Origin of the sequence: Nocardia sp. NPDC059240, from assembly GCF_042753865.1 — a bacterium.
GTDB lineage: Bacteria > Actinomycetota > Actinomycetes > Mycobacteriales > Mycobacteriaceae > Nocardia.
Map to the genome: position 1 here is coordinate 1 of NZ_JBHZAC010000014.1, position 109,912 is coordinate 109,912.

The window sequence follows — 109,912 nt, forward strand, 5'->3', positions numbered from 1 at the left end:
GCGCGGATCTGGCGATCCGCGCCACCCCTCCGAAACTCAGCCCCGGGCCGCTGCCAGCATGCGTTCTTTTCCTGCGAGCACGTGCGCCTCCATCAGCTCGCCCGCGCGCTCGACGTCACCGGCGGCGAGGCAGTCCAGGATCTCGGCGTGCTGCGTGTTCGAGATGTGGCGGGCCGCAGCGGTTTCCAGTCCGTGGCGGCGAAACAGGTGCAGCTCCTTGGACACCCCGTCGTAGAGCTCCGCCAGGCGCGGATTACCGGCCAGCGCCACCAGATCCCGGTGCAGGTCGACATTGCCCGGGTAGTAGTCGTCGGTACTCGCCTCCGCGCTCGTCAACGCGGTCACCTTGTCCCGCAACCGGGTCAGATCCTCGGCGCTCACCCGCGCGGCGGCCAGCTTGCCCGCGAGCCGGAACAGCCCGGCCCGGATGTCGTAGAGCTGCGCGGCGTCTTCGACCGAGATCTCCCGCACGAACATGCCACGGTTGGTGCGAAATTCGACCAGGCGACTGCGCTCCAGCTGCCGGCACGCCTCACGCACCGGACCCCGGCTCACCCCCAGCCGCAGCGCCAGCGAGGACTCGTTGATCCGGTCGCCACCGGTCAGCACGCCGCCGATGATCATCCGCTCCAGCTCTTCGACGATCAGCTGGGGCAGCGAATTCGCCTGCCGCTCGGCCAGCCGCTGCTGCAGTACCGACATCGCCTCGGGTTCGGGAGCCATGAGGCCGCAGTATCCCGGTTCGAATCGTCAATTGCAAATTGTTGACAGTTGACAATTGTGCCGCGCACACTCGGTCCACCGGACAGCCGGAGCCACCGGCGACCGGAGCCGAGGGAGGCAATGCCATGAGGATCAAGGACATTCGCGCCAGCGTGCACACCACCTCGATCGAGGTGCCGCTGCTGGACGGACGGGTCCACGGCTACGGACGGGAGGAACAGAAGGACTTCGTGTTCTGCGAGGTCGAGACCGACGAGGGCCTCACCGGCGTGGCGGTGACCGGCCATTTCCTCGCCCACGCAGTCGTGGTCGCCCTCGAACGGCACTTCCTACCGGCCGTTCTCGACCTCGACCCCCGCGAAATCGAGGCCGTACACCAGCGGGTGTGGCAACGACTCAACCCGCGCGCCATGACCGGGGTGGTGTCGAGCGCGCTGTCGCTGCTCGACATCGCGCTGTGGGACATCAAAGGCAAGGACGCCGGACGCTCGGTCGCCAGCCTGCTCGGCGGGGCCCGCACCGACGTGCCCGTCTACGTGACCTTCGGATTCCCGCAATACGACCGCGAAACCCTCGCCGCCGCAGCTCGACTACACGTCGACCAAGGCTTCACCGCCCTGAAATCCGTTGTGGCCGTGGACCCGAAAGGCTGGCGCGAGGACGCCGCCCGCGTGCACGCCATCCGCGCCGCCGTCGGCGACGACATCGACCTGATGATCGACGCCAACTACCTGTTCACCCCCACCGAAGCCACCATGCTCTGCCGCGAGATCGAAGACGACCACCTCACCTGGTTCGAGGAACCGTTGCAGCAGAACGACGCCCGCGCCCTGGCCGACCTGCGCAACCACACCCGCATCCCGATCGCCGCCGGCCAAATGGAAGGCCACCGCTGGCGCCTACGCGAACTCGTCGAACGCCGCGCCGTCGACATCCTCCAACCCAACGCCTGCTACTGCGGCGGCTTCACCGAACAACGCAAGGCCGCCCACCTAGCCCAGATCTACAACCTCCCTCTCGCCCACGGCGGCGGCTGGCCCCTCTTCAACCTCCACGCCCTCGCCGGCCTCATGAACGGCTGGCTCCTGGAATGGCACGTCGGCATGGCCCAGGTCGGCCAACTTCTCTTCCCCGACTCCCCCCGCCCGATCAACGGCCGCCTCGCGGTACCCGACCGCCCCGGCCTCGGCCTCACCGTGGACCGAGACGCCTTGCGCGACACCCTCGTTCCGCGGCGATGAGGGGACGGCGAGTGACATGGACACCCACGGGCTCCCGGGCCTGCCCTCCGCCGAGTCAGCCGGACCGAAGCCTCGGTGGCGGCGGGTGATCGCGAGTACCAGTCTGCAAGTGCTGGTGGCCGCCGTTGCCGCGGCCGTATTCGGGATCGCCGCACCGCATTACGCGGCCGGGCTGCAACCCCTTGCCAATATCTTCATCTCGTTGGTGCAGGTGGCCATCGCGCCGATCGTGTTCCTGGTCATCGTCACCGGGATCATGACGGCCGGGGAGTTGAAATCGGTGGGGCGGGTGGCGCTGAAGGCGCTGTTGTACTTCGAGGTCGTCACCACCGTGGGCATGTTGCTCGGGCTGGCGGCGGTGAATCTGCTGCATCCGGGGGCCGGGGTGCCGAAACCCAAGCATGCCTCCGATCAGCTCTCCAGTTATGTCAGCGCTGACCAGCACAACACGTCGCTGACCTCGTTTCTGTCGAAGCTGGTGCCCAGCAACGCCGTTGGTGCGTTCGCGACCGGTGGGGTGCTACAGGTGCTGATCTTCGCGGTGTTGTTCGCGCTCACCCTGCTGGCGCTGCCGAGGACGATCTCGGCGCCCGTCACCGCGGCGTGCGCCACGTTGAGCACCGTCTTCTTCAAGATGATCGCGCTCATCATGCTGCTCGCCCCGATCGGCACCTTCGGCGCGGTGGCGGCCACCGTCGGCAAGTACGGGCCCGAAACCCTCACCGCCCTGGTCAAATTGGTGTTGGTCTCGATCCTGGCGCTGGTGGCGTTCGTCCTGCTGGTGCTCGGGGTGGTGGCGCGGCTGGCGGGCTTCCGGCTGTTGCGGCTGATCCGGGTGCTGCGCAAGGAACTGCTCGTGGTGCTGGGTACCGCCTCTTCCGAAGCGGTACTCCCCCAGCTCATGGAGCGGCTCGAGACGGTCGGCTGCCGGCGCAAGGTCATCGGTCTGGTGGTGCCCGCCGGGTTCTCGTTCAATCTCGACGGTGTCGCGGTGGTGGTGCCGATCTGTGTGGTGTTCATCGGGCAGGTGTACGGCGTCCCGATGAGCGCGGGCCATCAGCTCACCCTGTTCGCCGTGTTCCTGCTGCTGTCGAAAGGCACTGCGGGCGTGTCCGGTTCGGCGTTCGTCACCCTGGCCAACACCGTCGCGGCCACCGCACTGGTGCCCATTGCCGGTCTGGCGCTGGTGCTTTCGGTGGACCGCTTCCTGTCCATGGCACGTGCGGCCACCAATGTGCTCGGCAATGCCGTGGCCACGGTGGTGGTGGCGCGCTTCGAACCCGACGGCATCGACCGAGTGGTGGCCGCCCGCGAGATCGGCATGACACCCGCCAAAACCCCTGTCCCCCAACCCGAACAACTCTGAGGAGCTCACCGTGCCCCGCATACTCGCCATTCACGAAGGCACCGTCCCGATCAGCTCGTCCATGAGCAATGCCTTCATCGACTTCAGCGCCATGGACTGCTCCATCGTCGCCGTGGTCAGCGACGTGATCCGCGACGGACGGCCCGTCGTCGGCTACGGCTTCAACTCCAACGGCCGCTACAGCGCCGGGGAGATCCTGCGCCGCCGCGTCATCCCCCGCCTGCTCGCCGCCGATCCGGACACCCTGCTCACCGCCGACGGCAAGGCCGTGGACCCGGTCAAGGCATGGGATGTCATGACCCGCAACGAGAAACCGGGCGGCCACGGTGAACGGTCGGTCGCCGTCGGCGTCGTCGACATGGCCCTCTACGACCTGGCCGCCAAGCTCGCCGGAGTCCCCCTCTACCGCTGGCTGGCGCAGCAATACGACCTCGGCGAGCCGGACTCGGAGGTATTCGTCTACGCCGCCGGCGGCTACTACGCCCCAGGCAAAGGGCTGACCCAGCTTCAGGACGAGATGCGCGCCTTCCTCGGTCAGGGCTACGACGTGGTCAAGATGAAGATCGGCGGCGCGGACCTGGCCGCGGACGTCAAACGCGTCGAAGCCGTCCTGGACGTGCTCGGCGGCGACGGATCACGGCTGGCCGTGGACGCCAACGGCCGCTTCGACCTCGACACCGCCCTCGACTACGGCCGCGCCCTGGCCCCCTACGATCTGCGCTGGTACGAGGAGCCCGGCGACCCACTGGATTTCGCGCTGCACGCGACCCTGGCAGAACGCTATCCCGGCGCACTGGCCACCGGCGAGAACCTCTTCTCCCGCATGGACGCCCGCAATCTGCTGCGCTACGCGGGCATGCGACCCGATCGCGACATCCTGCAGTTCGATCCGGTGCTCGGCTACGGGCTGGTGGAATACCTCCGCATTCAGCAGATCCTGCGGCAGCAGGGCTGGTCGTCACGCCGCTGCATTCCGCACGGCGGGCACCAGTTCGCCTTGCACATCGCCGCAGCCCTGCACCTGGGCGGCAATGAGTCCTATCCGGGCGAATTCCAGCCCACGGGCGGCTTCGCCGACAATGCCGTCATCGAGCACAGCCGAATTCGATTGTCGGACACGCCCGGTATCGGATTCGAGGACAAGGCATTGCTGTACAACGTCTTCCGGGCGCTGCACGACTGACCAGTACTGCACGAAGCGCTAAATCATCACCGAAAACCCATGTCCCTCATCGGACATGGGTTCTCACTTCGACCTGACGTAGCTGAAGCGCGCACTGTTCTCATCCAGTGAACGGAAACTCATGACCTGCGTTCCAGGTGCCGGGCATACGAAGGTCACGCTCTTGACCATCGATGTCGCGGAACCGCCCCCGGTCATGCGCATGGCCGCCGAGAATCCACCCGACGGAATGACGGCATAAATACCCTCACCCGCGCCCGACCGCGCACTCCGGAATGCGATGCCGCCCGCGCCGTCGAAAGCCAGCACATTCGAGGAATCCTCGGCCGTGGTGAATTCGCCTCGATAGTCCCCCAGCGTCGCACCGCATCCCCCGACCGCGGCCGCGACGGGCGCTCGAGCGGCCACCCCGGCGCAAACCGCCAGCGTAAGGGCCCCAGCAAGGGCGATCGTGGTACCCGGCCCTGCGCTCATCCAACGTCCTCCCGGTGCGTTCCTTCCCGGGAAGTCGATCGCAGAACCGGACGAAAAGGTCGTCGACACGCCAGTTCGTTATCGAAACGTGTGCTGGCACAGTGCATAACACAATAATCTGAAACGACTTCATCCGACCGATTGGTTTGGTTGCGCCGCAAGCGAATTCGCATGCCGGTACCGGCGATCGGCAGGTCGCGACATTCCGGGCACACGCGCATCCCACGAATTACGTTGAGCTGGTTGTACCGTCGTTTTCCATGACACGAAAGAAAGCCATCGGCCTGCTCGTCGGTGCGTTCGTTTGTGCCGCCGTACTCACCCTCAACCCGTCCTCTGCCTGGGGCTCCGGCGAAATTACGCCGCCTGCCGCCCCCGGCGCTCCCCGGGCCTCCACGCCCGCGGGTAGTGGACCGGGCGCCGGGGCACCGGTGGCCCCGGAAAGGATTGTTCCCGTACCGCCGCCCAGCGGCGGATTTCTCTGCCCCACTCCGTGACAATTCCCGGCAACGAAGCCGGAATTACTAACTCCCAGAATGCGAACTGCGATGCTCAGGCCGCGAGCACGGACGACAATCCGTGCAACACGGTCTGAGCATCCTCTACATCTACGACCAGGCGCGTGATATCCGAGTCCGCCAGATCGATCAACACGGCCTGCCCGTCGAAACGCGTATCCCAGAATTCCTTGCGGCCCTTCCCCCGGAAGATGCCCGCCGCGATCACGCCCGGAAAGAACGTGCCCGGCGCTCGCACCCACGGCGGCCGCAGATCCACCGGCGCGGGACCCAGCCGCTTGACCTGGGACAGATCGAAACTGACGTGATCACGCAACGCCAGGAACCGATGGGACCCGGTGACCCGCACCGTCACGGTGGTTCCGGAGACGTCCAATTCGACCATTCCGCACCTCACACGCTCGCCCGACACTGTTTCCGCTCTCCACAGTGCCGGGCGATTCTGGTTATAGCCTGAACGTTTCCTGGCGAAACTCTCAGGCTTTCGCACCCAGATCGGCGGCCAGGCGAGCCGCTTGCGCACGCAGGTCGGTGCGCAGCTGTGCCGCCTGCGCCGCGGCCTCGGCGCGCAACTGCTTGATCTCGGACTTGCTCAGGTGCTGCGGCGCCGACTGGTCGGCGGCCTTCGCTTCGGCCTTCGCCACGGCGGCATGCGCCTTCACCGCGGCGGCGCGCATGATGCGTTCGGACCGGGCGCGGGCCTGGTCGGTGTGGTTGGTGATCAGGTCGGCGAGGACGTTGTAGTTCGACATTGTTCTTCTCCCTTGTACTGGACCGGAGCTTGCTTTCCGGCTCTGAGAAGAACGATGGCGGCCGCCGCCGACAGCACACCGATTGTGCGCTGACAACGACGGCCGCGAACCCTGTCAGTCGACGGGCAAGGTGATGCCGTTCTCGGTGGCCTTGGCGGCCACCTCGGCGGGGAAGATATTGCGGAACAGGTACAGGTCACGGCCGAGCTTCCAGCCGGGGGCCAGCGCGACGGCGTAGCGCTCGAAGTAGCCGAGTTGCTTGCCCATCAGCACCAGCTGCTGCGGGCCCGAAGCCCCACGACGCTTACCGAATTCGAGCAGGCGAGCCGAGACGACACCGAGGTCGAGCTTGTCGAGGCTGCCGGAGAGCACCGGTCCCAGCGCGACCGCGAGCTGACGGCCGATGGTGGCGTCGTCGCCGCTGTCGTCGGAGACCAGATCCAGTTTGCGCAGGGCGCGCGCGACGGGCCGGAAGTCGTTGTCGATGGAGCTGGCGAAGAACAGCGCGCGCACGAATTCGCGCCACTCGCTTTCCATGCGGCCGACGATACCGAAATCGAGCATGGCCACCCGGCCGTCGTCGAGCAGCCACAGATTGCCGGCGTGCACGTCGCCGTGGAAGAGCCCGTGCACCGCAACCGATTCCATCCACGCCTTGACCAGCCGCCGGATGAGCATCTCGGGTTCGGGATGCACCGATCGGATGTCGTCGAAGCGGTCCAGCGGCATGCCGCGCATGCGCTCCATGCACAGCACCCGCGGCGCGCAGTACTCCCAATACACGTCCGGCACAGCCACATTGGTGTTGTCGCCGAACGCCGCGAGGTGTTCGCGGGCGCGGGTCTGGTTGTCGGCCTCGATGAGGAAGTTGAGTTCGGCGACGGTGGCCTCGTACAGATCCCGCACCACCGCTTGGGTATTGGCGACGCGGGCGTTCTCCGAGCGCTTCTCCAGGGTGCGTGCCAACCGCATGGCCGCGCGCAGATCGACGATCATGCGCCGCGCGATCTCGGGCCGCTGCACCTTCACCACCGCGGGACGACCGTCGGCCAGCACGCACGCGTGCACCTGCGCGATGGAGGCCGCCGACAAAGGCTCGTCGTCGAATTCGCGGAACAGTTCCGAGATCGGCTTGCCCAGATCGGCTTCGATGATGGCGCGGGCATCCGCGGCCGGGAACGGCGGCACATCGTCGAGGCAGCGCAGGCAGGCGTCGGCCAGTTCGCGCGGGAACGCGCCCGGCGAGGACGCGATGAGCTGGCCCAGTTTCACGAACATCGGGCCCAGCGTCTCGAAGCCGTCGACCACGCCCTCGGCCGCGGCGCGCTTGCGCTTGGACGGGCGCAACCCGCCGCGCACCACGCTCTTCACGACCGATCCGCCCAGCACCACGCCGACCATGGCGGTCCGCCGCCACTCCGAGAACCCGAAGGTGTCGAGGTCCGGCCTGATCACCTCGGGCGTCCCCGCTCGCACAGTCATAGGTGAGCTCACCCGCGGCAGTGTATCCCCGACCTTGCTAACACGGCGGCACAGGTTACCGACACGTTCAGTGGTTCGGGTTCGAGGGCGCACGGTACCGTGGGCGGTTCGAGTCGCGATCCGGCTCGGCACGGGCGCGTCGAGCCCCGACTCGATGAAGGCGAAAGGCAAGACCGAGGTAATGACGGGTACAGCGGAAAAGCTGGCGGAACTGCGCAAGCTCCTGGAGATCGCCGAAGAACCCACCGGTGAGAAGGGTATCCAGAAGCGTCTAGCCAAAGGCGTAGCCAGTGCCCGAGAACGCGTCGACATGCTGGTGGACCCGGGCAGCTTCGTCGAGATGGGCGCGCTCATGCGCTCTCCCGGTAACCGCAACGCGCTCTACGGCGACGGCGTGGTCACCGGTCGCGGCAGTGTCGACGGACGCCCGGTCGTGGTCATCTCCCACGACTCCGGTGTGCAGGGCGGCTCGGTCGGTGAGACCTTCGGCCGGCGCGTGCGCATCGCCATGGAGTTCGCGTACAACAACGCCTGCCCGGTCGTGGTCATCAACGACTCCGGCGGCGCGCGCATCCAGGAGGGTGTGACGGCGCTGGCCTGGTACGCCACCATGTGCCGCCTGCAGGAGGACCTTTCCGGCTACGTGCCGATGGTCGCGGTGATGTTCGGCAAGTGCGCGGCGGGTTCGGTGTACGGCCCGGTCAATATGGACGTGATGATCGCGACCGACGACTCGTACATGTTCGTCACCGGTCCCGAGGTCATCAAGGGCATCACCGGCGAGGACATCAGCGCCGAGGAGTTGGGCGGCGCGGCCGTGCAGGCCCGCAACGGCCTGCTGCACCACGTGGCCAGGACCGAGCGCGACGCCCTGCAGTGGGCCCGCAAGTACCTGAGCTACCTGCCCAGCAGCTGCCTCGAGCAGCCGCCGATCGTGAACCCGGGCCTCGAGCCCGAGATCACCGACTCCGATCGGGAACTGGACCGGATCATTCCGGACTCCGATCGGCAGGGCTACGACATGCACGAGGTGCTGCTGCGCATCTTCGACGACGGCGAGTTCCTGGAAATGGGCGAGGCCGCCGCGCAGAATCTGATCACCGGTTTCGCGCGTGTCGACGGCCGGCCGGTCGGTGTCATCGCCAATCAGCCGATGCAACTGGGCGGTGCGCTGGACGCGGCCTGTTCGGACAAGGGCGCGTACTTCATCCGCCTGTGCGACGCCTTCAACATTCCGCTCGTCTATGTCGTCGATACCCCGGGCGTGTTGCCCGGTCTCGAGGAGGAGCGCAACGGCGTCATCAAGCGCGGCGGCCGCATGTTCCGTGCGCTCATCGAGGCGACGGTCCCGATCGTCACCATCGTGACGCGGAAGGCGTACGGCGGCGGTTACGCGGTCATGGGCTGCAAGGAACTCGGCGTCGATATCAACTTCGCCTGGCCGACCGCGCGTATCGCGGTCATCGGCGCGGAGGGCATGGTCACCGTCACCGGTAAGAAGACGCTCGCCGCGACCCCGCCCGAGCAGCGCGAGACCGTGCGCAAGCAGATGGTGGACTTCTACAACGCGCTGCTGGACAACCCGTGGGTGGCGGCCGAGCGCGGCTACATCGACGCGGTCATCGAGCCGTCCTCGACCCGCCTCGAGATCCGCAAGGCGCTCAAGCTGCTGCGCGACAAGGACGCGGTGCGCAAGCACAACCCGCGCAAGCACAACCTGTTCCCGATCTAGATCGGGATGTTGTTGCCCGCGTTCAACATTCGTTGGGCGCGGGCACTCCCCGCAGTCGCTGATCCAGCCAGTCGAGGGATTCCGGATATCCGGTGACCGCCCCCACGAAGTGTTCCCCGAACACGCTGCGGTACACCGCTTTCACGCCGAGTGAGCATTGCTCCGCGTAGAGATTCTTCGCCCCGGCCGCCGGGACCCAGAACTCCTGTTCGCCGTTGAAGATGAACAGCGGCACCGGTGATTTCTTGCCGTCCATCCGGGTGATGGCGTAGATCTCGTGCGCCAGATCGCTGTTGAGCGGATCGGGGATGTTCGCGGCCAGGTCGATGGGCAACTGCAGCAGGCCGGGCACCGAGAAGACCTCGCTGCACTGACTGTTGAGCACCGATACCGCCGCCCAGTCGGCCAGATGGTTCATGTGCGCCAGGATCTCCGGGCGTTCACGGCCGATGCCGAACACCGCCCCCAAGAACACCCCCGAGGCCAGGTTCGCGTTCATGGATTTGGCCAGCAGGCTGAAATCGGCGGGCACGCCACCCAGTGCGGCACCGACCACCACATCGGACAGCTCCGGCGCGTACTCCGACATGAGCTTGACCGCGCCATTGGTGGCGATGGCCCCACCGGAGTAGCCGATCATCCCGAACTTGCTGTCGCCCAGCTCATCCGGCAGTTGATTGCGCACCGCGCGAATGGCGTCGAGGATGGCGTGCCCGGCCACGATCGGCTCGGCGTAGGCCATGCGCGGGCCCTCGTGATCGGTGATCAGCACCGCGTAACCGCGCAGCAGCGCCAGCTGGGTGGTGGGCAGGATGTAGCCGGTGAAGTTCGAGGCTCGTGAGAAGCCGTGCGCCATGGTGTAACTGGGGTTGCAGTCGCGGCCCAGCGCGTCGATCGGCAGATTGTTCACCACCACCGGCCGCTGCCCCGGCCCGGGCCAATCGCCCACCGGCAGCACCAGACTGGCGATGCCGTAGGAGGCCTCGTCGTGAGAGTCGTTGGTGCGGTATTTGACCTGCAGCACCTGCCGCACCGGCACGATCAGGGTGGGTGCGGCGGTAGCGGTCACGTCGCGCACGGAGACGATGGCGCCCGGGTCGTAGCCGTCGAGCCCGTCGGGCCAGTCGTCGACGAAGGAGTCACCGATGGCGGCGGGCATGGCCGCGGCGCGCAGGGCGGCGAGATCCGGTGGCAGCTCGGCGGTATCGACCAGTGGCGAATCCGCCTGCGCCGGTGTGAGCGCCGGCGCGGGGATCACCTGGTCGATCCAGCGCTGGATGTCGGGCAGGGAAATGCCCGGTGGCCCCGGCGGAATCGACACTCCGGGGTCGGCAGGTTGCGCGAATGCCGGTGTGGCACCGTATCCGACGATCGCAGCGCATCCGATCATCAAGGCACCGGCGATATTTCGCAGGCGACGCAGCACAACACCCCCACGGATCAGTTTTGTCGGCGGCCGGGCAGCTCCTCATCACTCGCGCGCCCGAGCCTACGGGGACACCCCGATCCGACACTCCGGACTCGGCGGTTCGAAGCCACATCGAGACCGGGTCGTGCCCTAACCGGGGTCTTCACGTCCGGCGGCGCATCACCGCGTCCAGCTGGGCGGTGCTGATCTGCCGTCCGGCGTTCGACACCGAGGTCACCATGCAGCTACCGAAGGATCCGTCGCGGTCGAACAGCGTGGCCACGCCCACCGCCCGGCCGTGCTCGCTGAAGTGACTGTCGGCTTCGACCCCGATCTCCGGGCCCACGGGCAGCCGCGAAAGCCCCAGCGTCATATCCGTATTGATGAAGCCGATGCCCTTGTCGCCCCAGTTGGTCATCATGCTGGTCGCCTCGGCTACCAGCGCGACCCGCACGAAGGGGGTCAGTTCCTCGCCGGTGATCACCCGAATCGGGTTCTGCCAGGTCCGCTTCCGGGCGTTGTTCTCGTGATCGGTGGGCACCGAGTTCCAGTGCGTGGAGTGCTCGTCGCTGTTGAACAGCGGCACGCGCGGCAGCGCCGAGGGCGGGGCAAGTTCGAGCGACGGCGGCTGCGGCTCCCGCTCGCGGTGCCACAGCTCGCCGGGCGGCTGCTCGCTCGGCTGCAGCAGGACCGCCGAGGCCCGCGCGGCCACCACTCCGCCCTGCACGATGCTCACGTCGGCGACCCGGATGCGGCGGCCGTCGCGCACCCGCACGGTCGGGGTCAGGGTGTGCTCGAAGCGGGCGGCGCTGAAGAGATCCACGGTCAACCGGACCGGCACGAATCCGTCGGTGGCGTGCTCGCGTTCGAGCTCGCGCGCCAGCAACCCGGTCAGCGCCGGACCGACCAGCTGCGCCTTGGACCATTCGCTGGCCGCATGCGGCGTCGGAGCGAACCCGCCGTCCACCTCGTCGAAATACGCGGGCACTTCCACCACGACACCGGCTCCCGTCCACTCAGAACTGATCGATGGTTGACCGATCCACTGTTTCCATGGCTAACACATCCGTGGAACGGGTATCAATTCAGGGTCCGATGTCCGGGCTCGGGCGGGGCCGGATTCGCGCCGGGCGCACACGGGCCGGATTCGCGCCGGGCGCGCACGGGTACGCCATCGGTATGGTCCCCGCGATCGACCGCCTGCTGGGTACCCTCGCCCTGGCCGTGCGGGTGCTGCGGGACAACGACATTCCCTGTGCCGTCACCGGCGACTGCGCGGTGTACGCCCGGGGCGGGTCGATTCTCGATGTGTACTCCGAGGTGGATGTGCTGGTGCGGCCTGTCGACGCGGCGCGCGGGTCCAGCGTGTTGGCCGCGGCGGGGTTGCGGCCGCCGCTGCCCGCCGTCGACGCCGAGCGAACCACTCTCTACGACCACGACATTCGCCTCGACCTGGTGTTCGCGCCCAACTATCGGCCGGTCACCGACGAACTGCTGGCGCGGGCCGAGGCGCTGCCCCTCGGCGAGACGGCCGCACCGGTGGTCACCATCGCCGATCTGCTGGTGGCCGAGCTCGCGGTGGCCGACCCGCACCGGGTGGATTTCACCCGGCTGCTGCACATCGCACGGGAATTGCGGGCTCAGGTCGATTGGGCGCGCGTGCGGGCCGAAACCGCGGCTTCCCCCTACGCGCGCGCGTTTCTGGGCCTGCTGGACGATCTGGGCATCAGTGACGGCCCCCGCGATCGCGGCTCCAGGGCAGCACCGTGAACACGGCTCTACAGCAGTGTGATTCGTGTGTACCCGCTCGGGTATCCGACTGATATAGGTTCTGCAATACCCCCGGAGAAAGGCCAGCGATGATGCCTGTCGCTCCGAACGCCTGCGATGACGTGCGCAACTTACCCGGCCCGATTCTGGCCGCGGTCGGAATCGTCGCGTGCGCATTGACTTTGACCCTCGCCGGCTACGGCTCGCTCACCTGGAGTGGCCTGTGCGCGCTCGCGAGTGTGCTCTGTCTGCGTTTCGGAATCGGCCTGATGATCATCGAACATCGCCGGGTCAAAGCCCGGAAGTGGGGCGATTCAGCGCGTCAAGGCGGTATTTGATCTTCCTTTGCGGCCGAGTTTGATCTTCCGCTAATTCCTGGATAAAGCGACGCGGTCCGGTCGTCTCCGTAGTTTCGTTCGGAAATACCTAGACACGTCCGTTCGGGCGGATTGCAACCTTTTGCCAACCCTCGTTTCGCAAACTCATAGCATCCCGAAAAGTGCTCTGACGCTGCGAATTCGATGTTGCAGATGTACTTGCATCTGCGCAATGCACGGTCATAGACTCGTCGTGCAAGGCACCAATAAGGGGACAACCAGAGAGCCGAGCGGTGAATCACCGGCGATTCTTCGCCCACGGTTAGCCGTCGGCCTGGCGTCAGGGGCGTTCGAATGAACCAGCCAATCAACCTCAGCCGACTCGGGTTTGCCGACAGAAGTCAGCCGGAGCAAACCTATTCACGTGAGACGGCAACCGCTTTCGTTATCCGCCAGGTCGAATCCACTGGAGCGGCCACTCGGTACGATTTCGACATCGAGCGGATCGTCACCACAGCGCATGCCATGGTGAACGATTGGGATCTGCACACCATGCAACCGGAGGCATTTTGGCGTATCGCCTCCAGTTTCATCAGGCAGTAATCCGACTCCGGCCGTGCCACAGGCCGACTCGTCCGACCCAAGGCACGCTGATAGGGGCCCCGTGAGGGGCCCCTTATCCGTATGCGGGGACCTCTAGTCGAGGTCCGCAGCTATCCGCGCCAGCTCTTTGCGAGACCGCTCCGGCGGCTCCGCCTGCACACTCAGCTGATCCATGACCTGGCGGTAGAGCTCCAGATCCTGGCGGCGATCCAGATACAGCGCGCTCGTCAGCTGCTCCAGATACACGATGTCGGGAAGTTCGGGTTCGGCGAAGCGCAGCATGGTGAACGAACTGCCCGCTGCCGCATGGCCGCCCGCGGCGTACGGCAGCACCTGGATGGTGACGTTCGGCAGCCGCGACATATCGATGAGGTGCTCGATCTGCCCGCGTAGCACTCCCGGCCCTCCGACCGGGCGGTGTAGCACCGCCTCGTCCAACACGGCCCAGAAGCTCGGGGCACCGTCGCGGGTCAGTAGCTCCTGACGCCGCCGGCGCAGCGAGACGCGGCGCTCTCCATCCGCGTCGTGCCCGAGGGCCACGACCGAGCGGGCATAGTCGGGGGTTTGCAGCAACCCCGGAACCAGTTGCCCCTCATAGGTGCGAATGGATTTCGCCGCGTGCTCGAGTCCGAGATAGGTTTCGAACCAGGGTGGCAGCAGATCGCTGTAGCGATGCCACCATCCGGGTTGATTCGCCCTGCGAACCAACTCGAGGAACTGCTCGCGCTCGCCGGGATCGTCAACGCCGTACAGCGCCAACAGATCCCGGATGTCGCGCTCCTTGAATCCGGTCCGCCCGAGTTCCAGGCGACTGATCTTGGCGTGGGAACCTCGGATGTGATCACCCGCGGCTTCCCGTGTGATACCGCTGAGTTCCCTCAGCTTGCGTAGCTGGCTACCGACCGCGATACGCAGTGCAGTCGGGCCACGTTCGGCGACAGCGGAATCCGCCCGATCGTGGGCAACGGGTTCTGCGATCATGGGGTCCACTCCGATGCTCGGGTCTGCCGGCAGTGGACTCACAACCGTCTGTCGCGAACCACCGCGCCGATTGCCAATGCTACCGCTCAGCGCGCGAGGTCGTCGAATTCTCCGCTCTTCGCGCCGCGCAGGAAGGCATCGATCTCCGGCCGCGTGTACACGATCAGCGACCCCTCGGGGTCACGGGAGTTGCGTACCGCCACCTGCCCGTCGGCGAGGGGGGCCAGCTCCACACAGTTTCCGCTGGGATTGCTGAAGGTGCTCTTGCGCCACAACAGATTAGAGCGATCGAAAGGGGTTGCCGAGATGTCCGTCATTTCAGACTCCTTGCCAGTACCGCCCGCAGACGGTGGTCCCAGTACTTGCAAATGTTCGATCAGGTGTACTTACAGTTGCAACCGCAAGCACGACGATAGCACGCAGATTGCCCGGTATCGATGGCTCGAGCTCGGCACATCCTTTGCAACACAACAGCTTTGATCTTGATTTGGCGAAAGCCCAAGCGAAGTTGCGAAGTATTTCGGACAATCCCGGCCCGTCGGTCCTCTTCGCCCGATAAGTCCCGGACAACCCGCCCGAAAAGTCACGTGACGGTGAAATGTCCGATCAGAATCATCCGGCTATCCCTGTGGGCGACCGAAATTCGGCCGCCGACGCCTCGCGCATCCGCGCAGCGACACCGGATGCGAGCGTGCAGATGTGCTTGCATCTGCACGATCCGTCACCCTAAACTCGGTGCACCATCCACCATCGGCCAGAGGCATCCCATGACGCAGATGCTCGTCCGTTCCACTCATTCCACGGTCGCCAGTGCCGGCAACCGAGCAGGCACCGCCGGCGACCGGCCGGAGAATTCGGGCGACTGCGAGGTCGAGCCCCGCGCTCTCACCTATCGCCAGGCCCGCGCCATCCTGCGCGCCCACGATCAGCACTTCGCCTGTCGGCAGTACCTGGCGGCCGTAGCGTACCTGTCGGCCGACAACGACGTGGACTGACCACGTCCCTCGTGCGCCCGATTGCGTTCGCGCGCCGCGCGTAAGGCGGCTTGCGCAGCACGCGGCTTCCCTTGTGTAACACGGCCCTTGCGCACCAAGCACTTGCGTGCCGGCGGGTGCGGCGGGTACTCCGGAAGGAGAACAGCCGACCCGCGGAAGAACGCCGAGATGCTGACAGTCACGCACGAGCTGCTGCTCCAGATTCAGCACGCCCAGATCTTCAATCCCACGCCCGAGACCCCGCCGGTGGCCGACAAGCTGCTGCGGATGGTCCGCTATTTCACCTGGTTCGTCCTGCTCTCCGGGGTACTGGCGATCACCTATGCGGGCGGCCGGTTCGCCTGGGAGAAGTGGAGCGGCGGCGGGGTGCAGGCGCCCAAACAGGTGGCGGGTGCGCTCATCGGAGGGATCCTCGCGACGAGCGCGGGCACCATCATGAATGCCGTGATCGGACAGTAGATTCCGTCAAGAGGGGTTGTCTGAGACGAAACCGACTAGTCGGATTTGAAACAGACGTGAACGCCTCCACCGCGGTCGCTAGGCCGTCGCGGCATGCCCCGTGATCTCGGCCGCCGACTCGGCTCCGACCGCACCGACCAGTTCCTCGAAGCGCGCCACCACCTTCTGGTGGTACATGCCGAACAGATCCTCGAACAGCGCCAGCTGCGCCTGACTCGGCCCGCCGTCGGACTCCCACACCGCCACCAGCGCCCGCCACACCAGCACATGCAGATCCGGCGACACCGCGAAGTACGCCTCGACCGCCTCCGGCACCTCCAGCACCATCTCGCCGATGGAGTTGAGCACCGCCCGCTGCACCGTGTGCCCGAGCGCGGTCAGCAGCTTGCGCAGCAGGCCCAGCTCCAGGCTCAGCATCCGGTGCGGATCCGGATCCGCACCGCGCGCAAGGGTTTCCAGGGCGTCGATATCGTCCTTGAGAACGGCCGGATCCAGACCGCGCTCACTGCCGGTGTACTCCAGCAGTGCCTCGAGCGCGATGCCGCGCTCCTCGTCGACGATGTGGCCGAACATGTCCGCGGCAAGCTCCGGATCCGGCATGGAGAGCCGGAACAGCCGCCGGTACACGTCCACACCACCCTCCGCGCGCACATCGCGGATGACGAATCCCTTGCCCCGGTAGGCGTCCACGAAGCCGTAGGACTCCAGCCGACCCAGAATCAATTGCGCCGTGGCGCGATTGAGGTCGAATTCGTCGGCGACCTGGCGGACGGACGGCATCAGACCACCGGGCTCGTACTCCCCGGATGCCACGCGGCGCGCCAATTCATCGGCAACGTCGGCGACGACCGTCCGGTCTCCCATCGTGTCACCTCTCCTCAAATTTCTTTGTCTACGTCCCAGACAGTCTAGGTGGTTGTTGGATCAACTGCACAAGTCTCGAGACCTGCAATGAGAAGCACCAGACTCTTAGGTATCTTTACGAAATCCATACGGCATGTGGTCCGGATTCATACGGTTTTCGCACCTAGGCTCCCGAGCGTGGTTTCACCGATCGACGTCGCCAAACGACTGGTACTCGGGCGGCCGTTTCGCAGCGATCGGCTCGGCGAGACGCTGCTGCCCAAACGACTCGCGCTGCCCATCTTCGCCAGTGACCCATTGTCGTCGGTCGCCTACGCCACGCAGGAGATTCTGCTCATTCTCACCCTCGGCGGGCTGACCTATCTACATTTCACGCCCTTGGTGGCGGGTGGCGTCGTGGTGCTGCTGGCGGTGGTGGCGCTGTCGTATCGCCAGGTGGTGCAGGCGTATCCGTCCGGCGGCGGGTCCTATGAGGTGGTCGCGGAGAATCTCGGGGCGCTGCCGGGTCTGGTGGTGGCGGCCGCGCTGCTGGTCGATTACGTCATGACCGTCGCGGTATCGGTGGCGGCGGGCGTGGACAACATCATTTCCGCGATTCCGGACTTGAATCCGTATCGGGTCGCGGTCAATCTGGTGTTCATCGTCTTCCTGACCGCCATGAATCTGCGCGGGGTGCGGGAATCGGGGCGGGCGTTCGCGATTCCGACCTATGGGTTCATTCTCGGAATCTTCGTCTTGATCGCGGTCGGTCTGGGTCAGACACTGCTGGGCCATACGCCGGTGGCCGAGAGCGCGCACTACGAGATCCACGCCGAGCAGGTCGGACTCTCGACGGCCGGGCTGGCGTTCCTGCTGCTGCGGGCCTTCTCCTCCGGCTGTACCGCGCTGACCGGTGCGGAGGCGATCTCCAATGGCGTACCCGCGTTCCGTAAACCCAAGGCGCTCAATGCCGCCCGCACCATGACCGCGATGGGCGTGATCGCCATCGCCATGTTCTCCGGGGTGACGGCACTGGCCATGATCACCAAGACCCGGGTGGTCGAGAACGCCTGCGACCTCATCGGATTCCAGGGCGATTGCCACAACGACGCGCAGAAGACGGTCATCGCGCAGATCTCGGCCGCGGTGTTCGGTGGGCACAGCCCGGCGTTCTACTACCTGATGGTGACCACGGCGCTGATCCTCATCCTGGCCGCCAATACCGCCTATAACGGCTTCCCGCTGCTGAATTCGATCCTCGCGCAACGCCGTTATATGCCGCGGCAGCTGCACACTCGCGGCGATCGGCTGGCCTTCTCCAACGGCATCATCCTGCTGGCGGTGGTGGCGGGCGTGCTCATCTATGCCTTCCACGGGTCGACCACGCGGCTCATCCAGCTCTACATTCTGGGCGTTTTCACCTCGTTCACGCTGTGTCAGATCGGCATGGTGCGGCATTGGAACCGGGCGCTGCGCACCGCCGACAGCTCCGGCGAGCGGCTGCGGATCCACCGGGCGCGCTTGATCAACGCGTTCGGCGCGTGCTTCACCGGGGTGGTGCTGGTGGTCGTGATGATCACCAAGTTCACCCATGGCGCGTACCTGGTCGTCATCGCGATTCCGATCCTGGTGGCGGGAATGTGGCTGATCCACCGGCACTATTCGTCGGTGCGGACAGAACTGACCATCGACCCCGACGAGCTCGAGACGCTGCCCGGACGGGTGCACGCGCTGGTGCTGGTGTCGGGCTGGCACAAGGCGACGCAGCGGGCGGTGCAGTTCGCGCGCGCCACCCGGCCCGACACCCTGACCGCGGTGACGGTGAACGTCGATGACGACGACACCCGCCAGCTCGCGCGGGACTGGGAGAAATTCCACGTCGGCATTCCGCTGAAGGTGATCGAATCGCCCTACCGCGAAATCACCCGCCCGGTCCTCGAAGAGATCAAACGCCAACGCAAATCGCGCCCCCGCGACGTGGTGAGCGTCTTCATCCCCGAATACGTCGTCGGCCGCTGGTGGGAAAACCTCCTGCACAACCAGAGCTCCCTACGCCTGAAGGCCCGCCTCCTCTTCGAACCAGGCGTCATGGTCACCAGCGTCCCCTGGCAACTCCACTCCTCCCGCACCCACGACACCCTCCGCATCGAACACTCCCCCGGCGAGATCCGCCGCGGCATCACCGGCTCCGGCGACGCCGCCTGATGGATTCGCTTCGGAACGGATTCAGCGCGAGAGCAATTGCGAGACCGTGACGAAGCGGTAGCCCTGGGCCTTCAGGGACTGGGCGATGCGGGGGATGGCGGCCAGGGAGGGTGCGCCGGTGGCGTACATGGTGTGCAGCAGGATGATCGAGCCAGGGCGGACCTTGGACAGGGTTTCGGCGACGATCTGGTCGGTGGTGGGCGACTTGCCGGAGTCGGGTTCGACGTCCCAGGTGACCGTGGTGCGGTGGTGGCGGGACAGGTACCAGGGCAGGGCGAAGAGTTTTTTGCCGTTGGGTGGGCGGAAGGTGATCGGGCCCTGGTAGCCGGTTTTCGCGATCTCGGCGTCGGTGCGTTCGACCTCGTCACGGACGAAGTCGGGGGTCACGAAGATCATGCGCTGGTGGTGGTAGGTGTGGTTGCCGATCTCGTTGCCGGACTCCGCGATTGCCCGGCCCTGGTCCGGATGCGCGGCCAGTTCGTTGCCGATGAGGTAGAAGGTGGCCGGGATGCCCGCGTCCGCAAGGGTTTTCAGGATCTCCGGGGTGCGCTCGCTGGGACCGTCGTCGAGGGTCAGCGCGACAACCTTGTCGGAGGTTTCGACACGCGGCACGATGCGGCCTGCGACCTGGTAGGTGCGCGAGTTCATCAGCACATAGAGGCCGACCGCGGTCAGCACCAGCAGTACCAGCGCGAGCGAGCCCCCGATGCGCAGCTTGCGTTTCATGCGAGTCCTACGATTCGTCCGATTCCCCGGCGCGCTCGAGGTTACCCGCCCAACGCTGCGACCATTGCCACAGCGGTTCCAGGACGCGGCCCAATTGTTCTCCGGCAGTGGTCAATTCGTAGGACTTGTCCGGCTTCTTGTCCACCACACCGGCTTCCGCCAGGCGTTGCAGGCGGACCGAGAGCATGCTCGAGGAGCAGTTGCCCATGCGGCGGCGCAGTTCCAGGAAGCCGAGGGGGCCGGGTTCGAGTTCCCAGATCACGCGCAGCATCCAGCGTTGGCCGAGCAGGTCCATGGCGGCCAAGAGCGGGGTCGCCGAGGCGTCGGCGCGGCTGTTGGCGGGCGGGGGCTGGCTTGCGCTTCTCATTTCGAACTACCATATTGGTTCTAAATCAGAAGCAGTCGATCGGGCCGGAGGCACGGGCATGACAGGGACGACGAACAGCGGCGAGCCGGGCGTGAAGCGGCGAATCGTGCTCATCACCGGCGCGTCTCGCGGTATCGGCGCGGAGACCGCGCGGGTACTGGCGGCACGCGGGGACCATGTGGTGATCAATTACCGGGAGAAGCGCACCCGCGCGCAGACTCTCGCCGCGGAGATCGTGGCCGCGGGCGGCAGCGCCTCGATCGCCGGCGCGGATATCTCCGATCCGGACAGCGCCCGCACGCTGATCGACACCGTGATCGCCGAGCACGGCCGCCTCGACGTGCTGATCCTCAATGCCTCCGGCGGTCTGGAACGCGACGCCGCCCCCGGCTACGCCATGCTCCTCAACCGCGACGCCCAGACCCGGCTGACCCGCCTGGCGCTGCCGCACCTCCCCGCCGGCGGCCGCCTGGTCTTCGTCACCAGCCACCAGGCCCACTTCTCCCCCACCCGAGAAGTCCCGCCCGGCTACGAGCCCATCGCCGCCAGCAAACGCGCCGGTGAGGACGCGCTACGCGCCATTACCGACGAATTCGCCACCCGCGGTATCGGTTTCACCGTCGTCTCCGGCGACATGATCGACGGCACGATCATCGTCCGCCTCCTGGAACGCCGCGACCCCGACGCAGTGACCGCCCGCCGCGACCAAGGCGACCTGCCGACCGTCGAGGACTTCGCCATCGCGGTGGCCGACGCCACAACCACCGACGCCCCACTCGGCCACACGATTTACGTTGGCGGCCAGGACTATCTGACCGGCGCCGTCCCGGCGGCCACCTCCGCCGCGCCCCTGGGCTGAACCGTCGGGACCTTCCTGGATCCGAGGGGCCGAGCGAATCCCGATATCCGGCAGTGGACGCCGGGGGGTGCGAAGTCGCGGCAGTTGGCGAATTTTGCTGGCCGCTGAGGGTGGGTGCGTGTCAGCATCGGGGCATGCCGCATTGGATTCAGGTGCTTCCCGCCTTCACTCTCGCGTGCTTGATCCTGGCCGCGATTCCGGGTCCGGCCACCGCGCTGTTCCTGCAGCGGTCCGTGCGCGATGGGCGGGCGGCGGGGCTGGCGGCGGTGGCGGGCAATGAGATCGGGGTGTTCGGGTGGACGCTGGCCGGTGGCGCGGGGTTGTCGGCGCTGCTGGTCGCCAACCGCGTGCTGAACCTCGGAATTCACCTGTTCGGTGCGATTGTGCTGGTGTGGCTGGGAATTCAAGCTTGGCGGGGCGCGCGCGGCGACGACGCGTTCGGGTCGGCTCTCACGGCTGCGCTGCCGAGCGGTCATACCCCGGCTGCGGCTTTCCGCGCATCCTTGATCTCCATCGCCGCCAACCCGAAGGCGGCCGTCTTCGGCCTGACCATCCTCCCGCAATTCCTACCCACCACCGGCCCGGTCCTACCGACCTTCCTGATCCTGGCCCCGATCCAGCTGGTCATCGACACCGCCTGGTGCGTAGGCGTCGTGCTGGCCGCCGACCGGGCCGGAGACTGGCTGCGCCGCACCGGCATCCGGCGTCGCATCGAACGCACCCTCGCCGCGATACTGGTCGCCTTGGGACTCGGCCTAGCCGCCGACGCCCGCTGAGATCGACCAGCCAGGCACACGATCGTTCGCTGCGGTCGTGGGGCATGCGGTCTCCGAGGCCGTAGGCAGGTCTGGTTCCGAGAGCTGCGGCGTGGCGTCGGGCCGGATACGAGACGACCATGGTGGTATCGGGTTCGGTGCGGGTCGAGCATGGCGAGGAGGTGTGACCGCATGGTCAATGACGTGGAGAAGCGGTGGAACGATCCGTCGATGCTGCGGCACGCCACCCAGTACGTACTGGCCGTGCTGGGTATCACCGCGGTCGGCGCGGTCATCGTCGTGGTGTGGGCTTCGGCGCGGCCGCAGTGCCTGAATGCCGGTGCGATGCTCTGCGATGCCACCTCCCGGGCAGTGGTCGGACTGGTGCCGGGCGGATTGCTACTCCTGGGTGGCATCGGCGCGCTGATACTGGCATTCCGCGCGTGGCGGAACGAGCGGGCCTGGCCTATCTGGCAGGGCGTGGGCTGGTTCCTGTTCACGCTCATGGTCGTGTACTTGAGCATCGTGGGGACCCAGAGCTGACCTATCGGATGCGTCCGACTCGTCGGCCCGTCAGATCGGACAGCGCGGAGTGTCGGCGGGAGTAGTGGCAGCGGTGTCGTGGTGGTCGAACGGAGTCCCGCGGATACCGACTTTCGCCGCGAGGTAACGCGCGATGCGGGTGTTGCGGTCCCACATGGGGTCGATGTGGCGGGCACGGCGGTTCATGCGCATGCGGGCGCCCGGCAGTCGATCGTCCAGGGCCCGGACCCGGACCTCCGTGGCGGCGGCGAGGCCGACGAGCTGCGAGTACGGGCGCAGGCGAACCGATTTCAGCGGGGTTTCTGCCAGCAGCGTGCGGACCAGAGGTTCACTGCTGTAGTAGGCGAGAGCTCCGAACAGGGGTGCGGTGGCCGCTATGCGAAGGCGACCGGTCGGTGTGGCATCGCTGAAGGACCGCGTAGCCGCGCCGGTCATGGTCGCCGTCCACTGCGGGGCCACTCCCGCGGTCGCCACCATGTAGTCGGCCTGTTCCATCCCTTCGGCGGCCGAGCGTGGGATCAGTTCCTCGGCCACACCGAAGACATACGCGATGTACGCCCAGTAGTGCATGACCGCGTCCAGTTGTGCGGTGGTGCAGCGGCGTCCGTGTGCATGATCGAAGCACATGGGTGAAAGACCGAAGGTGACGGCGGCCCCCATGGTGGTCGCATTGGAGATGGGATTGCCGTGTAGGGCGAAATGTTCGTCACCCCAGGTGCGCCGCAGCATCGCCCGCACCTGCGCGTGCATGAGCCGGACCCGGATGGTGTCGTGGAAGATCGGGTTGCCGCGTTCCAATGCCCGCGGCGCGGTGACGCTGCGGAACCACACGGACGATTCCAGGTTGCGGCGGTAGGGATCTCGGACGAAGCGCCCGGTCTGCCCGACGGCGGAGGCGACCTCCGCGCCGACGAAAGTGCCCATGAAATCCTGTACGCCCATCGCCATCTTCCCGGCGAGTGAGACGTTGATCCAGAGTCGCCGACCGTATTCCCACAGGTCGGGGTCGTACCAGTCCGGCGGATTGTCCAGTCGCGCGAACAGATTCACCATTTCCGGCAGCGGATCGTCGAGGCTGTCGATGCCGTGGGTGAGTGCCTGGTTCAGCATGCGCCGCCCGCCTGCGGAGCCCATGCGCCGGAACGCCGCGACCAACTCGTCCATGGGTTCGTCGCCCTGCCACAGATGGTCGGCCATGAGCCGGGTGCGCGGGGTGTCGACGGGTTCGCGGCGCACCTCGATCCAGGGTCCCAGCATGGCTTTTCGCGGTTCGAACCACAGGTCCGAGGCCACGGCGCGCGGCGGCGGCGGGCGCAGCGGCAGACCGGGCCGGTAGTAGTAATCGTAGGGGTGCGGTCGGGTGGCTTCGAGTCCCTGAGTCATGGTGTCAAAACCCTGTCAGCTGGCGGAATCTGGTGATCGGATCGGCGCCGCGGTCGGCGTGGACCGGGCAGTAGTGCTTGTTCTCGGCGCGGTGTTCGCCTACGGGCCACAGCATTTCGGGCACTTCGGGCGGTGCGAGCCGGGCAGGCCGGCGACCGGCGACGCGGCGCCGGGCGGCGTGGATGCGGGGGAAGAAGTATTTGATCCCGTCGGGTGTCACCCGATTCATCGCCGACAGCGTCCGGCACAGGCGATCGAAGCGCCGCTGGTCACGGGTGGTCCAGGTGAAGCCCATGGTGCGGCGGATCTCCGGATCGCACAGCCCGATGGTGACGAACCGGTAGAACTGGCCTCCGGCAGGCCGGATGAGATGCTCCCACAGCGGTTTCGGCAGCTGCCGGACCAGCGGGAACGGCGGCACCGGCACGGTGTCGACGAGGTGGAACACATCCCGCGCGGCCTGGGTCGCTTCCAAGGTGTCACGGCACATCGCCTGCCAATAGCGTTGGAAGGCGGCCCAACTCGTCGGCACCACCCGCATGCTCATGCCGTACATCTCGTACCACTGGTAATGCTCACGCCAGAGTTGTTCGCGCTCGGCCTCGTCGAGCCCGCCCATGAACAGGTCCGCGGCGCGCAGGTTCTGCATGAAGAACACCGCGTGCGCCCAGTAGAAGGTGCCGGGGTCGAGAGCGTGATAGCGGCGGCCCTGTGCGTCGACGCCCTTGATGTCGCGGTGGTATCCAACGATGTCGCGGGCCGTCTCGTGCGCCCGCTCGCCGTCGAAGACCACGCCGTAGATCGGATACAGCGAGCGCAGAATCCGCGGATAGAACTCGTCCCGCAGCTCGGAGTGGTATTCCACCCCAGCCCCGAGTCCGGGATGCATGTTCTGCACCATGCCGACGAACAGGGCGCTGGGCAGGAAGTAGAGGGATCCGAAGGTTTTCCAGGTCAGCGACTCCGGCCCGAGTGGCACCGGATCGTGGTGGGGGTCGCGCGCCGTTGCGCTGTGTGTCACCATGAATCCCACGCTGACACGAATAATTGCTCGCATTCAATTCGCATTCCGAATCTCCCCCGAAACGCCATGACATCGAAACGCCGCACCCCGAAACCCGCTGCCGCGCCGCCCCGCCGGACCCCGCAGCAGGATCGTTCACGGGCCATGGTGGCCCGCATTCTCGACGCCGGGCAGCGGGTGTTGATCGCCCACGGCTACGACGGGGCCTCCACCAATCGCATTGCCGCGGCGGCGGATATCAGTCCGGGTTCGCTGTATCAGTACTTTCCGAACAAGGACGCGATCGTGGCCGCCGTGATCGAGCGCTACACCCTGGAGGTGACCGAGCGCGTGCGCGCACGAGTGTTGTCTTACATCGGCAGTCCGCCGGAAATCTCTGTCCCGGAAACGATTTCCTACCTCATGGACGCCCTCGGCGACGATCGGGAATTACTGCGCGCGGTGGTCGAGCAGACCCCGCGTCTGGCCGCGGACGGTCCGGTGGCCGCCTTCGAACAGCAGATCGGCGAGCTCGCCCGGCTGACCCTCTCGATGCGCCAGTACCCGATCCCCGCCGACCTGGACCCCGATGCCACGGCGTGGATGCTGGTCCGCACGGTCGAGCATCTGACCATCCGCTACCTGCTGGACGGCCCGCCCATCCCGCGCGACCGCTTCCTGGCCGATATCACCCGCCTGATCCTCAACTTCTTCCGCGAGCCACCAGTGCGAACACAACGCGAATAGTTCGACCGGCCGGTCGAATTCGCCGGTCGGAGCTCGATCCGCGCCGGCAGTTCCACGGCCTGCGGCGCGCTCTGGGCTGTGCTCCCATCGTGGCCGACGGGTCGGTTCGGGTTCCATCCCGGCCGGCACCAGGGTAGGCACGCCGACGTCGTCAGTCGCCGCTACTCGTGACCCGCTCGACCGCGGAGATCGGGGCGGGTAGAGCCAGCAGGAGGTCCACAGCGCGGGCGGCGCTCTGGGCGGCACTTTCCATGGTGGCCGACCAGTCCGTTCGGGTCCAGTCGCCCGCCAGCACCAGGGTGGGTACCGACGTCCGCTGTGACGGGCGCAGGCCGTCGGTGCCGACCACCTGGGAGAAGGTGGCTCGCGGCATCGGAACCACCTGGGCGTGCAGCACTTTCGCATCGGCCGCATCCGGGTAGTAGCGGCGCAGCAGGGCCATCTGCTCGTCGACGACCGCGTGGTGGGGCTTGTGGATCTGCTCGTACGCGCCGCTGGTGGTCAGGCAGTAGAGCCAGCCGTTGAGGGTGCCGCGGCCGTGCATGCGCTGACGGTCGAAGACCTCGTCGATCACGCCCGCGCCGCCGATGAGGGCCTCCATCGCGGCCTGCGTGCCGAGTGGGCGGTCCAGGTAGAGGTTGGTGCTGACGATCGGGGTGTAACCGAGTTTGTCGGCGGCCGAATAGATTTCGTCGTGCTCGGGTAGGTCGTCGAGCAGGCCGCCGATGTAGGAGTTCGGGACCGCGCACACCACCGCGTCCGCGGGCTGCACCGCGCCGTCGGCGAGTTCGACACCGGTGACGGCACCGTTCTCGATGCGGATGCGCCGGGCCACCGCTCGATGCTTGACCGTCACCCCGTGCCGGTCGAACACCCGCTGTGCGCCCGAGACGAACAGGGTGTCCAGATCGGTGGTCGGGTAGCCGATGGTGACCGGTCGTAGTCGCTTGACGCCCAACCGGATTCCGGTCGCCAGCACATCCGCGAACACCTTGGCCGATTCCTGCCGCACCGGTTCGGCGGCGATGCCCAGGGCCAGCCAGTCCCAGAGGGCTTCGCGGGCGGTCTCGGGCATGCCCAGGCGGCGCAGCCATTGGTCGGTGGTGAGGTCGGCGAGGTCGGCGGGCTGACGCAGGCACTGCCAGCCCAGGCGCACGGTGGCGTTCGCGGCCCGCACGCGGTCGGCCGGGGTGGCGTCCGGATGCGCGCCGAACAGTGCGCGCACGGCCGGAAAACCCTTGGTGCCCATGGTGACCGTGCGCCCGCCCGGCCAGCGCAGCACACCGCGTTGCGGAAAGCTCACGTACTGCCGGGTGCCGACGCTGGTGAGATACCGGAACAGATGCTCATACCCGCTGGCGATCACATGCTGTCCGTTGTCGGCTATGTCCCGCAGTGGCGCGACCTCGAGGGCGTGGGTGCGCCCGCCCAACCGGCCCCGTCGTTCCAGCAGCGTCACCTGCTTGCCGGCCTCGGCCAGCCAGACCGCGGCCGCCAGTCCGGCCAGTCCACCGCCGATCACCACATACCGTCGCGGATCGTTCATCTGCACCCCTCGAACCAGTGCCTGCACCAAGCAAGCTACGCCCGCCGCGGGCATCACAGGCGCGAATGCGGTTACCGCACACAGGGAATGCCACCGGTGTCCATCTGGGACAGGTCGGTGGCGGCGGGTGCGTTCACGCCGGAAGCGGTGGCCGAGACCGGGGCGGGCGGGGTGGTCGACGTGGTCGGCGTGGTGGTGCGCGCGGCCGAGGTGCTCGGATCGGATTGGTCGGACACCAGATTCGCGATGGGTCCGCTGCGCGCGTCCGCGCCGAGGGTCAGCTGCACGGTCTGCTCCTCCACGGCGGCCGACTTGGTGGCGGTGAGCCCGAGCTGTGCGGCCAGGGCGGTCGCGGCGGCTTCGGCGCCGGTGCCGTAGGTCAGGGTGGTGGTGTCGCGAGCCGCGCCGGTGCCGGTGGTGCCGCGGGTGAATCCCCGAGTGGCCAGCGCGGTTTGGACTTGCGCGGCCAAGCCGTTCTGGCCGGAGCTGTTGACCACGTTGAGCACGACGCCGGACGCGTCGGGAATGACGGTGGTCGTGGTCGGCGGTGTCGTGGTGGTAGCGGCGTCGTCGCCGAGCAGGTTCGCCACGATGCTCTTGATCTCGCCGGTGTCGACGATATTGATCGACTCCCCCGCGTCGTCGGTCCCGAAGTCCTTGACCGGCAGCGTATACAGCGACACTCCCTCGCTGAACAGCGCCGATGCCCGCTGCGCGAACGCCAGCGGATCCAGATCCTTGTCGATGGCGGTGTTCTGCTTGGTGATGTCGAGCAGCGCCCGCAGCTTGCTGGGACTGTTGAGCGTGCCGCCGTCCTGCAGTTGCCGCAGCAGCGACACGATGAACGCCTGCTGCCGCCGGGTCCGATCCAGATCGGTGAACAGCGGCTGATCCGGGTCACGCCGTTGCCGCACGAACGCCATCGCCTGCGAGGCATCGATCTGCTGCTTGCCCTTCTTGAAATCGGCCCCCGAATAGCTGTCCTTCGTGTCCTCGTTGAGGCACACCGTGATCGGCTGCACCGCCTGCGCGATCTGGAAGAACGCGGCGAGGGTCACCTCGACGAAGTGATCGACGGGCACATCGCCCAGAAACTTGCCCACCGTGTTGCTCTCGGCCAGCCGCCCCGCATCTCGCGACTTCTGATCCAACTCCAGCGCGTCCTTGACTCCGGCGGCGGTGAGCTTGTCCTTCGCACGCGCATACGCGAACCCGTAGGCCTGCTTGATCTTTCCCTTACACGGAGAGGTGGCGCACGACGCCGAATCGAGCGTGACATAGTCATCACGAGGAATAGAAATAGCCGTAGATTTCGAACCATCCCCCGGAATGTGCACCAGAATCAGCACATTCGAATTGAACCCGCCCTCACTGTCATCCCCCGCATGCAACGCGTCATACATCTCCTGCGGCAACGGATTCCCATGCTCATCGAGCCGGCTGTCCAACCCCATGACCAGGATATTCTGCGTCTTCCCACTGGATTTCGGCCCACCCGGACTGATCCCCGAAACCGTCAACCCACTCAATTCATGGTTGTACTCCCGCCACGCCGCCCCCGTAGCCACCAACACCGCAACCGCCACCAACGCCATCACCGCCCGCCCTGCCACCATCACCCTCGACGACCGCTGCGGGCGATCCCGAGGACGTCTGGCAACGGGCGGGCGGGGTCTGGATGTCCCCTGCACCCTCTGCGCCCGTAACGGCACCGTTGCAGGATCGAACGCACCCGAACCCCGCCCCCGACGATCCCGAGCATGCGTCATGCCCACCGAGCCTAGCCGCGCACCCCCACCGGCAACACCAAAAACCGTGGCGCATCAAGACAATCGAGCGACTGTCCCGGGACCAAACCACTGTTCGGATCGAGGATCGCCACCTCGTCTACCAGGTTGGATGTCCAACCCAATTCATCCGAGCTACACAGCATCCCGTAAGAGGACTTCCCCCGGAAATTCCCCCGCCGCATCTTCTTCTTACCCGGTAGCCGAGCACCCGGAGGAGCGGCCGGAACCAACTCCCCCACGATGTCACGCCGCTCACCGCCAAAAACAACCTGATGCTTGGGACCATCGCCTAGGTCGATCGTGGCCAACCAGATGCGCTCGGCATTCGGATGTTCCCGTACTTCCAAGACACGCGCGACGACAACGCCGCGCGTAAGTCCTTCACAGGTTGAGTCGTTCATTCACCGATACCTTTCTTTGTTTCGAGGGTCAGTCGATCAAATGTCGTCGACGCGAGGGCCCGATGACGCCTATCCATCAGTGAGACGCCGACGTAGGCCGAGTTAGGCGACTCGGTGAAACCGATCCAGCCGTCACTGCCGATGTACTCTTCGACGTACTGATAGAGGATCGGACTCTGTTTGCGCAGCTGGGCGACATCGAGTCTGAACAAGCAGAATCCCGCGTAGAAACCTTGAACCGCAACGCTGAAACTGCATCGATCGATCTCCGACGAGCTCAGCCCGTACTGCTCGAGCAGCGTCCGGAACTGTTCCACATAATATGCCCGCCGCGGCATCTCCGGCGAGAGCACGAACCGATAATGGCGCCCGCGAGCCAAGTTCTGTGCAACGATATCGAAGAAATTGCCGGCCGCCACACCCTGCTCGATGCCGCCTTCCACCGTGACGAGATCTTCCGCCAGATCCATTGCGGCGATGCGACTTTCCTCGCTGAATTGCTCCAATTCGAGCGCTTGATAATGATCCAGCATTCCGGCGAATGTGAGCGGACGCTTCGCAGCATCCTGCGCCGCCACCCCGATGCGCTGCGCGAGGATCGCGCCGATCTTCGCTACGAAAGCGGACTGCACGGCAGCGTCGGCACGAGCCGAAGCGAGACTTGCCTCCATGTAGCGAGCAATCGGCCCGTAATCGAGTGTCCCGCTTGCTCCCGCGACACTGTCCTCGCCGAACATGAGGTAGTCCAACGACACCCCGAACAGGTCGGCGATCGCGACCAGCTTGTCCACGCTGGGGTTGTTCTGCCCCTTCAGATACTGCGAGAGCGCCGCCGTCGTGATACCAAGATCGATACTGAGTTGCTTGCGGTTGCCGCTGTAGTCGCCGGCCTCGATGAGATGCTTGAGCGTCTCGGCGAGCTTGATCTCACGCATGGCCACCTCTCCCGGGGACACGGCCTGTCACGTCAAGCACAACTTACTCTTCGCGATTCATTGTTCAAGCGTTACTTGACGAAGTGCCACGGGCGCGTCACCGTGGAGGCATCGGAATCGGTGCCCGAGCGGGCGTTTGATACCCGAGACGAGGCCACCTTGTAGGGCGGGAGGAGGTGCCTCCGATGAAGTGATTCGCATTTCCGGGGCGCAGACCCACACACACCATCACCATGGGCGGGGACTCTACTTCGCCGACCGATGATCGAATTCGGCGGCACGCATGGATACCTTATGCCCAAAATATCCGAATCACATGCGATTCGGACTTTCTATTCAGCGTGCACAGATTGCCCGGACCTTTGTCCGAGCGACGGCAATCGGCTCCGAACGAAGAGAACCGTCATGCCACACAGCATTCCACAATACTGCCCTCAGTGCGGTAGTCCAATCGAATCCGAACAACCGCCGATACCGGATCGCCCGGCACCGATGCCCGTAGCGCCGATCGCCTCCGAACCCATTTACTGGACGCCCACCGAGCGGGTGCGGAAGCGGCCGCGCAGGTTTCCGCGGCGCGGTTCGGTGACCGGCAGGGTCATCGGCACACCGGATCGCATCATCATGGGTGTGCCACAGCCACTCTGGTTCGTGCTGCCCATGCTCATGTTGTTGTGCGAGCAGCCCTATGTCCCCGATTCGGTGCTGCCGAGTTTGGGGGCGACGATCGTCGCGGCCGGGGCGCAGCGCCGGTTGGTGCGGAGCCGATCCCGGTGGGTGGCGCGGCTTTTCGGTCGGTTGTCGCCGTGGCAGCAGCGTTGGGGGATGCTGCTACGGCTCGTAGACGACGAGGGCAGGAAGTGGGAGTCACGATTCCTGCCGGTCCGGGCGATGACGGTGGAGGCGAACTGTCCGGTGTTCACGAAGGGGTGGATCACCGGCGCCGGGGACCTGCTGATCTGGGAGTTGACCGATATCCAGACCGGCGCGCATCGTGTGAGCCGCAGGTTGGCGGTCTGGCCGATTGTCGTTGTCAGCGTGTTGATCATGGCACTGACTGCGAGCGCGGTGCTGTGAGGGTCGAGAAACACCGATGGTGTAATCGCTACGGGGGGTAGCGATTACACCATCGGACCGAGATACGGTAGAAAACCGCTGCTAGGCAGCGGTTTTCGTGTGTTTGCGGGAGAGCAGGGGGTAGCCGGCGCAGACCAGGACGCCCCAGGCGACACCTACGGCGAGGGCGCTGCGGCCGTCTTCGGTGAAGAAGAGGAGGACTACGACCAAGGCGAGGAAGGCCAGGGCGAGGGCGGTGGTGTAGGGCGCGCCGGGGAGGCGGTAGTCGCTGGCGGGGAGTTCGCCGCGGTTGACTCGGAGGCGGTAGAGGAGGTGGCAGATCAGGATCATGCCCCAGACGAAGATGATGCCCATGGTGCTCACGGAAGTGATGTAGCCGAACGCCTTTTCCGGGGAGAAGTAGTTGACGGCTACGCCGATCACCATGACCGCGGCGGAGACGGCGATGCCGACGGCGGGGACCGAGCGGGGGCTCAGGGCGCCGAGGGCGGCGGGGGCTTCCTCGCGTTGGGAGAGGCTGCGCAGCATGCGGCCGGTGGAGTAGATGCCGGAGTTGCACGAGGACAGGGCGGCGGTGAGCAGGACGAAGTTGATGATGCCTGCCGCGCCGGGGATGCCGATCTGTTCGAAGACCTCCACGAACGGGCTGCGACCCGCGTGGAAGGTTCGCCAGCTCGACACCGACATGATGACGATCAGCGCGCCGACGTAGAACAGGCCGATGCGGAAGGGCAGGGTGTTGATGGCCTTGCGCAGGGTGCGCTTCGGGTCGCGCGCCTCACCGGCGGTGACGCCCACCAATTCCACACCGACATAGGCGAATACCACGATCTGCAGGGCGAGCAGCGCCTGTCCGAAACCGTTGGGGAAGACACCGCCGTCGTTCCACAGGTTGGTGACGGTCGGGTTGGTGGCGTGGCCGAAGTGGAAGATCAGCACGCCGACGCCGATCACGATCATGGCCGCGATGGCGGTCACCTTGATGGCGGAGAACCAGAATTCGCCCTCGCCGAACAGTTTCACCGACACCAGATTGGCGATGAACATGATGCCCAGCACCACCAGCGCGGTGACCCACTGCGGGATGTCGAACCAGTACTGGACGTACTTGCCCGCCACGGTGATCTCGGCCATGCAGGTCGCGACCCACACCGCCCAGTAGGTCCAGCCGGTGGCGAAACCCGCGAAGCGGCCCAGGAATTCGTTCGCGTATTCGGCGAAGCTGCCGGTGACCGGGCGGTAGGTGAGCAGTTCGCCCAGCGCCCGCATGATCACGAAGATGGCCAGGCCCGCGGCCAGATAGCAGAGGATCAGTGCCGGGCCGGCCTTCTGGATCGCCCCGCCCGCGCCATAGAACAGGCCGGTGCCGATCGCGCCGCCGATGGCGATCATCTGAATGGTGCGCGGCGACAAGCCGCGCGAATATCCCTCATCGTCTCCGGGCGTCGTACCGGTGTCCGGTAGCTCCCTTTCCGAGGCTGTCAAATGCGGTTCCTCTCACGTGCGTGCGGCCGGAACCCCAGCATTGGTGATCGGGAGATGCCGGCCGCACCGAGCTTGCCGACGGATTGCCGTGCTCGGTCCAACGGCGTGTCACGCTACCGGAGAGGTATTCGCCGTCACAGTTACCGGCACACGTGGTGTCGCCGGGGATCGCATCGGGAGTTGCCGGGAGGTGCCTCAGCCTGCTTCATCGATGAGTTCGAGGCCGGTGACGACCTCGGTCTCGATCCGGATGATGTGATCCATCGGCAGATTGATCCACGGGTCCAGCAGGGTCTCGTAGCGCTGTACCTGTTCCGGATCCATGACCACGCGCGCGACGCCGGTGACGATCACGCTCCAGCCCTGCCGGGTGTGTTCGTCGAAGGAGTCGGCCTCGTAGGCCACCACCTGGCCGTCACCCCGCAACAGGCTTGCGCCCAGATGCGCGCGCACCACCACGACGTCCTCTTCGACGATGTGATTGACCGGTCTGATAATCGGAAGTCCACGGCGCGAGTACACGATTCGTCCGTATTGCGCGCTCGCCAGCCGTTTCAGTGCATCGGCAGCCGAGAGCTCGCGCAGCTTTCGTGCCCCTACGCCGCCCATGATTTCGATTGTGGTCCCTCCGCCGCGAATACGCCAATTGCGTTGTCGCGTGCCATGGTTCATGGTCAGCATCGGTCCGGCTGCGCCGGAGCATCAGCGCAGCGGCGGCACCGCGACCATGGCGGGCGGTTTGTCGGTCCGCAACCCCTTCCAGCTGGGCATGCGCAGCCGTTCGCCCGAGAACTCGCGGTATTCGACATCCGCGACCAGGATCGGCTCCACCCAGTGCCAGCCGCCCGCACCGGCTTCCGTCGGGGGCTTCTCGAAAGGGCTTGCGTCGACTTCGATCTCGTTCAACGCATCGCGCAGGATCCGGCGCGCGGCCTGGGTGAATCCGGTGCCCACATTGCCGATGTAGACCAGTCGCCCGGTGTCGTCGTGCGCACCGAGCACCAGAGATCCGAAACTCGCCCCGAAAGCACCGGATCCGGGTGTCCAGCCCGCGACCACCACTTCGGTGCGTTCCCGCAGCGGGGTTTTGATCCAGGCGGGCGAACGTCGCCCGGGCAGATAGACCGAATCCGTCCGTTTCGAAACGATGCCCTCGATCCGATGTTCGCGCGCCACCTCCAGCAAGCTCTCGGCATCCGTATCGACCCAGTGCGGCGGCACCGAAAGCGGCACAGGCAGATCCAATTCCGCCAGCCGCACCCGCCGTTCGAGATAGGGCTGCCGCATGATGTCAACCCCGTCGACGGTCAGCAGATCGAAAACGAAGAACCGCACCGGCACGTCCCCGATCAACTGCTCCCCCGGCCGCGCCACATGCATCCGCCGCTGCAACAACCCGAACGACGGCGCCCCACCCCGATCCAACGCCACGATCTCCCCGTCGAGAATCAGCGATCCGTTGTCGGGCAACGCTTTCAAAGCGGCCACCACCTCGGGATAGGCCGCGCTGACGTCGTTGCCGTTGCGACTGAAGAGCTGCCCCTCCCCGCCTCCGGCGAGCGCGATGATCCGAACCCCGTCCCACTTCATCTCGAATGCCCACCCGGGCCCCTCCGGCGGCCGGCCCCCGGTCGCCAGCATGGGCGACGGGCCACGGCGAACAGACGCGGCCACCCCGGCCGCTACCCGCGCCGACTATCCGACATAACGGACATGCCCTGAAGTTTGCTACCAGATAGCCATCATTCGAACGCGGCGCGCCGAACAGCGCCGAAACCGCCGAGACTCACCGACAACCCGCCGTCGCACGGGTTTGACCCGACCAGCAGCGGGCATGTCCCCGATATGTTGACAATCATCGGGCTCATCGCTCTGCTGGGTGCTGTGACGGTGGGGGTGGCCGGAGTGCAGGCCAACAGCGGTGACAGCCATACCGTGGCGGGCGGCTTCACCGTTTTCGATCACACCTACGGGGGATCCTCCGGATTGCTGTTCGCCTACGGGATTCTCGTCGGCGCGATCGGCACCGCGGGGTTCATCCTGGTGCTCGCCGGGGTGTGGACCACCTCGCGGCGCGGTGTGGTGGCGCGGCGCGAGCTGCGGCATTCACGGCGCGAAATGGCGGCCGCGCGAAAGGAACTCGCGAAACCGGCACCCGCGGCCAAGCCTGCGCGTAGCGTGGATTCGCCCCGGCAGCCGGTGGTTCCCATGACCAAGACGCCGCAACGCCGCTTCACGCTGCCGACCTGGTCGGTCAACCTCTTCCGCAAGACTCCGGGCGCACCCGCCAAAACCGAATCCGTCACCAAGTAGGACTCCGGTCCGCCAGAGGAACACCGCATGCTCGCCGTGCTCGGCCTCGCATTACTCGACGCCGGCTGGCTGCTCGCCACCCCGGCCTGCACCTCGCTCGGAATCATCGTGCTGACCGTGGCATTGATCCGCTGGCTGCTCGGCGCGCCCGCCCGGTACCTCGCCCATCCCCGCTATTGACTCCCGACCGCGCCGACCGGCATTCGCCCCGGTCGGCTAGCGTCGCAGTCATGACGGTGACGGTGCTGGTTCCCGACGAACACGGTTTCGCGGCGGTCTCGCGACTGGAAGGGGCGCGGGCGCTGCGTTATACGCTCGGCGAGCCGCTGCCCGCCGGAGCCGACGAGGCGGAAGTCTTCGTGCCCACCTTCCTGGCCGCCAAGCCTGAAACGGTGACGTTGGCCCGGTCGCTGCCGAAACTGCGCCTGGTGCAACTGCTCACGGCCGGCGCGGAAATGTGGGTGGGCAAGCTGCCCCCCGAGGTGATGATCTCCACCGGTCGCGGCGCGCACGGCGCGAGCACCGCGGAATGGGCGATCACCGGATTGCTCACGGTGTACCGGGAATTCACCGAATTCGCCGTCGCCCAGCGCGAGCACCGGTGGACGCAGCATCGCACCGATACGTTGCACGGCAAGCGGATCCTGCTCATCGGGGCGGGCGATCTGGCCATCGAGCTGCGGCGGATGCTGGAACCCTTCGACACCACCGTTGAACTGGTCGGTACTCGCGCGCGTGACGGCGTACACGGAGTCGACGAAATTCCGGAGCTGCTCCCCCATTTCGACGCGGTCGTGCTCATGGTGCCGGTCACCGCGGCCACCGTCGGGATGGTGGACGCCGAATTCCTGTCCCGGATGCCGGACGGTGCCATCCTCGTGAATGCCGCGCGCGGCCCCGTCGTCCGCACCGACGACCTGCTGCGCGAGCTGGAATCCGGCCGCCTGCGCGCCATTCTCGACGTCACCGATCCCGAACCCCTGCCCGCCGACCATCCGCTCTGGGACGCCCCCGGCCTGCTGCTCACCCCGCATGTCGGCGGCAGCAGCTCGGGGAACCTACAGCGCGGCTGGAAGGTCGCCGCCACCCAGATCGGCCGCTACGTGGCCGGTGAACGCCCCCAGAATCTCATCGACGGCGAGTACTGATCCAGCGCAACCGATCTCGGCGCGGGCCCCAGTCTTGGGCCGAACCGCGCCGGGGTTCGACGTCGCTACAACGTGTCCTTGCCGATCGGCCGGTTGATCCCCCGCCACTCGCGCTCCCAGCGCGCATAACGCCGGGCATCGAACACGGTCCCGGTGAACCACACCAACGCCGCCGCCGCACACCAGGTTTCGACGAGCACCGCGAGCCCCGTCCCGATCCCCTCCGCGGCCGCGGCCCCCGGCCGGGACGGCGCGAGCGTCGGCTGCCCGTCCTTGACCCATAACCCCACCTTCGCCCCGGCGGCCTGCGGCCCGGGCACATCGACCGTGGCCGTGGCGGTCTTACCGTCGATAACCCATTGCACCGGAGCCTGATACCGCTCCGGATGCCCCGCATACCGGTCGGTATCCGGCACCTGCACGGCATCCGCCGTCTCCGTCGCACTGACCCGCGTCTTCCCCGCATCCTGCGCCGCGATCCGAGCCTGAGCGCCCGTATAACTCACCGTCCCGATCGCGCCCGAAACCGGCACCGCGGCAGCCACCACAACCACCGCCACCGCCCGCAACACCACCTCGACCCGATCCGAGACGCGCATCAGCGAATTGGTGTTCCACGGCCGCACGCGCCACAAGCGCGTCGGCAAGGGAGGACGCATCGACACCTGGACCGCCTCTCTCCACGCGTCGTCTTACCTACTACATCGGTAGCTGTACCCAGGTTGATACGCCTTGAACCGGGGGAACGTCAAGGTCACAGCGTTGCAGATTCCTCACGCGGCCGCCGGATTCCACCTTTGCTCCAACTTTGAGGGTTTCGGCGACCCCATCGCCCAATCTGGTGGTCACCGGCCGGGCTGCATCTACGTCGTCGTGCGATCGCGGCGACCGAGGCTCGAGGTGTTGAGGATGCGGCGGGCGAGTGGCATCGCGGGGCGGATCAGGTCGAAGTAGTGAGTCGGCAGCGCTGTCGCGAGCAGGTGGATCAGGTGCGCGTCGGCACCGATGAGGATGCGGGAGCGGCCGCGTTCGACCCCGGTGTGAATTGTTTCGGCGGCCTGTTCCGGCGAGGTCCGCGCGATCGCACTGAAATTGCGATGGAACAACTCGGGATCGGTGTTGCCCAGTGCGTCGACGCGGACCCGCCCGGAGCGCGTGATGGGTGTGTCGATGCCGCCCGGGTGCACCACGACCGCATGCACACCGGTGCCGTGCAATTCGTGGCGCAGTGCTTCGGTGTAGCCACGGACTGCGAATTTCGATGCGCAGTAAGCGGTTTGGGTGGGGAAGGCGATCAGACCGAGCAGGCTGGAGACATTGACCACCACACCGGATCGCTGCTGCACCAGCCGTGGCAGGAACGCCTGGGTACCGTGCACGACACCCCAGAAGTTGATGTCCATCAGCCATTTGTCGTCCTCGTGGATCGCGTCGACGGCGTGCTGCGACACGACGACGCCCGCGTTGTTGACGACCGCGGCCAGCGGGGCGGGCGCCCACTCCCCGACTTGCCGCGCCCAGTCGAATTGTGCGGCGCGATCACGAACGTCGAGCGATCGCGACAGGCACGCCCCGGGAATCAGCGCGACGGTTTCGGCGAGTCCCGCTGCGTTCCAGTCGGTCAGGGCGAGCGGACATCCGATGGCGGACAGCCGCAGGGCCAGGGCTCGCCCGATACCGGACCCGGCGCCGCTGATCACGACCGTGCCTCCCGCGAGCCTGGTATGGGCCATTACGCACTCGCCGTATGCGTCCCAGACCCGCGCCGCCTCACGACCATCGGCAGTCCGCCCCGGGGCCGCAGGGTCGTGGCACCTTCTTCGAGGACGGCCCAGCCCGGCGCCGAGTCCAGCAGGTATCGCTGACTGGTCGCCGCGGCGATGAGAACGCCTTCCATCAGCGCGAATTGGGATCCGATGCAGATGCGACGGCCTCCGCCGAAGGGCACGTAGGCCCCGCGCGGCCGATCTTTGCCCGCACCGGGCAGGAAGCGGCTCGGGTCGAAACTGGTCGGGTCCGGCCAGATGTCCGGATCGCGATGGATCTCGTGGGTCAGCACGATGACCGTGGAGCCCGCGCGCACCCGGTAGCCGCCCAGCACGTCGTCCTGGTGCGCGGTGCGCATGGCGAGGTAGACCGGCGGGTGGATGCGCAGCGCTTCGCTGAAACACGCCTTGGTCCAGGGCAATCGATCGATGTCGGCGGCGGTCGGCAGCCGCCCCTGCAACACCTCGTCCACCTCGTCGAGCAGGCGGCGGCGCGCAGCGGGATTCTCGGCCAGCAGATGCCAGAACCAGCTCAGACCCGAGGCGCTCGTCTCGTGGCCGGCGCCGAGGAATGTCACCGCCTGTGCCATGACCTCGCGGTGCGTCAATCGGTCGGATTTGTGGTCCTCGGCCTCGAGAAGCATGGCGAGGAAGTCGTTTCGCGAGACCCCGGCATCACGCCGATCGTCGATGCGCCGCTGCACCAGCGCATCCAGCTGCCGTAGGCGGCGGGCGATGCGGCGGTAACGCCAGTGCCCGTGCGCGGCACTGTCCAGCCGCATCCGCGGCAGGGCCGCCGACACCCAGACCGCGGGCGATGCTCCGATCAACAGCATGTCCTCGAGCACCTCGGTGATCGCAGCGCCGGTCTCGGCGATCTCGGCTTCCGATAGATCGGTGCCGAACAGGGTCTCGGCCGCGATCTCCAAGGTGACGCGCATCATCTCCTTCGCGATATCGATGGTCTCGCCGTCCCGAATCCGGTTCCAGCGCTCGGTCATCGCCACGATGCGCCGAGTCATGTTCTCCGCCAACGGATCCAGCCGCCGCTTCGCGAACATCGGATTGATCATCTTGCGGTCGCGCTGCCAGCGCGCGCCGCGGCTGGTCACCAATCCGGTCCGGAGACCGAGCGCCGGAATGTCGTATTCCTCGCCCTTGCTGTAGATATCCTGCCTGGAAATGAAGACGCGCTCGGCGTCCGCCGCCCGGCTCACGAACACGAACTCGGCAATCCCGGGCGCATACACCCGGACGGTGGGCCCGAACCGCTGAAACTGCTCGTGCAGGACCGGAACGATATTCCGGCGCATCCCGGACATCACGGTCGGAAGCCGGTGGATGCCGAGTGTGGGCGGCAGCGGGTAATCGGCGGGGTCGACAGGGCTTTCCAGAGCAACGCCGCTCATTGCGGTCCCCCTTGTGCGGGTTCGATCGAGTGGACTCGGGACGGGACTGCTCCACCCCGGGCGAATTCGTAGTCATCGAGATCGAATCGATTACTGCGCCAGTAGGTTTCGACCGTCGTATGGGGCCGCAGCGGCACGTCGCCGTGTTCGGTGAAGTAGTAACTGTTGGACTCCGCGCAACTGTCTTGCCAGAAGACCTGATGGCTGCGGCGGGCGAGCATCTCGGCGAAGTAGCGGTCGTTGGCCTGCCGGGTCACCTCGATGAGATTCGAACCCGTTGTACGCGCATGGCGCAGACACCGCAGGATGTGGGCGCTCTGGGCCTCGATCAACGTGAAATACGAGGCCCCGTTGTATCCGTACGGGCCGAAAATCGAGAAATGATTGGGGAATCCGGGCACGCTCACACCGTGATATGCCTGGTAGCGATTCTCGCCCCACCACTGTGACTGCTCGATCCCGCCGCGGCCGCGCAAGACGTAGGTCGGCATCGTGCCGGACTCGAAAACCTTGAACCCCGTCGCCAGGATGAGCACATCGAGGCCGTGCAGTAGGCCGTCGGCCGTGTACACCCCGTCCGCACAGATCCGGGTGATCGAGTTGGTCTCGAGCTGAACGTTGTCGCGGTTGAACGTCGCGTAATAGTCGTTGTGGAAACTCGGCCGTTTACAGCCGGGCGCATATCGAGGAGTCAGCTTGTCCCGCACAACCGGATCGTCGACCCGGCTGTGAATGTAGGCCCGGGCAAGGCTTTCGAGCGAACCCGACCCGGGTATGGCGGTGAAGTAGTGCCCGGCCAGCGGGAAGGTCACCTCGACGAATCCCTGACTCGCCCACCGCGCGAGCCCGCGTACTCCAGGGATGTAGCGCAGCGCGCGCCGCGCTCGATCCGACAGCGCGAAGTCGGGCTTCGGCAGGCACCAGATCGGGGTGCGCTGAAAAACGGTGAGGTGCTCGACATTCGGCGCGAGTGACGGGATCAACTGGACGGCCGAAGCGCCGGTTCCGATAATGCCCACGCGTCGACCCGCGAGGTCTCGGGTGTGATCCCAGCGCGCGGTATGCATGGTGAGACCGGCGAACTCGTCGACACCGGGGATGTCGGGCCGCTTCGGCTGCGTCAGCACACCGGAGGCGTTGATCAGAAAGCGCGCCGTCAGTTCGGTCCCGGCCGAGGTGGACAGCCGCCAGAGATTGGCTCGCTCGTCGTACACGGCCGTCGTGACCGTCGTCGCGAACCGGATGTTCCTTCGCAGCTTGTACTTGTCCACGCAGTGAACCGCATACGCCCGCAGCTCACGTCCCGTCGCGTAACTGCGCGACCAGTCGTCCCGCTGCTCGAAAGAGAACTGGTAGCTGAAGGACGGAATATCCACCGCCACACCAGGATAGGTATTCCAGTACCACGTACCCCCGACGTCGTCACCGGCCTCGAGAATCAGGAAGTCGGGAAAACCGGCCTGCTGCAGCTTGATCGCGACACCGATGCCCGAGAAGCCCGCGCCGACGATGACGATTTCCCGGTCCATCGCGGACCCCTTCCCTCGCCACTACCTTGCATAACACGATAAACAGATAGTGTCGATCTGTCATTCATGAAGTTGTTTTGCCTGGTGAAGCCAGTCAACAGTCACTGACACGAACCGCTAGAATCGGCCGTCATGGCACGGAAACGCCCGACTGAGCGCCTCGAACTCGACACTGCTGATCGGATCGTCGACGGCGCGCTCAAGGCGGCCGAGCACTACGGACTGCGCCGACTCACCATGGATCAGATCGCCAGGTACGCAGGCATCGCCCGCGTTACGATCTACACGCACTTCCCGAACAAAGACGCGATCGTCAGCACCGGCGTCGCACGCGAACTCGAGCGCGTACTGGCCCAGATCCAAGCAGCGGGCGAGAACATGACCGACCCCCACGAACGATTCGTCGAGCAATTCACCTTCGCGTTCGGCTGGCTGCGCGACAATCCGTTGCTACAGCGCCTGATCCGCACCGAACCGGAGACCATCCTCCCCTACGCCGCATACGACAGCCCGTACCTGCTCGTCGGTCGAAACTGGCTGGCCCAGCAACTGAACTCGATGTTCGCCCCGGCCGGGACGACGTCCGACGCCGCACCCGATTTCGATGACGCGGCCGAACTGACAGTCCGCGTCGTGCAATCGCTACTGCTCAGCCCACTGTCGAACTACACCCTCGACAACGATGACGAGATCCGCACCCTCGCCCGCCGCTGGCTGCTCCCGATCGTCGAGCGAGCGTCGGCGGGCGCGAAAAATTGAGGGCGGCCGGCATCGGTGTGCGCCCGGCATGATCGAGCCGGGACGCGTCGCACCCAAATGAATTGGTTGTCAGCTATTTTCGCATCGTTAACGAACTTCCTGGTCTCGACGATCTTGATCGTCGAGTGGGCCACCGCAACGAGCGGATGAGCTCGGGGTAGAGAACCGGGGGTTGCGATGACGAGGGTGTCACCGAGACGGGGGCTGCTGAAGATTGTTCGAAACAGGCTGTCCCGCCTCGCCTTGGTGGTCGCGACGCTACCGGTGATGGCGTCCTGCGCGATCTGGCCGGGCGCGCACGCGACTTCGACCAGCGATCTTGTCGTCCCTTCCGGACTGCTCGATGATTTCTCGGCGCTGCGGACGCAAACCCACGGCCAGGTCGGGTTGGCGCTGCTGCCGGTGGGCGGCAATCGGCCTGTCACACTGGGCGATTGGTCCAACGGAGTGGCGTGGTCCACGATCAAGATACCGCTGGCGATCGCCGCATTGCGGCACCAGGCGAGCGGGCTCGGCGACAACCTGACCGCGGCGATCACGGCCTCGGACAATGACGCCGCATACGCTCTGTGGCAGTCGCTCGGCACACCCGAGCAGGCTGCGGTGGCCGTCGAGACCGTTCTGCGCGAATCCGGCGATGCCGCGACCGACGTCGCCGACCGCCACAACCCGGCCAACCACAACTGGGCCGCCGACTCTCTCGCTTTCGGCACCACCGTGTGGTCGCTGACGAACCAGGTGCATTTCGCTTCCCGGCTGCCGTGCCTGCGGGACGCCGATCCGGTGGAGAAGTTGATGGGTCAGGTCGTCCCCGTTCAGAGCTGGGGTCTGGGCAGCTTTCTGGGTGCCCGGTTCAAGGGCGGCTGGGGGCCCGACGACACCGGCGGCGGGTACTCGGTCCGGCAACTCGGTCTGCTGGCCACGCACTCCGGCACCCTCGCCGTCGCCCTGGCCGCGCACGTGGATTCGGGTGGATTCGACGACGCGGCACTCATCGGGACGCGCATCGCCACCATCGTCGCCCAATATCTCGGTCAACTCAACGGTGGGAGCTGCGCATGATGTCCGATCGAATCCGAGGGCGGCGGCTCCGCAGATTCTCCGCGATGATGCTACTCGCGCCGGCTGTGCTGTTCACGAACGGCTGTTCGGATGATTCCGACACATGGGCTGTTCCGCCGACCGCCTGGAAGCCCGCCGTCGAATCACCCTGCACGGCACCGATCGTCGGGCCGGGCATCTGGGACAAGAACATAGTGGAACTCGTGGATCTCTCCGGTGACAATGTGCTGACCTACAGCACCGTCCACTTGCACCAGACACCTCAGCAGACGTGGAGCGCCACGTGCGGACCACCGTTGGCTGCGCCGCTCGCGCCGCATGTGACCATCACGGCCAGAACTGATTCCGCGATGTGCGGGGCTCGCACCTCCCCGCCAGAATGCACCGTGGATGCCATGAAATCCACGGCGGCCCAGTGGAACTCACGAGCTCCGATCGCGGCTATCCAGTTCGAGCACCAGAAGATAGCCGCCATCGAGGAACAGGGCACCCAATGATCGGCGGACATGCGCGAAATGACTTATCGCACCGCACCGACTTCGAATTGTTCGGCGTTCGTTCCGAGCGCTTGATCGTGCAGTCGCCGCAGGGTTCTGGTGAGGATTCGTGATATCTGCATCTGCGAGACACCGAGGCGCTCGGCGATCTGCGCCTGCGTCTGTGATTCGAAGTAGCGCAGCACCAGGATCTGCCGCTCACGCACGGGTAGCCGAGCGATCAAGGGCCGCACGGCCATCGCGTCCTCGGTGAGCCGATAGCACGGTTCTTCGGCACCCAGGGTGTCGAGCACCGACGACGGCGCGCTCTGCTCCTCCGCCTGGGTGAACCGATCCAGCGATTCGGCACGAAAGGCGTTGCGGGCGACCAGCGCCTGGGTAACCGTGCTCGGATCCACCCCGAGTTCCAGGGAGATCTCCCGCGCGGTCGGCAAGCGACCGAGCCGCTGGGCCAGCACCTCGGTGACGGGACCGATCCGGCCGTGAATCTCCTTGAGGCTGCGGGGAACTCGCAGCGCCCAGGCGTGGTCGCGGAAATGGCGGCGCACCTCGCCCATGATGGTGGGCACCGCGAAGGCCAAGAAGGTGCTGCCGCGGCTCACGTCGAACCGGTCCACGGCCTGAATCAATCCGAGCAGTGCGACCTGCTGCAGGTCTTCGAGTTCTTGGCCGCGACCTGCGAAGCGCCGAGCAATATGGTCGGCCAACGGCATACACAGCCGCAGAATCTCGTTCCGCAGCACGGGCTTACGCGGATCTCCGCCGGTCATTGCGGCGAGTTCTTCGAACCGCGGCTCGATATCGTCGTAACTGTCGGCCGGTCGGGTTTTGGGCTTCATCCGGGTCGATCGAGCTGTGGTCGTGCTCATCGGGCATCCCTCGATTGTGAATTCGCCTCGGGCACACATGAATTGCCCGAGTGATCGAATCGTGATCCTGCCGATTCTTTGACAAGACGCGACGGCTATCGCTGATCGCGGCCCATCCGGACGGCGATCCCGAGGCGCACTGACGTCGTCGTCCCGGCTGATTGCCCGGTGGCGCAACTCGTATTCGGTCGCGCACCTTCCGGCAGCGATATCCGACCGATAACAATCGGGTACCCGTTTCGTGCCGCGCTAACCATTCGGCTCGATTCTCCCGGTCACCATTCCCAGTGACCGGTCCGACGACGATCGAAACACACGACCATTCGGTATGTCTCCAACGCCTGGTCGGCTCGGTAGTCGATGCTCAGCCCGTCGACCATCGACTCCAGCAGATGTCGGCTCAGACTGTTCTTCGGCAGGACATCAGCGGTACTGGTGAGCGCGGACACTCGGACCTCGACCCGATGCCGGTCGTAGCGCAGAGCGCACGCAACCTCTACTCCCTCCGCGGCTCCTACCAACGCGGTCACGATCTCGTCGATGGCCACGCGCACGTCGGCGACGACATCGAGCGTGAAATCCGCTGTCAACAACACGGTTTCGACGACCGATCGCAACATGGGAAGCATCTCCGCCCGCGCGGCGACGGTCACCCCGATCGTTCCCGTGTGCGAGAGACCGAAATCCGGGATCCAGTCGTCCGCACCATTTTCGCGTGGCGATTCCTGCATAGTGCTCCGCCCTCCTGCCACGCGCCGTGAAGCCCTGCACCTACCGCTTCCCACTGATTAACCCACAGAAGGTGGATCAATCCTTGTCCCGGCCTGGAATCGGCGATAGGAGTGGGATACCGCGTCGGTGAGCGGTCATCGGCCGGGAGAGTGCGACCATGGATTCTCGACTCGGCAAGAGCACCAGGGCAAGGAGTGTCATGGCGGTAAACGTGGTCTCGCAGCTCAACTTTCGCGGGCAGGCCCGTGAAGCGTTGACGTTCTACCAGTCGGTGTTCGGCGGCGAGCTGGTGCTCATCACCTACGCGCAGGCGCAGATCGTGCCGGTCTCCACCGAGGCCGCCGACCACGTCATGTGGGGACAGCTGGCCGCCGACAACGGATTGTGGGTGATGGGCTACGACGTGCCCGCCCACACGCCCTTCGACCGCGGCGACAATTCGTTCTTCCTGGCTTTGCGCGGCGATCTGCCCGAGGAGATCACCGAGTTCTGGAACAAGCTCGCCGTCGACGCGAAGATCGTGGTCCCGCTCGGACCAGCCCAATGGTCACCGCTGTACGGAGTGCTCAGCGACAAGTTCGGCATCACCTGGATCCTCGACATCTTCCGCGAACCCTCCGACCAGCAGACAACGCCCGTCATCGACTGACCATCAGCAGTGCTCCTCGACATACAACATTCGCCGATCCGGATCGGCACGGAACTCATGCGCCAGAAAACGACCTGTCGCCGTGCCGCCGCCCGGCCCGAGGTAGTGGCCACTGATCTCGCTCCACAGCCGCGGACGTTCCGCGTCGGCGACCAGGCGGGGGTGCGTGCCGCCGCGTTCGCCGAGTATGACGACAGCCGTCGAATCGTGCAGCAGTCTTCGGGCCACACGCAGATCGATCCGCCGCCGGCGGAGCCGCCAAGTGATGCCGGCGTCATCCTGCAGCTCTACCGGCTGTTTCAGCCTGTCGGGATTGGTGTGGAAGTCCTGCATGCCTCGAGTATCCGGCAGACAACCGGGCCTGGTCATGCCGTTATCGACGGGGCCGCGCTCCGAGAATCGCTCCGCACCAACACATCCCGTCTCGACATCGGCGGCTATTGCGCCTCACGCAGGGCCCGGAATTCCGTCGCGAGGGCGTCGAGGGTGTAGTGGGCGTTGAGGCCGCTGGGGTTGGGCAGGACCCAGATCGCGGTTTCGCCGATGCCTTCGGGTTGGGGCCCGATGGTGGCGCGCGGATGAGCGAAGGCCGTGCGGTAGGCGCCGATGCCGAGGACAGCCAGGACTCGGGGGCGATACCGCTCGACGCGATCGACCAGCGCGCGCCCGCCGACCCGCAGTTCGTCGGCGGTCAGTTGGTCGGCTTTGGCGGTCGTGCGGGCGGCCACATTGGTGATTCCCAAGCCCAATCCGAGCAGTTCCCGCTGCTCGTCGGGGCGCAGTTGCCGTGGCGTGAACCCGGACCGATGCAGCGCGGGCCAGAACCGATTTCCCGGTCGGGCGAAGTGCATTCCGGTCGCGCCGGACCACAGGCCGGGATTGATTCCGCAGAACAGCACGCGCAAGTCGGGGCCGATCAAATCGGGAATGGTCTTGTCCTGCGCCGCAGCCAATTCCGCGGGCGACGGCCGATGCGACGAACCAGAACTCATGCCCACAGTCTGGCGGGTCCCAACCGAAAGCCTGCCGCAGGGGTCCCGCGTATTTCTCGGTAATCGATATAGCCTCGAAGCATTTCCGCGAGCGCGCTGGATTCCAGGCCAGGGAGGCGTCGTGACAGACCGACTCGTAGTCGAGACGACCGAGGGTGTTGTGCGGGGTGTGCCGGACAGCGGTGACGGGAGGTGCTTCGGCGGGATCCCGTTCGCGATGCCGCCGGTCGGTGAGCTCCGATTTCGGCCGCCGCAAACGCCGCAGCGTTGGAGCGGTGTCCGGTCGGCCGAGCATTTCGCGCCCGCCCCGGCGCAGGGCGCGGGAGGTCTGGCGGGCGACGGGAGGTCCACGTTTCCCACCTTCCCGACCGCGGAAATCACTGTGACCTCGGAGGACTGCCTGTATCTGAACGTGTGGACGCCGCCGCCGGGCGGCGAACCGCTCCCGGTGATCGTGTGGATATTCGGCGGCGGGCTAGAGGCCGGGTCGGCCAATCCGCCGTACAGTGACGGCTCGGCCCTGTCCCGCCTCACGGGTGCCGTCGTGGTGACGATCAATTACCGGCTCGCCGCGCTCGGGCATCTCTATCTCGAGGGGTGGTCGTCGAATCTCGCACTACAGGATCAGATTTCGGCTCTCACCTGGGTGCGGCGCAATATCGAGCGGTTCGGCGGGGACCCGGCCAACATCACCGTGGCCGGGCAGTCCGCGGGCGCATTCTCGATCGGGGCCCTGCTCGGCATCCCCGGCGCGGCCGGCCTGTTCGACAAGGCAATGCTGCACAGCGGCAACGCATCACGGATCATCGACCGGCAGGTGGCCACCGAGATCGCTGCCGATCTGCTCGACGCCCTGCACCTGGACGGACTCGAACAACTCCAGCAGGTGCCACTGCAAGCGATCCTGGATGTGCAGGGCACGGTGGTGTCCGGCGATATCGGAGAGCGCAACCTGCCGGGCGGCCGGGCCTGGGGCCCCGTCATCGATGGCACCGTGGTTCCCGAGCATCCGCTGCACGCGATCACCGGAGACGTTCCACTGCTGGTGGGCACCACCCGCGACGAGGTGCAGATATTCCGCCGTCTCGCGGGCGACGCCTTCGGGGTGCCGATCCCCCAGCTCCACAACGAGATACGCCGGATCGGAGTCGGCGACCCGGCAGCCTTGACCGATGCCTACGCCGCCCGGATCGGCTCCTCCGACCCGGCCGACCTGCGAGCCGCCTTTCTCACCGACGCGGTCTACCGCAGGCCCGCGATCGACCTGATCCGAGCGCAACTCGCGGCGGGCGGCACCGCCCACCACTTCCTCCTCGAGGACGAACCGTGCGGCCCGCAACTGGGCGCGTTCCACGGCTCCGACCTGCTGTTCCTCTTCGACAAGCTGGCCCAGGTCGACGCGGCCACCCCGCCCCACCAGGCCGTCCAGGCGACGCTGATCCAAGCCTGGAAGGACTTCCGGTGGAAGGGAGATCCCGGCTGGACACCATGGACCCCCGGAATTCCCCATTCCCGGGCGATCGGCGGCACGAACGACATGGTCGAAGAACCGCCCGCGGACACTGTCGACGCCTGCTGGCCCTAGGTGGCCGGGGCCAGGGCGCGGGCGGGGCCGAGGCGGGGGACGCTGGTGACGGCGATGCTGATGCGGGTGACGCTGACCAAAGCGCCCAGGGTTACCGGAAGAACTACGAGATCGTGGGGGGCTTCGGCGATCAAGGCGAGGAGTGTGATCAGCAGGGTCGCGTCGATGAAGACGGCCACCGCTGCGGTGACAAGGAGGGCCTTGGCGGCCAATCGGGTTGGGATGCGGACGAATCGGCTGGCGCGGCCGGTCGAGGCGATGGCGGCGACTGCGCACGGCACGCCGATGAGGACGGCGAGTGCCATCGCAATGAGGCCGAAGATGGTCAGCGAGAGCGGCACCGCGCTGAACGACCCCAGCAGTGCCGCGGTGCCCCACAGCAGTCCGATCACCGGGCCGAGGGCGGTCAGGGTGCAGCCGTAGCGGTGAATCCGCTTGCCGGACAGCACCGGAACGAACTCGTCGGCGACCTCCGTGGGCCCGCCGAACTCCCCGATCGCGGCCGCCTGCGCACGGTCGAGCGAAAGCCCCTGTGCGCGATGATATTCCGTAGCCTCGTGCAGGCCGTCGCCGATCTCGGCGAGGATCGCCTGGCGTTCCCACCAGGTACCCGTCAGCCGGGTGGCCAGGTCGTCGAGATAATCGTCGATCACACTGCGGGACATGGCTGTTCCCCCATTCCGGCGTTCCCCTCCATCAGGCCACCCACGGCCGCCACGAAATCCCGCCAGGACGCCCGCTCGACCCCGAGCCGGCGGTGACCGGCGGCGCTGAGGGCGTAGGTGCGCCGACGGCGACCGCCCTCGCTGGACCAGGTGCCGTCGATCAGACCGGCCTGTTCGAGCCGGTGCAGTGCGGGATAGATGGTCCCCTTGGGCAGGTCGAAGTGGCCGCCGGTGCGAGTGCGGAGCGCGTCGATGACGCCGTAGCCGTGGCGCGGGCCGTCGGCGAGCACGGCGAGGATCATGCCGTCCAGGTGCCCTTTCAGCACTTCTGCGCTCATGGGTAGTCAGCCTACCCTTCGACGGAAAAGTCGCCTAGCCTATGGGTAGCGTCCCTACCCGTAGGAGGCTTCCGGTGCGCTTCAGAATCGCGAGTGCGGTGGTCGCACTCATCACGGCCGGTGCGCTCACCGGCTGCGCCGACGGATCGGGGGGACTGCCCGATGCCGGGCTGATGATGCGCGACGCCGCGATCTCCGCGGGCGCAATAGGTTCCGCGCATCTGATGCTGCGGGCCGAGGGCGCGGTGCCGGGTTTTCCACTGCGCGCACTCGAGGCCGATGTGTCCAAGGACGCCGGGGGTAGCGCCACCGGTGCGGCGACGCTGCCCAGCGGTTCGGTGACGCACTTCGTCGCGACACAAGGCAAGGTATTCAGCAAGTCCGACAAGGGAACTCTGGTTCCGATGCCGGCCGGATTTCCCAGTCCCAGCGGCATGATCGGACGCGACGGCGGCCTGGCGCAGCTGTTGCGTTCACTGCGTGACCCGGAAACCGTTGGGCGCGAACAGTTCAGCGGCGTGGACGCATTCAAGATCGAGGCGCTGGTGCCCGCCGAATCGCTGTCGTCGATCCTGCCGGGCACGACCGAGGATGCGACGCTGACGGTGTGGGTGCGGGTCCGCGGAGCTCACCTGCCACTACAAACCGTTCTCGGTTTTCCGCAACACCCGGACGCGCAGCTGACCGTCACGGTGTCCAAATCCCAGTCGGCCGCGGTGCCGGGCATCAAATCATGAAGGAACACGAAATGCCGGACAGCACAATAGAAGTGCGTGATCTCGAGGTCAGCCGCGGTAAGCAGCAGGTGCTGCGCGAGATCAGTTTCGCGCTGTCGCCGGGCAGCGTGACCGGTCTGCTCGGTCCCAGCGGATCAGGGAAGACGACCTTGCTGCGCGCCATCGTGGGCGTGCAGCGCATCCGTTCGGGCAGCGTCACCGTGCTGGGACGACCGGCGGGGGCGGCCGAGCTGCGCAGGCAGGTCGGCTATGTGACGCAACAGCCTTCGGTCTACGGCGACCTGACCATTCGCCAGAACGCCCGCTATTTCGCCAAGATCCAAGGCACCGGGGCGGCTTCGGCCGATGCCGCGATTCGCGATGTGGGCCTGGCCGATATCGCCGATCGCATGGTGGACGCGCTCTCGGGCGGACAGCGTGCCCGCGTTTCCCTGGCGTGCGCGCTGCTGGCGAATCCCGCCGTGCTGATTCTGGATGAACCGACCGTCGGCCTGGATCCGGTACTGCGCCGCGATATCTGGGCCCAGTTCCACGAACTCGCTGCAGCAGGAACCACGCTGCTGGTGTCGAGTCACGTGATGGACGAGGCGGATCGCTGCGAACGTCTGCTCCTGCTGCGCGACGGCCGACTGCTCGCCGATGAGACACCCGCCGACCTGCGTACCGCCACCGGCGCACCCGACCTCGAAGAAGCCTTCCTGCGCCTGATCCTGCGACAGTCCGACACCTCCGATGCCCGAAAGGTGCTCGCCTGATGTCTGTTTCGCTGACCCTCGCCACCACCCTGCGCGTGCTCACCCAGGTCCGTCACGACCGCCGCACCATCGCCCTGGTCCTCACCATCCCGAGCCTGCTGCTGGCGCTGCTGCGCTTCATCTTCGACGACCGGCTCGACATCTTCGATCAGATCGGCCTGATGCTGCTCGGCATCTTCCCCTTCACCTCGATGTTCCTGATCACCAGCGTCGCGATGCTCCGCGAGCGGGTCAGCGGCACCCTGGAACGCCTGCTCAGCACTCCCCTGCACAAACTCGATCTGCTGTTCGGCTACGCCATCGCCTTCGCGTTCCTGGCCGCCGTCCAGGCGTCCATCGCCTGCGCGGTCGCCTACGGCCTGCTGAACCTGCGCACGCAGGGCAATATCGCGACGGTCCTGCTCATCGCCGTCAGCACCGCCATCCTCGGCTGCTGTACCGGCCTGCTCACCAGCGCCTTCGCCCGCACCGAATTCCAGGCTCTGCAGTTCATGCCCGCCATCGTGTTCCCGCAGATCCTGCTGTGCGGACTGATCTGGCCCCGCGAGGAAATGTCGAAAGCACTCCAGATCGCCAGCGACGTCATGCCATTGCGCTACGCCGCCGAGGCCATGAGCGAAGTCGGCACCTTCCCGCTACCCACCACTCGCCTCTGGCTCGACCTGCTCGTCCTCGCCGCTTTCGCCGTGGCCACCCTCTTCGCCGGCGCGGCTACCCTGCGCCGGCAGAGCAACTGATCGGCCGAATATCATTCGCCCGCACCCGAATTACCGCCATTGACGAAATAGCAACAATCCGCCGCCGGATATGTGCCGATGCACAGTGAAAGCATTCCCGAATTTCGAGACGCCCCAACGGTTTTTGGAATAAGTTCCTGCCCTACACCACCGCAGCGGTGTGAATTTATTGCGTTTCTCGATGAGGAGTTCTCTCGTGCGTCCCCTCTACCGTTTCATTCTCGCTGCCGCCGTCTCGATGACGACGCTGGCGGGCGCGTGCTCCGGAATCGCCGCTGCGGCACCGTCGTCCGGGTACAACGATTTCACGTGTCAACCCAGCACCGCCCATCCCGAACCGGTGGTGCTGCTACACGGTCTCGGCGGCAACGCCCTGGGCAATGTGGGGCCGATGGCGACGGCGCTGGCGGCACAGGGCTATTGCACGTACGCGCTCACCTACGGCAAGGTCGAAGAGGCATTCCCCGTCGGCGGCACCATCGACATCGACAAGTCCGCGCACGAGATCGCGGCATTCATCGACAAGGTTCTCGGTGCCACCGGGGCGAGCAAGGTCGACATCGTCGGGCACTCCGAAGGCGCGTTCCAGTCGCTCTACATCCCGAAGGTGCTCGGTTACGCCGGGAAAGTAGCCAAGGTGGTCGCCCTGGCTCCCCCGACCCACGGCACCACCTTCGTGGGCCTGGTGACGGTGGCGCAGGCCGCCGACCTGACCTTCCTGGTCGACAAGGTGCTGCCGCTGGGATGCGCGGCCTGCGATCAGCTCATCGTCGGCGGATCGGCGGTGAAAACTCTTGACAGCGGCCAGATCTCGCAGACCGGCGTCGATTACACGATCATCGCCAGCAAGGCCGACGTCCTGGTGGTGCCGCACAAGTCCACCCTGCTCAACACCACCGAGACCGCCTTCGTGCCCGAGAGCGGCGTGCACAACAGCTACGTCCAGGACACCTGCCCGCTCGATCCGGTCGGCCATATCGGCCTGGCCTACGACCTCGACGTCACCCAGATGGTCTCCAATGCCCTCGACCCCGCCCACACCACCCGGGTGATCTGCACTCTCGGCATCCCGAGCTGAGCGGCCGGTCATCATCAAAGGAATGAACGCCGTTGCGGTGCAACGGCGTTCATTCGTTCTCGGGATCGGGTGCCGACTTTCGGTCAGGGAATCGTCAGGACCTGGCCGACATTGATCATGTCCGGGTTGTCGAGGCCGTTGGCCCGGACGATGTCCATGAAGCGGTCGCGGCTGCCGAGCTCGCGTTCCGCGATGGATTCGAGGGTGTCACCGGCCTCGACGGTGTACGGATGCGGGCCCGGCCCCGACTGAGCGGCCGGACTGGTCTGTTCGGTCGCGGTCTTGGTGGACCAGACGGCCTTGTCGCCCGCGTACAGCACCACATTGCGGTCCGGTTGCAAGGTCAGGCGGTTCGCGCCTTTGCCATTGGTGCCGGTGGACCAGGCGGCGCTGCCGTCGGATTTGTAGAGCACGAAGTTGCCATCGTCTTGCATGGTGGCTCGCTGCACGTCCTGGCCGTGTGTGCCGGACGCCCACACCTCGGTGCCCGCTTCGGCCAGAACCAGATTTCCGTCGTTCTGCAGGGTCAGGGAGTAGCCGCCGTTCTGTAGCGAGCTGCCCAAACCGAGCTCATCACCGATCTGCAGGGTATCGCTCACGACTGTTCCTCTCGGAGAAGGTTCATTCGCTCTCGATCAATCACACGCAGTACGCGGTCATGCACCCGCACCGACGATACGCCGGTGGATATTCACCCGACCGCGGCGGTTCCCGCCGATCGATCAGCCGGGTCCTCCGTTGGCGAACACGGCACTGGCCCGCACGATTCGCTTCCCGTCGCTGGACAGGTAGCAGTTGGCGAAACCGAGCCGATTGCCGATCTTCTGGATATCGGTGGTGGCAATGACTATGTCGCCCTTTGCCGCGGTGCCGACGAAGTCGACGGTGAGGCTGGCCGTGACCAGGCGCAGCGGCGGCTCCTGTGCGAAGGCGCTCGCGTAGCCGAGCGCGACATCCGCCAATGCCGCCAGCACGCCACCGTGGGCGAATCCGCGCGCATTGACGTGCCGGTTGTCGATGGCCAGGGCGAATTCGAGGCCCTCTTCGCCGCTGCGGGACCACAGCGGACCGATCAGATCCAGGAACGGGCTGGTGCGGGGGTACACCGCGAAACCGGGTCGCGGAGGCTCCATGTCACGACCTGCCGAGATTGATGTTGCGCATCGACGCCTATGCCTTCTCCCAGAGGACCGAACCCGATCATTCTGCGGCCGAATCGGTCTCGGCGGGAGAGATCGCGAGATGTCATGTCCCGCACAGCGGCAGCACAGCCCTGACCAGGGCCGCCTGGTGCAGCAGGTCGGCGTGGGTCGCCTGGACCGTGGCCGAGACGCTGTTCGCGAGTTGTACGGCGCAGCCGGGTTCGGTCAGTTCGGTTCGGTCACCGGCCAATTCGTCGATGATCTCGCCGTTGACACGGTCGATGACGGACCGCACCGGGGCGAGGTCCGGGGCGGCGGAGGCGGGCGGGATCAGGCCGTATTGCCATTGGGCGACGAGGCCGCGCTGGACCAGCTTGTTCGCCTCGATCTGGGCGGTGAACACCTGCCGCACCCAGTCGGCCGGTAGGCCCTGTGCCGCACCCGAACTCGCCATGGAGTCGTATACCTGAGCTTCGCGGACCGGGTCGTCGATCGTCGGCTGGCTGCCGTCGGCGAGCGCGCCCGCCCATTTGACGGCCGCCACGGTATCGGCGGTCTGGAGTCGTTCGGCCACGAGACCGACCAGCCGGTCCAGTGACGCGGGCCGGTCTGCCTGGGCGGGGCCCGCACCCGCGGCCTGGCCGCCCAGCACGACGATCGACGAAAGTGTCGCCACAACTACGCTCTTCACTCGAAAATCATGAAGCACACTGTGCTCCGGTGTCGTGCGACCAGCCGTTTGACGCGTTTGCCCGAGGCTGACGCGTTTCGCACTGGCCGATCGGCGATTATGTAGCAACACTTGATAATCGAACCACACCGAGAGGTATGGCCTGCTTCTGTACCCGAGTGCGAGGAGACACCTTGTCGGATTCCCGAGACGGCGCCGTCGCCTACGTGATCGCGGCCTTGGAAGCCAAGGGCACCGCTACCCGCGATGACTTCGATGTCCTCGGGATCGTCGACGCCTCCCACGCGATCACCGAGGACTGGGACCTGGCGATCATGGAGCGATCCCTGTTCTGGGGCATCGCCGCCGGATTCATGAAGGTGTGACCCCGACCCTGGGTGCATGACCGCGGGTCACCACCGCCCAGCGCAATGCCGCCCGGCGCATGGACGCCGAATCCGCGTAGCCGAGCAGTTCCGCTTGCCTGCTGCGGCTGACCGGGCCGCCGGTCGACGCCGCGACGAGGCGGGCCGAGCGCGCCCGGTCCAGTTCGCGCCGCCAGGTCGTGCCCGCATCGGCCAGCCGGCGCTGCAAGGTCCGCGGGCTGGTGGCGAGCCGGCGCGCGACTCGATCCAGCGACACTTCCCCCTCGTCCAGCGCCTCGGCCACGGCCACCGCGACCCGTTCCGGCCATGCGGACGACAGTGGCGGAGGCGGCGGCAGCGCGTCGGCCAGCGGCCGCAGCACGGTGGCCAGCACCGGATCGGCGGTGGTGAGCGGCAGCTCCATATCGGCGGCACGGAACACCATCGCATCGGTGTCGGCCTCGAATTCGAGGGTGGCGCTGCCGAATACCTCTCGATAGGCGTCCAGTCGCCGGGGCGCGGAACGCCGCAGCGAAACCCGCACCGGATTCAGCGGACTGTCCAGGACACGGCGCGCCCGCGTCAGCACCGCCGCCAACCCCCACAGCTGGGTGTGGTCGCGCGTCGCGTCGCCACCGTCGACCATGTCGAGCTGCAGGGCCGGCCCGTGTCCGGTGTCGACCAGGTCGAAACGATGGTTGGTGGTGACGGCGCTGACATACCGACCGCAGGTCGCCAGGCCCGCGCCGAGCGTGGGCGCACTGGTGAAGAGGTAGTCGTAGAGCCCGGTCGCCTTGAGCTCGTACCGGCTCGCCACCCGCAACGCCACATTCGGATCGTCGAGCTGGTGTGCCCCGACCTCCCACAAACGCCAGAAGGATTCGCTGGGCACGTGCACACCGCCGCCGCTCAGCGTCCACTCCGGCACGCCGCACTCGCTGATCAGGCGATGTCGATCCAGGCCCATCGTCGTCAGCTGAGAGATCACGAACCGGTGCAACAGAGTCTGATCCGTACCCAACGCCCCTCCTACGCCTCATCCGATCGAAGGCAAAGGCTATACCGCGCGGGCCGAGCGGAACCTGGCAACGTGAGGAGGTCAGGCGACGGATCCCTCGCGTACTTGCGCGGTATGCGCGGTATGTGCGGTTTCGGCGTAGCTGCGCAGGGCCGGGGCTATTTCGGTGCCGAGGCGGTGAACCGACTCTTCGACGGCCTCGCGGGGTAGGCCACCCCAGTCGACGAGGGCTTGGACACGGTCGAAGTGGATCGCGTCGTAGAGCTCGGCGAGTTTGGTGGTGACGTGGTCGCTGGTGCCGATCATGAGGTGGCGGCCGGGTTGCATGCCGAGCTGGAATTGCGTTGGGGTGACGGTGAATCCGCCTCCGCCCTGGTGCTTGGGTCGCAGGAAATCGTAGTAGTAGGGGTAGGTGGCGGCCGCGGCTTCCATGGTGGATGCGCTGAAGTAGTGCAGGGCGACGCCCAGGCGCAGTTTGTCGGCATTACCGGATTGCGCACCGGCTTCCCGGTAGATCTGCGCCAGGGTCCGCAGCCGTTCGGGTGTGCCGCCGATATAGCCGAGAATCATCGGCACGCCGAGGTGTCCGGCACGCGCGGCGCTGCCGGGTGTCCCGCCGACACCGAGCCAGACGGGCAGTGGGTCCTGTAGTGCGCGTGGGGTGATGGCGGCCTCGTCGAGGTCCGGCCGGAATTCGCCGTGCCAGGTGAGGGTCGGGGTCGCCCGGAGTTGCAGTAGCAGGTCGAGCTTTTCGGCGAACAGTTCGTCGTAGCGGCTCATATCAGCCCCGAAGAGGGTGAACGGTTCCGGGTAGGCGCTGCGTCCCGCGGTGATTTCGGCGCGGCCGTGGCTGAGCAGATCGAGGGTCGCGTAGTCCTGATAGACCCGTACCGGGTCGAGCGCACCGAGGGTGGTGACCGAACTGGTGAGGCGAATCCTGTTGGTGTGGTTGGCGATCGCGGCCAGCACCACCGCCGGGGACGACACCACGAAGTCTGCGTTGTGATGTTCGCCCAGCCCGAAGTGGTCCAGGCCCAGCCCATCCGCCTGCACACCCAGCGACACGATCTGCTCGATCCGTTCGACCGGCGTGCGCGGGCTGCCGTCCACGGTGACCGGCTGCAGATCGGCCAATGACGCGATCCCGATATCGATCTTCTTGTTCATGAATAGCAAGCTATAGTTTTCATAGTGCGCTAGCAAGTGTGATAGTGACTACGGCATGCGAAGGAATAATCGTGGGTGACGACACCGCGACCGGACCCGACTTCCACTCCGCGATCGAGTTGATCGGCAAGCGCTGGACCGGCGTGATCCTGCAGCACCTACTGGCAGGCCCCCTGCGCTTCAACGAACTGCGCGACCGCATCCCCCGCATCACCGACGCGATGCTCTCGCAGCGTCTCAAGGAGCTCGAAGCGGCCGAGGTCGTCGAACGACTCGTGACGGTCGCCCGCCCCGTCGAGGTCCGCTACACCCTGACCCCCATCGGCACGAAGCTCGAGCCGGTCCTCGCCGCCGTGCTGACCTGGAGCAAGGAATGGGCGGCGGCGCATCGCCTGACTTAGGCGGCGACACTGGCCCGAATTAGGCGGCGGCACTGACCAATCGAGCCCCGGACCGGTCTGCGACGGTTCGGGGCTCGCTGGTTGTCGTTCATCGTGATCGCTCAGCGTGTTCGACGGGTCAGGACGCTACGCCTCCCGGGACACGCCCGTCCGCTGGTTGTGCGGTGCAACACGCACACTGTCCAGTGGCTGTTGCCGAGCCCTGGGGTGGGGGCGGGTTCGGCGGGGGATCTCGGCGATGTCGGTGGGGATGGGTAGCGTTCGCGGTTGTGGAGACTGGGGAACACATTCAGCAGCTGGCCGAGCGCATCGTGGAGTTGCGCGACGCGTACTACCAGGGGTCGCCGCTGGTGGCGGACGCCGACTACGACGCGATCGAGGACGAGCTGCGTCGGTTGATCGAGGAGCATCCGGAGCTGGCGCCGGATCCGAATCCGCTCGAGCAGGTCGGTGCGACCTCGGTGTTGCATGCGCCGGTTCGGCATTCGCGGCCGATGCTGTCGCTGGAGAAGGCGACGACGGCCGAGCAGGTGGCGGCGTTCTTCGACCGTTTTCCGGGGCAGCCGGTGGTGGTGATGCCCAAGCTCGACGGGTTGTCGCTGGCACTGGTCTACGAGGAGGGTCGGCTGACACGCGCGGTGACCCGGGGTGACGGCACCACCGGTGACGATGTGACGCCGCTGGTGCGTGCGCTGCTCGACGGGGTGCCCGAGCGCATCGAACTGCCGGGGCGGGTGGAGGTGCGCGGTGAGGCGGTCATGCTGCGGTCGACCTTCGACGCCTACAACACCGCGCATCCGGACAAGCCGCTGATCAACCCGCGCAATGCGGCGGCGGGCACGCTGCGCGCGAAGGATCCGGCCACCGTCGCCGAACGGCGGCTGCAGTTCTTCGGTTTCGATCTGGACGCCCCCGAAAGCACCGAGGTCGATCTCGAGGAGGGCCTGCGCGCGCTGGGCTTCACCGGCGCGACGATGCGGCACTGCGCCGACGCCGCGCAGGCGCAGGACGCGATCGGCGCGATCGAGCAGGGCCGCAACGATCTCGACTACGACCTCGACGGCGCGGTGCTGCGCCTGGCCGACCGTGACGCCTATGCCGCCGCGGGCACCCGCTCGAACTCACCGCGCGGCGCGCTCGCCTTCAAGTTCGCCGCCGAGGAGAAGACGACGATCCTGGCGGATGTGGTCTGGGATGTCGGCAAGACCGGCAAGATCGTTCCGGTCGCCTGGCTGGAGCCGGTGTTCGTCGGCGGCACCACCGTCACGAAAGCCACGCTCGCCAATCAGGAAGTGATCAAGGCCCGCGACATCAAGATCGGTGACACCGTTCTGGTCCGCCGCGCCGGCGATGTGATCCCGTTCGTCGCGGGCGTGCTGGACGCCGCCCGGCGCACCGGCGCCGAGCGCGAGATCGTGGCGCCCACCGTCTGCCCGTCCTGCGCGCAGCCGGTGACCGAGCAGGGCAACAGCCGGGAACTGTTCTGCACCAACGCTTCCTGCCCCGCCCAGACGGTGCGCAGGCTCATCCACTGGGCGTCGCGACCGGCCGCCGATATCGACGCCATCGGCGGGGTGTGGATCGAAAGGCTCGCCGACGCGGGCATTCTGAACAATCCGTCCGACTTCTACCTGCTGACCAAGGAGCAGATGCTCGAATTCGACGGTATCGGTGAGGTTTCCGCGCAGCGCATGATCGATTCGATCGATGCGAGCCGTGACGTGGGCCTGCGGCGCGCGCTGATCGGGCTGGCCATTCCGATGGCGTCGGAGGGCACTGCCGCGCGCTTGGCACGCTCCGGATTCGGTTCGCTCGAGGAGGTCGCGGACGCGGGCGAGGAACGGCTGGTCGCGGTGGAGGACATCGGCACGAAGGTCGCCGCCTCCCTGACCGCGCACCTGACGCGTCTGCGCCCGGAACTGGAACGCCTACGCGCGGCAGGGGTTTCGCTCGATGTCCGTGCGGAGGACCTGCCACCGGTGGTCGCGGCCGGTGCGCCGCTGGAGGGCAAGACGATCGTGGTCACCGGCGCGATCAGCGATCCGCGCTCGGGCGAGAAGGTCGCCCGGCCGACGTTCCAGCGGCTGTGTGAGAAGGCGGGCGCGACCGCCGTGTCCTCGGTCTCGGCGAATACCGATCTGCTCATCACCGGTGCGGGTGTCGGCGACGCCAAACTGACCAAAGCCGAGAAGCTCGGTGTCGAGGTGGTCGATCAGAACGAGATCTGGAACCTGCTGATCGAGGCGAATATCGTCTAGCGCTCGCGGTGCGGCGCGATCACCCGGACTTCCGATCCGGCGTGGTTGTGCCGCAGCGTGAGTCGCGATTCCCGATCGCGGGGGTCCGGCAGGACCTCCGGGACGGTGGGGCGCGGGGCGATCTCCATGACCGCTTCGGCCACCGCGAGCCGCACACCCGAGCGCGGCGGGTTGCGCAGACCCGAATCACCGTGCAGTAGTAGCCGTATCGCCGCCCAGGGCAGGTTCACATCGGCGAAGGCGGTGTGGAAGAGTCCGGCCGAGGGCCGCGGATTGGCTTCCAGCAGTACCGGTTCGCCCGCGCGGTGGCGCAATTGCACATTGGTCAGATACGCCAGTTCGAAATGGCCGACCAGCCGTCGCGCGATGGACACCGCGACGGGGTCGTCCAGCAGGTCGCGGAAGCGCCCCTGCTTGGCGCGCGGAATCCCCACCAGCAGTTCGCCTCCCACGGCCGAGAGGCAGTCGACGCTGATCTCCGGGCCGTCGAGGTAGGGCATGACGAGCAGGTCGGGCACCGCTTCACCGGCATCGGCGGCCCGGCGCATCGCGCCGGCCACCGCCTCGACCGAGACCGCGGGCTGTGGCTCCGCGAGCAACTGCGCCATGGCCAGCGGGCGATCGTCGAGGATGCGGAATCCGAAAGCCGAGTATTCGCCACTCGGCTTGAGACACAGGCGTTCTCCGGTGTGCGAGAGTTCCTCGACGGCCGCGCGCAACCCGTCGGCATCCGACGCCACCCGCCACGGCGGCACCGGAATCCCCGCCGCCGCAGCGGCCTCGTAGGTGGCCACTTTGTCGGTGAGCGTCCGTACCGAGGACAGCGGCGAGCACATCAGCGCGGTGCCGACCGCCGCGAACTCCGCGCTCCGACCCGCCAGTGCGGCGAGACGTCGCGGCGGGATGAGCACATCGATGCGATGGCGGCGGCAGAAGTCGAGCGCGAACGCGGCATACTCCTCGTCACCGACGTAACGGGGTTCGACCGCCGAGACATCGCACGCCGAGAGCGTGGTCGCCTCCGGATCCACATTGCTGGCATACACGGTGACCTCGACCCCGTCGGGGTTCTGCCGGAGCAACCGCATGATCTGAACGGTCGCGGCACCGGCGCTGCTCAGCCAAACCCGAAGCGTGATGGCGTCGGTCCTTCCCTAGATCCCCCGCGGGCCCGATGAAACGCCCTGTCGCGCACCCGCGGACGCCGATCGTAGCCCCGTTCGGTTACGCGCACATGTCGATCGCCGGTCGACGGAGGAGTCGCTCGATATCGCGGAAATAGTCGAGCAGATCGGCGATTTCGGTCAGCGGCACGCCCGCACCTTCCAGCGCCCGGATCTGTACCAGCCGCAGCAGGTGAGCTGTCCGGTAACGGCCCTGCCCGTGTCCGTCGCTTTCCGGAGCGGAAAGCAGTCCGCGGCAATGGTATCGGCGCACGGTCGCCACCGAGACGCCGGCGAAGGCCGCCGCCCGGTCGATCGTGAATGCGGCCGAGGCGGATTCGGATGTCGTCATATTCACCCCTCACGCTACTTAGCACTACTGACTACCGCTATATAGTAGCACCGAGTACCGGGCGGACAAGCCCACCTCATCCGCCCCCATCTCCGGTGGCGCTGAACATACCGGCTGGTTTGCGCAGCGGATGCTGGATACGCTCGCGCCATGTTCGAAGGCACCATTCCCGCGCGCACCGCCGCGCTCGTCTACGCGGCGGCGCTGCGAATGGGTGTGTCACAGGCCGAGATCGGGGCCACCTCCGGGCTCGATCCAGCACTGCTCGGGGAGCGACTGCTGCGCATCTCGTCGCACACCGTCTGGCGGATCTGGGAACTCATCGAGGCCACCGCGGGGTCGCGGGGCGGACAGTTCGCCGCCGCGCAGGCCGAACGCGGGACGCTCAGCGTGTGGGACTACCTGTTCGCGAACGCCCCCACCCTGGCCGAGAGCATGCGCACCGTGATGGAGCTGCGGCCCGTGGTCGCCAATCCGACCAGCGGCGGCGCCGTGATCGAAGACGGTGGGCTGATGACGATCCGCGACACCGCCTCGCTGTCGACCGCGCGGGTCATCCCCGCGCACGAGGTGTTCACGTTCTCGCTCATGCTGCGGCGCATGCGGGAGGCGACCGGCGTGCACCTCGCCCCCGTGCACGTCGCCCTGACCCAGTCCGCGCCGGTCTGCCATCGGCATCTGGTCGAGGAATTCGGTACCGGGCGAATAGAATTCGGGGCCCCGGTGTCGACCATGACCTTCATCGATGCCGCACGCCTGCCGACCGGCAGCGACCCGAACCAGGCCCGGATCCACCGCCATTACGCGCAACTGCTGATGACCTCGATGCGCGTACAGGGCGACCAGATCAGCGATCTGCGCACCGCGATCCACGAGTCCCTGCGGCACGGCGAACCCGATCTGACCGGTGTCGCACGCCGATTGGCGGCCAGTCCCCGCACCCTGCAACGCCGTCTGCACGCTCAGGGCACCACCTGGCGCGACGAACTCGACTCGGTGCGCAGCGAGCACGCCGTCGCCCTGCTGCGCGAGACGGACCTGCCGGTGGACACCATCGCCGCCCGCCTCGGCTATGCCGACGCCCGCGCCCTGCGGCGCGCCTTCATCCGTTGGAAGGGCGTGCCGCCCAACACCTTCCGCCAGGACTTCCGGGCCATCCGGTAGCCGTTCAGTAGTCCTCGAGCCGGATCGCGTTGGCGGCGTCGACGAGTGGCTTCCTGATGGAACGCAACGCCCGACCCTTCCAGGGCAGGTAGCGCATCACCCGGATGGCCTCGACGTGCATGCGCAGCGCGCCGGGGGTCGCCGCGACCATGTCGTTGGCGATCTTCCGGCCCAGGTCGAGGTTGGCGGTGATGTAGTCGCGGAGCTTGCTGTCATAGCGGGCGTAGGCGACCAGATAGTCGTTACCGGCCACCGCGAGCTCCCCCGCCAGCACATAGGCACCGACCAGGGCCATACCCGCGCCCTGTCCGGAACTCGGCGACGGACTCCAGGCGGCGTCACCGACGAGCGCGACCCGCCCGGAATGCCAGCGGTCCATGCGGATCTGGCTCGCCACCTCGAAGAAGAAGTCCCGCGCCTCGGGCATCGCGTCCAGCAGGCGCGGCACCTCCCAGCCCGCGTCCTGGAACGCCTCGGCGACCGCGCGGCGCTGGGCGGCGACGTCGTTGCGATCAGGCGTCACCTCGGGGGCGGGAAAGATGAACTGCGCCTTGGCGGGCGAGTGCCGGGCGCTGTAGAGCTGCACGACGTGGCCCGGGGTGGGATGCACCAGTTCCCAGTGGTCGAGGCCGAGCTCGTTGGGCACCGAGAAGACGCACACCGCCAGGCCGGTGGGCCGGGCGAATTGCGGTTCGGGACCGAAAACCGCTCGGCGCGTGGCGGAATGCGTGCCGTCGGCGCCGATCACCAGATCGAAGACGCGCGGGCCGGAGTTCTCGAAGCGGACCCGGACACCGGTGTCGCTCTGGTCCAGTCCGGCGATCGAATCGGCGAAGACGTACTCGACATCCGCGCGGGTAGCCTCGAACAGGATCGATACCAGGTCCCCGCGCTGCACTTCCTCGTCCGCGGCGGTCCGCAGCCCGAGCAGGCCGGGTCCCAGGGTCGCCAGCCGCTTGCCGGTGCGGTCGACCCAGTCGCCGCCGCGCATGGCCGTCGAGATCCATCGCACGTCGGCGAGCAGACCCATCCGCGCGATGACCTCCATCGCGGCGCCACGGATATCGACCTTGTAGCCCCCGGTGCGCGGCCCGGCGCACTGTTCGACGACGGTGACCCGGAAGCCGTAGCGGCGCAACCAGAACGCCAGCGCGAGCCCGGCGATACCGGCACCGCTGATCAGGACGGTCTTGCCGGGCGGTCGTCCGGTCGTCATTCCCTTGAGAACCTCTCCATTCGATGACACGTCTCCGACAGTAGGGGCGGTGCACAACTCACCAGGGGGACCGAACGCGCCACAACGAAGCGACCGGGGACCCGTCGCCGCCGAGGGAGCGGCAACGGATACCCGGTCGTCCGTGCGGACCGCACCGCCGAAGAGGGAGGCCCGCCGAACCAGGGTGGTTCAGCGGGAATCGGCGTTGCGGTCGATCTTGGTGGCGAGGGCCGCCAGCAGGCCGGTGAGCAGCCCGATGGTGGTCTCGTCGATGAGGTTGCCGTCCTCGTCGAAGCGCTCGTGCGAGCGGAAGGCGATGACCTCCGGCTTGACCACGACGTCGCTCTCGGTCCACACGAACACCTGGCGCAGCGCGAGTTGCGCACGCACCGAACCGAATTGGGTGGGGGCCGCGCCCATGATGGCGATGGGCTTGCGCAGCAGCGGAAGTCCCTCGGCCTTGGTCCAGTCGGTGCTCACCCAGTCCAGCGCGTTCTTCAGCACACCCGGGATCGAGTAGTTGAATTCCGGTGTGGCGATGAGCAGTCCGTCGGCAGCGGTGATGCGTTCGCGCAGTTCCTGCACGATCGCCGGGCGCAGCGCCGGAGTGTCGAGATCCATGTCGTAGGGCGGGATCTCGCGCAGCTGATCGTAGATCTCGATATCCATACCGGCATTGAACTTCTGGGCCGCGCGCAGCAGCGCGGTGTTGTGCGAGTCCGCGCGCAGGCTGCCCGAGAGGGCGAGGATCTTGCGGTCGGTCACGCTGCGGGCCAATCGTTCTCGGTCTGGGCGACCTTGTTGACGTAGTTGGTGAGGGTCTGCAGCGCGACCAGGGCGACGATCTCGAGCACCTGCTCCTCGGTCCAGCCGGCGGCCAGCGCGGCGGCCGGATCGGCCTTGCCGCGGCTCTCGGTGAGCTCCCGCGCGAACTGCACGGCCGCGGCTTCCTTCGGGTCCTCGGAGGTGCCCGCCTTGGCGGCCTCCACCTCGGCGTCACTGAGCTTGGCGACCCGCTTGCCGGCGAAGGTGTGCGCCGCCACGCAGTAGCCGCACTCGTTGGAGGCGCCGACGGTCAGTGCGATGCGCTCCGAGGTCGGGCCGGGCAGGGTGCCGCCCTTGAGCGCACCCATCAGCCCCAGGTAACCCTCCAGCACCGCATCCGAATTCGCCATCACCTTGGTCATGTTCGGCACGCGCCCCATGCGCTTTTGCACCTGCTCGAACAGCGGGTGTTCCTGCACCGGTACGAACATTGTCTTGCTCACTCTCTGATTTGCCTTGTCCAACAGTCGATTCGGGTTGCTCAGGTGCGGGCGGCGCGCGCGGCGTTCAGGGTGACCGCCGCCGCGTTCCAGATCGCGTACACGGTCACCGCGTACGGCACCCAGGTCGGGTGATGCACACCGATCAGCACCACGGTCGCGAGGCCGAGGGCGAGGGCGCGAATCACGATCCCGTTGTGCGCCAGGCTGCGCAGCACCGGGAGAACCAGCGGTTCGGAAGTTTTGATCGATGACACGTCCAAAACCGTAAGATCCGGCCGCGCCGCCGGGCAGGGACACAACACGCCAACAACCAGGTTTTGCGCGCCATCGGTTCCGAACGGAGATATCACGCCGGCCCGTCTCCGGGACCGCACCTTGACGCGGTTAAGCGAGAGTGCTTAATTCGTGGGTGGGCGTCGACGCGGACGCACCCCGACGAAAAGAGATGCACCATGGGCAAATTCAGCCGGTCGGAACTCGAGGAAGCGCTGCACCACTACAGCGGGGTCGTCGACACCTGCTCCGAGACCGGGGACTGGGCCCCGTTCGCGGACCTCTTCGTCGAGAACGTCGAGTACATCGAACACGCCTACGGCACCTTCCACCACCGCGAAGACGTCCGCGCGTGGATCGTCGAGGTCATGAAGCCGTTCCCGCACATGCGCTTCCCCCACGAATGGATCGCCTACGACGAGGACAACGACGCCATCGTCGTCGGCATCAAGAATCTCCTCGACCACCCCACCGAACCCGGCGTCGAATTCTGGTTCCCCAACACCACCCGCCTGGTCTACGCGGGCGACAACCTCTTCGCCAGCGAGGAGGACATTTACAACCCGGCCCGCGACGCCGCCCGCGTCATCGGCGAGTGGATTCAGGCGGGCGGGGTCATGCGCGCCGCCCCGGCGGTCCAGATGAAGCACGTCGTCATGGGCGAGGTGCAGTAGCACCGAGCCCGGGGATCATCACTAGACTCGGGCACCGGCGTCGAATCAGCCCCTGTTCCAACGACTTCGACGCCGTCGCACTGGAAGGAATCACGTCATGAAAACCCGTCTCAGCTGCCCTTGCGGCGAATACATCACCGGCACCGACGAGGACGATCTCGTCGAGAAGACCAAGGCGCATCTCGCCGCCAACCATCCCGGGCACGACTACAGCCGCGACGAGATCCTCTTCATCGCGCACTGAACACCGTCATACCGCAGCGAACGCCGCGACCACGCCGACCTGTGGCTGCGCTCAGCCGCAGCCGATAGGGTGCGGCGGTGGATACAGCGGAGTTCGTTCAGCGGGGCAGCACGATCCTGGATCGGCTGTCGACGACGCAGGCCGCGCCACCGTGGCAACTGGTGGTGGGGACCGGTGTGGTGGCGCTGGTGCTGGTGGTGTTCCATCCGACGTGGCGGGTGCTGCGCAATGCGGTGACCATCGCGCATGAGGGCGGGCACGCGTTCACAGCGCTGCTGACCGGGCGGCGGCTCAACAGCATCCGATTGCATTCGGATACTTCCGGTCTCACCGTGTCCAGTGGAAAGCCGTACGGGCTGGGCATGATTCTGACGATGGCCGCCGGATATCCCGCGCCCGCGCTGGTCGGGCTGGGGTATGCCGCGCTGCTGGGCGCGCACCGGATCACGCTGATGCTGTGGCTGACCATCGCGCTGCTGCTGGTGCTGCTGATCAAGGTGCGCAACTTCTACGGTCTGCTCTCACTGCTGGTGACCGGCGGGGTGGTGTTCGCGGTGTCGTGGTTCGGCACCGATACCGCCCAGGCCGTGCTGGCGTATTCGGCGGCCTGGTTCCTGCTGCTGGCGGCGGTGCGGCCGGTGATCGAACTGCAGCGAAACCGCGCGCACGAACCGAATTCGGATGCCGATCAACTCGCGCGGCTGACCCGCATTCCGGGACTGCTGTGGGTGCTGGTGTTCGGCGCGATCGCCGTGTGCTCGCTGGTCCTCGGCGCGCGGCTGCTGCTGGCCGACGTGACGGGAGTGTGCGTGCCCGCCTTCACGCACAGCACCTGCGCGGCATCCACCACACCGTGACGATTGCCGCGCATGCGCCCGAGAACGGTATCGCTGCAAGGATTCTGGTGAACGGCGACTAACATTCGGGGTGCACCGTCCGGGTGCTCGCAAGGAGGGTTTCGGGATGGAAAGACCGGCATGGGCCCCGGAGGGCGTGGACATGAACCGGCCCAGCCCCGCGCGGATGTACGACGCGCTACTGGGTGGCTCCCATAATTTCGAGGTCGACCGTCGTGCCGCCGAACAGGCCAAGGTCCTGGTCCCGGATCTGCCGCGGCTGGCGTTGAGCAATCGCGCCTTTCTGCGGCGCGCGGTGCGGTACCTGGTGGATTCGGGTGTGCGGCAGTTCCTCGACATCGGTTCGGGCGTGCCGACCGCGGGCAATGTGCACGAGGTCGCGCAGGAGATCGATCCCGAATGCCGGGTGCTCTACGCGGATATCGATCCGGTGGCCGTGGCGCATGCGCGCGCGATTCTCGCCGGCAATGACCGCGCCACCGCCATCGAGGCGGATCTGCGCGAGCCCGCCGCGCTGTTGGAGCAGGCACGGGGAACCGGCATCATCGATTTCGACCAACCGGTCGGCGTGCTACTCATCGCGGTCCTGCACCTGATGAGCGATGACTTCGCACCCGTGGACAAGGTCAACGGCCTCTACGACGCGGTGCCCGCCGGCAGCTTCGTCGCCATCTCGCATCTCACCTCCGCCAACCGCCCCGAGGACGCCGCCAAACTGGCGAACAATTCCGCGCACGTCAGCAAGATCGGCCTGCAGTTCCGCTCGCGTGCGGAGATCACCGCGCTGTTCGGCAAGTGGGAGCCGATCGAGCCCGGTGTGGTGGAATTGCCGTTGTGGCGGCCGGAATCCGACCGCGATCAGCATGAGGAACCGGGCCGTTCGCTCGGTCTGGCGGGCGTGGGCCGCAAGGGCTGAAACATCCGGGTCCGCGGCGTTCGCACCCGGAAGTTCGATGGTTCAGAGGTAGGGGGTCAGCGGTGGAGGCAGGTGAGCTGGCGGTCCGATGGGCCGCCATGCTGGACGGCTCGGTAGCGCCGACGCTCACCCGCACCCAGGTGGAGCAACTGCTCGAAAGCTTCAGTGCCCGCCTGATCGCGGCGGTCCGCGGCACCGAGGACATGACCGTGGCCCGCGAGGCCGCCGCCGCGCTGGTCGCCGCCAACTACCGCGATCCCCTCGCCGTGCACCGCTCGGTGCTGGTGCTGTGCAAGGACCTGGTGACAGCCGTCTGCCCCGAACTCGACTGTCCCGATTACTGGCCCGTGCGCGAGCGCGCCGTGGATCTGGCCGCCGAGTTCGCGGCCGAGTTCACCGCCGGACTGCGCAATGCCGCACTGGCCGAACAGGAGACGACGCTCAGCGCCGCGCTCACCGCAGCCCGCGAGGCCGAGGCCCGGCGGCACCTGTCGGAGGCGCGGTTCCAGGCCATCTTCGAGGGCGCGTCGGTGGGCATCGGCACCGTGGACATCACCACGGGCACGGTGGTCGACGTCAATAACGCCATGGCCGAAACCCTCGGCGTCCCGGCCGAACTCATGCCGGGCCGGTCGGTGGCCGACATTCTCGGACCGGAGAATATCGGCGAGGCGTTCGGGCTGTTCCAACGGCTGATCGCCGGGGACATCGACCGCTTCCGCTTCGAGACCGATCACACCAAACCCGATGGCACGCACACCATCATCGATCTCTCGATGACCATCGTGCGCGACACCGACGGGCGGCCGCGCTTCCTGATCGGTGTCACCGTGGATATCACCGACCGCAAGCAGCTGGCCGATCAGCTCTGGTACGACGCGCACCACGATTCGCTGACCGGACTGCCCAACCGGCTGCTGTTCTTCGACCGTCTCACCGCCGCCGACGGACAGGTCGGGGTCTGCTATCTGGATCTGGACGGCTTCAAGGAGATCAACGATCGCCGCGGCCACACCGCCGGTGACCGGGTGCTGCGTGATGTGGCACAGCGACTGCAAGGCGCGCTGCCGCCCAACGCGGTGGTGGCACGGTTGGGCGGTGACGAGTTCATCGTGCTGGTCGAAAACTGCTCGGCCCGCGCCGAATTGGACACCGTCGCGGAGAGTCTGCTCGCGGCGCTGCACGATCCCTTCGATGTGGCCGGACTGCTGGTGACGGTGGGCGCGAGCATCGGCACCGCGCTGGTGGACACCGACGCCACCGCCATCGACGAGCTCATGCACGCCGTCGACACCGCCATGTACCGCGACAAGGCGGCTAGATCACGAACGGCACCAGCGCCTTTCGCTCGGCCGGGTAATCGCTGAACTTCTCCCGGTACCAGCCGTGGGTGGCGAAGGCGCGCGGCACCAGGTTGCCGAAGGTGATCAGGAAGATGACCACGCCGGGCAGCGCCCAGGTGAGGATGGCGAATCCCGCCCAAGCGACCAGCTCACCGAGATAGGTGGGGCTGGTGACGAATCGGAATCCCAGACCGTACGGAATCTTGTATTCGGTTGCGCCCGGGTTGTTCTTGTCGCGCAGATTGCGCACGATCCCCTCCGAGCTGACCAGCAGCGCGAAACCCGCCAGGTAGACGATCAATCCGATGATGAAGCGCGGATCGGTCAGCCAGCTGGTGCCGTACTGCCCCAGGTAGTCGTGGCTGAAGAGCGCACCGTTGAGGTAGCCGTGCAGCGCCGTCACGAACATGCCCATGCCCATGACCGAAACGTTGAAACTGCTGGTCTTGCCGGGCACCTGGCGGATATTGAGGGGGAAGAACCAGCCGCGATTGCCGTAGTGCAGAATCCAGATGGCCGCCAGCACCAGGGAAGTCGGCTCGAAGCGGCGTGGACCCGACAGGTACGCGACCGCGAAGACCACGGTGGCCGGAATCTCCATCAGCCACCAGCCGAGTTTCGGATTGAGGTTGAGTCCGAGCTTGGTGGTGGCGAAGCGGCCGTAGGGGCTCTGCCCGAACAGGCCGCCGATGAGCACGAACGCCGCGAACGCGAAGGCGATCGTCAGCACGGTGTCGTAGACGGTATTGCCGGTATACCAGTTCATTCGAGGTCCTTCAGGTGGAAAACTAGAACAGGTTCTACCACGGCGGGCATGCCGACCGGTACCCATCGGCGGACACGGCAGGTGACCGGCGGGTAGGTTTACGAGAACCCGGAGGGAGGCACGGTGGGTTCGCAGGGATGGGATGCACTGCTCAAATGGATGCCGTTTTTTCTCGAGGAGGACGAGGACGCGGACGAATCCGGACTCGGATGGAACCCGCGGTTCATCCAGGTCCGTGACGAACTCACCGGCCGCCGAGCGCATTTCGCGCAGCAGGGCACCGAGATCGAAGTGATCGTGGCCGTCCCCGAGACCGCCGACGACGCCGAACGGCTGCTGGGCGTGCTGCGCGAGCAGCCCGACGGCACCTGGGATCCGGTGCCGCTGCCGTCGGAATCCGATGCCACCGCACCGGATCCGCAGTGGCGGGCCATGCAGCGGGTGCATCAACAGCCGCGGCTGGCGCGCGAATGGAGCACCGGCTGGCAACGCGGCGAAGCCGTCGATCAGCGGCGCGGGACCGCCGAATCGGTGGTGGCCGTGCTGCGCGACGGCCTGGACATGCGCGGCGAGCAACTGCGCTTCACCACCTGGAGCATGGACGCGCCCGGCAGCGGCAGCTACGGCCTGCCCGCCGACCGGCCCAGCGAACGCGAGGCGCCCACGGTCTGTTCGGACTGGGCCGATTTCGAGGCCCGGCTGGACTGGGCACTGACCACACTACCCTGGGACGGGGTGATCAACCTCAGCACCCCGCATCCCGGCCCCGATCCGTGCTTCGTCCAATTCCTGCACGGGCGTCAGCTTTTCAACGAGGCCAGCGGCTGGGACGTGGCCGGACTCGGCTCGGGCGAATTCGATCGGCGCATGCGCGATCTGGGCTGGAGCTTCGCACCGCACAGCGTGCCCGGCGGCGCGGCGCTCATCTGGGAGGGGCCACTGGCCAAGGCCGGATTCAACCCCAGCCTCTGCGATGCGCCGCGGCGCACGGTCGCGACCTTCACCGAGGTGTTCACCGTCGGCCATCCGCAGGATCTGGTCTTCCGGGCCTTCCGCAACGGGCAGCGACGTGACGCGGAATTGCGCTATCTCGACCTGGAACTCGGAATCCCGCGCGACGTCCGGTGAGCCCTCAGAGGCGGCGCAGGTGGATCGGTAGCCCGTCGGCAGGGGTCGGGCCCGTTCCGGCGACGAGCGGAACCCGGTAATCCTCGGGCACGCTCCAGCGGTAGTTCAGCAGCATGCGATGCATGGTCGCCTTGACCGTCATGCTGCCGAAGTAGCGGCCGATGCACTTGTGCGCGCCACCGCCGAAGGGCGGCCAGGCGTAGCGGTGCGACTTGTCCTCGGCGCGGGCGGGATCGAAGCGTTCCGGGTCGAAGACGTCCGGATCGTGCCAATACTCCGCATTGCGCATCATCGAGTACGGTCCGGCCATGACGAGCGTGCCCTTCGGGATGAAGTAGCCCGCGATGTCGGTGTCCTCCAGCGCTTCTCGCACCATCTGGCCGACCGGGGCGTACATGCGCAGCGTTTCCCGGAACGCCAGTTCCAGGCTCGGCAGCCGATCCAGATCCGCGTAGTCGAGGGTGGGTTTGCCCAGGGTCTCGGACTCCTTGCGCAGCCGGTCCTGCCAGTCCGGGTGTCGCGCCAGCTCGTAGGCGAGCATGGAGATGGCCAGCGTGCTGGTGTCGTGGGCGGCCATCATCACGAAGATCATGTGGTCGACGATGTCGGCGTCGGTGAAGGATTCACCGTCCTCGGTCTCGGCGTGGCAGAGCACACTGAACAGGTCGTCGCCGTCACCGGCGCGCTTGGCGGGCAGTTCGCGGCGGAAGTAGTCCTCGAGCAGTCGACGCCCGCGCAGGCCCCGATTCCACACTCCCCCGGGCATATTCGTGCGAATGATGGCCTTGCCACCGTGCACGGCGTCCTCGAAGGCGCGCGACAGCCCGGTCGCCTCGGGGCCGAGTTCCGCACCCGCGAAGACCACGGTGGCCTGCTCCAGCAGCATCCGCTTCACATGGTCGTAGAGCGGGAAATCGGTGGCGGGCAGCCAGGAGTCGACACCGCGCACAATACGTGGCGTGGTGAGGTTGAGGTAGCCGACCAGGCGCGGGCGGGTGAAGGCCTGCTGCAGGATGCGGCGGTGGTAGGTGTGATCGTCGAAGTCGCGCAACAGGATTCCGCCGCGGAAGAACGGGCCGATCAGGAATTCCCAGCCCTGCTGCGCGGAGAAGACGTGTTTGCGGTCGAGCAGCAGTTCCTCGAACGCGGCGGGACTGCCGAGACCGACGATCCGGCGGCCGAACACCCCCATCCAATTCACCGGACCGTAGAGCTGCTGGCGCGCGCGGCCGAAACTCAGCGGATCGGCGAGGGTGGAGACCACGTGGCCGATGCCCGGCGGCCCGGCATCACCCATCACGGGTTTGAGCCCGCTGCCGGGCGGCGGTGTCGCGAGCGCGCGCGGCACCCGCGGATAGCGTTGCAGCACGCCGGCTGCGCGGCACTGAATTCGATGGTTCACCACGGCTTTTCGCACGGCCATCCCTCCACGGTAGCGGAAACGGAGATATCCGTAAACGATCGTTTCCCGATATCTGTGCCAAGCTGTCAGGGTGACGCGAGCTTTCAACGGGACCTATCGCGGCACCAGCACCGACGAGCGCCGCGAACAGCGTCGGCGGCGGCTGCTGGACGCAGCGCTCGAGATCGTCGGGACGCAGGGGCTGGCCACGCTCACCGTGCGCGGAGTGTGCGAACAGGCGAAGGTGGGGCCACGCTTCTTCTACGAATCCTTCAGCGATCTGGACGCACTGGCCGCCGCCCTGCTCGACGAGGTGCAGGGTGAGGCGCTGGCGCGAGCCCGCACCGCCATCGCCGAGACCCCGGGCACGCCGGAGGACAAGCTGCGCGCCGGGGTGGCGGCACTCATCATCACGCTCACCGACGATCCGCGGCGGGCGAATATCGCCTTCGCCCAGGCTTACGGCAGCGAAGTGCTCATGCGCCGCCGCTTCGAGGGCATGCGCGAGGTGGCCCAGGTCCTCATCGAGCAGACCCGGATACTGCTCGATATCCCCGCCGGCGAGGACACCGCGCTGACCGCACTGGCCCAGTTGATCACCGGCGGCGCGGCGGAACTGACCCTGGTGTGGCTCGACGGCGGGTTGAAAGTAGAGCGCCCGGTGCTCATCGATATCGTCGCGGATTACGTTGTCGCCATGGTGGATCGACTACCCGCCATGACCGCGAAGCTGGGCTGAGCACCGGAAGCCGGATCGGATACCGAGCGCACCGGTCACCGGGCGCGACGCCCGACACCGGCGGCGAGAATCTCCTCGACCACCAGTTTCGCGGTCTCGGCGCAGGCCGCGGTCCCGCCGTTGGCATACTCCTTCACCGCGTCACCGACATTCCACAGATTCGAGATCGGGGTGTCGTGGGGCAGGTCGTAGCCGGCGACCGCGCGCTGGGGTGGCCAGTCGTCGCGGGTGACGGCGATCGAGAGGATGCGGGCGCTCTCGAAATCCGGGATCTCCTCGCGCAGATCCTGCAACACCAGCGCGGTGTCGGCGTCGGAATCGAAGTCGCCCACCGAGGGTTTGGGCACCCCGGCACCGACGTACAGGTGCCAGCCCGGCGGGGCCATCTCCGGGCAGGTGGCGGTGAAATTCGCGACGTAGCACAGCCGCCGGGTGCGGGCGAAGCTGAGCAGGCCGGGCGCGTCGATCAGGGGTTCGCGGCTGGCGAAGTTGACCGAGATCATGGCGGCGGGCAGGTCGCGTTGCAGCACCGAGCCGACATAGTCGGACGGAAAGTGTTCCGGGCCAACGAGATCCAGGGTGGCCGACGGGCCGATATCGCTGACCGCGAAACCGCAAGTCACATTGATGATTTCACCGTCGCGCCGGATCTGCGCACCGGTCACGCGATCGTCCTCGACGTCGAGGCGTTGCACCTCCGCGCCCAACCAGACCTGTCCCCCATTGCGTTCCACCACATCGGCGAGGGATTTCCAGATCCCGATGGTGCCCTCGGGGCAGAAGCCGAACTTCTTGAACGCGGACTTGCCGGTGATGTAGGTGAAGAACACGCGGGCCGGAAGTTCCTCCGAGCCGACCGCGAAGATCGAGCCGCACATATTGCGGAAGATCCCTTGCACCGCATCGTTTTTGGTGTATCGACGCACCCAGTCGGCGGTGGAGAGCTCCCGATCGGGCGGCTCGGCGGCGTCCCCCGAGCCCGCCAGCAGCTTGGCGCCGTGGCGGGTCAGTTGCGAGATGAGCAGTCCCCAGCCGCCGCTGGAGACATCCACGTCACGGCCGTTGATGCGGTAGAGGATCGGTGGATCCGCCGGGCGCACTTCGAATTTGGCGCCCACCTCCGCGAAGGTCTGCTCGGTGACACCACCGAGGTCGACGACCACCGCGCCGGTGTTTATCTTGAATCCGTCGATATCCTCGGTGGAGGCACGGCCTCCGACTCGGTCCAGTCGTTCGACCACCAGGGTGCGGTAGCCGTGGTGCGAGAGCCGGGCGGCCGCGCACAGCCCACCCGCCCCCGCTCCGACAACCAGTGCGTCCCACGTGTTCTCGCTCATGGCGAGGCTCCTCGCGCAGGCTCAGCCCGCTGGATTGACCCCCGGCTGAGCGTCGGACATATCGGTAATACGACTCCAATTCTCTCGCACCTGGTCCAGCGTCGGGACCTCACTGAACAGAACCGGCTTGTTCGCGAACAACTGCAGCCGCTGCACCGAGCCTCCGCCGACCACCAGCACCGTGCCCGAGTCCTGGTTCTCCTCGCTGACCAGGTAGCCGACGATCGGGGCGACCTGGGCGGGCCCCAGCTTCGCGAGCATCTCGGCGGACATCAGGTCTTCCGTCATGCGGGTGGCGGCGATCGGAGCCACCGCATTGACCTTGATGTCGTACTTGCGGCCCTCGTAGACCAGGGTGTTCATCATGCCGACCATGCCGAGTTTGGCTGCGCCGTAATTGGCTTGGCCGAAGTTGCCGTACAGGCCGGAGGTGGAGGTGGCCATCACGACGCGGCCGAAACCCTGCTCGCGGAAGTGGCCCCAGGCGGCGTGGGTGACATTGAACGCGCCGAACAGGTGCACGCGCTGCACGGCCTCGAAGGCCTCGGGGGTCATCTTGGCGAAGCTCATATCGCGCAGGATGCCCGCGTTGTTGACGACGCCGTGCACCGCGCCGAAGCTGTCGAGCGCGGTCTGAACCAGGGCCTGCGCGCCCTCGGTGGTGGCGACGCTGTCGTAGTTGGCGACCGCGGTGCCGCCCGCCGCGCGGATCTCCTCGACCACCGTGTCGGCCATATTGTGGCCGGACCCGCTGCCGTCGCGCGCGCCGCCCAGGTCGTTGACCACGACCAACGCACCCTCGCGGGCGAGCAGCAGCGCGTACTCCCGGCCCAGGCCGCCACCGGCTCCGGTGACAATGACGACGCGATCGGTTACACCTGGCATGAGTTCTCCTTGCCGAGACTAATTTCCTTTTCGGAACGTAGCAGGAGGGCTCGGGCCGGCGTGTGCTGCCTGCCACACTCGTCGCGGAACTGGTCAGTCGATAGGGTTGGTGTGATGACTCCGCATCTGCACCAGCGCTATCCCGAACTCGCGGACACCCTGCCCCATGTGCGGCTGGGCACCACACCGACACCGGTGCGGCGGCTGGCGTCGCTCGACACCGTCGGCGCGGATATCTGGCTCAAGGACGACAGCGTCTTCGGGGACGGCGGCTGGGGCGGCAACAAGGTGCGCAAACTGGAGTGGCTGCTGCCCGACGCGCTGCGGCAGCGGCGCACCACCATCGTGACGGTGGGCGGGCTGGGCACCAACTGGGGGCTGGCGACGGCGCTGTACGGACGCGAGCACGGGGTGAAAACCGTTCTGGCGCTGATCGATCAGCCCGAGGACGACCATGTGCGGGCACAGCTGAAGCGGCTGCGGGATTCCGGCGCGGAACTGCATTTCACACATACCAAGGCGCGGACGATCGCGAGTGCGCCGTGGCTGCTGGCTCGGAGCTTCACCGGATTGCGACCGCCGTACTTCCTGCCCGCGGGCGGATCCTCGGCGGTCGGGGCGCTCGGATACGTCGAGGCCGCAATGGAATTGGCGGATCAGGTGCGGGCCGGGGAGTTGCCGGAGCCGAGTCACATCGTGATTCCGGTGGGTTCGGGCGGGACGGCGGCGGGGCTGTCGCTCGGATTGCGGCTGGCCGGGCTTTCGACCCGGGTGGTCGGCGTGGTTGTGAACGACACTTTGAAACTCGATGAGCCGACGCTGGCCAAGCTGGCGGGCCGTACCGAGCGGCTGCTACGCAAGCGTGGGGCGCGGCTGCCGGAAAACCTTTCGCCCATCGGCAATCTCGACATCGTCACCGAGTACCTCGGGCCCGGGTACGGGTATCCGATGCCGGAAGCCGCTACCGCACAGGCCCTTTCGGCCGATCGCGAACACATGACACTGGAGCCGGTGTACACCGCGAAGGCGATGGCCGCGCTGCTGGACATGAACGCGCACGGGCGGTTCGGCGACGGTCCGGTGGTGTACCTCAATACCAACGGACCGCGCTGAGCCGCTTCGCATCTCGGGTCAGGCTGTGGCGAGTTTGGCGGCCAGGAAGTCCTCCCAGGTGCGCTCGCCCACCGCGTGCTCGGGGGTCAGGTTGCCGCCCGCGGCGTACGCGCGCGACGCCTTGCCGGGGGCCTTCATGGTTACCACCGGGCGACGCTTGCCGGCGGCCTGCAAGTAGCTGCGCTCGAGTTCCTTCATGGTGTAGATACGGGGGCCGCCGACCTCCTCGACCAGTCCGGCGGGCTCGCCCAGCGTCAGTTCCACCAGACGCGCGGCGACCTCGGCGGTTTCGATGGGCTGGAAGCGGAAGTCGAAGACCGGCACCACCGGCATCTTGGCCATGGCCGACACCATCGTGAACAGCAGATCGTGGAACTGCGTGGCGCGCAACGTGGTCCACGGCAGACCCGAATTCTCCACCACCAGTTCGGCATCCCGCTTCGAGGCCATGTACGCCATGGTCTGGCGGTCGATGGCGCTCTCCACCGGAATGCGTTCCGCGCCGACGACCGAGATGAAGACCAGGTGCGGGAACTCACCCGCCGCCTTGATGCCGTCGACGAGGGCCTGCGCCTTCGCGCCGTCACCCTTCTGGGTGCCCGCCAGGTGCAGCACGGTGTCGGCACCGGCCACCGCTTCGGCGATGCCCGCGCCGGTCTGCAGATCCCCGGCCACATAGTCGATGCCGTCCGTGCCCTGACGCGCGGTGCGGCTCAGCACCCGCACTCGCACTCCGGCCTGCAACAGCAGCGGGGCGACCAGCTTGCCCAGGGTGCCGGTGCCACCGGTGACCAGAACCGTCTTCGTCATGATGACCATCTCCTTCATCGAGTCCGCGCCGCCGTCTCCGCGACGTCCTGCCCTGTTGACGAGACAGCTCCCCCGTCTGTGACATGCCGTGACCGGAACCACATTTCACCCCGTCGTACGCTGGCCCTATGCCCGATCCGGTCCCCGCGCCGCAGCAAGACCGCCTGCCCGCCCCGGTCTCCGCCCGGCAGCTCGACCGCCTGCTGGAGCTGGTGTCCGGCCGCCGCGTGGCCGTCCTCACCGGCGCGGGCATCTCGACCGACAGCGGCATCCCCGATTACCGCAGCCCGAACTCACCCCCGCGCACCCCGATGACCTACCAGCAGTTCGTCGGCGATCCCGTGTTCCGCCAACGCTATTGGGCCCGCAATCACCTCGGCTGGCGCTTCATGGACGCCGCCCGCCCCAACCCCGCCCACCAAGCCCTGGCCCGCCTGGAACGCGCGGACATCGTCACGGGCGTCATCACCCAGAACGTCGACCTCCTGCACACCAAGGCCGGTCACCGCCGCGTTCTGGACCTGCACGGCGTCTACGCCCGAGTCCGCTGCCTATCCTGCGGAACCCTCACATCCCGCATGTCCCTGGCCGACCGTCTCGAAGCCGCCAACCCCCACTTCACCGACACCATCCCCCGCACCGGCATCGAGGTAGCCCCCGACGCCGACGCCGTAGTCCCCGACACCCACCACTTCCACATGGTCGACTGCCAATCCTGCGGCGGCCTCCTCAAACCCGACATCGTCTACTTCGGCGAATCCGTCCCCAAGCCCCGAGTAACCGCCGCCTTCGACCTCGTCAACTCCTCCGAAGCCCTCCTGGTCATCGGTTCCTCCCTCACGGTAATGTCCGGCCTCCGCTTCGCCCGCCACACCGCCAAATCCCCCCGCCCCCTCATAATCCTCAACCAGGGCCCCACCCGAGCCGACCCCCTAGCCACCCTCACCCTCAACACCCCCTGCGCCCCCATCCTCACCGCCCTCGCGAACGCCATCGGAACGTCCTGATCTTGGTCCTTCGACATGGCTCACGGGCGGTGTAGGTTGTCGGGGACGTTTGGTTCGGACAGAAGGTGCTGGGATGTCTACGGTTGAGCGCAATTACTTTCCGGCGTGGTTCGATCGGATTCAGTCCAAGTACATGAATCCCGTGGTTCGGCGGATTGCCCCCTACCTGCCCGGCTTCGCCGTCATCGGCCATCAGGGACGCAAATCCGGGAAGGTGTACTCCACCCCGGTCAACGCTTTCCGGGCTGGCGGCAGCCTCTATGTGGCCATGGGCCACGGACGCACCGATTGGATCCGGAACACCCTCGCAGCGGGAGAAGCCGACGCCCACTACGCCTTCCGCCGATTCCGGCTCGTCAATCCCCGCGTCGTCGCCCGCGGCGAAGCACCTACCGACGCCCCGCTCGTGGCCCGCCTCGCTGCCCGCAGCCTCCCGCTGTTCGTGGCGGACCTAGAGGCCGGCGGTATCAAGTAGTTCGGCCCAGCGGCGGCTGATCAGGTCGGTGTACTCGTCCGCGCGAATGGTGTACGCGCCGAGGGCGTAGCCGTCGTTCGCTTCGACGAGTGCTGTTGCGCCGCTGTCGAGAACGCCGAAGTCGATGCCGTAGGCGCTCGGCGCAGTGCGGTATTCGCCGATCGCCGCGGTGACCATGTCCAGGTCCAGGGCGAGCGATGCGTCGCCGTCGTAATGATCCACCGATACGATCCGTCGATCGATCACGTAGACACGATATTCTGCCCGCCAGGTGACCAACTCCGAGCACCACACCGGCTGGCGGCGGCTGACGTAGCCGAAGGCCGCGAAGTCTCGCTCGGAGTAGCAGACGGCACCGGTGAAACTCTTGCGTCGCCTGGCGGGCTTCACGAAAACGGGTGGGCACGAACCGGATTCGACTGCCTTTTCCACCTCGCCCAAGGTGGACTTCCATACTCGCCGCCGCAGGAAGCTGCGCAGGGTCTCCGGGTAGTCGTCGGGCTCCGGCACGCTGATCCCCAGCTGTCGCATCGCCCCATGCATCGCGTCCATATCCCCCGCGATGAAAACATCCGGCCCCAGCGGCAATTGCCGACGTTCGATGCGCTTCGCGGTGTAGTGGCGAATCGGGATTCCGCGTCTTGTCAGGCCTTCTTCCAAGAGGGCTTCCTCATGGCGCATCGGTCCCTTGCCTCTGTACTGCAGGAACGCGGTGGTGAACATGGGTCGCTCACCTGACCTGGGGGCGGAGGCCGTCGAGGATGATGGCGCCGAGGTGGGACGGACTGGGTTCGCCGGCGTAGGCGGCGGCGTGGAGGGCGCCGGCGATCAGGGCCATTATCTCGCGGGGGGTTACGTCGTCGCGGGCTAGGTCGGCTGTGCGGGCGCGGGCCAGGAGGGTTTCGACGTGGGCGGTGAGGGTGTGGGCCAGTTCCGGTGCAGCGGTGCGTAAGTCGAAACCTATGGCCGATAGCGCACTCTTGACCAGGATGTTCTCGATGCCGTTGGCGATCATGCGCGAGAGAAGTGTGAACAACGCCGCCGGGTCGTCGGTTGCGGTCAGCGTGGACGCTTCGGCCACCAACTGCGCTATCTGATCGATCGAGACTGCCAGGTACAGCGCCTCTTTGGTGGGGAAGTGCCGGTGCACGGTGCCCGGTCCGACTCCGGCCCGGCGAGCCACCTCGTCGAGCGAGACTCCGAGCCCCTCGGTGGCGAACAGTTGCTGCGCGGCCGCCACCACGCGCTCGCGATTGCGCCGGGCATCGGCGCGCAGTTCGCGACCGCGGACCGGGGCAGCGGGGGGCGAGATGGGTTCGGGCGGAGGCTGATTCATGTCGAGCTCTAGCATAACCGGGTCGCCGCCCCGTATGCTGAGCAGATAAACGGGGCGGCGCACCGCTTCTCGGCAGTCCGGGCCGCCCGTGAGGTCTCAACCGATCCCCCATGGAGGGCGACGCATGACCACCCAAGACCCCGACACTCTGGTACGCCGATTGCAGGAATGCTTCAACACCCGCCAATTCGACCGCGCCGATGAGCTCCACACCCCGGACTTCGTCAGTCACGCCCTGGGCACCACCGGCTTCGAAGCCGGAAAGTCGGCCTGGCGCAGCCTCGTCACCCAATTCCCCGACATTCACGTTATCGCCGAAGACATCCTGGTCGACGGCGACCGAGTAGCCATCCGCTCCTCCGTCGCCGGGATCCCACTCCCTACCACCGGCCCATTGCCGATGATGATCGAAATCTTCCGCATCGAGAACGGCCGAATCGCCGAGAACTGGGCGCTCGGCCAAGGACTCCCGTACAGCGCGCAAACCCTCCAGCAGCCATAATCCGCCGAACCCTCCTAATCCCACCTCGGCGCGAAGGATTCGTCAGGTGAGGAGGGCGGCGTCGATGCGGTTCAGGTAGTGGGCGACGGGGGCGAGGGTGAGTAGGCCGGTGCCTGCGCCCGCGAATTCGCCTGCGGCGGGGGTTAATCGGTCGCGGACGTGGCGTAGGACTTCGGGTTCGCGCAAGGCGAGGGCTGCGTGTGCCAGCAGGGCGAGACGCAATTCCTGGAGCAGGTCCGGCGGCGGGTCGGGGGCGGCCAGCAGGGCCGTGCGGGCGGCATCGCGGTCGTCGTTGTCGAGATGCAGCAGGGGGCGGAGCCAGAGTTCGTGCGGCCCCCAGTCGGTATCGGGTTGGGCGGCAAGGGGTTTGCCGTGGCGCAGACGTAGGCAGACCAGGGCCAGAGCGAGCAGCCCGCGGTGGAGGCCGGGCATGGCGGTGCCCGGGTGGGCGGCCGAGGCGGAACGGTAGGCGGCCTCGGTCTGGTCGAGAGGAGCGGTCAGGGAGGTGCGTAGGGCCGCGTACCAGGTGGTGAAGAAGGAAACCAGCGGCAGGCCGTAGCGGTCGGCGAGGGCGTCGACTGCGCGGGCGTGGCGGTCGGCCGCCTCGAAATCGGCTGTGGCGCTGAGTGCTTGGATACGGATGAGGTGGCCAAGTACCTCGAAGGTGACCAGGTCGTGAGCCTGCGACAGTTCGATCAGTCGGGTACCGAGGACCGCGCGTTCGGGGGCCAGGCCCGCACGGTGGAAGGTCTGCATGAATCGCGCATTGAGGGCGAGCGCGAGCAGGACCGGTCGGTTCAGGCCGGCCGCAAGGCTTTCGGCTTCCTCGGCGGCCGTGCGTCCGCGTGGAGAGTCGGTGGCGCGCAGTTCCAGGGCGATGGTGATGAGCAGTCGGCAGCGCAGTTCCAGGTCAGCGTCGACGCGGGCGTCGGGCTCGCCGGTCGGGAGGGCGTGCAGGGCACGTTCGGCGGCGACCACTACCAAGCTCGCCAGGGCCGGGTCGTCGGGGTCAGTCCAGAGCGCGGGCACGTCGAAGGCCACGATCAGGCGGGCGGTGAAGTCGGGGTCGCCGAGGCGTTCGGCGGCTCGAATGGCCTCGGCACGGCGGGTTCCGGCTTCGGGGAGACGACCGGTCAGTGCGAGTGCGCGAACCAAACCCATGGTGGCTTCGAGGCCGGAGCGCCGGTCGCCGACGCGCTTGTAGGCCGTGACCGCGTCGGACCAGAGGCGAGCGGCCTGGTGCGGGGCGAATGCGCGTTCGGCGGCCGAGGCGGCGGCGCTCGCGTACTTTCCGGCTCGTGCCGCGGTAGCTCGGGTGCCCGCGCGCGCGAAATGGTGTGCCAGTAGTTCGATTTCGGTGGTGCCGGCGGCTTCCAGCAGGGTGCCTACCCGCGCGTGCCAGGCCGAGCGGCGCGGGGCGGGGATATCGCGATAGACCACGTCGCGGACCAGAGCGTGCGCGAAAGTGACACCGGTTGAGCCTGATTCGTCCAGGAATTCGGCGCGCAACGCCGCCGTCAGACCGGTGTCCACGGTCTCGGCGTCCGCCGACAGCTCCACCAGCAGTTCCGTATCGACCTCGGAGCCGATGACCGCGGCCTGCTGCAACACCGTCGCCTCGGCTGCGCTCAATCGTCGCAGCCGCTGCCGCACGACATCCCGCACCCCGGCAGGCACCGACTCGAGCGCCGCATCCCCCTCGTCGGCCCACAACCGGGCGAGTTCGCGGATGAAGAACGGATTCCCCTGTGCCCGAGCATGAATCCGGCGCACCGCCGCCTCGATCCCGGTCCCCGCCACCGCACGCGCGAGTTCCCCGGTCGCATCGACACCCAACCCACCCAAGGGGATCCGCACCGGTTCCGTGCGTGCCATCCGCGCGAGTGCGCCGGCGAGTTCCGCCTCCACATCGGTGCCGCGATAGGTGCCGATCAACAGCACCGGCCCCGCCACCGGTGTCGTCGCCAGCGTGGTCAGCAGTTCGACGGTCTCCTCCCCCGCCCAGTGCAGATCATCGAACACCACCAACACCGGCCCGCCACGCGCGACCGAACCCAGATAGTCGAGCGCCCGACGCTGCGAATGAAACCTTCCTACCGCCGGATCCGCACTCCACTCCTCCGCACTATCCGTGCCCGCACGCTCCGCGCCCTCGCCCTCCGCGCCTGCAATCTCCGCGCCTGCAATCTCCGCGCCCGCACCGCCCGCACCCGCACCGCCCGTGCTCGCACCGTCGGCACTCACGCCCTCCGCGCCCGCACGGTCCGTACTCGGGCCAGCCGTCCCAGCACCGTTCCCCGCCGAGATGTCCTCGACCGGGTCGTGCGACGGGCCGGAGGTCGGGTGCGCCGCCGCCAGTGCTGCGGTGATCTGTGTCCACGGCCAGTTCGGTGGTGCGCCGCGATCCGCTGGGCTCGGCCCCCAGGCGACCAGCCACCCGCGCCGGTCGAGTTCGGCCGAAAGTGCCTCGACGAGTGCGGTTTTCCCGGCTCCCTCGATTCCGGTTACCAGCGCCAGGCGCGCCCGACCACTCGCGGCCACCTGGTCGGCGGCCTCGCGTAGCCGGCTCAGTTCGCCGTCGCGCCCGACAAGTTTCCCGCCAGGCCTGAGCACATCGGGCACTCTCACGGCAGCACTCGCGGTGCGGGCGCGATCAGTATCTCCCCGCTCGACCGTGTGTCCGAGCACTTCCGTCGCCGATCGCTTCCCGGCGGTGGCGGTGACAGGCCGCTGGGATACGAGACCCGGTGCCTGGGTGAGGATGTCGGCTTCGAGTTGGCGCAAATGCGGACTCGGGTCGACGCCGAGTTCGGCGCGCAGCGTGGTTCGGATCGTACGGAGGGCGGTCATGGCGTCGGCCTGACGGTCCGAGCGGTAGAGGGCAAGAACCAAGGTGTGCCAGGCGGATTCGCGCAGCGGATGTGCGCGGAGGTGGGGTTCGAGCGTAGCCACCGCTTCGCTGTGACGGGTCAGCTCGGTCAGGACGAGAGCCCGCTGTTCGATGGCGAGGGAACGCAATTCGTCCAGGCGGTCGATCTCCGCCCGAGCCCAGTGCTCGTCGGTGAACTCGGCATAGGCGGGGCCCTGCCACAGTCGCAATGCCGCATCCAGATCCGCCAGCGCAACGGTGAGATCCGGCGGGCGGATGGCCTCCGCCGCGGCGCGGATCAGCACCTCGAAGCGGTCCGCGTCCACGTCGCCGTCGGTAGCGCGCAGGGCGTAACCGGGTGCGGCGGTAACGAGGACGCGGGCGGTCTCGCGCGGTTTGCGGTCGGGTTCGAGGCTGCGGCGCAGGTCCGAGACGAAGGTCTGGATGGCACCCTGCGGGTCGCGCGGCGGCCGCTCCCACAGGTCGTCGATGAGCTGGTTGAGCGGAACCACCCGGCCGTGCGCGATGAGCAGCCGAGCCAGCAGCGCGCGATGACGCGGACCCTTGAGGGCCAGCGGTCCGCGCTCGTCCGAGGCCCGCAACGGGCCCAGGACTTGGAAGGTCACCACGTCCGCCGACTCTATCGGCCGCCCCGGACACCCCGGCACTGAGTCATTGCTGACCGATCGCTGAGTGTCCCCCGCCAGTCTCGTCGGGTACCCGCACTCCCCCGAACCTAAGGAACACCATGAGTCCCCGTATCCCAGGATTCGACTACCAGCGTGTCACCGTCGCCGACGGCGTCTCCCTGCATGCGGCGGTGGCCGGTTCCGGCAGCCCGATCGTGCTGCTGCACGGCTTCCCGCAGACCCATCTCATGTGGCGGCACGTGGCCGCGGATCTGGCCGCCGATCACACCGTCATCTGCCCGGATCTGCGCGGCTACGGCGACAGCGACAAGCCGCTAGACACCGACGGCAACGCCTATTCGAAACGCACCATGGGCGATGACATCGTCACGCTGGCAAAGGCTTTCGGGCACGAGCAGTTCGCGCTGGCCGGGCACGACCGGGGCGCGCTGGTCGCCATCCGGACCGCCCTCGACCATCCCGACCACGTCACGCACCTGGCCTCCTTGGACGTCCTGCCGACCCTCGACATGTGGGACGTCCTACACGGCCTGACCGGCGCGATCGGCTTCCACCTCTATCTCATGGCCCAACCTGTCGGCCTGCCCGAGCAGCTCATCGGCGCGAGCCCGGACGCGTTCTTCGGCTACTTCCTGGATGGCTGGATCAAGAATCCGGACGCCATTCCCGCCGATATCCGCGACGCATACCTCGCCGCCTGCCGCCAGGCCGTCCCTTCGATCGTCGCCGACTACCGTGCCTCGGCGAACATCGACGTCGAGCACGACCTGGCCGACCGCGCGGCGGGCACCACCCTCCGCATGCCGGTGACCGTCCTGCAGCAGGACTGGGGCTCGGCCCTCGGCTTCGATGCCGAATCGCTGTGGCGCGCCTGGGCCCCGAACCTGAACCACGAGACCGTCACCTGCGGTCACTTCATGGCCGAGGAGTCTCCCGCAGACATCATTCGGGCCATCAGAGCATTGGTGAGCCGCTAGGCCAGCTTATACCACTTGCGAGTTGTACAACCTGGAGGTAGGGTTCGGTCATGGAAGCGACCTTGCGGGCACTCGCCGAGCCGAATCGCAGGCATATCGTCGAGTTGTTGCGGGATGGGCCGCGGTCGGTGAACGAGATCGTGGAGCGGCTCGAGCTCAAGCAGCAGTTGGTGTCCAAGCATTTGCAGTCGTTGCGTGAGGCGGGGCTGGTGAAGATGCAGCCGATCGCGCAGCGGCGGGTTTACGCCTTGCGGGCCGAACCGTTCCGGGAGCTCGATGCCTGGCTCGAGACCGTCAGGCGGGTCTGGGAGGAACGGCTCGATGAATTCGACAGCTACCTGCAGGTCATGAAGGATGATCATGGACGCGACACGGCAAGCTAGGGTTTCGAAGAATACGCGAGAGCGGGAAATCACCGTTGCACGTCTTCTTCACGCGCCACGGGAGCTGGTGTGGGACGGGTTGACCAGTCCCGAGCACATTGCGCGGTGGTGGGGTCCGAAAGGCTGGACCACCACGGTCTATCGGATGGATGTTCGGCCCGGCGGGCTGTGGCACTACTGCATGCGGCCCGATCATGGTGCGGCGGAAGAAGTCTGGGGTCGGGCGGTCTATCGAGACATCGAGCAGCCCGCGCAGCTCGGCTATCTCGAAACCTTCTCCGACGCGGACGGAAATGTCGTCGGCGACAGTCGGCGCACGGTCACCGTGGAGCTGCTCGATCGCGGAGAGCACACGGATCTGTTCGTACGCACCCGGTTCGACACGGTCGAAGACCTGGAGGCGATGGAAAAGCTGGGCATGGCAGCAGGTTTCAGCATGACGCTCGATCGATTCGACGAATGGTTGACCACCCCCACTGCGAAAGGTTCGGCGACATGAGCACCGAAATGGCGACCGTGACTTCGAAGGACGGCACCCTGATCGCCTATGAGTCGACCGGGGCCGGACCGGCGATCATCGTGGTGTCCGCGGCCTTGGCCGATCATTCGGGCACTGCCAAGCTGGCCGCGCTGCTGGCGGCGAACTTCACGGTCCTCAACTACGACCGGCGCGGGCGTGGACAGAGCGGCGACACGCAGCCGTACGCGAAGGACCGCGAAATCGAGGACATCGCGGCATTGATCGACGCAGCGGGAGGCCGGGCGTTCCTGTTCGGCAGCTCGTCGGGTGCGGTACTCGCACTCGACGCGGCCGCCGAACTCGGCGCGCGGGTGGCGGGCGTCCTGCTCTACGAACCGCCGTTCATCATCGACGGCAGCCGGCCGCCGATGCCGGACGGATTGGCCGGGGAAGCGGCCCGACTGGTGTCGGCGGGTCGCCGCAGTGACGCGGTGAAGCTGTTCTTCACCAAGGGCATGGGCATGCCGTCCGTCGCGGTGACGATGATGCGGCTGTTCATGCCCGGCTGGTCCAAGATGGCCGCGATCGCGCACACCATCCCCTACGACCTGTCCGTCCTCGACGGCACGCAAACCGGCAAACCGCTGCCCGCCGAACGATGGTCGGGGCTGGAAGCGCCGGTGCTGGTCGCGGTGGGCAGTAAGAGTCAGCCCTTCTTCCACGACGGCGCGAAGTCGCTCGCCGCGTCCCTGCCGGGGACGACCTACCGGTCACTTCCGGGCGATAGCCATGCCTCGGTCATGATGCGCCCCAAGAGTATTGCCGAAACAGCCCGGGACTTCTTCCTCGCATGACGCCCGCGCGCTAATCCCGCAATTCGAGGCGGCGAACCAGGGCGACCAGTGCGCTGCGGAGTGCTGCGGGATTGTCGGTGTCGGCCCCGAGGATCATGCGAACCACCTGGGGTGCGGCGAACCACCAGGCGGCCAGGGCGGCGACCGCGTACAGCAGATACCCGGGCGCGACATCGTCAGGCAGGGTCCCTGCGCGTTGAGCGGTGGCCAGCGCTGCGACCTTGTCGGCGTAGTGGGAGGCGCGGGCGGATTCAGCGGGGAGCTCACCGTCCTGAGGTTGCAGCCCTTCCCAGTACATCAGCCGCAGGAATTGCGGATGGGTGTGGTGGAAGTCGAAGACGTGCCCGGCGTAGTCGGCCAGGTCGCCGGCCTTGTCGGCGGCGAGCGGGCTGGCGGCGGCGAGTTGCTCGAGCTGGTCGGTGAGGACCGCTTCGAAGAGGCCGCGTTTGTCGCCGAAGTACTGGTAGATGCGTTCTTTGTTGATCCCGGCGCGGGCGGCGATGGCATTGACCCGCGCACCGTCCGGGCCGCGCTCGGCGAACTCGTGGACGGCGGCTTCCAGTAGCAGCCTTCTGGTCCGCTCGGTATCCCATGCCATGCCCCCATCCAACCATCTCCAACCGCACGGTTGCAGTTCGGCTCCGACATGTGGCAAACTCCAACCACACGGTTGCAACCATTTGGTTGTGGATCGGTTCGCGACGAGGAGGAGGTGGCATCGTGCCCGAGTTGCGCTCCCGCACGGTCACGCACGGACGGAATATGGCCGGGGCTCGCGCCCTCATGCGGGCCAGCGGGGTTCCGTCCGCCGATATCGGCCGCAAGCCGGTCATCGCGATCGCGAACAGCTTCACCGAGTTCGTGCCCGGCCACACCCATCTGCAACCGGTCGGCCGCATGGTGTCCGAGGCGGTGCGCGAGGCGGGCGGCATCCCGCGCGAATTCAATACGATCGCCGTCGACGACGGAATCGCCATGGGGCACAGCGGGATGCTGTATTCACTGCCCTCCCGCGACCTGATCGCGGATTCGATCGAATACATGGTCAACGCGCACTGCGCCGACGCGCTGGTGTGCATCTCCAACTGCGACAAGATCACTCCGGGCATGCTGATGGCCGCCCTGCGCCTGAACATCCCGACGGTGTTCGTCTCCGGCGGCCCGATGGAGGGCGGCACCGCCGTGCTGGTCGACGGCACCGTGCGCCGCCGCCTCGACCTCATCGTCACCATGTCCGAGGCCGTCTCCCCCGACGTCTCCGACGAGGACCTGACCCGCATCGAGGAGAACGCCTGCCCCACCTGCGGTTCATGCGCGGGCATGTTCACCGCCAATTCGATGAACTGCCTGACCGAGGCGCTGGGCCTGGCCCTACCAGGCAACGGCACCACGCTGGCCACCCACACCGCCCGCGCCGAGCTGTACCGGGCGGCGGGGCGGACCGTCATGGACATCACCCGGCGTTACTACGACCACGACGACGCCTCGGTGCTGCCGCGGAACACCGCTTCCCGCAACGCCTTCGACAATGCGATGGCCCTGGATCTGGCCATGGGCGGCTCCACCAACACCGTCCTGCACCTGCTGGCCGCCGCCCAGGAGGCCGGGCTGGACTACACGCTCACCGACATCGAGAAGATGTCGCTGCAGGTGCCCTGCCTGTGCAAGGTGGCCCCCAACGGCGATTACCTGATGGAGGACGTGCACCGTGCGGGCGGCATCCCCGCGCTGCTGGGTGAGCTGAACCGGGCGGGCCTGCTGCATCGCGATGTCCATGCCGTGCACGCGGATTCGCTAGACGGATGGCTGGCCGAATGGGATGTCCGCGCGCCTTCGCCCGCCCCCGCCGCGCTGGAATTGTTCCACGCGGCACCCGGCGGCCGGCGTTCGGCGACCGCCTTCTCCCAGTCCGAACGCTGGCAAACCCTGGACCTGGACGCGGCCGCGGGCTGCATTCGCGATGCCGCGCACGCTTATTCGCGCGACGGCGGACTGGCGGTGTTGCGCGGCAACCTCTCCCCGGACGGGGCGGTGGTCAAATCTGCCGGTGTGGCGGCGCACATGCACACCTTCACCGGTCCGGCCGTGGTGCTGGAATCCCAGGAGGAAGCGGTCGAGGCGATCCTTTCCAAGCGCATCAAGTCCGGCGACGTCCTGGTGATCCGCTACGAGGGTCCGCGTGGTGGACCGGGCATGCAGGAGATGCTGTATCCCACCTCGTATTTGAAGGGTCTGGGTTTGGCGGGCGAGTGCGCGTTGATCACCGACGGTCGCTTCTCGGGTGGCTCCTCCGGCTGCTCGGTCGGCCATATCTCCCCCGAGGCCGCCGCGGGTGGCCCGATCGCGCTGGTGCGCGACGGCGACATGGTCACCATCGATATCCCGTCCCGCACTCTCACGGTCGCCGTGGGCGACGACGAATTGGATGCTCGCCGTGTCGAATTGGAGGCGAACGGCGGTTATCGTCCGCGAAGCCGCGACCGTCAGGTGTCCCTCGCCCTGAAAACCTATGCACTGCTGGCCACCTCGGCCGACAAGGGCGCGGTTCGTGACCCGGCCAAGCTCGCGGACTGAGTATCAGCCGTCCACGGTCTCGACGACGAAGCTCGCGACCGTGGTGGTACTGCCACCGATATTGACGGTGCCGTAGCGGCGAACGCCCGGCAGTTGGTAGTCCCCGGCCCGGCCGGTGACCTGCTTGTAAGCGTCCAGCAGCATGCGGACGCCGGTCGCCCCGACGGGGTGACCGATCCCGAGCAGGCCACCGCCCGGGTTGATCGGGAGGCTGCCGTCGCGCCCGATCATGCCGGATTCGATGGCCTTCCAGCTTTCACCGGGCGCGGTCAGGCCGAGATGGTCGATGGCCACGTACTCGGAGACCGAGAAGCAGTCGTGCACTTCGACACCGTCGAGTTGATGGATGTCGGCCAGACCCGCACGGCCGAGCGCATCCAGCACGGCGGTGCGGACGTGCGGGAAAACGTAGGGCTCGGCAGCCGAGGCGCGGAACTTCTCGTCGAGCGACAACCCGACGGTGCGATGCCCCCAGCCGGAGATCAGCGCGGTGTCGGCGGGCCGGATACCGCTGTGCCGCTGCAGGAATCGATCCGAGACGAGAATCACGGCAGCCGCGCCGTCGGTCATCTGGCTGCAGTCCTGACGGCGCAGCACCCCGGTGACCGGCGGATTGGCGGTGTCATCGGCGGTGAAGCTGTCCTCGGTGTAGGTCCAATCACGGGTCTGCGCAAGCGGGTTCAGTCGCGCGTTGGCGATGTTCAGTGCGCCGATCGCACGCAGGTGTTCGGGATCGAGGCCGTAGCGGCGGTCGTATTCCTCGGCGATGGCCGCGAATTGGGTGGGCCAGACCAGGTCGGTGTCTTGGGCCTCGTGCCCGGCCCAGGCCGCCGCACCCATGTAGGCGGCGGCTTGCGCCCCGGGCACGGTCTTCTCCACTTCCGCGCCGAGCACCAGAGCGCAGTCGTAGCGGCCGGATTCGAGGTCGGCCATGGCGGCGAGGGCGGCCATGCTGCCGGAGGCGCACGCCGCCTCGTGGCGGGCGGCCGGCACACCCCAGAGGTCGGGGTGCACGGTGGCTGGCATGGCACCGAGCTGGCCTTGGCCGGTGAACAATTGACCGAAGGCGTTGCCGACATGGACGACCTCGATGGCCGTGGCGTCGAGGCGCGTGGCGGTGAGTGCTGCTTCGAGCACCTCGCGGACGAGGGCATCGAACTCGAGACCGGCACGATGCCAGTTGACGGCGAAATCGGTTTGGCTGCCGCCCAAGATGTACACGGACACGGGATGCTCCAAGGAAGTGAGAGGGTCAGAGTCGGGAGCGCAGGTCGCGGCGCAGCAGCTTGCCGACCGGATTGCGCGGAAGCACGTCGGTGATCTCCAGGCGTTCGGGCAGTTTGAAGGACGCGACCTCCCGGGCTTGCAGGTGCGCGACCAGATCCGCGAGGGTCACCGTCGCTCCGTCGGCGGGAACGACTACGGCACAGCATTTCTCGCCGAGCACGGCATCCGGGTAGCCGACCACCGCCACGTCCGCGATCGCAGGATGGTCGATGAGCAGGCCCTCGATCTCCGCGGGTGCGATATTCATGCCACCCCGGATGATGATCTCTTTGACCCGGTCCACGAACCGCAGATACCGTCCACCGTCACCGCACAGCTCGAAAACGTCACCGCTGCACAGATATCCCTCGTCGTCGAACGGCTCCGAGGTGGCTGTGCCGGGCAGATATCCGGCGAAGACGGCCGGACCGCGCAGACGCAGTTCGCCGCGTCCGCCGATCGCGGTGACGGTCTCCCCGCTGACCACGTCGACGAGTTTCACCGCGGTCCGTGCGGCCAGCCGGGTGGACCACCGCACCCCGGCTGCCCCGTAATGCGGCAGATGTTGCGCCCGCACAGTCGGATCCGGGATATCGGCGGGTGCGCCCAGCAGGCTGACGCCCTCGTTGGATCCGAAGAAGTTGAGCACCGAGATCCCCAACTCCTCCTGCCAGCGCGCGACGACCGGCGGCGGCAACGGCGCACCACCCGAGCCGACCGTCCGCAGCGACGACAGATCGGCTTGCGCCCGCAATGCTTCGTTCTGCAACAGCATGGTGAGCAGGGCGGGCGGCATGCTGGTGTGGGTCACTCGATGCGCGGCGATCTGCCGGAAGAACACGGGCAGATCCAGCGGATGATGCTGCACCAGATGCCCGCCCGCCAGCAGCCACGGCAGGAACGAGCCCGCGAACCCGGCCATGTTCACCATCGGAAAAGGGTTGAGCACCACCGAATCCGGGGTCACACCCAGCCCATCCTGCACCCCGCCCGCCACGGCCAGCCAATCACCGTGACAGCGGGGAATGCCCTTGGGCGCGGCCTCCGTGCCGCTCGTCCAACAGATGGTGACACGGTCGTTCACCGTGACCGAGAGCCCGGAGACGTACTCGTGCACCCGGTTTCGGGCATCCGCATCGACCGCGTCGCCGAGTGGCACCGCGTCCGCCGGAACCCCCGGCCCGAAGGCGAATACGCTTCGCGCACCGTCGGCCACCGCAAGTGCCTCGCCCGCGAGATCCCGATCTCCCAGGCTCCCAACCGTAATGATCGCCACCGCGTCGGTCGCCGCGACAATACCGGTCAGCTCATGCCGCCGATACGACACCGGCATGGGCGTCGCCACCGCCCCCAACCGCCACAACGCCAGATATACAGCGGTCAACGCGACACTGTTCGGCAGTTGCACCGCAACCGTCGACCCCTGCCGAATCCCGTTGTCCAGCAGCACCGCCGCGATATCGGTGACGTGGTCGTCGAGTTCCCGCCACGTCAGCGTGCGCGGCAGCGCGCCGGTCAGCTCAGCCAGGTTGGCAGGATCGGTGATCGCCGGCGCATCCGGAGCCGCGCCAACCCGCCGCCCGAACACCTCCGGAATCGTCTCCGCCTGCCACCAGCCCCGCTCGAGGTAATCCCGCACCACCTCGTCCGGATGGCAGCCGACAACCATCTGCCCGGTGGAGATACCAACGGCAGCGGTGGCGGTTGGGGTGCCAGCCCCAGTGGGCGTTGGGGTGCCAGCCCCAGTGGGCGTTGGGGTGCCGGCATCTGTGGGGGTTTGGGTGGAGGATGTTTCGACCATCTCGATCCTCTGGAGTCGACGGGTCCGGTGGTGGCGGGTGCCGCGGTCGGTGCGGCGCACGCCGGGGTCAGGTGATGCGGCGTAGCACCATGGCCGAGCCCAAGCCGAGGGCGGCGGGGATGGTGATCAGGGCGTATTCGCCGTCGCGGCGGTGCAATTCATCGAGTGCCTGAGCGATGAGGATGCCGCCGGTCGCGCCGAGCGGGTGCCCGACCGCGAGTGCGCCGCCCGACGGGTTCACCCGCGACGCGTCCACTCCGAGACCGCGGGTGAGCAGCATCGGTGTGACGGCGAAGGATTCGTTGACCTCGACCACATCCAGTCGCTTCGCCGAGATCCCAGCCCGTTGCAGCGCCACGCGTGCGGCCGACATCGGCGCGGTCAGCAGAGGCGACCGCACCGCCGTCTGTGCCGTGCCTACGATCTGCGCCACGGGTGGACGCCCGAGGATGTCCGCGGCGCGCCGATTGCCCAGCAGCAGTGCCGAAGCCCCGTCCGCGAGTTGCGGGGCGGTGGCGATGGTGTGCAGCCCGTCCACCGGCCGCGGCAACTCCGGCAGCCGCCGCGCGACCCGCTCCCACGAGGGATCGGAGCCGAACAGCGTCGGCAGTGACGCGAAGGCCGATACACAGGCATCGGGTCGCGCACCCTCATCGGCGGCGAGAACCACCGCCCCGCCCTTGCGGACCGGGATCACCGATGCCGAACCGACTGCGGCACTGGCTTTCCGATGGGACCGGACCGCGAAGGCGTCCAGTTCCGCTCGAGTGATCCCGTGCGCGGCGGCGGTCAGATCCGCCGACACCCCGATGGTGACGAACCCGGTCCGCTCACCCAGGTCGGCGTCCAGCGCGATCGCGGGCCGATCCGACAGCATCGGCACCCGCGACATCGACTCCACGCCGCCCGCGACCACCAGGTCCGCGAATCCCGCCGCCACCCGCGCCCCGCCGCTCTCCACCGCGTCCAGCCCGGAGCAGCACAATCGCGACACCACGGCCCCCGGCACCGAATCCGGCCACCCTGCCCACAGCAGCGCGGCCCGAGCCACATCCCCGCCCTGCTCCCCCACCGCCGTGCTCACCCCGACCAGCACGTCATCCACGGCCTCCGGCGGACACCCCCGCTCCTCGAGCGCCGCCAGCAACTGCCCGAACAACTCATAGGGCGGCACCTCGGCCAGCGTCCCCCCACCTTTGCGCACCCGCCCCCGCGGCAACCGCACCGCGTCGAAAACGAATGCCTCACTCACAGATCCGACTCCATTCCCACCGCGGCACGTTCAGTGGTCATCGGCCACTCCCGACGCATGTGCGCGGATTTCTGCCAGCGCCTTGAGGGTCCGGTGGCCGGCGGGGTCTTCGGCGGTCGTGACAGGCACGATGACCAGCTCGTCCGCGCCGGCGTCGCGGTATTGCGCCAGCCGTGCGATCAGGGACGGCGCATCGCCGAACATGCCTACGGCTGCGGGTAATTCGTCAGGGATGGCGGCCAGTAGGTCACGGGGGTGGGCGCCGCTGTGGGCCAGGCGGACCACATCGCCGAAGCCCGCTTCGGTGAACATGGTGTCGTAGCCGGGGGCGCGCAGGTAGGCGACGACGGCTTGCCGGACCGTGGTGAGCATGTCGGCGTCGGGTTCGTAGGCGGCTGTCACCCAGACCGAGACCGGGGGTGTGGGGCGGGCCGCGCGGTCGGCGAATTCCTTGATCGCCGTGACACATCGGGCGACCTGGGCAGGTGTCACCAGGTTCAGCACCACGCGATCCGCGCACCGGGCGGCGACCTCGAGCGCGCGATCCCCGAAGGCCGCCACCACGATTTCTCCCCCGGTGCTCGGCGCATCGGCGGATGCGCTTGCCTGATCGCCGGATGAACTCACCTGCCCAGCCACTTCGGCAGACGGTCCGTCCGATGCGGTCGACTCGGGTCCAACGCCGTCAGCATCGACCCCGATCGGCCGTCGAGTGTCGGCCGCAGCGCCGTTGGACGCCACCCGGCCGTGTGTGTATCCGACACTGGCCAGGCCGAATTCGGCCGCACCGGTGTCACCGAGAACGGTCGTGGACAGGCTCGGGCGGAGGGCGGGCAGGCGTAGTCGGAAGCCGCGGATGCGTTCGATCAGGCCGTCGTATTCGACCTTCTCACCGGCCAGCAGGGCGCGGACGATGCGGGTGCACTCGTCCAGATGCCTTGCGGTGCGGTGCCTTCGGCGGCCGTGCCAGTCGCGGACCACCACCGTGCTGGAGGTGCCCAGCGCCACGTCGACCGGTCGGCCGGTGAGGGCCGCGACGGTGGCCGCGCCCAGGGCGATGGTGGCGGGGCTGCGCACGCCGATCGGCAAGGGGCCCAGGCACAGTGGCATACGGCCCGGAGACTTCCCGATCGCGGTGGCCAGGGCGAAGGCATCGAAGGTGGCCATCTCACCGACCCAGAGGCGGTGGTAGCCGAGTTTCTCGGCGGCCGCCGCCACCTGGAGCGCATCCAGGGGTGCTCGGTTCTGCCAATAGGGAAGACTGACGCTCAAGTGTGGAACAGTCACGCGGACAACCTATTTCATGGGATGAAGTCTGGATCAGGAAACCGGCCGGGCGGCTGTCCGCATCCGGTCCCCGCTGACCCAGGTGGCGTGGAAGCCGAGCGGGACACGCACCGGCAGGCCGAGGCGGCAGACCGGGCCCGCGGTGATATCGGCGGCGTCGTAGATCCAGACTTCGCCCAGGCCGGTGTGGTTGTTGTGGGCGAACATGGTCAGCCAGGCATCGTCCTCGCCCGTACCGCCCGGCCGCGGGACGACGGTGAGTTCGCTGCCGTAGATGCCGTCCCCGAAGGGCGCGGTCTCCTTTGCGCCGCTGCGGATGTCGTACTTGATGATCGCGTCGAAGATCATGGTGCGATCCACCGAGAGCCGCATCTGATACGAGTAGCGGCCGCGCTGACCGGTCAATCCCTGGTCGATGGCGGGGAATTCGGTATTGACGTCATCCATCGGCTCCTCGACGGTGGCACCCGTGCGCAGATTGAACCGATACCGGTGCAGTTTCGCCTCCGGCCGCAGATATGCCAGCAGCTGTGCGAGCGGGTGAGCGCGGTCGGAGACCGGACTGGGTTCGGAGACCCGGCAGACCACCAGGACGATTTCCTCACCCTCCTCCCACGAGTTGACCGTGTGATAGATGTAGCCGGATTCGCCCTCGAACCATTTCGCTTCCGCCCCTTCGCCATAGCGCGGCAGCACCGCGAAACGACTGGGCAGCGTGCGATCGAAGAAGATCTTGAAGCGTCCGGCGGCGGCCGCGCGCGGATCGTTGTAGAGCGGCAGATCCATCAGGATCGAATGGTTCTCGGTAATGGCCATATCGTGCGGCAGTCGCGGGCCGGGCAGTTCGAGCCCGGTGTAGTGCTTGACCGTGCCGTCCGGGTCGGCGACACCGTAACGCAGGTACGGCGAGTGGATGCCGTAGTCGAAGAACAGCAGTTCCTCGGTGCGCTCGTCGACCTTGGCGTGTGCCGAAACCTCCCCGCGCAGTGTGCCGTTGAAGGTGTCCACACCCCGGGTCTCGAGGCTGATCGGGTCCAGCGCATACGGCTTGCCCGCCCGGTACCACAGGGCCAGCAGGTTGCCGTGGTGGTAGACGAGATCGGTATTGGCCGAATTGCGTTCGCGCCGATCACCGGACGGATTGCCGTCCCACGGCTCGATCACGCCACGCCACAGTGCCGTTCCCGCCGCATGCTCGGCCTCGAACTCGGCGGTGCGGATGAAGCGGTTGCGGTAGGTGGCCCGGCCGTCCTCGAAGTGCACGGCGTGCAGCATGCCGTCACCGTCGAACCAGTGGTAGCGGCCCAGCGGCGCGAACTGCGGATTGGGCCCGTTGCGCACGTAGACGCCGTCCAGATCGGTGGGCAATTCGCCGTGCAGCACGGTCAGATTCGTGGCGGTGGTCTCCTGCGCGGTAGGCGTGTAGGGACCTTCCAGGTACGGGTTGGTGAGCGCCTGCGCGGCGGGCGCGATGAGTTCTTCATTGAGCGGCATGAGAAGCCTCCAGCAACCGGGGCGGTCAGCACCCGGCGAAGTGCACTACAGTTAATGAAGTGATACGCGTCTCAGTGGAGGCTGTCAAGAGCCGGGCGCGGCGACGACGGCTCGAACCGCACGTCCCGGCGGCCCAGCTCCGCCCCGCAACCCCGGCAACGCAGCGCCGGATCCAGCACGGCCCCACATTCCTTGTGCCGGATCCGCAATCCCGCTTCGGGAGAGCCGGGATGCGCGCGTTCCGACCACGCCAGCAGAAACGCGAAGACCCCGAACAGGGCTCGACCGCGTGGTGTCAACCGATAGTCGCGCCCGCCAGGCTCGGGCCGATGCAGGATTCCGGCGTCGACCAGACGGGTCAGCCGCTCGGTCAAGGTCGTCGGCGACATATCCAGGGCCGCACGGAATTCCGAGAATCGGCGTACGCCCGCCAGCGCCAGCCCGGTGACCGCCGCACTCCATCGATCCCCGATGGCCTCCATGATCTCGTCGAACCGCGCGTCACCGCGCGCCGGGACCGGCCGCACGGAACGTCGACGCCCGGAAGTGAGCTGCCACAACACATCCCGATCCAGCTCGACCTCGGTGTCGTGGGCGGTGACATCGCGCCCGCAGCCGCGGCACATGACCACCGGCGGCCCGCGATGCCCGCACGCGGTGTGCGCGAACTCGGGCAGCAGCGCCCACTCCCCGGTCCACTCCCGCTGCCAGGACCACACGCAGACCAGGATCTCCCAGGTCGCCAAACCCAGTTCGGTGAGCCGGTATTCGCTGCGCTCGGCCCGGTCCGGGACCGGGGCCCGCTCGAGCACCTCGGCATCGACGAGCGCCGCCAGCCGTGCGGTGAGCACGGCGGGCGGCGCCCCGGTGCGGTCGGCCCACTGGGTGAACCGGCGGGCATGGTCGACGAAGGCGTGCCGCAGGATCGTCAGTGTCAGTCGATCACCGAGCAGATCGAAGGTCGCGGCCACCGCATTCGTCACTTCACCAACTGTAGTTCACTCCGTGCGAACCGGGTCATCACTGGCGAGGGTCGCCAGCTCCCGCTGCACCGCCTCATCGTGCTCGGCCGCCTCCGCGGCCGCCTTCTTCGGGCTCCAGTGCCCGGCCATGATGAACACGAACGGGATGAAGCAGATCTGGGCGATCAAGCAGATCCACCACCAGCGCTTCCACTGCTTGGGTGAATCCGCCTGCGCCTTCTGCACATCCGCGCCGTGCGCTGACAGGTAGGCCAGATCGTCGGCAGGGATGGCGCTCACGGCTTGCAGTTTCGCGCTCGCCGCGGTCAGCGCCGGACCGGTTTGCGAGGCGACGGCCAGCTGATCGACCGGAACCTTCTGCGCGGCGGTGATCCGCGCGATGGCCTGATCCGGCGGGATCTTGAACTTGGTGGCAACCTGGGCGACCGCGGTCGCCGCGCTGGCCTGATCGTTCGGGTTCGTCAGCAGTTTCACCAGCACCCCCGAATCGATCGACTGCAGGGTGGCCAGCTCGTCGGGATACTTCGCGTTGAGCTCGACGGTCGTCTTCACGTCCGCCGGTGCGTCACCGGTCAGTTTGACGAGTGCCGCGACCTGCGCCGTTTCGTCATTGGGATTCTTGCCCAATGCCGCCAGCGTGTCCGCGCCCACGGTCTGGATGGTGGCGATCTCGTTGTGGTACTTGGCGTTGATGGTCTGCAGTCGCGGCCCGTAGTTGACCAGCGTGCCCGCCGCAGTCACCACGAACAGCAACCCCAGCAGCACGAAGGTCACCACGGTCCGCAGCACACCACCCCACACCGCGAGCCCGACCGCCGTCGCCGCCGGATTGCGCTTCTCCACCGTCTCGGTGAAGCTGGCCATCCACGTCGAGTAGGCGATGCCGGAACCGACCGCGGTGAAGCTCATGACCACCGCGAAGGTGTAGTAGTCGGTGCCGGGTTTATCGGTGTAGCCGAGGAAGACGTAGCCGCCGATGATGCTGATGATCGCCCCGAACACCATGAAGGGTTTTCGCACCTTCATCGCGTCGGACACGATCCCGGTCAGCACCAGCGAGATCGCGCTCGCGATCCAATACCAGTTGCCCAGCGAATTCGCCTGCGCCGCAGTGAATCCGAAGTTGGTCGCCATGTAGACCGGCAGGAACGAGACGATCGTGTAGAAGAACGCCAGGAAGATGGAGATGGCCAGGGCCGAGCCGACGATGTCGAGATGCATCATCTGCTTCCACTGATTGCGTTCCAGCGCATGGACATCCAGCCCGCGCGCCCGCGCCTCGATGAGCGCCTTGTCCCGCAGCGAGACCATGATCTGATCGCGCAGCCGGGGACTCAGCTCGCGCAGTCCGATCAGCCCGACGATCGAGATCACCGTGCAGATCACGCCGGCCAGCCGGTAGTGGTACTGCCAGTCCGGGTGCGCGTCCAGGGTGTGGGTGGAGATCTCCGTGGTGACCAGCGCGCCGAGCACCGGGCCCAGCGTCCAGAACCCCATGGCCGAGGCGCGGTCCAGCTGCGGCGAGAAGTCGCGCACCAGCGCCGGAGTGGCCACCAGCACCGCGCCCTCGACAATGCTGATCAGGCAGTAGACGGCGAGGTAGGCCTCCTTGCTCGTGCACTGCGGTTGCGCGAACAGCGTGAGCAGCGAGGTGACGACCGTGCCGTAGGCGACGATATTGGCGCGTCCCCAGCGGTCCAGCACCCCCGTCACCACCGACGCCACCGCGCCGAACGCCGCGCCGACGATGAAGATGCCGACGAAGTAGGCGAAGGTCAGGTGAAAGTACGCGATCAGCTGATTACCCACCGCGCCCGAGACGAAGAGCTGGTAATACAGCGCGACCGACACCACGACGACGAGGAATAGATACCAGGACCGGGCGGGTGTTTCCGGATAGCGCGGCAGTTTCCGCTGCCACAACCCGGTGACCAACGTCGGCGGGGGAAATTCCGCGGCAGGGGGCACCGCGGTCGGAATGCTACTCATGTTCGAGACGCCTTTCTGTCCACGGCATTTCGCGTGACCGGACGACCCTTCGTCGAGCAGCACGAGCAGCCGGGTGAAAACAGGGTAGCTGTCATGAGTGACTTGAATCACTGTTACCGAAATCAATACTGGACAGTTGCGACAAACTGCGCCAATCCGACATCCGCAACATTCCTGTCATCGGCTCCCGACCGGCGGCGACCAGCCGGTTCGATCGTGTCGGCCCGGACTGCAATCATGTTGTCCGACAGGTGAGTTGCTGGGGTGATCGGATGTTCGATGAGTGACCGCGAGTGGTACGAGTTCGCGTCGGGGCTGGCGGCGCTGCTGATCTACAGCCCCCACGAGACTGTTTTGATCCTGGAGATCGTGGGGGTCGAGACCTTCCTGCAGTTCGCGAAGCAGCCCGGCAGTCTCGTGCTCGAGGTGTCCGACGACCTGTCGGACACGCAGCGGCGGGTGCTGACCGACGCCGGATGGGGTCCGCCCGGCGCGTACGGCCCGCTGTGGCACTACGGGATCTGGGACAACCGGCGATCGACCCCCGACGCCGACGACTGCCGCGAGATCACCCTCGCCGCGATCGAGGTGCTCCGCGAGCTGCTGTCGGTGCCGTCACCGCACGACATCCACGCCAAGGGCTGGGTCGACGGCCCAGGCGAAGTACTCCTCGAAGAGCTGACGCCCCACCCGCCCGAGCCTCCCACCGCCACGATCCGGACCCTGCTCTCCATCGCGGAGCTGCTCATGCCCGACCACCCCTGGCCCGTCGCCACCGTCCACGCCGCCCTCGCCCACCCCCTGCAAGCCCACCGCGCCGGCCCATGGCGCGGCCTCCTCACCGCCCTCGGCGAACCCTTCTTCGGCGGCCTCGGCATCCTCGCCCAGTTCGATGCCAAGGAGGAGACAGCCGACATGCGGACAGCCCTGCGCCGCCTGCCCTCCTGCCCACCGACCCTGCCCTGGGACTGGTACCCCGACTTCGCGACCGCGACAGCCGACTGGCCCGCCGACGACCGCGCCGAAGCCTTCCTCCGCCAGGTCGGCGACCACACCCACTCCACCGGCGCCTTCCTCATCTCCCTCGAAACCGATGGCGACGACTACGCCCTCACCTTCCTGCCCATCGACCGCCTCGATCCCTTGCGCGCCCTGACCGCCGAATTCGGCAAACGGGTCGAACTACCCGGCAACTGAACGCCTCCCACGGTTTTTCCGGGCTCCACAGGTCTCGTTATGCTGTCGCGGCTGATCGTTTGCCGGGAGGGGCGGGACCGTTGGACAACCAATCGATATGGCTACGGGTTGATTTCGGGTTTCCCGAGGTGACCGCCGCTCTGGCCGGGACCGACGGCGCGGCCTGGCCGCTGCGGTTGGACGACGCCGCTGCCATGGCGGCGGCGGTGAATCAGCCGACCGCCGGTCCCGATGCGGTGGCGGGGGTACTGCGGGCCGTGGTCGCGCGCACGCAACCCGAGTCCGGAGTGCGCCCTCTGGCGGGGCTGACACTGACGTATCCGCAGCGGTGGACGGCGGAGCGAGTGCGCGTACTGTCCGATGCCGTTGTGGCGGCGGGGTATCCCCTCGACAAGCTCCAACTCCAGGCGCGCGCGGGCGAAACCGCGCCCGCCGCTGCCGGATTCGCGACGTCATCGCCGGTAACCGCTCGCTCCACGCACCGCACCTGGCTGATCGGCGCGGCCGCGGCGCTGCTGGTCGCATCGGCCGTCACCGGCGTCGTCGCGCTGAGTTCCGGTGGCGCGCATACTGATCACGCGTCGGACAAGCCGAACTTTCCGACGATCGCGGTCGGCGACACCCAAGGCGTCGGCTACACGGTCGTCGACTCGGTCAACCACCGCGTCTTCACCTCCGACACCTCGAGCAACACGGTGTCGGTCGTCGATACCCAAATCGGGCAGACCGTTGCCAAGGTGCCGATCGGAGCCTCGCCGCGCGCCCTGGCGGTGGATTCGCAAGCCCGAACCCTCTGGGTGATCGGCGGGCAACTCCAAGACGGGATAGCACTGCTGAAGATCGATACCACGACCAACACGGTCGTGGGTACCGCGAAGGTCCCGAACAGCACGCGGCAGATCGCGGTCTACCCACCCACCCACGAGGTGTACGCCAGCCAGGCCAACGGCGATGTGCTGGACCGGGCCACCGGCGCACAGCTCGTGGCCTCGATCGTCGACCCCGTTTCCTTGCAAGTCACCGGCAGCGTGGGCGGGCAGGGCCACGGGGTGGACGTCGCCGTCGATCCTGACCGCGGCCTGGTCTACCTCGCGGGCGGCCGCAATGTGAAGATCGTCGACCCGACGACCAAATCGGTGGTGCGGCAGATCGATTCACCCCTCGACGGGGAGCTCATGGTGGTCGACCCGCGGACGAACACCGCGTTCATGTCCGTCGATACCAAGCTGGCCATGTTCGATCTCACCAACGGCACCTACCTCGGGGCCCTCGACGTAGGACACAAGGCGTTCTGGCTTGCCATCGATCCTGTGCTCGGGACCGTCTATGCACCCGACTCGTACGGGCCGGGCGGCGTCACTCCCGTCACGGTGATCGATATCGCGAGTCGTACCATCAAAGGCAATTTCAGCGTGGCGGGCGGTATCGAAGGGCTCGGGGCGGATCCGGTGTCTCACAAGCTCTACGTACGCCCGATGCGGTCTTACCTGGATGTGGTCGACCCGTGCCAAAGCATCGCGTGCCACTGAGCTGACCGCCGTCGCGGGCGGCTCAGTCGGCGTTGCGGAAGTAGAGGGTGTTGGCGCCGTGGGCGGCCAGGGGGCCGGCTTCGGCGGCTTGACGGATGCCGCTGCCGGGGAGGCAGGTGAGTTTGGTGAACATGGTGGTGTTGCCGAAGGCGGAGCGGACCTGGGTTTCGGAGGCGTAGTCGGCGCCGTAGTCGGAGAGGGCCTTGAAATCCAAGGGGGCCAAAGGCTTTTCGAGGGGAGTTTGGGCGGCGGGGAGGCCCAGGGCCGCGTATTGGGTGGCAGCGCCGCCCTCGTACCAGCACAGTTCGTAGGAGATGTTCTCGGTCGTGGTGACGCTGACCACCGGCCATTCCTGGGACAGGCGCAGGGCGACCGGGTGGCGGCCGACGGGGGCGACCTCCCAGTTCAGGCTTTTCACCGAGACCCAGTGTTCGGAGACCTTTTCGATGAGGACGACGTCCTCGCCCAGGCGTTCGGCCGCGTTCGATTCGGGTTCCGGTGTGCTCCAGTGCTTTTCGTCGACACCCAGGTAGGCGGTGCTGGGAACGGCCGACGCGCCGTCGGCGGTGTAGGCGGCCAGCAGGGCGGCGCGGACCAGGGTGACGGCATTGCGGCTCGAGCAGCGCACCGCGAGCGCGCCGAAGGAAGTGCTGATCTCGACCGGCTTGGACGGCTGGTCGGGCAGCGCGCCCGCGGCGATCGGCTTGAGGCCCACCAGGGCCAGCTGCCAGTTGACCTCTTCGATGGTGGCCAGGTCACCGGCCGTCTGATAGAGGATCTGCTGCTGGGTCAGGTAACCGGCCCGCTCGAGGGTGGCGCATTCGAGTTTGCGTAGGGCGGTGACGGTCTTGCTCATGAATCCGATGTCCTCGACCCGGATCTCGCGCAGCCGCTGCGTCATGGCCGGGGAGGTGACTCCCGCATAGCATTCGCGGTACATGGCCAGCGCCTGCTTGCGCTGCCGGCCCACCATGAGGGTGCGCAGCAGGGTGTTGAGCGAGGCCAGGTACCGGTTGGCCTGATCCGGGTCGGCGGCGAAGAGCCCGGCGCGAATGCGGACGGCGTCCTCGCCCGCGGCCACGGCCGCCTTCGGATCCAGCCGGCACAGCCACACACTGCACTTGGACAGCGCGTCCGCCGACGCGCCTGCCGCGAGCGGATAGTTCTGTGCCACATGCCGATACGCCTGACAGGCATTGCGGATGGTGGAGGTGGCCAGTTCGCGGTGACCGATGGTGCGGGCGGCCAGTTCGAACAGCCGCAGCGCCTCGGTCACCTCGGCGGCGAAAGGTGCGGTGACATGTCCGGCGGTGAGCCAGCGTAGCCGGATGAGCACCGCCTCCTGCGCGGGTTCCAGCGCCGAGGGTGAGCGATCCCGCTGCGCGGGGTCGGATTTGGTGGCCATCAGGCCACGGGCCAGCTCACACAGGGAGGTCGCCAGCGCCAGCTCGGCTTCGGGCGTCCGATCCCGCGCGGCCGAGCGATCGGTGGCCACTTGGCGCTCGATGGCGCTGAGATCCATTGCGACCTTCAAACTCCCGTAGCTGTGCCCTGTCAGACCGACAGTGCCCGGTCACCGCAGGCCACCCAGGCCATGCTGTGTTTGCGCCGAGTCTGCCACACATTCGGGCCGCCGGTCACCCAAGTGGAGGTTTGCCCGGATCGACTCGCCCCTGCGTAGAGCCGGTGTGATCAGCTCGGTCCGGTGTAGCGCAGCTGCCGCGGTTTGCCGCGCTCGAACTCCGCGCGTCCCGAGAGATGCTGCGGCACACCCACTTCCCACCATGCACCCGCCTCGGTCCACGACGACGGCTGGGTCCGCACCACCACGACCGCGGGCCGCTGTTGCGCAACGGCCGCCTCCCGCGCCCGGTCGTACGCCACGCGGAACTCCGCAAGTTCGCTCGCGGTGAACACCACGCACCCCAGCGCCCGCGCGTGCGCCGCGAAGTCGACCCGCGGCGGCTCGGCGTGATTGCTGCGGCAGTCGGCATAGAAGTTGTTGAACGCCTGCGCCCCCTGCCCCTCCTGCAGCCGCGCGATAACCGCGTACCCGTCGTTGTCGCACACCACCGCGACCAGCGGATGCCCGGCGAAAGCCGCGGAGAACAGCTCCGAGTTCAACATCAGATACGAGCCATCCCCGAGCAGCGTGGTGACCAGCCCCGCCGAATTCGCTCCGGCCGAACCCACCACACCTGCTGCGGCAGAGCCCCCGACCTGCGCTGCGGCGGTGGAGCCCTCGAACCGCGCTGCGCCAGAGCCTTCGTGGGGCGTTGCCCCCGCGCCCGCCGGATCCAACGCGGTAGCGTCCTCGGAGGGGGTTGCAGCAGAGTCGTCCGGGTGGGTTGGGTCGGAGCGAGCGATGGCTGCGCCCCAGGCTCCGGCGAGTTCGTAGCCCATGCAGGAGAAGCCGTACTCGACGTCCATCGTGGGTGTGCCGCCGGTGGCGCGCCAGCCGCCGACGAGTTCTCCGGGCAGACCGCCGGAGGCCGTCATGACATAGTCCGTCGCGTCGCTGAGCTCGTTGACCGCGCCGACGATCTGGGCGTAGGTGGGCGGGCCGGGAGTGGGGGCGCGGAGCTTGTCGATGTGGGTGTCCCAGTCCGCACGCACCACTGCCGCCCGGACCGTCCAGTCCGAATCCACTGGCCAGCCACCGAGTTCGGGCTCCAGCTCGCGCAGTGTCGCGTCGAGGTCCTGCAGTGCCGCGTCGGCGTCACCGACCACGGCCAGCGCGCCGTGCTTGACCGCGTCGAAGCGCGCGGCGTTGATGTGCACGATCCGGACCTCCGGCGCGAAAACCGTCCAGGATGCGGTGGTGAAGTCCTGCAGCCGGGTGCCGACGGCCAGCACCACGTCGGCGGCAGCGGCCAGGGTGTTGGCGGACGCCGCGCCCGTGATGCCGAGCGGACCGGCGTACAGCGCGTGGTCATGCGGGACGAGAGTTCGCCCGGCTGTCGTCTCGGTGACCGGAATACCGTGCCGCACAGCGAATTCCAGCGCAATCTCGGCGGCCCCCGAGTAACGGACTCCCCCGCCGAGCACCAGCAGCGGGCGTTGGGCTGCTCGCAGAACGCGCGCCGCCTCGTCGAGTGTGCGGCGGTCGGGACGCGGGCGCGGCACCCGATGCACGACGGGTTCGAACAGGGCGTCGGGGAAGTCGTAGGTTTCGGCCTGTACGTCCTGCGGCAGCGCCAGCACCACCGGGCCGGTGTCGGCGGGATCGGTGAGCACGCGTGCCACCTGCGGGAGCGTCGCAATCAGCTGCTCGGGCCGGGTGATTCGGTCGAAGTAGCGGCTCACCGGGCGGAAGGCGTCGTTGACGGTGATGGTCGGGTCGCCGAAGTGCTCGACCTGTTGCAGGACCGGATCGGGGGCGCGGCTGACGAAGGTGTCGCCGGGCAGCAGGAGCAGGGGCAGCCGATTCGCGTGTGCCACACCGGCGGCCGTGACCATGTTCAGCGCGCCGGGTCCGATGGAGGAGGTGGCGACGCCGACCTGTCGGCGCTGCGTGGCCTTGGCCAGTCCGACCGCCGCGAGCGCCATGCCCTCCTCGGTGTGCCCACGCCATGTCGGGATCTCGTCGCGGCGCTCGGCCAGCGCAGTCCCCAGTCCGAGCACATTGCCGTGCCCGAAGATCGCGAAAACCGCAGGGAACAGCGGCACTTCACGACCGTCGAGGGTCTCCGACCGCTGGGCGATCAACCAGGTGACCAGCGCTTGCACGGTGGTGAGCTTCATCCGAGACGTCCTTCGTGAGAGGTGACCGGGCAGCGCGGATCCAACGGCTCTCCGGCCCACGCGGCACGCACCCAGGCGTGCGCGTGGTCGTCACAGAAGGCCATGGATCGTTCCGGCGCTGGTCCGGCCAGCACGTTCAGGTAGTACATGGGGTAGCCGGGCGCGGCGATACAGGGACCGTGATACCCGTGCGGCACGAGGAACACATCCCCGTCCCGCACCGCGACGTTCTCATCCAGCGAGCCGTCCGCGGTATATGTGCGATGCATGCCGAATCCCTCACGCCCCGGCGTGATTCCGTCCCGCCCCGCGATCCGGAAGTAATAGATCTCCTCGTTCACGACCTCGCACTCCGACGCTTCGTCATGCTTGTGCGGCGGATATGACGACCAATTGCCGTCCGGCGTAATGAGTTCGCACGCGTTGAGCTTGTCCGCGTGCTCCCACACCCCCGGCGCTCCGAAGTTCGTCACCTGCCGAGTAGCCTGCCCAGCCCCTCGTACTTCGACCGGAATATCTTCCGCAGGACCGTATTTCGCGTCCAACCGCCGACCACACCGCGCCATCGGCAGAGCCACTTCGATCCCGCTCGCCGTGGCTATCTCCACCTCGGCGTCCCGTGGCACATACGCGAAGTCGGTGACCCGCGTGAAAACCGAATCCCGACCCTCGAGTTCGAACACCAGCCCATCGACCCGCACCGTGCAAGCCCCCGCCAACGGCAACACGAACACCTCGAACTCGCCGGTGTCGACCACCCGCCGCTCCCCCGCCGCCAGCCGCAGCACCCGCAGTCCGGTGTAGGTCCACCCCGCATCCTCCGGAGTCAGCAGCACGGGATCGGCCGCGCTGCTCAATGTTCCGTGCGGTCGATGCAGGTCCTTCATCTCGCGGCCTCCAGGACGCGGGCCGCCGCCTGGACCGCGCCCGCGACGTCGCCGTCGGGTGGATACAGCAGGCTGCGGCCGACGACCAAGCCGCGGGCGACGTCGTGGCGGAGGGCTGCGCCCCAGGAGGCGAGGTCGGCTTCCGGGTCGCCGGAGGGGGCGCCGCCGAGGACGAGGACGGGGAGGGTGGTGGCGTCGAGGACCGAGACATCGTCGGGGGCAGGGATTTTCAGCCAGGTGTAGGCGGAGGTGATGCCGAGGCCGGAGGCTACGGTGATCGCGCGTTGCAGGGAGGCGGCGTCCTTGTGCATTTCGAGTGCGCCGGTCGCGTCGCGCGCGTACGGCAGGGGTTCGACCATGGCCATCAGCCCGTGTTCGGCGAGTTCGGAGACCGCGCGGGCGCAGGCTTCCAGGGTGGGGATGGTGCCCGGATCCGAATCCACCAGGCGGAGCAGCATTTTGCCGCCGTCGAGGCGGTACTTCACCAGGGATTCGGCGTCGTAGCCGGTGAAGCGGTCGTCGATTTCCCAATCGGCGCCGGCCAGGCCGCCGCGGTTCATGGAGCCGATGACGATCTTCTCGTGCACCGCGTCGAGCAGCAGCAGTTCCTCGACGATGTCCGGGGAGCCGAGCACGCCGTCGACGGCCGGGTTGGCCAGGGCGATGAGCAGCCGTTCCAGCAGGGTGCGGCGGTCGGCCATGGCGGTGCGGTCCGCGCCGACGCCAAGTGCCCCGCGCGCCGGGTGGTCGGCGGCGACCAGGAACAGGGTTCCCTTGTCCGACAGCATGTTCGGACGGCGACGCCGGTCGGCGTACGCGCGCCGCACGGCCTCGGGGTCCGTGGCGCGGGTGCGCAGCAGGTCGTACCAGCGCGCGTCGGTCAGGTGCACAGCATCTCCTCGATTTCGGCATCGGTCGGCATGGCGTCGGCGCAGGCTAGACGCGCGGCCACCAGCGCGCCCGCAGCATTGGCGTAGCTGGCCAGACGGTGCGGATCCCAGCCGGACAGCAGTCCGTGGATGAGCGCGCCGCCGAAGCCGTCGCCCGCGCCGAGCCCGCACACCACCTCCACCGGGCAGGGCGGCACCGTCCAGCGTTCGGATTCGGTGGCGATGAGCACGCCGTCGGCGCCGCGTTTCACCACGGCCAGCCGGACGCCACGAGCCAGCAGGCGGTCGGCGGCCTCATCGGGATCGGCGGTGCCGACGGCCACCTGCACCTCGGTGCGGTTGCCCACCACCACATTCACCTGATCGACCATCCAGCCGATCTCGGCGCGGGCGGTCTCGACATCCGGCCAGAACATGGGCCGGTAGTCCAGGTCCAGCACGGTGTGCCCGCGGCGGGCGCGCCGCCGCAGGATCTCCCGCTGGGTGGTGCGACCGGGCTCGGCGCTCACGCCGGTCCCGGTCACCCACAGCAGCGGCACGGAATCCACTACCTCCCAGGGGATCTCGTCCTCGGTGAGGGTGAGATCCGGTGCGAGGGGCGCGCGATAGAACAGCAGCGGCGGATCGGCGGGCGGGTTGAGTTCGCAGAACACCACCGGCGTCTGCAGATTCGCCGCCGTCCCGACGAACCGCGCCGAAACACCGAACTCTTCCAACGCGTTCCGCACGTAGTCGCCGAACCCGTCGGGCCCGACCTTGGTGAGGACCGCGGTGCGGCGACCCAGCCGCGCCGCCGCCACCGCCACATTGGTGGCCGTCCCGCCGAGGAACTTCGCGAAGGTCGACACCTCCGCGAGCGAGACCCCGCTCTGCTGGGGATACAGGTCGACGCCGACCCGTCCGATCGTCAGCACTTCCAGCTCTGTCACGACACCCGCTCCCTCACGACACCGGTTCTCTCACGACTCCACCCGCTCCAATTCGTGTTGCAGCGCTTCGAGTTCCGCGCCACCGGACATCTGCCGGGTCAGCTCGGTGAGATCGATCTGCGACTTCTCGTAGCTGCCGAGCATCGCCCCGCGCTTGAGCAGCAGGAACCGGTCGCCGACCGGGTAGGCGTGGTGCGGATTGTGGGTGATGAGCACGACGCCCAGCCCGCGATCCCGCGCCTGTACGACGTAGCGCAGCACCACGCCGGCCTGCTTCACACCCAGTGCGGCGGTCGGTTCGTCCAGGATCAATACCTTGGCCCCATAGTGCACGGCCCGCGCGATCGCCACGCACTGGCGTTGACCGCCCGACAGCGTGCCCACCGGCTGCTCCAGATCGGGGATGTCGATCCCCATGTCCGCCAGCCCTTTTCGGGCGATGTCCTGCGCTTGCTTGCGATCCAGCAGTTCGAGCGGACCGTAGCGTTTGACCGGCTCGGAACCGAGCACGAAATTGCGCCACACGCTCATCAGCGGCACGACCGCCAGATCCTGGTAGACCGTGGCGATGCCGAGATCCAAAGCCGCACGCGGCGAGGCCAATCGGGTGGGCTGCCCCTCGATCCGCAGCTCCCCGCTGTCGTGCTGGTGCACGCCCGCCAGGATCTTGATCAGCGTCGACTTGCCCGCGCCGTTGTCACCCAGCACGCAGGTGACCTCGCCCGCGTTCACCACCGTCGACACATCCCGCAGCGCGACCACGCCGCCGTAACTCTTTCCGATGCCCACTGTTTCGATCAGCGGCACCACAGCCGGTTCGGTCATCGGCGTACCCTTTCCGCCCGCTTCTTGAATGCGTTGTTGACCAGCACGGCCGAGAACAGCAGCACGCCGAGGAACAGCATGAACCAGTCGCTGTTCCAGCCCGCCAGCACGATGCCCTGGCGTGCCATGCCGAAGATGAGCGCACCGATGGCCGCACCGACCACCGAGCCGAAGCCACCGGTGAGCAGGCAGCCGCCGATCACCGCGGCGATGATGTACTGGAACTCCAGTCCCACACCCTGATTGGCCTGCACGCTGGCGAACCGCATGAGGTTGCACGCGCCCACGATCCAGCCCGCGAAGGCGGTGGTCATGAACAGCAGGATCTTGGTGCGGGTGGCGGGGACACCCACCGCCCGCGCCGTCGGCAGTGAACCGCCGACCGCGAAGATCCAGTTGCCGAAGCGGGTGCGCACCAGGACGAGCGCCGCGACCGCGGTCACCACGATCCACCAGACCACCGAGGCCTGGATGCTGGCGCTGCCGATCTTGGTGGTGGAGGCGAAAACCCAACCGGCGGACTGATATCCGTCAGCGCTTCGGACGCCGGACACCTGCACGGTGCCGGTGGCCCAGCGTGTCACGCCGAGGTTCAAGCCCTGCAAGGCCAGGAAGGTGCCCAGGGTGACGATGAAGCTCGGCAGACCGGTTCGCATCACCACCCAGCCGTTGAGCGCGCCCACGGTGAGCGCGAAGACCAGCGAAACCGCCAGTCCCAGCCATACATTCCAGCCCGCGTGGACCGCCAGCAGGCCGGTGATCAACGCGGTGGATGCGGTCATCACACCGGTC

At 67.2% G+C, this 109,912-nt stretch carries 115 protein-coding genes (1 of these 115 cut by a window edge); 50 read left to right on the plus strand and 65 right to left on the minus strand.

Annotated features, from left to right (window positions below; genetic code table 11):
• Positions 1–36: 36 nt before the first annotated feature.
• The gene (locus ACFXHA_RS37635; RefSeq protein WP_379364842.1) at positions 37–723 is read right to left on the minus strand and encodes an FCD domain-containing protein; all 687 of its coding nucleotides are present in this window, start codon (positions 721–723) and stop codon (positions 37–39) included.
• A 125-nt stretch (positions 724–848) separates the two neighbouring features.
• Between ACFXHA_RS37635 and ACFXHA_RS37640 the strand changes: the two genes are divergently transcribed.
• The 3 genes from ACFXHA_RS37640 to ACFXHA_RS37650 all read left to right on the plus strand — a co-directional run bounded on the left by ACFXHA_RS37640 (position 849) and on the right by ACFXHA_RS37650 (position 4,513).
• Positions 849–1,964 (plus strand): mandelate racemase/muconate lactonizing enzyme family protein, encoded by a 1,116-nt coding sequence (locus ACFXHA_RS37640; protein ID WP_379364844.1) that lies wholly within the window; start codon positions 849–851, stop codon positions 1,962–1,964.
• Between the two features lie 85 nt (positions 1,965–2,049).
• Positions 2,050–3,330 (plus strand): cation:dicarboxylate symporter family transporter, encoded by a 1,281-nt coding sequence (locus ACFXHA_RS37645; RefSeq protein ID WP_379364846.1) that lies wholly within the window; start codon positions 2,050–2,052, stop codon positions 3,328–3,330.
• Between the two features lie 10 nt (positions 3,331–3,340).
• Positions 3,341–4,513 carry a mandelate racemase/muconate lactonizing enzyme family protein gene (locus tag ACFXHA_RS37650; RefSeq protein WP_379364847.1) on the plus strand — a complete coding sequence of 391 codons (1,173 nt, stop codon included), beginning with the start codon at positions 3,341–3,343 and terminating at the stop codon, positions 4,511–4,513.
• Positions 4,514–4,576: 63 nt separating this feature from the next.
• Here the strand turns inward: ACFXHA_RS37650 and ACFXHA_RS37655 are convergent, their stop codons facing one another.
• Positions 4,577–4,987 carry a hypothetical protein gene (locus tag ACFXHA_RS37655; RefSeq protein ID WP_379364849.1) on the minus strand — a complete coding sequence of 137 codons (411 nt, stop codon included), beginning with the start codon at positions 4,985–4,987 and terminating at the stop codon, positions 4,577–4,579.
• Positions 4,988–5,247: 260 nt separating this feature from the next.
• Here ACFXHA_RS37655 and ACFXHA_RS37660 point away from each other — a divergent pair, with 260 nt between their 5' ends.
• Entirely contained in the window at positions 5,248–5,484 is a 237-nt protein-coding gene (locus ACFXHA_RS37660; RefSeq protein WP_379364851.1) for a hypothetical protein, read from the plus strand.
• Positions 5,485–5,539: 55 nt separating this feature from the next.
• On the opposite strand, the gene ACFXHA_RS37665 is transcribed toward ACFXHA_RS37660, so the two are convergent.
• The 3 genes from ACFXHA_RS37665 to ACFXHA_RS37675 all read right to left on the minus strand — a co-directional run bounded on the left by ACFXHA_RS37665 (position 5,540) and on the right by ACFXHA_RS37675 (position 7,751).
• Positions 5,540–5,890 (minus strand): hypothetical protein, encoded by a 351-nt coding sequence (locus ACFXHA_RS37665; protein ID WP_379364853.1) that lies wholly within the window; start codon positions 5,888–5,890, stop codon positions 5,540–5,542.
• 91 nt (positions 5,891–5,981) lie between these two features.
• Complete coding sequence (locus tag ACFXHA_RS37670; protein WP_379364855.1) at positions 5,982–6,257, minus strand: hypothetical protein; 276 nt, start codon at positions 6,255–6,257, stop codon at positions 5,982–5,984.
• Between the two features lie 114 nt (positions 6,258–6,371).
• Positions 6,372–7,751: an ABC1 kinase family protein gene (locus ACFXHA_RS37675; protein ID WP_379364856.1), complete on the minus strand. Its 1,380-nt coding sequence runs from the start codon at positions 7,749–7,751 to the stop codon at positions 6,372–6,374.
• A 169-nt stretch (positions 7,752–7,920) separates the two neighbouring features.
• Between ACFXHA_RS37675 and ACFXHA_RS37680 the strand changes: the two genes are divergently transcribed.
• On the plus strand, positions 7,921–9,471 hold the full coding sequence (locus ACFXHA_RS37680) for an acyl-CoA carboxylase subunit beta (protein WP_379364858.1): 1,551 nt from the start codon (positions 7,921–7,923) through the stop codon (positions 9,469–9,471).
• 22 nt (positions 9,472–9,493) lie between these two features.
• Here the strand turns inward: ACFXHA_RS37680 and ACFXHA_RS37685 are convergent, their stop codons facing one another.
• Positions 9,494–10,861, minus strand: a complete 1,368-nt coding sequence (locus ACFXHA_RS37685; protein ID WP_379364860.1) for a lipase family protein — start codon at positions 10,859–10,861, stop codon at positions 9,494–9,496.
• 181 nt (positions 10,862–11,042) lie between these two features.
• On the minus strand, positions 11,043–11,876 hold the full coding sequence (locus tag ACFXHA_RS37690) for an acyl-CoA thioesterase domain-containing protein (RefSeq protein WP_379364862.1): 834 nt from the start codon (positions 11,874–11,876) through the stop codon (positions 11,043–11,045).
• A 56-nt stretch (positions 11,877–11,932) separates the two neighbouring features.
• On the opposite strand from ACFXHA_RS37690, the gene ACFXHA_RS37695 reads away from it, so the two are divergent.
• The 3 genes from ACFXHA_RS37695 (at position 11,933) to ACFXHA_RS37705 (ending at position 13,569) form a co-directional block, all read left to right on the plus strand.
• Entirely contained in the window at positions 11,933–12,649 is a 717-nt protein-coding gene (locus tag ACFXHA_RS37695) for a hypothetical protein (RefSeq protein ID WP_379364864.1), read from the plus strand.
• A gap of 89 nt (positions 12,650–12,738) precedes the next feature.
• Positions 12,739–12,987, plus strand: coding sequence for a hypothetical protein (locus tag ACFXHA_RS37700; protein ID WP_379364866.1), 249 nt, complete (start codon positions 12,739–12,741; stop codon positions 12,985–12,987).
• Positions 12,988–13,320: 333 nt separating this feature from the next.
• A complete protein-coding gene (locus ACFXHA_RS37705) occupies positions 13,321–13,569 on the plus strand; it encodes a hypothetical protein (protein ID WP_033089065.1) in 249 nt (82 codons plus the stop codon).
• 93 nt (positions 13,570–13,662) lie between these two features.
• On the opposite strand, the gene ACFXHA_RS37710 is transcribed toward ACFXHA_RS37705, so the two are convergent.
• Positions 13,663–14,550, minus strand: a complete 888-nt coding sequence (locus ACFXHA_RS37710; protein WP_379364868.1) for a helix-turn-helix domain-containing protein — start codon at positions 14,548–14,550, stop codon at positions 13,663–13,665.
• 86 nt (positions 14,551–14,636) lie between these two features.
• The gene (locus ACFXHA_RS37715) at positions 14,637–14,867 is read right to left on the minus strand and encodes a DUF397 domain-containing protein (RefSeq protein ID WP_379364870.1); all 231 of its coding nucleotides are present in this window, start codon (positions 14,865–14,867) and stop codon (positions 14,637–14,639) included.
• A 450-nt stretch (positions 14,868–15,317) separates the two neighbouring features.
• Between ACFXHA_RS37715 and ACFXHA_RS37720 the strand changes: the two genes are divergently transcribed.
• Positions 15,318–15,545, plus strand: coding sequence for a hypothetical protein (locus ACFXHA_RS37720; RefSeq protein ID WP_379364872.1), 228 nt, complete (start codon positions 15,318–15,320; stop codon positions 15,543–15,545).
• Positions 15,546–15,713: 168 nt separating this feature from the next.
• Positions 15,714–16,004 (plus strand): hypothetical protein, encoded by a 291-nt coding sequence (locus ACFXHA_RS37725; RefSeq protein WP_379364873.1) that lies wholly within the window; start codon positions 15,714–15,716, stop codon positions 16,002–16,004.
• A 78-nt stretch (positions 16,005–16,082) separates the two neighbouring features.
• Here ACFXHA_RS37725 and ACFXHA_RS37730 read toward each other — a convergent pair whose 3' ends face one another.
• Positions 16,083–16,868 (minus strand): GntR family transcriptional regulator, encoded by a 786-nt coding sequence (locus ACFXHA_RS37730; protein ID WP_379364875.1) that lies wholly within the window; start codon positions 16,866–16,868, stop codon positions 16,083–16,085.
• Positions 16,869–17,045: 177 nt separating this feature from the next.
• Between ACFXHA_RS37730 and ACFXHA_RS37735 the strand changes: the two genes are divergently transcribed.
• The gene (locus ACFXHA_RS37735; protein WP_379364877.1) at positions 17,046–19,052 is read left to right on the plus strand and encodes an APC family permease; all 2,007 of its coding nucleotides are present in this window, start codon (positions 17,046–17,048) and stop codon (positions 19,050–19,052) included.
• Between the two features lie 21 nt (positions 19,053–19,073).
• On the opposite strand, the gene ACFXHA_RS37740 is transcribed toward ACFXHA_RS37735, so the two are convergent.
• Together ACFXHA_RS37740 and ACFXHA_RS37745 are read right to left on the minus strand one after the other, a co-directional pair.
• A complete protein-coding gene (locus ACFXHA_RS37740) occupies positions 19,074–19,778 on the minus strand; it encodes a polysaccharide deacetylase family protein (protein WP_379364879.1) in 705 nt (234 codons plus the stop codon).
• A gap of 7 nt (positions 19,779–19,785) precedes the next feature.
• The gene (locus tag ACFXHA_RS37745) at positions 19,786–20,145 is read right to left on the minus strand and encodes a winged helix-turn-helix transcriptional regulator (protein WP_379364881.1); all 360 of its coding nucleotides are present in this window, start codon (positions 20,143–20,145) and stop codon (positions 19,786–19,788) included.
• Between the two features lie 58 nt (positions 20,146–20,203).
• Between ACFXHA_RS37745 and ACFXHA_RS37750 the strand changes: the two genes are divergently transcribed.
• From ACFXHA_RS37750 to ACFXHA_RS37760, 3 genes are all read left to right on the plus strand, one after another.
• Positions 20,204–21,004, plus strand: a complete 801-nt coding sequence (locus ACFXHA_RS37750; RefSeq protein ID WP_379364883.1) for an SDR family oxidoreductase — start codon at positions 20,204–20,206, stop codon at positions 21,002–21,004.
• Between the two features lie 134 nt (positions 21,005–21,138).
• Positions 21,139–21,780 carry a LysE family translocator gene (locus ACFXHA_RS37755; protein ID WP_379364885.1) on the plus strand — a complete coding sequence of 214 codons (642 nt, stop codon included), beginning with the start codon at positions 21,139–21,141 and terminating at the stop codon, positions 21,778–21,780.
• A gap of 171 nt (positions 21,781–21,951) precedes the next feature.
• Positions 21,952–22,302: a hypothetical protein gene (locus ACFXHA_RS37760; RefSeq protein WP_379364887.1), complete on the plus strand. Its 351-nt coding sequence runs from the start codon at positions 21,952–21,954 to the stop codon at positions 22,300–22,302.
• 30 nt (positions 22,303–22,332) lie between these two features.
• Here the strand turns inward: ACFXHA_RS37760 and ACFXHA_RS37765 are convergent, their stop codons facing one another.
• Both ACFXHA_RS37765 and ACFXHA_RS37770 read right to left on the minus strand, forming a co-directional pair.
• The gene (locus tag ACFXHA_RS37765; protein WP_379364888.1) at positions 22,333–23,685 is read right to left on the minus strand and encodes an oxygenase MpaB family protein; all 1,353 of its coding nucleotides are present in this window, start codon (positions 23,683–23,685) and stop codon (positions 22,333–22,335) included.
• 4 nt (positions 23,686–23,689) lie between these two features.
• On the minus strand, positions 23,690–24,709 hold the full coding sequence (locus tag ACFXHA_RS37770; RefSeq protein ID WP_379364890.1) for an oxygenase MpaB family protein: 1,020 nt from the start codon (positions 24,707–24,709) through the stop codon (positions 23,690–23,692).
• A 66-nt stretch (positions 24,710–24,775) separates the two neighbouring features.
• On the opposite strand from ACFXHA_RS37770, the gene ACFXHA_RS37775 reads away from it, so the two are divergent.
• On the plus strand, positions 24,776–25,435 hold the full coding sequence (locus ACFXHA_RS37775) for a TetR/AcrR family transcriptional regulator (protein ID WP_379364892.1): 660 nt from the start codon (positions 24,776–24,778) through the stop codon (positions 25,433–25,435).
• Positions 25,436–25,586: 151 nt separating this feature from the next.
• Here the strand turns inward: ACFXHA_RS37775 and hpnE are convergent, their stop codons facing one another.
• From hpnE to ACFXHA_RS37795, 4 genes are all read right to left on the minus strand, one after another.
• Positions 25,587–26,981 carry a hydroxysqualene dehydroxylase HpnE gene (gene hpnE / locus ACFXHA_RS37780; protein ID WP_379364894.1) on the minus strand — a complete coding sequence of 465 codons (1,395 nt, stop codon included), beginning with the start codon at positions 26,979–26,981 and terminating at the stop codon, positions 25,587–25,589.
• 71 nt (positions 26,982–27,052) lie between these two features.
• Positions 27,053–28,435 carry an LCP family protein gene (locus tag ACFXHA_RS37785; RefSeq protein ID WP_379364895.1) on the minus strand — a complete coding sequence of 461 codons (1,383 nt, stop codon included), beginning with the start codon at positions 28,433–28,435 and terminating at the stop codon, positions 27,053–27,055.
• A 326-nt stretch (positions 28,436–28,761) separates the two neighbouring features.
• On the minus strand, positions 28,762–29,172 hold the full coding sequence (locus tag ACFXHA_RS37790) for a hypothetical protein (RefSeq protein ID WP_379364897.1): 411 nt from the start codon (positions 29,170–29,172) through the stop codon (positions 28,762–28,764).
• Positions 29,169–30,107, minus strand: a complete 939-nt coding sequence (locus tag ACFXHA_RS37795; RefSeq protein ID WP_379364899.1) for a helix-turn-helix domain-containing protein — start codon at positions 30,105–30,107, stop codon at positions 29,169–29,171. Before ACFXHA_RS37795 ends, ACFXHA_RS37790 begins: the two co-directional genes overlap by 4 nt.
• A 630-nt stretch (positions 30,108–30,737) precedes the next feature.
• Between ACFXHA_RS37795 and ACFXHA_RS37800 the strand changes: the two genes are divergently transcribed.
• Positions 30,738–31,184: a hypothetical protein gene (locus ACFXHA_RS37800; RefSeq protein WP_379364901.1), complete on the plus strand. Its 447-nt coding sequence runs from the start codon at positions 30,738–30,740 to the stop codon at positions 31,182–31,184.
• Between the two features lie 81 nt (positions 31,185–31,265).
• Here the strand turns inward: ACFXHA_RS37800 and ACFXHA_RS37805 are convergent, their stop codons facing one another.
• The 3 genes from ACFXHA_RS37805 to ligD form a co-directional block, all read right to left on the minus strand.
• Positions 31,266–32,669, minus strand: a complete 1,404-nt coding sequence (locus ACFXHA_RS37805; protein ID WP_379364903.1) for an amino acid permease — start codon at positions 32,667–32,669, stop codon at positions 31,266–31,268.
• 195 nt (positions 32,670–32,864) lie between these two features.
• Positions 32,865–33,350: a pyridoxamine 5'-phosphate oxidase family protein gene (locus ACFXHA_RS37810; protein ID WP_379364904.1), complete on the minus strand. Its 486-nt coding sequence runs from the start codon at positions 33,348–33,350 to the stop codon at positions 32,865–32,867.
• 21 nt (positions 33,351–33,371) lie between these two features.
• Entirely contained in the window at positions 33,372–34,310 is a 939-nt protein-coding gene (ligD, locus tag ACFXHA_RS37815; RefSeq protein ID WP_379365311.1) for a non-homologous end-joining DNA ligase, read from the minus strand.
• Between the two features lie 204 nt (positions 34,311–34,514).
• Between ligD and ACFXHA_RS37820 the strand changes: the two genes are divergently transcribed.
• Genes ACFXHA_RS37820 through ACFXHA_RS37830 form a run of 3 tightly spaced genes read left to right on the plus strand, consistent with a single transcriptional unit; the run spans position 34,515 to position 36,130 of the window.
• Positions 34,515–34,982 (plus strand): hypothetical protein, encoded by a 468-nt coding sequence (locus ACFXHA_RS37820; RefSeq protein ID WP_379364906.1) that lies wholly within the window; start codon positions 34,515–34,517, stop codon positions 34,980–34,982.
• A gap of 27 nt (positions 34,983–35,009) precedes the next feature.
• On the plus strand, positions 35,010–35,162 hold the full coding sequence (locus tag ACFXHA_RS37825) for a hypothetical protein (RefSeq protein ID WP_379364908.1): 153 nt from the start codon (positions 35,010–35,012) through the stop codon (positions 35,160–35,162).
• 50 nt (positions 35,163–35,212) lie between these two features.
• A complete protein-coding gene (locus tag ACFXHA_RS37830; protein ID WP_379364909.1) occupies positions 35,213–36,130 on the plus strand; it encodes a 2-hydroxyacid dehydrogenase in 918 nt (305 codons plus the stop codon).
• A 65-nt stretch (positions 36,131–36,195) separates the two neighbouring features.
• On the opposite strand, the gene ACFXHA_RS37835 is transcribed toward ACFXHA_RS37830, so the two are convergent.
• The 4 genes from ACFXHA_RS37835 to ACFXHA_RS37850 all read right to left on the minus strand — a co-directional run bounded on the left by ACFXHA_RS37835 (position 36,196) and on the right by ACFXHA_RS37850 (position 40,834).
• On the minus strand, positions 36,196–36,795 hold the full coding sequence (locus ACFXHA_RS37835; RefSeq protein ID WP_379364911.1) for a hypothetical protein: 600 nt from the start codon (positions 36,793–36,795) through the stop codon (positions 36,196–36,198).
• A gap of 198 nt (positions 36,796–36,993) precedes the next feature.
• On the minus strand, positions 36,994–37,830 hold the full coding sequence (locus ACFXHA_RS37840; protein WP_379364912.1) for an SDR family NAD(P)-dependent oxidoreductase: 837 nt from the start codon (positions 37,828–37,830) through the stop codon (positions 36,994–36,996).
• Between the two features lie 32 nt (positions 37,831–37,862).
• The gene (locus ACFXHA_RS37845) at positions 37,863–39,305 is read right to left on the minus strand and encodes a cytochrome P450 (protein ID WP_379364914.1); all 1,443 of its coding nucleotides are present in this window, start codon (positions 39,303–39,305) and stop codon (positions 37,863–37,865) included.
• The gene (locus ACFXHA_RS37850; protein WP_379364915.1) at positions 39,302–40,834 is read right to left on the minus strand and encodes a flavin-containing monooxygenase; all 1,533 of its coding nucleotides are present in this window, start codon (positions 40,832–40,834) and stop codon (positions 39,302–39,304) included. The genes ACFXHA_RS37845 and ACFXHA_RS37850 overlap by 4 nt, the downstream gene beginning before the upstream one ends.
• A gap of 132 nt (positions 40,835–40,966) precedes the next feature.
• Here ACFXHA_RS37850 and ACFXHA_RS37855 point away from each other — a divergent pair, with 132 nt between their 5' ends.
• From ACFXHA_RS37855 to ACFXHA_RS37865, 3 genes are all read left to right on the plus strand, one after another.
• Positions 40,967–41,593 carry a TetR/AcrR family transcriptional regulator gene (locus tag ACFXHA_RS37855; RefSeq protein WP_379364917.1) on the plus strand — a complete coding sequence of 209 codons (627 nt, stop codon included), beginning with the start codon at positions 40,967–40,969 and terminating at the stop codon, positions 41,591–41,593.
• Between the two features lie 267 nt (positions 41,594–41,860).
• Positions 41,861–42,655, plus strand: coding sequence for a hypothetical protein (locus ACFXHA_RS37860; protein WP_379364919.1), 795 nt, complete (start codon positions 41,861–41,863; stop codon positions 42,653–42,655).
• Positions 42,656–42,699: 44 nt separating this feature from the next.
• Positions 42,700–43,152, plus strand: coding sequence for a hypothetical protein (locus ACFXHA_RS37865; protein WP_379364921.1), 453 nt, complete (start codon positions 42,700–42,702; stop codon positions 43,150–43,152).
• 23 nt (positions 43,153–43,175) lie between these two features.
• On the opposite strand, the gene ACFXHA_RS37870 is transcribed toward ACFXHA_RS37865, so the two are convergent.
• Both ACFXHA_RS37870 and ACFXHA_RS37875 read right to left on the minus strand, forming a co-directional pair.
• A complete protein-coding gene (locus ACFXHA_RS37870; RefSeq protein ID WP_379364923.1) occupies positions 43,176–44,021 on the minus strand; it encodes an RNA polymerase sigma factor SigF in 846 nt (281 codons plus the stop codon).
• A 275-nt stretch (positions 44,022–44,296) separates the two neighbouring features.
• Positions 44,297–44,752 (minus strand): hypothetical protein, encoded by a 456-nt coding sequence (locus ACFXHA_RS37875; protein WP_379364925.1) that lies wholly within the window; start codon positions 44,750–44,752, stop codon positions 44,297–44,299.
• Positions 44,753–44,952: 200 nt separating this feature from the next.
• On the opposite strand from ACFXHA_RS37875, the gene ACFXHA_RS37880 reads away from it, so the two are divergent.
• A complete protein-coding gene (locus ACFXHA_RS37880; protein ID WP_379364927.1) occupies positions 44,953–45,402 on the plus strand; it encodes a VOC family protein in 450 nt (149 codons plus the stop codon).
• Between the two features lie 3 nt (positions 45,403–45,405).
• Here the strand turns inward: ACFXHA_RS37880 and ACFXHA_RS37885 are convergent, their stop codons facing one another.
• Positions 45,406–45,735 (minus strand): hypothetical protein, encoded by a 330-nt coding sequence (locus ACFXHA_RS37885; protein WP_379364929.1) that lies wholly within the window; start codon positions 45,733–45,735, stop codon positions 45,406–45,408.
• A gap of 104 nt (positions 45,736–45,839) precedes the next feature.
• Positions 45,840–46,394: a G/U mismatch-specific DNA glycosylase gene (gene mug / locus ACFXHA_RS37890; protein ID WP_379364931.1), complete on the minus strand. Its 555-nt coding sequence runs from the start codon at positions 46,392–46,394 to the stop codon at positions 45,840–45,842.
• Between the two features lie 121 nt (positions 46,395–46,515).
• Between mug and ACFXHA_RS37895 the strand changes: the two genes are divergently transcribed.
• Complete coding sequence (locus tag ACFXHA_RS37895) at positions 46,516–47,979, plus strand: carboxylesterase/lipase family protein (RefSeq protein ID WP_379364933.1); 1,464 nt, start codon at positions 46,516–46,518, stop codon at positions 47,977–47,979.
• On the opposite strand, the gene ACFXHA_RS37900 is transcribed toward ACFXHA_RS37895, so the two are convergent.
• Positions 47,976–48,644 carry a hypothetical protein gene (locus tag ACFXHA_RS37900; protein WP_379364935.1) on the minus strand — a complete coding sequence of 223 codons (669 nt, stop codon included), beginning with the start codon at positions 48,642–48,644 and terminating at the stop codon, positions 47,976–47,978. The two genes, ACFXHA_RS37895 and ACFXHA_RS37900, sit on opposite strands and share 4 nt — an antisense overlap.
• Positions 48,629–48,982, minus strand: coding sequence for a PadR family transcriptional regulator (locus ACFXHA_RS37905; RefSeq protein WP_379364936.1), 354 nt, complete (start codon positions 48,980–48,982; stop codon positions 48,629–48,631). The genes ACFXHA_RS37900 and ACFXHA_RS37905 overlap by 16 nt, the downstream gene beginning before the upstream one ends.
• Positions 48,983–49,056: 74 nt before the next feature.
• Between ACFXHA_RS37905 and ACFXHA_RS37910 the strand changes: the two genes are divergently transcribed.
• The 4 genes from ACFXHA_RS37910 (at position 49,057) to ACFXHA_RS37925 (ending at position 52,289) form a co-directional block, all read left to right on the plus strand.
• Positions 49,057–49,719, plus strand: a complete 663-nt coding sequence (locus ACFXHA_RS37910; RefSeq protein WP_379364938.1) for an LppX_LprAFG lipoprotein — start codon at positions 49,057–49,059, stop codon at positions 49,717–49,719.
• 11 nt (positions 49,720–49,730) lie between these two features.
• Complete coding sequence (locus tag ACFXHA_RS37915; RefSeq protein WP_379364940.1) at positions 49,731–50,474, plus strand: ABC transporter ATP-binding protein; 744 nt, start codon at positions 49,731–49,733, stop codon at positions 50,472–50,474.
• On the plus strand, positions 50,474–51,211 hold the full coding sequence (locus ACFXHA_RS37920) for an ABC transporter permease (RefSeq protein ID WP_379364942.1): 738 nt from the start codon (positions 50,474–50,476) through the stop codon (positions 51,209–51,211). Before ACFXHA_RS37915 ends, ACFXHA_RS37920 begins: the two co-directional genes overlap by 1 nt.
• Before the next feature lie 196 nt (positions 51,212–51,407).
• The gene (locus ACFXHA_RS37925; protein ID WP_379364944.1) at positions 51,408–52,289 is read left to right on the plus strand and encodes an esterase/lipase family protein; all 882 of its coding nucleotides are present in this window, start codon (positions 51,408–51,410) and stop codon (positions 52,287–52,289) included.
• Between the two features lie 83 nt (positions 52,290–52,372).
• Here ACFXHA_RS37925 and ACFXHA_RS37930 read toward each other — a convergent pair whose 3' ends face one another.
• The 3 genes from ACFXHA_RS37930 to aroQ form a co-directional block, all read right to left on the minus strand.
• Positions 52,373–52,888, minus strand: a complete 516-nt coding sequence (locus ACFXHA_RS37930) for a LysM peptidoglycan-binding domain-containing protein (RefSeq protein WP_379364946.1) — start codon at positions 52,886–52,888, stop codon at positions 52,373–52,375.
• 123 nt (positions 52,889–53,011) lie between these two features.
• Positions 53,012–53,422, minus strand: a complete 411-nt coding sequence (locus tag ACFXHA_RS37935; RefSeq protein ID WP_379364948.1) for a PaaI family thioesterase — start codon at positions 53,420–53,422, stop codon at positions 53,012–53,014.
• A gap of 112 nt (positions 53,423–53,534) precedes the next feature.
• On the minus strand, positions 53,535–54,122 hold the full coding sequence (gene aroQ / locus ACFXHA_RS37940) for a gamma subclass chorismate mutase AroQ (protein WP_379364950.1): 588 nt from the start codon (positions 54,120–54,122) through the stop codon (positions 53,535–53,537).
• 173 nt (positions 54,123–54,295) lie between these two features.
• Here aroQ and ACFXHA_RS37945 point away from each other — a divergent pair, with 173 nt between their 5' ends.
• Positions 54,296–54,487, plus strand: coding sequence for a hypothetical protein (locus tag ACFXHA_RS37945; protein ID WP_379364952.1), 192 nt, complete (start codon positions 54,296–54,298; stop codon positions 54,485–54,487).
• Here the strand turns inward: ACFXHA_RS37945 and ACFXHA_RS37950 are convergent.
• Both ACFXHA_RS37950 and ACFXHA_RS37955 read right to left on the minus strand, forming a co-directional pair.
• Positions 54,474–55,487 (minus strand): AraC family transcriptional regulator ligand-binding domain-containing protein, encoded by a 1,014-nt coding sequence (locus ACFXHA_RS37950; RefSeq protein ID WP_379364954.1) that lies wholly within the window; start codon positions 55,485–55,487, stop codon positions 54,474–54,476. The genes ACFXHA_RS37945 and ACFXHA_RS37950 overlap by 14 nt on opposite strands.
• A gap of 78 nt (positions 55,488–55,565) precedes the next feature.
• Positions 55,566–56,651 (minus strand): LLM class flavin-dependent oxidoreductase, encoded by a 1,086-nt coding sequence (locus ACFXHA_RS37955; RefSeq protein ID WP_379364956.1) that lies wholly within the window; start codon positions 56,649–56,651, stop codon positions 55,566–55,568.
• A 71-nt stretch (positions 56,652–56,722) separates the two neighbouring features.
• On the opposite strand from ACFXHA_RS37955, the gene ACFXHA_RS37960 reads away from it, so the two are divergent.
• Positions 56,723–57,052, plus strand: coding sequence for a winged helix-turn-helix transcriptional regulator (locus tag ACFXHA_RS37960; RefSeq protein WP_379364958.1), 330 nt, complete (start codon positions 56,723–56,725; stop codon positions 57,050–57,052).
• Positions 57,053–57,321: 269 nt separating this feature from the next.
• Positions 57,322–59,310, plus strand: a complete 1,989-nt coding sequence (gene ligA / locus ACFXHA_RS37965) for an NAD-dependent DNA ligase LigA (protein WP_379364960.1) — start codon at positions 57,322–57,324, stop codon at positions 59,308–59,310.
• Here ligA and ACFXHA_RS37970 read toward each other — a convergent pair.
• Positions 59,307–60,449 (minus strand): ATP-grasp domain-containing protein, encoded by a 1,143-nt coding sequence (locus ACFXHA_RS37970; protein ID WP_379365313.1) that lies wholly within the window; start codon positions 60,447–60,449, stop codon positions 59,307–59,309. The genes ligA and ACFXHA_RS37970 overlap by 4 nt on opposite strands.
• A gap of 85 nt (positions 60,450–60,534) precedes the next feature.
• Positions 60,535–60,825 carry a MerR family transcriptional regulator gene (locus ACFXHA_RS37975; RefSeq protein WP_379364962.1) on the minus strand — a complete coding sequence of 97 codons (291 nt, stop codon included), beginning with the start codon at positions 60,823–60,825 and terminating at the stop codon, positions 60,535–60,537.
• Positions 60,826–60,975: 150 nt separating this feature from the next.
• On the opposite strand from ACFXHA_RS37975, the gene ACFXHA_RS37980 reads away from it, so the two are divergent.
• Positions 60,976–61,989 carry a helix-turn-helix domain-containing protein gene (locus ACFXHA_RS37980; RefSeq protein ID WP_379364964.1) on the plus strand — a complete coding sequence of 338 codons (1,014 nt, stop codon included), beginning with the start codon at positions 60,976–60,978 and terminating at the stop codon, positions 61,987–61,989.
• A gap of 4 nt (positions 61,990–61,993) precedes the next feature.
• On the opposite strand, the gene ACFXHA_RS37985 is transcribed toward ACFXHA_RS37980, so the two are convergent.
• The 4 genes from ACFXHA_RS37985 to ACFXHA_RS38000 all read right to left on the minus strand — a co-directional run bounded on the left by ACFXHA_RS37985 (position 61,994) and on the right by ACFXHA_RS38000 (position 64,727).
• Positions 61,994–63,205: an FAD-dependent monooxygenase gene (locus tag ACFXHA_RS37985; protein ID WP_379364966.1), complete on the minus strand. Its 1,212-nt coding sequence runs from the start codon at positions 63,203–63,205 to the stop codon at positions 61,994–61,996.
• Between the two features lie 189 nt (positions 63,206–63,394).
• On the minus strand, positions 63,395–63,970 hold the full coding sequence (locus ACFXHA_RS37990) for an NADPH-dependent FMN reductase (protein WP_379364968.1): 576 nt from the start codon (positions 63,968–63,970) through the stop codon (positions 63,395–63,397).
• Complete coding sequence (locus ACFXHA_RS37995; RefSeq protein ID WP_379364970.1) at positions 63,967–64,473, minus strand: carboxymuconolactone decarboxylase family protein; 507 nt, start codon at positions 64,471–64,473, stop codon at positions 63,967–63,969. Before ACFXHA_RS37995 ends, ACFXHA_RS37990 begins: the two co-directional genes overlap by 4 nt.
• A 38-nt stretch (positions 64,474–64,511) precedes the next feature.
• Positions 64,512–64,727, minus strand: a complete 216-nt coding sequence (locus ACFXHA_RS38000; RefSeq protein WP_379364971.1) for a hypothetical protein — start codon at positions 64,725–64,727, stop codon at positions 64,512–64,514.
• A gap of 198 nt (positions 64,728–64,925) precedes the next feature.
• On the opposite strand from ACFXHA_RS38000, the gene ACFXHA_RS38005 reads away from it, so the two are divergent.
• The 5 genes from ACFXHA_RS38005 to ACFXHA_RS38025 all read left to right on the plus strand — a co-directional run bounded on the left by ACFXHA_RS38005 (position 64,926) and on the right by ACFXHA_RS38025 (position 68,804).
• Positions 64,926–65,420, plus strand: coding sequence for a nuclear transport factor 2 family protein (locus tag ACFXHA_RS38005; RefSeq protein WP_379364972.1), 495 nt, complete (start codon positions 64,926–64,928; stop codon positions 65,418–65,420).
• A gap of 97 nt (positions 65,421–65,517) precedes the next feature.
• Entirely contained in the window at positions 65,518–65,664 is a 147-nt protein-coding gene (locus ACFXHA_RS38010) for a DUF1059 domain-containing protein (RefSeq protein ID WP_379364974.1), read from the plus strand.
• A gap of 77 nt (positions 65,665–65,741) precedes the next feature.
• On the plus strand, positions 65,742–66,521 hold the full coding sequence (locus ACFXHA_RS38015) for a M50 family metallopeptidase (RefSeq protein ID WP_379364976.1): 780 nt from the start codon (positions 65,742–65,744) through the stop codon (positions 66,519–66,521).
• Positions 66,522–66,627: 106 nt separating this feature from the next.
• The gene (locus tag ACFXHA_RS38020; RefSeq protein WP_379364978.1) at positions 66,628–67,437 is read left to right on the plus strand and encodes an SAM-dependent methyltransferase; all 810 of its coding nucleotides are present in this window, start codon (positions 66,628–66,630) and stop codon (positions 67,435–67,437) included.
• 62 nt (positions 67,438–67,499) lie between these two features.
• Entirely contained in the window at positions 67,500–68,804 is a 1,305-nt protein-coding gene (locus ACFXHA_RS38025; protein ID WP_379364980.1) for a diguanylate cyclase domain-containing protein, read from the plus strand.
• Here the strand turns inward: ACFXHA_RS38025 and ACFXHA_RS38030 are convergent.
• Positions 68,755–69,546 (minus strand): 3-oxo-5-alpha-steroid 4-dehydrogenase, encoded by a 792-nt coding sequence (locus ACFXHA_RS38030; RefSeq protein WP_379364982.1) that lies wholly within the window; start codon positions 69,544–69,546, stop codon positions 68,755–68,757. The two genes, ACFXHA_RS38025 and ACFXHA_RS38030, sit on opposite strands and share 50 nt — an antisense overlap.
• 123 nt (positions 69,547–69,669) lie before the next feature.
• Here ACFXHA_RS38030 and ACFXHA_RS38035 point away from each other — a divergent pair, with 123 nt between their 5' ends.
• Positions 69,670–70,674, plus strand: a complete 1,005-nt coding sequence (locus ACFXHA_RS38035; RefSeq protein WP_379364984.1) for a hypothetical protein — start codon at positions 69,670–69,672, stop codon at positions 70,672–70,674.
• A 4-nt stretch (positions 70,675–70,678) separates the two neighbouring features.
• Here ACFXHA_RS38035 and ACFXHA_RS38040 read toward each other — a convergent pair whose 3' ends face one another.
• On the minus strand, positions 70,679–72,097 hold the full coding sequence (locus tag ACFXHA_RS38040; protein ID WP_379364985.1) for a cytochrome P450: 1,419 nt from the start codon (positions 72,095–72,097) through the stop codon (positions 70,679–70,681).
• A gap of 70 nt (positions 72,098–72,167) precedes the next feature.
• On the opposite strand from ACFXHA_RS38040, the gene ACFXHA_RS38045 reads away from it, so the two are divergent.
• Positions 72,168–72,815 (plus strand): TetR/AcrR family transcriptional regulator, encoded by a 648-nt coding sequence (locus tag ACFXHA_RS38045; protein ID WP_379364987.1) that lies wholly within the window; start codon positions 72,168–72,170, stop codon positions 72,813–72,815.
• Positions 72,816–72,850: 35 nt separating this feature from the next.
• Here the strand turns inward: ACFXHA_RS38045 and ACFXHA_RS38050 are convergent, their stop codons facing one another.
• Together ACFXHA_RS38050 and ACFXHA_RS38055 are read right to left on the minus strand one after the other, a co-directional pair.
• Entirely contained in the window at positions 72,851–74,152 is a 1,302-nt protein-coding gene (locus ACFXHA_RS38050; protein ID WP_379364989.1) for a phytoene desaturase family protein, read from the minus strand.
• Between the two features lie 21 nt (positions 74,153–74,173).
• On the minus strand, positions 74,174–75,037 hold the full coding sequence (locus tag ACFXHA_RS38055) for an SDR family oxidoreductase (protein ID WP_379364991.1): 864 nt from the start codon (positions 75,035–75,037) through the stop codon (positions 74,174–74,176).
• Between the two features lie 114 nt (positions 75,038–75,151).
• On the opposite strand from ACFXHA_RS38055, the gene ACFXHA_RS38060 reads away from it, so the two are divergent.
• Positions 75,152–76,150, plus strand: a complete 999-nt coding sequence (locus tag ACFXHA_RS38060) for a 1-aminocyclopropane-1-carboxylate deaminase/D-cysteine desulfhydrase (protein WP_379364993.1) — start codon at positions 75,152–75,154, stop codon at positions 76,148–76,150.
• Between the two features lie 18 nt (positions 76,151–76,168).
• Here ACFXHA_RS38060 and ACFXHA_RS38065 read toward each other — a convergent pair whose 3' ends face one another.
• The gene (locus ACFXHA_RS38065) at positions 76,169–76,960 is read right to left on the minus strand and encodes an SDR family oxidoreductase (RefSeq protein WP_379364995.1); all 792 of its coding nucleotides are present in this window, start codon (positions 76,958–76,960) and stop codon (positions 76,169–76,171) included.
• Between the two features lie 128 nt (positions 76,961–77,088).
• Between ACFXHA_RS38065 and ACFXHA_RS38070 the strand changes: the two genes are divergently transcribed.
• Both ACFXHA_RS38070 and ACFXHA_RS38075 read left to right on the plus strand, forming a co-directional pair.
• A complete protein-coding gene (locus ACFXHA_RS38070) occupies positions 77,089–77,967 on the plus strand; it encodes a Sir2 family NAD-dependent protein deacetylase (RefSeq protein ID WP_379364996.1) in 879 nt (292 codons plus the stop codon).
• 73 nt (positions 77,968–78,040) lie between these two features.
• Positions 78,041–78,442 (plus strand): nitroreductase family deazaflavin-dependent oxidoreductase, encoded by a 402-nt coding sequence (locus tag ACFXHA_RS38075; protein WP_379364997.1) that lies wholly within the window; start codon positions 78,041–78,043, stop codon positions 78,440–78,442.
• On the opposite strand, the gene ACFXHA_RS38080 is transcribed toward ACFXHA_RS38075, so the two are convergent.
• The gene (locus ACFXHA_RS38080; RefSeq protein WP_379364998.1) at positions 78,419–79,165 is read right to left on the minus strand and encodes an ATP-grasp domain-containing protein; all 747 of its coding nucleotides are present in this window, start codon (positions 79,163–79,165) and stop codon (positions 78,419–78,421) included. The two genes, ACFXHA_RS38075 and ACFXHA_RS38080, sit on opposite strands and share 24 nt — an antisense overlap.
• 7 nt (positions 79,166–79,172) lie before the next feature.
• On the minus strand, positions 79,173–79,778 hold the full coding sequence (locus ACFXHA_RS38085; protein ID WP_379364999.1) for a TetR/AcrR family transcriptional regulator: 606 nt from the start codon (positions 79,776–79,778) through the stop codon (positions 79,173–79,175).
• A 124-nt stretch (positions 79,779–79,902) separates the two neighbouring features.
• On the opposite strand from ACFXHA_RS38085, the gene ACFXHA_RS38090 reads away from it, so the two are divergent.
• Positions 79,903–80,280 (plus strand): ester cyclase, encoded by a 378-nt coding sequence (locus tag ACFXHA_RS38090; protein ID WP_379365001.1) that lies wholly within the window; start codon positions 79,903–79,905, stop codon positions 80,278–80,280.
• A 42-nt stretch (positions 80,281–80,322) separates the two neighbouring features.
• Here the strand turns inward: ACFXHA_RS38090 and ACFXHA_RS38095 are convergent, their stop codons facing one another.
• Positions 80,323–83,778 (minus strand): BTAD domain-containing putative transcriptional regulator, encoded by a 3,456-nt coding sequence (locus ACFXHA_RS38095; RefSeq protein ID WP_379365003.1) that lies wholly within the window; start codon positions 83,776–83,778, stop codon positions 80,323–80,325.
• Positions 83,779–83,897: 119 nt separating this feature from the next.
• On the opposite strand from ACFXHA_RS38095, the gene ACFXHA_RS38100 reads away from it, so the two are divergent.
• Genes ACFXHA_RS38100 through ACFXHA_RS38115 form a run of 4 tightly spaced genes read left to right on the plus strand, consistent with a single transcriptional unit; the run spans position 83,898 to position 86,473 of the window.
• On the plus strand, positions 83,898–84,776 hold the full coding sequence (locus tag ACFXHA_RS38100) for an alpha/beta fold hydrolase (RefSeq protein WP_379365005.1): 879 nt from the start codon (positions 83,898–83,900) through the stop codon (positions 84,774–84,776).
• Between the two features lie 50 nt (positions 84,777–84,826).
• On the plus strand, positions 84,827–85,159 hold the full coding sequence (locus tag ACFXHA_RS38105; protein WP_379365007.1) for an ArsR/SmtB family transcription factor: 333 nt from the start codon (positions 84,827–84,829) through the stop codon (positions 85,157–85,159).
• A complete protein-coding gene (locus ACFXHA_RS38110; RefSeq protein ID WP_379365009.1) occupies positions 85,131–85,658 on the plus strand; it encodes an SRPBCC domain-containing protein in 528 nt (175 codons plus the stop codon). The genes ACFXHA_RS38105 and ACFXHA_RS38110 overlap by 29 nt, the downstream gene beginning before the upstream one ends.
• Positions 85,655–86,473 carry an alpha/beta fold hydrolase gene (locus ACFXHA_RS38115; RefSeq protein WP_379365011.1) on the plus strand — a complete coding sequence of 273 codons (819 nt, stop codon included), beginning with the start codon at positions 85,655–85,657 and terminating at the stop codon, positions 86,471–86,473. Before ACFXHA_RS38110 ends, ACFXHA_RS38115 begins: the two co-directional genes overlap by 4 nt.
• 10 nt (positions 86,474–86,483) lie before the next feature.
• Here ACFXHA_RS38115 and ACFXHA_RS38120 read toward each other — a convergent pair whose 3' ends face one another.
• Entirely contained in the window at positions 86,484–87,071 is a 588-nt protein-coding gene (locus tag ACFXHA_RS38120; RefSeq protein WP_379365013.1) for a TetR family transcriptional regulator, read from the minus strand.
• Positions 87,072–87,193: 122 nt separating this feature from the next.
• Here ACFXHA_RS38120 and ilvD point away from each other — a divergent pair, with 122 nt between their 5' ends.
• Positions 87,194–89,047, plus strand: a complete 1,854-nt coding sequence (gene ilvD / locus ACFXHA_RS38125) for a dihydroxy-acid dehydratase (protein ID WP_379365015.1) — start codon at positions 87,194–87,196, stop codon at positions 89,045–89,047.
• A 3-nt stretch (positions 89,048–89,050) separates the two neighbouring features.
• On the opposite strand, the gene ACFXHA_RS38130 is transcribed toward ilvD, so the two are convergent.
• From ACFXHA_RS38130 to ACFXHA_RS38160, 7 genes are all read right to left on the minus strand, one after another.
• The gene (locus ACFXHA_RS38130; RefSeq protein ID WP_379365017.1) at positions 89,051–90,286 is read right to left on the minus strand and encodes an acetyl-CoA acetyltransferase; all 1,236 of its coding nucleotides are present in this window, start codon (positions 90,284–90,286) and stop codon (positions 89,051–89,053) included.
• Positions 90,287–90,299: 13 nt separating this feature from the next.
• Positions 90,300–91,982: a class I adenylate-forming enzyme family protein gene (locus tag ACFXHA_RS38135; protein ID WP_379365018.1), complete on the minus strand. Its 1,683-nt coding sequence runs from the start codon at positions 91,980–91,982 to the stop codon at positions 90,300–90,302.
• 199 nt (positions 91,983–92,181) lie between these two features.
• Positions 92,182–93,366, minus strand: coding sequence for an acetyl-CoA C-acyltransferase (locus ACFXHA_RS38140; RefSeq protein ID WP_379365020.1), 1,185 nt, complete (start codon positions 93,364–93,366; stop codon positions 92,182–92,184).
• 30 nt (positions 93,367–93,396) lie between these two features.
• Complete coding sequence (locus tag ACFXHA_RS38145; protein ID WP_379365022.1) at positions 93,397–94,653, minus strand: LLM class flavin-dependent oxidoreductase; 1,257 nt, start codon at positions 94,651–94,653, stop codon at positions 93,397–93,399.
• Between the two features lie 33 nt (positions 94,654–94,686).
• Positions 94,687–96,147: a carotenoid oxygenase family protein gene (locus ACFXHA_RS38150; RefSeq protein ID WP_379365024.1), complete on the minus strand. Its 1,461-nt coding sequence runs from the start codon at positions 96,145–96,147 to the stop codon at positions 94,687–94,689.
• A 71-nt stretch (positions 96,148–96,218) separates the two neighbouring features.
• The gene (locus tag ACFXHA_RS38155) at positions 96,219–97,130 is read right to left on the minus strand and encodes a winged helix-turn-helix transcriptional regulator (protein WP_379365026.1); all 912 of its coding nucleotides are present in this window, start codon (positions 97,128–97,130) and stop codon (positions 96,219–96,221) included.
• 15 nt (positions 97,131–97,145) lie between these two features.
• Positions 97,146–99,119: an MFS transporter gene (locus ACFXHA_RS38160; protein WP_379365028.1), complete on the minus strand. Its 1,974-nt coding sequence runs from the start codon at positions 99,117–99,119 to the stop codon at positions 97,146–97,148.
• A gap of 279 nt (positions 99,120–99,398) precedes the next feature.
• On the opposite strand from ACFXHA_RS38160, the gene ACFXHA_RS38165 reads away from it, so the two are divergent.
• Both ACFXHA_RS38165 and ACFXHA_RS38170 read left to right on the plus strand, forming a co-directional pair.
• On the plus strand, positions 99,399–100,316 hold the full coding sequence (locus ACFXHA_RS38165; RefSeq protein WP_379365030.1) for a hypothetical protein: 918 nt from the start codon (positions 99,399–99,401) through the stop codon (positions 100,314–100,316).
• Between the two features lie 128 nt (positions 100,317–100,444).
• Positions 100,445–101,845: a YncE family protein gene (locus ACFXHA_RS38170; RefSeq protein WP_379365032.1), complete on the plus strand. Its 1,401-nt coding sequence runs from the start codon at positions 100,445–100,447 to the stop codon at positions 101,843–101,845.
• Between the two features lie 22 nt (positions 101,846–101,867).
• Here ACFXHA_RS38170 and ACFXHA_RS38175 read toward each other — a convergent pair whose 3' ends face one another.
• The 7 genes from ACFXHA_RS38175 to ACFXHA_RS38205 all read right to left on the minus strand — a co-directional run.
• Positions 101,868–103,367: a hypothetical protein gene (locus ACFXHA_RS38175; RefSeq protein WP_379365034.1), complete on the minus strand. Its 1,500-nt coding sequence runs from the start codon at positions 103,365–103,367 to the stop codon at positions 101,868–101,870.
• A 170-nt stretch (positions 103,368–103,537) separates the two neighbouring features.
• Positions 103,538–105,589, minus strand: coding sequence for a thiamine pyrophosphate-dependent enzyme (locus ACFXHA_RS38180; RefSeq protein ID WP_379365036.1), 2,052 nt, complete (start codon positions 105,587–105,589; stop codon positions 103,538–103,540).
• On the minus strand, positions 105,586–106,476 hold the full coding sequence (iolB, locus tag ACFXHA_RS38185) for a 5-deoxy-glucuronate isomerase (RefSeq protein WP_379365038.1): 891 nt from the start codon (positions 106,474–106,476) through the stop codon (positions 105,586–105,588). The genes ACFXHA_RS38180 and iolB overlap by 4 nt, the downstream gene beginning before the upstream one ends.
• Positions 106,473–107,366 (minus strand): aldolase, encoded by an 894-nt coding sequence (locus ACFXHA_RS38190; protein WP_379365040.1) that lies wholly within the window; start codon positions 107,364–107,366, stop codon positions 106,473–106,475. Before ACFXHA_RS38190 ends, iolB begins: the two co-directional genes overlap by 4 nt.
• Positions 107,357–108,295 carry a 5-dehydro-2-deoxygluconokinase gene (gene iolC, locus ACFXHA_RS38195; RefSeq protein WP_379365042.1) on the minus strand — a complete coding sequence of 313 codons (939 nt, stop codon included), beginning with the start codon at positions 108,293–108,295 and terminating at the stop codon, positions 107,357–107,359. Before iolC ends, ACFXHA_RS38190 begins: the two co-directional genes overlap by 10 nt.
• Before the next feature lie 30 nt (positions 108,296–108,325).
• Positions 108,326–109,120, minus strand: a complete 795-nt coding sequence (locus ACFXHA_RS38200) for an ATP-binding cassette domain-containing protein (protein ID WP_379365044.1) — start codon at positions 109,118–109,120, stop codon at positions 108,326–108,328.
• On the minus strand, positions 109,117–109,912 hold the 3' portion of the coding sequence (locus ACFXHA_RS38205) for an ABC transporter permease (RefSeq protein WP_379365046.1). The gene runs 254 nt beyond the window's last position; only the last 796 of its 1,050 coding nucleotides appear in the window; the start codon falls outside the window, past its right edge — the gene reads right to left on this strand; the stop codon is at positions 109,117–109,119. The genes ACFXHA_RS38200 and ACFXHA_RS38205 overlap by 4 nt, the downstream gene beginning before the upstream one ends.

What these genes read in the sequence shown, in the direction of transcription:
- ACFXHA_RS37635 (WP_379364842.1), bottom strand. Translation starts at nt 723, where the DNA reads ATGGCTCCCGAACCCGAGGCGATGTCGGTACTGCAGCAGCGGCTGGCC.
- ACFXHA_RS37640 (WP_379364844.1), top strand. Translation starts at nt 849, where the DNA reads ATGAGGATCAAGGACATTCGCGCCAGCGTGCACACCACCTCGATCGAG.
- ACFXHA_RS37655 (WP_379364849.1), bottom strand. Translation starts at nt 4,987, where the DNA reads ATGAGCGCAGGGCCGGGTACCACGATCGCCCTTGCTGGGGCCCTTACG.
- ACFXHA_RS37660 (WP_379364851.1), top strand. Translation starts at nt 5,248, where the DNA reads ATGACACGAAAGAAAGCCATCGGCCTGCTCGTCGGTGCGTTCGTTTGT.
- ACFXHA_RS37665 (WP_379364853.1), bottom strand. Translation starts at nt 5,890, where the DNA reads ATGGTCGAATTGGACGTCTCCGGAACCACCGTGACGGTGCGGGTCACC.
- ACFXHA_RS37670 (WP_379364855.1), bottom strand. Translation starts at nt 6,257, where the DNA reads ATGTCGAACTACAACGTCCTCGCCGACCTGATCACCAACCACACCGAC.
- ACFXHA_RS37680 (WP_379364858.1), top strand. Translation starts at nt 7,921, where the DNA reads ATGACGGGTACAGCGGAAAAGCTGGCGGAACTGCGCAAGCTCCTGGAG.
- ACFXHA_RS37685 (WP_379364860.1), bottom strand. Translation starts at nt 10,861, where the DNA reads ATGATCGGATGCGCTGCGATCGTCGGATACGGTGCCACACCGGCATTC.
- ACFXHA_RS37695 (WP_379364864.1), top strand. Translation starts at nt 11,933, where the DNA reads ATGGCTAACACATCCGTGGAACGGGTATCAATTCAGGGTCCGATGTCC.
- ACFXHA_RS37700 (WP_379364866.1), top strand. Translation starts at nt 12,739, where the DNA reads ATGATGCCTGTCGCTCCGAACGCCTGCGATGACGTGCGCAACTTACCC.
- ACFXHA_RS37705 (WP_033089065.1), top strand. Translation starts at nt 13,321, where the DNA reads ATGAACCAGCCAATCAACCTCAGCCGACTCGGGTTTGCCGACAGAAGT.
- ACFXHA_RS37710 (WP_379364868.1), bottom strand. Translation starts at nt 14,550, where the DNA reads ATGATCGCAGAACCCGTTGCCCACGATCGGGCGGATTCCGCTGTCGCC.
- ACFXHA_RS37715 (WP_379364870.1), bottom strand. Translation starts at nt 14,867, where the DNA reads ATGACGGACATCTCGGCAACCCCTTTCGATCGCTCTAATCTGTTGTGG.
- ACFXHA_RS37720 (WP_379364872.1), top strand. Translation starts at nt 15,318, where the DNA reads ATGACGCAGATGCTCGTCCGTTCCACTCATTCCACGGTCGCCAGTGCC.
- ACFXHA_RS37725 (WP_379364873.1), top strand. Translation starts at nt 15,714, where the DNA reads ATGCTGACAGTCACGCACGAGCTGCTGCTCCAGATTCAGCACGCCCAG.
- ACFXHA_RS37730 (WP_379364875.1), bottom strand. Translation starts at nt 16,868, where the DNA reads ATGGGAGACCGGACGGTCGTCGCCGACGTTGCCGATGAATTGGCGCGC.
- ACFXHA_RS37740 (WP_379364879.1), bottom strand. Translation starts at nt 19,778, where the DNA reads ATGAAACGCAAGCTGCGCATCGGGGGCTCGCTCGCGCTGGTACTGCTG.
- ACFXHA_RS37745 (WP_379364881.1), bottom strand. Translation starts at nt 20,145, where the DNA reads ATGAGAAGCGCAAGCCAGCCCCCGCCCGCCAACAGCCGCGCCGACGCC.
- ACFXHA_RS37750 (WP_379364883.1), top strand. Translation starts at nt 20,204, where the DNA reads ATGACAGGGACGACGAACAGCGGCGAGCCGGGCGTGAAGCGGCGAATC.
- ACFXHA_RS37755 (WP_379364885.1), top strand. Translation starts at nt 21,139, where the DNA reads ATGCCGCATTGGATTCAGGTGCTTCCCGCCTTCACTCTCGCGTGCTTG.
- ACFXHA_RS37760 (WP_379364887.1), top strand. Translation starts at nt 21,952, where the DNA reads ATGGTCAATGACGTGGAGAAGCGGTGGAACGATCCGTCGATGCTGCGG.
- ACFXHA_RS37765 (WP_379364888.1), bottom strand. Translation starts at nt 23,685, where the DNA reads ATGACTCAGGGACTCGAAGCCACCCGACCGCACCCCTACGATTACTAC.
- ACFXHA_RS37770 (WP_379364890.1), bottom strand. Translation starts at nt 24,709, where the DNA reads ATGGTGACACACAGCGCAACGGCGCGCGACCCCCACCACGATCCGGTG.
- ACFXHA_RS37775 (WP_379364892.1), top strand. Translation starts at nt 24,776, where the DNA reads ATGACATCGAAACGCCGCACCCCGAAACCCGCTGCCGCGCCGCCCCGC.
- hpnE (WP_379364894.1), bottom strand. Translation starts at nt 26,981, where the DNA reads ATGAACGATCCGCGACGGTATGTGGTGATCGGCGGTGGACTGGCCGGA.
- ACFXHA_RS37785 (WP_379364895.1), bottom strand. Translation starts at nt 28,435, where the DNA reads ATGGGGTTGGACAGCCGGCTCGATGAGCATGGGAATCCGTTGCCGCAG.
- ACFXHA_RS37790 (WP_379364897.1), bottom strand. Translation starts at nt 29,172, where the DNA reads ATGAACGACTCAACCTGTGAAGGACTTACGCGCGGCGTTGTCGTCGCG.
- ACFXHA_RS37795 (WP_379364899.1), bottom strand. Translation starts at nt 30,107, where the DNA reads ATGCGTGAGATCAAGCTCGCCGAGACGCTCAAGCATCTCATCGAGGCC.
- ACFXHA_RS37810 (WP_379364904.1), bottom strand. Translation starts at nt 33,350, where the DNA reads ATGCTGACCATGAACCATGGCACGCGACAACGCAATTGGCGTATTCGC.
- ligD (WP_379365311.1), bottom strand. Translation starts at nt 34,310, where the DNA reads ATGCTGGCGACCGGGGGCCGGCCGCCGGAGGGGCCCGGGTGGGCATTC.
- ACFXHA_RS37820 (WP_379364906.1), top strand. Translation starts at nt 34,515, where the DNA reads ATGTTGACAATCATCGGGCTCATCGCTCTGCTGGGTGCTGTGACGGTG.
- ACFXHA_RS37825 (WP_379364908.1), top strand. Translation starts at nt 35,010, where the DNA reads ATGCTCGCCGTGCTCGGCCTCGCATTACTCGACGCCGGCTGGCTGCTC.
- ACFXHA_RS37830 (WP_379364909.1), top strand. Translation starts at nt 35,213, where the DNA reads ATGACGGTGACGGTGCTGGTTCCCGACGAACACGGTTTCGCGGCGGTC.
- ACFXHA_RS37845 (WP_379364914.1), bottom strand. Translation starts at nt 39,305, where the DNA reads ATGAGCGGCGTTGCTCTGGAAAGCCCTGTCGACCCCGCCGATTACCCG.
- ACFXHA_RS37850 (WP_379364915.1), bottom strand. Translation starts at nt 40,834, where the DNA reads ATGGACCGGGAAATCGTCATCGTCGGCGCGGGCTTCTCGGGCATCGGT.
- ACFXHA_RS37855 (WP_379364917.1), top strand. Translation starts at nt 40,967, where the DNA reads ATGGCACGGAAACGCCCGACTGAGCGCCTCGAACTCGACACTGCTGAT.
- ACFXHA_RS37860 (WP_379364919.1), top strand. Translation starts at nt 41,861, where the DNA reads ATGGCGTCCTGCGCGATCTGGCCGGGCGCGCACGCGACTTCGACCAGC.
- ACFXHA_RS37865 (WP_379364921.1), top strand. Translation starts at nt 42,700, where the DNA reads ATGATGCTACTCGCGCCGGCTGTGCTGTTCACGAACGGCTGTTCGGAT.
- ACFXHA_RS37870 (WP_379364923.1), bottom strand. Translation starts at nt 44,021, where the DNA reads ATGAGCACGACCACAGCTCGATCGACCCGGATGAAGCCCAAAACCCGA.
- ACFXHA_RS37875 (WP_379364925.1), bottom strand. Translation starts at nt 44,752, where the DNA reads ATGCAGGAATCGCCACGCGAAAATGGTGCGGACGACTGGATCCCGGAT.
- ACFXHA_RS37880 (WP_379364927.1), top strand. Translation starts at nt 44,953, where the DNA reads ATGGCGGTAAACGTGGTCTCGCAGCTCAACTTTCGCGGGCAGGCCCGT.
- ACFXHA_RS37885 (WP_379364929.1), bottom strand. Translation starts at nt 45,735, where the DNA reads ATGCAGGACTTCCACACCAATCCCGACAGGCTGAAACAGCCGGTAGAG.
- mug (WP_379364931.1), bottom strand. Translation starts at nt 46,394, where the DNA reads ATGAGTTCTGGTTCGTCGCATCGGCCGTCGCCCGCGGAATTGGCTGCG.
- ACFXHA_RS37900 (WP_379364935.1), bottom strand. Translation starts at nt 48,644, where the DNA reads ATGTCCCGCAGTGTGATCGACGATTATCTCGACGACCTGGCCACCCGG.
- ACFXHA_RS37905 (WP_379364936.1), bottom strand. Translation starts at nt 48,982, where the DNA reads ATGAGCGCAGAAGTGCTGAAAGGGCACCTGGACGGCATGATCCTCGCC.
- ACFXHA_RS37915 (WP_379364940.1), top strand. Translation starts at nt 49,731, where the DNA reads ATGCCGGACAGCACAATAGAAGTGCGTGATCTCGAGGTCAGCCGCGGT.
- ACFXHA_RS37920 (WP_379364942.1), top strand. Translation starts at nt 50,474, where the DNA reads ATGTCTGTTTCGCTGACCCTCGCCACCACCCTGCGCGTGCTCACCCAG.
- ACFXHA_RS37935 (WP_379364948.1), bottom strand. Translation starts at nt 53,422, where the DNA reads ATGGAGCCTCCGCGACCCGGTTTCGCGGTGTACCCCCGCACCAGCCCG.
- ACFXHA_RS37955 (WP_379364956.1), bottom strand. Translation starts at nt 56,651, where the DNA reads ATGAACAAGAAGATCGATATCGGGATCGCGTCATTGGCCGATCTGCAG.
- ACFXHA_RS37975 (WP_379364962.1), bottom strand. Translation starts at nt 60,825, where the DNA reads ATGACGACATCCGAATCCGCCTCGGCCGCATTCACGATCGACCGGGCG.
- ACFXHA_RS37980 (WP_379364964.1), top strand. Translation starts at nt 60,976, where the DNA reads ATGTTCGAAGGCACCATTCCCGCGCGCACCGCCGCGCTCGTCTACGCG.
- ACFXHA_RS37985 (WP_379364966.1), bottom strand. Translation starts at nt 63,205, where the DNA reads ATGACGACCGGACGACCGCCCGGCAAGACCGTCCTGATCAGCGGTGCC.
- ACFXHA_RS38005 (WP_379364972.1), top strand. Translation starts at nt 64,926, where the DNA reads ATGGGCAAATTCAGCCGGTCGGAACTCGAGGAAGCGCTGCACCACTAC.
- ACFXHA_RS38010 (WP_379364974.1), top strand. Translation starts at nt 65,518, where the DNA reads ATGAAAACCCGTCTCAGCTGCCCTTGCGGCGAATACATCACCGGCACC.
- ACFXHA_RS38020 (WP_379364978.1), top strand. Translation starts at nt 66,628, where the DNA reads ATGGAAAGACCGGCATGGGCCCCGGAGGGCGTGGACATGAACCGGCCC.
- ACFXHA_RS38030 (WP_379364982.1), bottom strand. Translation starts at nt 69,546, where the DNA reads ATGAACTGGTATACCGGCAATACCGTCTACGACACCGTGCTGACGATC.
- ACFXHA_RS38040 (WP_379364985.1), bottom strand. Translation starts at nt 72,097, where the DNA reads ATGGCCGTGCGAAAAGCCGTGGTGAACCATCGAATTCAGTGCCGCGCA.
- ACFXHA_RS38050 (WP_379364989.1), bottom strand. Translation starts at nt 74,152, where the DNA reads ATGAGCGAGAACACGTGGGACGCACTGGTTGTCGGAGCGGGGGCGGGT.
- ACFXHA_RS38055 (WP_379364991.1), bottom strand. Translation starts at nt 75,037, where the DNA reads ATGCCAGGTGTAACCGATCGCGTCGTCATTGTCACCGGAGCCGGTGGC.
- ACFXHA_RS38060 (WP_379364993.1), top strand. Translation starts at nt 75,152, where the DNA reads ATGACTCCGCATCTGCACCAGCGCTATCCCGAACTCGCGGACACCCTG.
- ACFXHA_RS38065 (WP_379364995.1), bottom strand. Translation starts at nt 76,960, where the DNA reads ATGACGAAGACGGTTCTGGTCACCGGTGGCACCGGCACCCTGGGCAAG.
- ACFXHA_RS38070 (WP_379364996.1), top strand. Translation starts at nt 77,089, where the DNA reads ATGCCCGATCCGGTCCCCGCGCCGCAGCAAGACCGCCTGCCCGCCCCG.
- ACFXHA_RS38075 (WP_379364997.1), top strand. Translation starts at nt 78,041, where the DNA reads ATGTCTACGGTTGAGCGCAATTACTTTCCGGCGTGGTTCGATCGGATT.
- ACFXHA_RS38080 (WP_379364998.1), bottom strand. Translation starts at nt 79,165, where the DNA reads ATGTTCACCACCGCGTTCCTGCAGTACAGAGGCAAGGGACCGATGCGC.
- ACFXHA_RS38085 (WP_379364999.1), bottom strand. Translation starts at nt 79,778, where the DNA reads ATGAATCAGCCTCCGCCCGAACCCATCTCGCCCCCCGCTGCCCCGGTC.
- ACFXHA_RS38090 (WP_379365001.1), top strand. Translation starts at nt 79,903, where the DNA reads ATGACCACCCAAGACCCCGACACTCTGGTACGCCGATTGCAGGAATGC.
- ACFXHA_RS38100 (WP_379365005.1), top strand. Translation starts at nt 83,898, where the DNA reads ATGAGTCCCCGTATCCCAGGATTCGACTACCAGCGTGTCACCGTCGCC.
- ACFXHA_RS38105 (WP_379365007.1), top strand. Translation starts at nt 84,827, where the DNA reads ATGGAAGCGACCTTGCGGGCACTCGCCGAGCCGAATCGCAGGCATATC.
- ACFXHA_RS38110 (WP_379365009.1), top strand. Translation starts at nt 85,131, where the DNA reads ATGATCATGGACGCGACACGGCAAGCTAGGGTTTCGAAGAATACGCGA.
- ACFXHA_RS38115 (WP_379365011.1), top strand. Translation starts at nt 85,655, where the DNA reads ATGAGCACCGAAATGGCGACCGTGACTTCGAAGGACGGCACCCTGATC.
- ACFXHA_RS38120 (WP_379365013.1), bottom strand. Translation starts at nt 87,071, where the DNA reads ATGGCATGGGATACCGAGCGGACCAGAAGGCTGCTACTGGAAGCCGCC.
- ACFXHA_RS38135 (WP_379365018.1), bottom strand. Translation starts at nt 91,982, where the DNA reads ATGGTTGTCGGCTGCCATCCGGACGAGGTGGTGCGGGATTACCTCGAG.
- ACFXHA_RS38150 (WP_379365024.1), bottom strand. Translation starts at nt 96,147, where the DNA reads ATGCCGCTCAATGAAGAACTCATCGCGCCCGCCGCGCAGGCGCTCACC.
- ACFXHA_RS38160 (WP_379365028.1), bottom strand. Translation starts at nt 99,119, where the DNA reads ATGAGTAGCATTCCGACCGCGGTGCCCCCTGCCGCGGAATTTCCCCCG.
- ACFXHA_RS38165 (WP_379365030.1), top strand. Translation starts at nt 99,399, where the DNA reads ATGAGTGACCGCGAGTGGTACGAGTTCGCGTCGGGGCTGGCGGCGCTG.
- ACFXHA_RS38175 (WP_379365034.1), bottom strand. Translation starts at nt 103,367, where the DNA reads ATGGATCTCAGCGCCATCGAGCGCCAAGTGGCCACCGATCGCTCGGCC.
- ACFXHA_RS38180 (WP_379365036.1), bottom strand. Translation starts at nt 105,589, where the DNA reads ATGAAGCTCACCACCGTGCAAGCGCTGGTCACCTGGTTGATCGCCCAG.
- iolB (WP_379365038.1), bottom strand. Translation starts at nt 106,476, where the DNA reads ATGAAGGACCTGCATCGACCGCACGGAACATTGAGCAGCGCGGCCGAT.
- ACFXHA_RS38200 (WP_379365044.1), bottom strand. Translation starts at nt 109,120, where the DNA reads ATGACCGAACCGGCTGTGGTGCCGCTGATCGAAACAGTGGGCATCGGA.